Origin of the sequence: Duganella hordei (assembly GCF_040369125.1) — a bacterium.
Taxonomy (GTDB): domain Bacteria; phylum Pseudomonadota; class Gammaproteobacteria; order Burkholderiales; family Burkholderiaceae_D; genus Rugamonas; species Rugamonas hordei.
In genome coordinates, this window is the sequence record NZ_BPWI01000014.1 from 1 (window position 1) to 114331 (window position 114331).

106 protein-coding genes, 1 tRNA gene and 1 riboswitch (1 of these 108 cut by a window edge) are annotated in these 114331 nt (G+C 62.5%); of the genes, 80 read left to right on the forward strand and 27 right to left on the reverse strand.

Features of this window, described 5'->3' with window-relative positions:
* Positions 1–739: DODA-type extradiol aromatic ring-opening family dioxygenase (locus ABWW33_RS25055; RefSeq protein WP_353404208.1), on the reverse strand; the 739-nt coding region annotated here is incomplete at its 3' end.
* A gap of 112 nt (positions 740–851) precedes the next feature.
* Positions 852–1020: riboswitch (cobalamin riboswitch) on the forward strand.
* Positions 1021–1101: 81 nt separating this feature from the next.
* Between ABWW33_RS25055 and ABWW33_RS25060 the strand changes: the two genes are divergently transcribed.
* From ABWW33_RS25060 to ABWW33_RS25075, 4 genes are all read left to right on the forward strand, one after another.
* On the forward strand, positions 1102–3096 hold the full coding sequence (locus ABWW33_RS25060; RefSeq protein ID WP_353404209.1) for a TonB-dependent receptor domain-containing protein: 1995 nt from the start codon (positions 1102–1104) through the stop codon (positions 3094–3096).
* Positions 3096–3992, forward strand: coding sequence for a cobalamin-binding protein (locus ABWW33_RS25065; RefSeq protein WP_353404210.1), 897 nt, complete (start codon positions 3096–3098; stop codon positions 3990–3992). The genes ABWW33_RS25060 and ABWW33_RS25065 overlap by 1 nt, the downstream gene beginning before the upstream one ends.
* Positions 3993–4079: 87 nt before the next feature.
* Positions 4080–4745: a thiol:disulfide interchange protein DsbA/DsbL gene (locus ABWW33_RS25070; RefSeq protein WP_176655103.1), complete on the forward strand. Its 666-nt coding sequence runs from the start codon at positions 4080–4082 to the stop codon at positions 4743–4745.
* Positions 4746–4754: 9 nt separating this feature from the next.
* Positions 4755–5087 (forward strand): hypothetical protein, encoded by a 333-nt coding sequence (locus ABWW33_RS25075; protein WP_176655104.1) that lies wholly within the window; start codon positions 4755–4757, stop codon positions 5085–5087.
* Positions 5088–5120: 33 nt separating this feature from the next.
* On the opposite strand, the gene ABWW33_RS25080 is transcribed toward ABWW33_RS25075, so the two are convergent.
* Genes ABWW33_RS25080 through ABWW33_RS25105 form a run of 6 tightly spaced genes read right to left on the reverse strand, consistent with a single transcriptional unit; the run spans position 5121 to position 10542 of the window.
* Positions 5121–5981, reverse strand: a complete 861-nt coding sequence (locus ABWW33_RS25080) for an efflux RND transporter periplasmic adaptor subunit (RefSeq protein WP_353404211.1) — start codon at positions 5979–5981, stop codon at positions 5121–5123.
* A 22-nt stretch (positions 5982–6003) separates the two neighbouring features.
* The gene (locus ABWW33_RS25085) at positions 6004–6204 is read right to left on the reverse strand and encodes a DUF1656 domain-containing protein (RefSeq protein ID WP_176655106.1); all 201 of its coding nucleotides are present in this window, start codon (positions 6202–6204) and stop codon (positions 6004–6006) included.
* Positions 6194–8200, reverse strand: coding sequence for an FUSC family protein (locus ABWW33_RS25090; protein ID WP_353404212.1), 2007 nt, complete (start codon positions 8198–8200; stop codon positions 6194–6196). The genes ABWW33_RS25085 and ABWW33_RS25090 overlap by 11 nt, the downstream gene beginning before the upstream one ends.
* Positions 8201–8209: 9 nt before the next feature.
* Positions 8210–8707: a MarR family winged helix-turn-helix transcriptional regulator gene (locus ABWW33_RS25095; protein ID WP_176655108.1), complete on the reverse strand. Its 498-nt coding sequence runs from the start codon at positions 8705–8707 to the stop codon at positions 8210–8212.
* 52 nt (positions 8708–8759) lie between these two features.
* Positions 8760–10202, reverse strand: coding sequence for an efflux transporter outer membrane subunit (locus ABWW33_RS25100; protein WP_353404213.1), 1443 nt, complete (start codon positions 10200–10202; stop codon positions 8760–8762).
* A gap of 22 nt (positions 10203–10224) precedes the next feature.
* Complete coding sequence (locus ABWW33_RS25105; RefSeq protein WP_176655110.1) at positions 10225–10542, reverse strand: DUF4148 domain-containing protein; 318 nt, start codon at positions 10540–10542, stop codon at positions 10225–10227.
* Between the two features lie 180 nt (positions 10543–10722).
* Here ABWW33_RS25105 and ABWW33_RS25110 point away from each other — a divergent pair, with 180 nt between their 5' ends.
* On the forward strand, positions 10723–11085 hold the full coding sequence (locus tag ABWW33_RS25110) for a hypothetical protein (protein ID WP_353404215.1): 363 nt from the start codon (positions 10723–10725) through the stop codon (positions 11083–11085).
* Here ABWW33_RS25110 and ABWW33_RS25115 read toward each other — a convergent pair.
* The 4 genes from ABWW33_RS25115 to ABWW33_RS25130 form a co-directional block, all read right to left on the reverse strand.
* Positions 11082–11978, reverse strand: coding sequence for a LysR family transcriptional regulator (locus ABWW33_RS25115; RefSeq protein WP_176655111.1), 897 nt, complete (start codon positions 11976–11978; stop codon positions 11082–11084). The genes ABWW33_RS25110 and ABWW33_RS25115 overlap by 4 nt on opposite strands.
* 12 nt (positions 11979–11990) lie before the next feature.
* Entirely contained in the window at positions 11991–13031 is a 1041-nt protein-coding gene (gene mgrA / locus ABWW33_RS25120; protein WP_176655112.1) for an L-glyceraldehyde 3-phosphate reductase, read from the reverse strand.
* A gap of 91 nt (positions 13032–13122) precedes the next feature.
* The gene (gene sodB / locus ABWW33_RS25125) at positions 13123–13701 is read right to left on the reverse strand and encodes a superoxide dismutase [Fe] (RefSeq protein ID WP_176655113.1); all 579 of its coding nucleotides are present in this window, start codon (positions 13699–13701) and stop codon (positions 13123–13125) included.
* 137 nt (positions 13702–13838) lie between these two features.
* Positions 13839–14819: a LacI family DNA-binding transcriptional regulator gene (locus ABWW33_RS25130; RefSeq protein ID WP_176655230.1), complete on the reverse strand. Its 981-nt coding sequence runs from the start codon at positions 14817–14819 to the stop codon at positions 13839–13841.
* Positions 14820–15086: 267 nt separating this feature from the next.
* On the opposite strand from ABWW33_RS25130, the gene glk reads away from it, so the two are divergent.
* Together glk and ABWW33_RS25140 are read left to right on the forward strand one after the other, a co-directional pair.
* A complete protein-coding gene (gene glk, locus ABWW33_RS25135) occupies positions 15087–16079 on the forward strand; it encodes a glucokinase (protein ID WP_176655114.1) in 993 nt (330 codons plus the stop codon).
* 90 nt (positions 16080–16169) lie between these two features.
* Positions 16170–16541 (forward strand): hypothetical protein, encoded by a 372-nt coding sequence (locus tag ABWW33_RS25140; protein WP_353404216.1) that lies wholly within the window; start codon positions 16170–16172, stop codon positions 16539–16541.
* 52 nt (positions 16542–16593) lie between these two features.
* Here the strand turns inward: ABWW33_RS25140 and lptA are convergent, their stop codons facing one another.
* Both lptA and xseA read right to left on the reverse strand, forming a co-directional pair.
* Positions 16594–17193: a lipopolysaccharide transport periplasmic protein LptA gene (lptA, locus tag ABWW33_RS25145; RefSeq protein WP_176655116.1), complete on the reverse strand. Its 600-nt coding sequence runs from the start codon at positions 17191–17193 to the stop codon at positions 16594–16596.
* 67 nt (positions 17194–17260) lie between these two features.
* Positions 17261–18619 carry an exodeoxyribonuclease VII large subunit gene (gene xseA, locus ABWW33_RS25150; RefSeq protein ID WP_353404217.1) on the reverse strand — a complete coding sequence of 453 codons (1359 nt, stop codon included), beginning with the start codon at positions 18617–18619 and terminating at the stop codon, positions 17261–17263.
* Positions 18620–19798: 1179 nt separating this feature from the next.
* Here xseA and ABWW33_RS25155 point away from each other — a divergent pair.
* From ABWW33_RS25155 to ABWW33_RS25195, 9 genes are all read left to right on the forward strand, one after another.
* Entirely contained in the window at positions 19799–20404 is a 606-nt protein-coding gene (locus ABWW33_RS25155) for a MotA/TolQ/ExbB proton channel family protein (protein WP_176655118.1), read from the forward strand.
* Between the two features lie 9 nt (positions 20405–20413).
* Positions 20414–20848, forward strand: a complete 435-nt coding sequence (locus ABWW33_RS25160; RefSeq protein ID WP_176655119.1) for an ExbD/TolR family protein — start codon at positions 20414–20416, stop codon at positions 20846–20848.
* A 61-nt stretch (positions 20849–20909) separates the two neighbouring features.
* Entirely contained in the window at positions 20910–22046 is a 1137-nt protein-coding gene (gene lpxK, locus ABWW33_RS25165) for a tetraacyldisaccharide 4'-kinase (RefSeq protein WP_444551017.1), read from the forward strand.
* Positions 22027–22203: a Trm112 family protein gene (locus ABWW33_RS25170; RefSeq protein ID WP_008446346.1), complete on the forward strand. Its 177-nt coding sequence runs from the start codon at positions 22027–22029 to the stop codon at positions 22201–22203. Before lpxK ends, ABWW33_RS25170 begins: the two co-directional genes overlap by 20 nt.
* Before the next feature lie 4 nt (positions 22204–22207).
* A complete protein-coding gene (kdsB, locus tag ABWW33_RS25175; RefSeq protein WP_353404219.1) occupies positions 22208–22966 on the forward strand; it encodes a 3-deoxy-manno-octulosonate cytidylyltransferase in 759 nt (252 codons plus the stop codon).
* Positions 22967–23183: 217 nt separating this feature from the next.
* Positions 23184–23840, forward strand: coding sequence for an adenylate kinase (adk, locus tag ABWW33_RS25180; RefSeq protein WP_176655122.1), 657 nt, complete (start codon positions 23184–23186; stop codon positions 23838–23840).
* 179 nt (positions 23841–24019) lie between these two features.
* Positions 24020–26221, forward strand: coding sequence for a sodium-translocating pyrophosphatase (locus tag ABWW33_RS25185; protein WP_353404220.1), 2202 nt, complete (start codon positions 24020–24022; stop codon positions 26219–26221).
* 82 nt (positions 26222–26303) lie between these two features.
* Positions 26304–26741 carry a hypothetical protein gene (locus ABWW33_RS25190; protein WP_353404221.1) on the forward strand — a complete coding sequence of 146 codons (438 nt, stop codon included), beginning with the start codon at positions 26304–26306 and terminating at the stop codon, positions 26739–26741.
* Entirely contained in the window at positions 26738–27208 is a 471-nt protein-coding gene (locus tag ABWW33_RS25195) for a hypothetical protein (RefSeq protein ID WP_353404222.1), read from the forward strand. Before ABWW33_RS25190 ends, ABWW33_RS25195 begins: the two co-directional genes overlap by 4 nt.
* Here the strand turns inward: ABWW33_RS25195 and ABWW33_RS25200 are convergent.
* The gene (locus ABWW33_RS25200) at positions 27205–27522 is read right to left on the reverse strand and encodes a CcdB family protein (RefSeq protein ID WP_353404223.1); all 318 of its coding nucleotides are present in this window, start codon (positions 27520–27522) and stop codon (positions 27205–27207) included. The two genes, ABWW33_RS25195 and ABWW33_RS25200, sit on opposite strands and share 4 nt — an antisense overlap.
* Position 27523: 1 nt before the next feature.
* The gene (locus tag ABWW33_RS25205; RefSeq protein WP_353404224.1) at positions 27524–27769 is read right to left on the reverse strand and encodes a type II toxin-antitoxin system CcdA family antitoxin; all 246 of its coding nucleotides are present in this window, start codon (positions 27767–27769) and stop codon (positions 27524–27526) included.
* 145 nt (positions 27770–27914) lie between these two features.
* On the opposite strand from ABWW33_RS25205, the gene ABWW33_RS25210 reads away from it, so the two are divergent.
* From ABWW33_RS25210 to ABWW33_RS25265, 12 genes are all read left to right on the forward strand, one after another.
* Positions 27915–28673: an SDR family NAD(P)-dependent oxidoreductase gene (locus ABWW33_RS25210; RefSeq protein WP_353404225.1), complete on the forward strand. Its 759-nt coding sequence runs from the start codon at positions 27915–27917 to the stop codon at positions 28671–28673.
* 82 nt (positions 28674–28755) lie between these two features.
* The gene (gene ggt, locus ABWW33_RS25215) at positions 28756–30546 is read left to right on the forward strand and encodes a gamma-glutamyltransferase (protein WP_353404226.1); all 1791 of its coding nucleotides are present in this window, start codon (positions 28756–28758) and stop codon (positions 30544–30546) included.
* Positions 30547–30586: 40 nt separating this feature from the next.
* Entirely contained in the window at positions 30587–31762 is a 1176-nt protein-coding gene (locus tag ABWW33_RS25220) for a patatin-like phospholipase family protein (protein ID WP_176655128.1), read from the forward strand.
* Between the two features lie 98 nt (positions 31763–31860).
* On the forward strand, positions 31861–36780 hold the full coding sequence (locus tag ABWW33_RS25225; protein WP_353404320.1) for a two-component regulator propeller domain-containing protein: 4920 nt from the start codon (positions 31861–31863) through the stop codon (positions 36778–36780).
* A 134-nt stretch (positions 36781–36914) separates the two neighbouring features.
* Positions 36915–37631, forward strand: coding sequence for a response regulator (locus tag ABWW33_RS25230; RefSeq protein ID WP_176655129.1), 717 nt, complete (start codon positions 36915–36917; stop codon positions 37629–37631).
* Positions 37632–37757: 126 nt separating this feature from the next.
* Positions 37758–39386, forward strand: a complete 1629-nt coding sequence (locus ABWW33_RS25235; RefSeq protein WP_353404227.1) for an AMP-binding protein — start codon at positions 37758–37760, stop codon at positions 39384–39386.
* Positions 39387–39396: 10 nt separating this feature from the next.
* Positions 39397–41781: a bifunctional salicylyl-CoA 5-hydroxylase/oxidoreductase gene (locus ABWW33_RS25240; protein WP_353404228.1), complete on the forward strand. Its 2385-nt coding sequence runs from the start codon at positions 39397–39399 to the stop codon at positions 41779–41781.
* The gene (locus tag ABWW33_RS25245; protein ID WP_353404321.1) at positions 41781–42566 is read left to right on the forward strand and encodes an SDR family NAD(P)-dependent oxidoreductase; all 786 of its coding nucleotides are present in this window, start codon (positions 41781–41783) and stop codon (positions 42564–42566) included. Before ABWW33_RS25240 ends, ABWW33_RS25245 begins: the two co-directional genes overlap by 1 nt.
* Positions 42567–42575: 9 nt before the next feature.
* Positions 42576–43112 (forward strand): MarR family winged helix-turn-helix transcriptional regulator, encoded by a 537-nt coding sequence (locus ABWW33_RS25250; RefSeq protein ID WP_176655132.1) that lies wholly within the window; start codon positions 42576–42578, stop codon positions 43110–43112.
* An 11-nt stretch (positions 43113–43123) separates the two neighbouring features.
* On the forward strand, positions 43124–43978 hold the full coding sequence (locus ABWW33_RS25255; protein WP_353404229.1) for an enoyl-CoA hydratase family protein: 855 nt from the start codon (positions 43124–43126) through the stop codon (positions 43976–43978).
* On the forward strand, positions 43978–45159 hold the full coding sequence (locus tag ABWW33_RS25260; protein WP_353404230.1) for an acyl-CoA dehydrogenase family protein: 1182 nt from the start codon (positions 43978–43980) through the stop codon (positions 45157–45159). Before ABWW33_RS25255 ends, ABWW33_RS25260 begins: the two co-directional genes overlap by 1 nt.
* A complete protein-coding gene (locus ABWW33_RS25265) occupies positions 45159–45548 on the forward strand; it encodes a RidA family protein (RefSeq protein ID WP_353404322.1) in 390 nt (129 codons plus the stop codon). Before ABWW33_RS25260 ends, ABWW33_RS25265 begins: the two co-directional genes overlap by 1 nt.
* Before the next feature lie 39 nt (positions 45549–45587).
* Here the strand turns inward: ABWW33_RS25265 and ABWW33_RS25270 are convergent, their stop codons facing one another.
* Both ABWW33_RS25270 and ABWW33_RS25275 read right to left on the reverse strand, forming a co-directional pair.
* A complete protein-coding gene (locus ABWW33_RS25270) occupies positions 45588–47027 on the reverse strand; it encodes a DUF1501 domain-containing protein (protein ID WP_353404231.1) in 1440 nt (479 codons plus the stop codon).
* 10 nt (positions 47028–47037) lie between these two features.
* Positions 47038–48675 (reverse strand): DUF1800 domain-containing protein, encoded by a 1638-nt coding sequence (locus ABWW33_RS25275; protein WP_353404232.1) that lies wholly within the window; start codon positions 48673–48675, stop codon positions 47038–47040.
* A gap of 92 nt (positions 48676–48767) precedes the next feature.
* On the opposite strand from ABWW33_RS25275, the gene ABWW33_RS25280 reads away from it, so the two are divergent.
* From ABWW33_RS25280 to ABWW33_RS25290, 3 genes are read left to right on the forward strand one after another with little or no spacing between them, the layout of a single operon-like run.
* Complete coding sequence (locus tag ABWW33_RS25280) at positions 48768–49151, forward strand: hypothetical protein (protein ID WP_353404233.1); 384 nt, start codon at positions 48768–48770, stop codon at positions 49149–49151.
* Positions 49127–50182, forward strand: coding sequence for a nitroreductase family protein (locus ABWW33_RS25285; protein ID WP_353404234.1), 1056 nt, complete (start codon positions 49127–49129; stop codon positions 50180–50182). The genes ABWW33_RS25280 and ABWW33_RS25285 overlap by 25 nt, the downstream gene beginning before the upstream one ends.
* Before the next feature lies 1 nt (position 50183).
* Complete coding sequence (locus tag ABWW33_RS25290) at positions 50184–51443, forward strand: oligosaccharide flippase family protein (protein ID WP_353404235.1); 1260 nt, start codon at positions 50184–50186, stop codon at positions 51441–51443.
* 45 nt (positions 51444–51488) lie between these two features.
* Here ABWW33_RS25290 and ABWW33_RS25295 read toward each other — a convergent pair whose 3' ends face one another.
* The 3 genes from ABWW33_RS25295 to ABWW33_RS25305 form a co-directional block, all read right to left on the reverse strand.
* Entirely contained in the window at positions 51489–52919 is a 1431-nt protein-coding gene (locus ABWW33_RS25295; RefSeq protein ID WP_353404236.1) for a DUF1501 domain-containing protein, read from the reverse strand.
* Positions 52920–52928: 9 nt separating this feature from the next.
* The gene (locus ABWW33_RS25300) at positions 52929–54701 is read right to left on the reverse strand and encodes a DUF1800 domain-containing protein (protein ID WP_353404237.1); all 1773 of its coding nucleotides are present in this window, start codon (positions 54699–54701) and stop codon (positions 52929–52931) included.
* A gap of 484 nt (positions 54702–55185) precedes the next feature.
* Positions 55186–55260: transfer RNA gene (locus ABWW33_RS25305), tRNA-Arg, on the reverse strand.
* A gap of 197 nt (positions 55261–55457) precedes the next feature.
* On the opposite strand from ABWW33_RS25305, the gene ABWW33_RS25310 reads away from it, so the two are divergent.
* The 20 genes from ABWW33_RS25310 to ABWW33_RS25405 all read left to right on the forward strand — a co-directional run bounded on the left by ABWW33_RS25310 (position 55458) and on the right by ABWW33_RS25405 (position 78374).
* Positions 55458–57371 (forward strand): ATP-binding cassette domain-containing protein, encoded by a 1914-nt coding sequence (locus ABWW33_RS25310; protein WP_353404238.1) that lies wholly within the window; start codon positions 55458–55460, stop codon positions 57369–57371.
* 34 nt (positions 57372–57405) lie between these two features.
* A complete protein-coding gene (locus ABWW33_RS25315) occupies positions 57406–58068 on the forward strand; it encodes a CAAX prenyl protease-related protein (protein WP_353404239.1) in 663 nt (220 codons plus the stop codon).
* 123 nt (positions 58069–58191) lie between these two features.
* Positions 58192–59349 (forward strand): XrtB/PEP-CTERM-associated polysaccharide biosynthesis outer membrane protein EpsL, encoded by a 1158-nt coding sequence (gene epsL, locus ABWW33_RS25320; RefSeq protein WP_353404240.1) that lies wholly within the window; start codon positions 58192–58194, stop codon positions 59347–59349.
* 8 nt (positions 59350–59357) lie between these two features.
* Complete coding sequence (locus ABWW33_RS25325) at positions 59358–60737, forward strand: undecaprenyl-phosphate glucose phosphotransferase (RefSeq protein ID WP_353404323.1); 1380 nt, start codon at positions 59358–59360, stop codon at positions 60735–60737.
* Between the two features lie 247 nt (positions 60738–60984).
* Positions 60985–61950 (forward strand): EpsD family peptidyl-prolyl cis-trans isomerase, encoded by a 966-nt coding sequence (locus tag ABWW33_RS25330; protein WP_413447891.1) that lies wholly within the window; start codon positions 60985–60987, stop codon positions 61948–61950.
* Between the two features lie 36 nt (positions 61951–61986).
* Positions 61987–62778, forward strand: a complete 792-nt coding sequence (gene epsE / locus ABWW33_RS25335) for a polysaccharide export protein EpsE (RefSeq protein ID WP_353404324.1) — start codon at positions 61987–61989, stop codon at positions 62776–62778.
* A 47-nt stretch (positions 62779–62825) separates the two neighbouring features.
* A complete protein-coding gene (gene epsF / locus ABWW33_RS25340) occupies positions 62826–64235 on the forward strand; it encodes a chain length determinant protein EpsF (protein ID WP_353404242.1) in 1410 nt (469 codons plus the stop codon).
* Between the two features lie 18 nt (positions 64236–64253).
* Entirely contained in the window at positions 64254–65141 is an 888-nt protein-coding gene (gene epsG / locus ABWW33_RS25345; protein ID WP_353404243.1) for a chain length determinant protein tyrosine kinase EpsG, read from the forward strand.
* Entirely contained in the window at positions 65141–66058 is a 918-nt protein-coding gene (xrtB, locus tag ABWW33_RS25350; protein WP_353404244.1) for an exosortase B, read from the forward strand. The genes epsG and xrtB overlap by 1 nt, the downstream gene beginning before the upstream one ends.
* Positions 66055–66744 (forward strand): exosortase-associated protein EpsI, B-type, encoded by a 690-nt coding sequence (gene epsI / locus ABWW33_RS25355; protein WP_353404245.1) that lies wholly within the window; start codon positions 66055–66057, stop codon positions 66742–66744. The genes xrtB and epsI overlap by 4 nt, the downstream gene beginning before the upstream one ends.
* A 64-nt stretch (positions 66745–66808) precedes the next feature.
* Positions 66809–67978: a polysaccharide pyruvyl transferase family protein gene (locus tag ABWW33_RS25360; protein ID WP_353404246.1), complete on the forward strand. Its 1170-nt coding sequence runs from the start codon at positions 66809–66811 to the stop codon at positions 67976–67978.
* 1 nt (position 67979) lies between these two features.
* Entirely contained in the window at positions 67980–69437 is a 1458-nt protein-coding gene (locus tag ABWW33_RS25365; RefSeq protein ID WP_353404247.1) for an O-antigen ligase family protein, read from the forward strand.
* A complete protein-coding gene (locus tag ABWW33_RS25370) occupies positions 69437–70417 on the forward strand; it encodes a glycosyltransferase family 2 protein (RefSeq protein ID WP_353404248.1) in 981 nt (326 codons plus the stop codon). Before ABWW33_RS25365 ends, ABWW33_RS25370 begins: the two co-directional genes overlap by 1 nt.
* A gap of 51 nt (positions 70418–70468) precedes the next feature.
* Positions 70469–71584 (forward strand): glycoside hydrolase family 99-like domain-containing protein, encoded by a 1116-nt coding sequence (locus tag ABWW33_RS25375; protein WP_353404249.1) that lies wholly within the window; start codon positions 70469–70471, stop codon positions 71582–71584.
* Positions 71585–71745: 161 nt separating this feature from the next.
* On the forward strand, positions 71746–72984 hold the full coding sequence (locus ABWW33_RS25380; RefSeq protein WP_353404250.1) for a glycosyltransferase: 1239 nt from the start codon (positions 71746–71748) through the stop codon (positions 72982–72984).
* Positions 72985–73004: 20 nt separating this feature from the next.
* The gene (locus tag ABWW33_RS25385; protein WP_353404251.1) at positions 73005–74114 is read left to right on the forward strand and encodes a glycosyltransferase family 4 protein; all 1110 of its coding nucleotides are present in this window, start codon (positions 73005–73007) and stop codon (positions 74112–74114) included.
* 118 nt (positions 74115–74232) lie between these two features.
* Positions 74233–75357 carry a DUF1972 domain-containing protein gene (locus ABWW33_RS25390; RefSeq protein WP_353404252.1) on the forward strand — a complete coding sequence of 375 codons (1125 nt, stop codon included), beginning with the start codon at positions 74233–74235 and terminating at the stop codon, positions 75355–75357.
* 38 nt (positions 75358–75395) lie between these two features.
* Entirely contained in the window at positions 75396–76481 is a 1086-nt protein-coding gene (locus tag ABWW33_RS25395) for a Gfo/Idh/MocA family protein (RefSeq protein WP_353404253.1), read from the forward strand.
* 40 nt (positions 76482–76521) lie between these two features.
* Positions 76522–77391, forward strand: coding sequence for a hypothetical protein (locus ABWW33_RS25400; RefSeq protein WP_353404254.1), 870 nt, complete (start codon positions 76522–76524; stop codon positions 77389–77391).
* Between the two features lie 41 nt (positions 77392–77432).
* Positions 77433–78374 carry an acyltransferase family protein gene (locus tag ABWW33_RS25405; protein ID WP_353404255.1) on the forward strand — a complete coding sequence of 314 codons (942 nt, stop codon included), beginning with the start codon at positions 77433–77435 and terminating at the stop codon, positions 78372–78374.
* 1 nt (position 78375) lies between these two features.
* On the opposite strand, the gene ABWW33_RS25410 is transcribed toward ABWW33_RS25405, so the two are convergent.
* The gene (locus ABWW33_RS25410) at positions 78376–79431 is read right to left on the reverse strand and encodes an acyltransferase family protein (protein ID WP_353404256.1); all 1056 of its coding nucleotides are present in this window, start codon (positions 79429–79431) and stop codon (positions 78376–78378) included.
* A 260-nt stretch (positions 79432–79691) separates the two neighbouring features.
* Here ABWW33_RS25410 and ABWW33_RS25415 point away from each other — a divergent pair, with 260 nt between their 5' ends.
* From ABWW33_RS25415 to ABWW33_RS25445, 7 genes are all read left to right on the forward strand, one after another.
* Positions 79692–80759, forward strand: a complete 1068-nt coding sequence (locus ABWW33_RS25415; RefSeq protein WP_353404257.1) for an acyltransferase family protein — start codon at positions 79692–79694, stop codon at positions 80757–80759.
* 9 nt (positions 80760–80768) lie between these two features.
* Entirely contained in the window at positions 80769–81461 is a 693-nt protein-coding gene (locus tag ABWW33_RS25420) for an SGNH/GDSL hydrolase family protein (RefSeq protein WP_353404259.1), read from the forward strand.
* 111 nt (positions 81462–81572) lie between these two features.
* On the forward strand, positions 81573–82742 hold the full coding sequence (locus ABWW33_RS25425; protein WP_353404260.1) for a nucleotidyltransferase family protein: 1170 nt from the start codon (positions 81573–81575) through the stop codon (positions 82740–82742).
* Positions 82739–84157, forward strand: coding sequence for a mannose-1-phosphate guanylyltransferase/mannose-6-phosphate isomerase (locus ABWW33_RS25430; protein ID WP_353404261.1), 1419 nt, complete (start codon positions 82739–82741; stop codon positions 84155–84157). Before ABWW33_RS25425 ends, ABWW33_RS25430 begins: the two co-directional genes overlap by 4 nt.
* A 225-nt stretch (positions 84158–84382) precedes the next feature.
* Positions 84383–84925: an FxDxF family PEP-CTERM protein gene (locus ABWW33_RS25435; RefSeq protein ID WP_353404263.1), complete on the forward strand. Its 543-nt coding sequence runs from the start codon at positions 84383–84385 to the stop codon at positions 84923–84925.
* A 28-nt stretch (positions 84926–84953) separates the two neighbouring features.
* Entirely contained in the window at positions 84954–85481 is a 528-nt protein-coding gene (locus ABWW33_RS25440) for an FxDxF family PEP-CTERM protein (RefSeq protein ID WP_353404264.1), read from the forward strand.
* A gap of 143 nt (positions 85482–85624) precedes the next feature.
* The gene (locus tag ABWW33_RS25445) at positions 85625–86644 is read left to right on the forward strand and encodes a TIGR03790 family protein (protein WP_353404265.1); all 1020 of its coding nucleotides are present in this window, start codon (positions 85625–85627) and stop codon (positions 86642–86644) included.
* A gap of 9 nt (positions 86645–86653) precedes the next feature.
* Here ABWW33_RS25445 and ABWW33_RS25450 read toward each other — a convergent pair whose 3' ends face one another.
* Positions 86654–87418 (reverse strand): PEP-CTERM sorting domain-containing protein, encoded by a 765-nt coding sequence (locus tag ABWW33_RS25450; protein ID WP_353404266.1) that lies wholly within the window; start codon positions 87416–87418, stop codon positions 86654–86656.
* A gap of 260 nt (positions 87419–87678) precedes the next feature.
* Here ABWW33_RS25450 and ABWW33_RS25455 point away from each other — a divergent pair, with 260 nt between their 5' ends.
* The 16 genes from ABWW33_RS25455 (at position 87679) to ABWW33_RS25530 (ending at position 103433) form a co-directional block, all read left to right on the forward strand.
* Complete coding sequence (locus ABWW33_RS25455) at positions 87679–90714, forward strand: ExeM/NucH family extracellular endonuclease (protein WP_353404267.1); 3036 nt, start codon at positions 87679–87681, stop codon at positions 90712–90714.
* 12 nt (positions 90715–90726) lie between these two features.
* Entirely contained in the window at positions 90727–91359 is a 633-nt protein-coding gene (locus tag ABWW33_RS25460) for an NF038129 family PEP-CTERM protein (RefSeq protein WP_353404268.1), read from the forward strand.
* Between the two features lie 196 nt (positions 91360–91555).
* Positions 91556–92281 carry a phosphate regulon transcriptional regulator PhoB gene (gene phoB / locus ABWW33_RS25465; protein ID WP_176655163.1) on the forward strand — a complete coding sequence of 242 codons (726 nt, stop codon included), beginning with the start codon at positions 91556–91558 and terminating at the stop codon, positions 92279–92281.
* Between the two features lie 2 nt (positions 92282–92283).
* Positions 92284–93072: an XrtB/PEP-CTERM-associated transcriptional regulator EpsA gene (epsA, locus tag ABWW33_RS25470; RefSeq protein ID WP_353404269.1), complete on the forward strand. Its 789-nt coding sequence runs from the start codon at positions 92284–92286 to the stop codon at positions 93070–93072.
* 149 nt (positions 93073–93221) lie between these two features.
* A complete protein-coding gene (gspG, locus tag ABWW33_RS25475; protein ID WP_176655165.1) occupies positions 93222–93665 on the forward strand; it encodes a type II secretion system major pseudopilin GspG in 444 nt (147 codons plus the stop codon).
* A 60-nt stretch (positions 93666–93725) separates the two neighbouring features.
* Complete coding sequence (locus ABWW33_RS25480; RefSeq protein WP_353404270.1) at positions 93726–94922, forward strand: type II secretion system F family protein; 1197 nt, start codon at positions 93726–93728, stop codon at positions 94920–94922.
* Complete coding sequence (locus tag ABWW33_RS25485) at positions 94919–96613, forward strand: GspE/PulE family protein (RefSeq protein WP_353404271.1); 1695 nt, start codon at positions 94919–94921, stop codon at positions 96611–96613. Before ABWW33_RS25480 ends, ABWW33_RS25485 begins: the two co-directional genes overlap by 4 nt.
* A complete protein-coding gene (locus ABWW33_RS25490; protein ID WP_353404272.1) occupies positions 96606–97448 on the forward strand; it encodes a hypothetical protein in 843 nt (280 codons plus the stop codon). The genes ABWW33_RS25485 and ABWW33_RS25490 overlap by 8 nt, the downstream gene beginning before the upstream one ends.
* A complete protein-coding gene (locus ABWW33_RS25495) occupies positions 97445–98002 on the forward strand; it encodes a hypothetical protein (RefSeq protein ID WP_353404273.1) in 558 nt (185 codons plus the stop codon). Before ABWW33_RS25490 ends, ABWW33_RS25495 begins: the two co-directional genes overlap by 4 nt.
* A complete protein-coding gene (locus tag ABWW33_RS25500) occupies positions 97999–98550 on the forward strand; it encodes a hypothetical protein (protein ID WP_176655241.1) in 552 nt (183 codons plus the stop codon). Before ABWW33_RS25495 ends, ABWW33_RS25500 begins: the two co-directional genes overlap by 4 nt.
* Complete coding sequence (locus tag ABWW33_RS25505; RefSeq protein ID WP_176655168.1) at positions 98547–99107, forward strand: hypothetical protein; 561 nt, start codon at positions 98547–98549, stop codon at positions 99105–99107. The genes ABWW33_RS25500 and ABWW33_RS25505 overlap by 4 nt, the downstream gene beginning before the upstream one ends.
* Positions 99107–101089, forward strand: a complete 1983-nt coding sequence (locus ABWW33_RS25510) for a secretin GspD/PilQ domain-containing protein (RefSeq protein ID WP_353404274.1) — start codon at positions 99107–99109, stop codon at positions 101087–101089. Before ABWW33_RS25505 ends, ABWW33_RS25510 begins: the two co-directional genes overlap by 1 nt.
* Before the next feature lie 4 nt (positions 101090–101093).
* Positions 101094–101570, forward strand: coding sequence for a type II secretion system protein (locus ABWW33_RS25515; RefSeq protein WP_176655170.1), 477 nt, complete (start codon positions 101094–101096; stop codon positions 101568–101570).
* Entirely contained in the window at positions 101564–101944 is a 381-nt protein-coding gene (locus ABWW33_RS25520; protein ID WP_176655171.1) for a type II secretion system protein, read from the forward strand. The genes ABWW33_RS25515 and ABWW33_RS25520 overlap by 7 nt, the downstream gene beginning before the upstream one ends.
* Position 101945: 1 nt before the next feature.
* Positions 101946–102683 carry a type II secretion system protein gene (locus ABWW33_RS25525; RefSeq protein ID WP_353404275.1) on the forward strand — a complete coding sequence of 246 codons (738 nt, stop codon included), beginning with the start codon at positions 101946–101948 and terminating at the stop codon, positions 102681–102683.
* A 234-nt stretch (positions 102684–102917) separates the two neighbouring features.
* Entirely contained in the window at positions 102918–103433 is a 516-nt protein-coding gene (locus ABWW33_RS25530) for an FxDxF family PEP-CTERM protein (protein ID WP_353404276.1), read from the forward strand.
* Positions 103434–103519: 86 nt separating this feature from the next.
* Here the strand turns inward: ABWW33_RS25530 and murJ are convergent, their stop codons facing one another.
* A complete protein-coding gene (gene murJ / locus ABWW33_RS25535) occupies positions 103520–105058 on the reverse strand; it encodes a murein biosynthesis integral membrane protein MurJ (RefSeq protein WP_176655173.1) in 1539 nt (512 codons plus the stop codon).
* 191 nt (positions 105059–105249) lie between these two features.
* Between murJ and rpsT the strand changes: the two genes are divergently transcribed.
* A complete protein-coding gene (gene rpsT / locus ABWW33_RS25540) occupies positions 105250–105516 on the forward strand; it encodes a 30S ribosomal protein S20 (protein WP_008446456.1) in 267 nt (88 codons plus the stop codon).
* A gap of 130 nt (positions 105517–105646) precedes the next feature.
* On the opposite strand, the gene ABWW33_RS25545 is transcribed toward rpsT, so the two are convergent.
* The 3 genes from ABWW33_RS25545 to ABWW33_RS25555 form a co-directional block, all read right to left on the reverse strand.
* Entirely contained in the window at positions 105647–105865 is a 219-nt protein-coding gene (locus ABWW33_RS25545; RefSeq protein WP_353404277.1) for a hypothetical protein, read from the reverse strand.
* 117 nt (positions 105866–105982) lie between these two features.
* Positions 105983–107314, reverse strand: coding sequence for an HD-GYP domain-containing protein (locus tag ABWW33_RS25550; protein ID WP_353404278.1), 1332 nt, complete (start codon positions 107312–107314; stop codon positions 105983–105985).
* An 81-nt stretch (positions 107315–107395) separates the two neighbouring features.
* Positions 107396–107962 carry a pseudouridine synthase gene (locus tag ABWW33_RS25555; RefSeq protein ID WP_353404279.1) on the reverse strand — a complete coding sequence of 189 codons (567 nt, stop codon included), beginning with the start codon at positions 107960–107962 and terminating at the stop codon, positions 107396–107398.
* Positions 107963–108072: 110 nt separating this feature from the next.
* Between ABWW33_RS25555 and icd the strand changes: the two genes are divergently transcribed.
* Together icd and chrA are read left to right on the forward strand one after the other, a co-directional pair.
* Entirely contained in the window at positions 108073–109326 is a 1254-nt protein-coding gene (gene icd / locus ABWW33_RS25560) for an NADP-dependent isocitrate dehydrogenase (RefSeq protein ID WP_353404280.1), read from the forward strand.
* A gap of 64 nt (positions 109327–109390) precedes the next feature.
* Positions 109391–110740: a chromate efflux transporter gene (gene chrA, locus ABWW33_RS25565; RefSeq protein ID WP_353404281.1), complete on the forward strand. Its 1350-nt coding sequence runs from the start codon at positions 109391–109393 to the stop codon at positions 110738–110740.
* A gap of 82 nt (positions 110741–110822) precedes the next feature.
* On the opposite strand, the gene cspE is transcribed toward chrA, so the two are convergent.
* Entirely contained in the window at positions 110823–111026 is a 204-nt protein-coding gene (cspE, locus tag ABWW33_RS25570; protein ID WP_008446468.1) for a transcription antiterminator/RNA stability regulator CspE, read from the reverse strand.
* Positions 111027–111350: 324 nt separating this feature from the next.
* Here cspE and clpS point away from each other — a divergent pair, with 324 nt between their 5' ends.
* From clpS to ABWW33_RS25585, 3 genes are all read left to right on the forward strand, one after another.
* The gene (gene clpS / locus ABWW33_RS25575; RefSeq protein WP_090315375.1) at positions 111351–111653 is read left to right on the forward strand and encodes an ATP-dependent Clp protease adapter ClpS; all 303 of its coding nucleotides are present in this window, start codon (positions 111351–111353) and stop codon (positions 111651–111653) included.
* Positions 111650–113956, forward strand: coding sequence for an ATP-dependent Clp protease ATP-binding subunit ClpA (gene clpA, locus ABWW33_RS25580; RefSeq protein WP_176655179.1), 2307 nt, complete (start codon positions 111650–111652; stop codon positions 113954–113956). Before clpS ends, clpA begins: the two co-directional genes overlap by 4 nt.
* A gap of 244 nt (positions 113957–114200) precedes the next feature.
* Positions 114201–114331, forward strand: partial view of a TonB-dependent receptor gene (locus ABWW33_RS25585; protein ID WP_353404282.1) — the 5' end (the start) only. 2947 nt of this gene lie beyond the right edge of the window; 131 of the gene's 3078 nt are visible here — the first part of the coding sequence; the start codon lies at positions 114201–114203; its stop codon lies off the right edge, out of view.

Below are 114331 nucleotides of genomic sequence, written 5' to 3' on the forward strand. Positions count from 1 at the left end.
GCACGGCCGCCGCTTCGTCTTCGGCCGCGCCCAGCGCCACCATCAGCGGCAGCAAATGCTCCTCGCGCGGATGCGCCATGCGCGCGGCCGGGGCTTTTTCCCATTCCAGCAATTGCGCGCTGCGCTCCTTCGGCGGCAAGGCCATCGTCGCCCTCAGCCAGTCGTCGAACGCGTGCGAGGCCGCCGCGCCCTGCGCGTTGAAGGCGCGCAGGTTGTGGTAACTCAGCCCGCTGCCCACGATCAGCACGCCTTCCTTGCGCAGCGGCGCCAGCAAACGGCCCACTTGCAGGTGCGTCAGCGGATCGAGGCCGTGCTTCAGCGACAGCTGCACGATCGGCACGTCGGCATCCGGATACACCGGATACATCGCGCTGAAGGTGCCGTGGTCGAAGCCGCGCTGCGCGTCCAGCTGCGCCGGGAAGCCGCCGGCATCCAGCAAATCCTTCACCTGCGCCGCCAGCTCCGGCGAGCCGGGCGCGCTGTACTGCACCTCGTAGGTGTGCGGCGGGAAGCCGCCGTAGTCGTAGATCATCGGCGGCTTGGGCGAGGACGACAGCATGAAATCGCGGCCCTCCCAGTGCGCCGTGATCACCAGCACGGCTTTCGGCGTGACGCCGACCTGGCGCGGGATGTCGCGCAGCGATGCGTCCAGCCGGCCGTACAGATGGCCGACCTGGTCCATCATGAACGGCCAGGGGCCGCCGCCGTGGGAAAGGAAGTAGGTTGGTAGGGTGCTCATGGCATTGCTCCGGTTTGACGTTGACATCCACTATAAGCATCGCGGCCGCCGCGATCAATCCATGAAATGTAGATGGATACTATCTAAATTGTTAATGATCCGGCACGCGGGCGTATAATGCCCGGGTTCTGGTGCTCGCCCATGTGCTCACATGCGCAGTTAAACGGGAAACACAGGCCGCCTCCGCTCCACAGCGAACCGGCCAAGGTGTGCTGCCCCCGCAACGGTAACGCGACGTCAAGGTCGCCAGCCCGGATATCGGCCAGACATGGGGGAAGCGTGCGCCGCCACGACGCGCACGTCTTCCGTGCACTTCCGGCTTGCGGGGACGCAGGCGGATGTCTCTTTTGAAAAGATCTGTCATGAATTCCACCGCTACCCGTTCGCCGATGGCCGCTGCCATCGCCCTGTGCTGCGCCGCTTTTGCCGCCGCTCCTGTCTCAGCTCAAGTCGCCGCGCAGGTGACTGATGTCCTGGCTCCGGTCGTCATTACCGGCGCCCGTTTTGACAGCAATGCCGCGCTGACCCCGATTGGCGCCACCGTCATCTCGGCCGATGAAATCCGCCGCGCCGGTGTCAGCGACGTCAATTCCGCGATCCGCAAGATCGGCGGCGTGTATGGCCGCCAGAGCCTGGACGGCAGCCCTGATTTTACGCTCGACATGCGTGGCTTTGGCACCAACTCGGCGCAGAACGTGGTGGTGGTGGTGAACGGCGTGCGCCTGTCCGAAAATGAGCTGGCCAACCCGATCCTGTCGTCGATTCCGATCGACTCGGTCGAGCGCATCGAAATCTCGCGCGGCGGCGCCAGTGTGCTGTATGGCGAAGGCGCGACCGGCGGCGTGATCAACATCGTTACCAAGCGTCCGGCAGCCAATTCCCACAGCGGCAGCATGTTCGTAGAAGGCGGCCAGTTTCACGAAGGCGAAATTCGCGGCTCCTACTCGCAGGCGTGGAACGGTTTTGCGGCCGATGTCACCGCCGGTCACCAGCGCACCGACAACTACCGCGACAACAACGATTTCAAGCTGTCCAACTTCAGCGGCGGCCTGCAGTGGTTCGACGCCAATTCGCGCATGGGTGTACGCTACGACGGCTCGCGTTCCGACTCGCGCTTTGCCGGTTCGCTGAAAGAAGCCGAGTTCCTGGCCAATCCGCGCCGGACCACGACGCCGCGTGACTTCGGCTCGGTGGATACCGACCGCGTCACCGGTTTCTACAACCGTCACATAGGCAGTTGGGATATCGCTACCGAACTGTCGCACCGCGAGAAGACCTCGCGTGGCGCATATTTCTCGAGCGACGCATACCTCTCGGAATCCAAGAGCAGGCAGACCCAGTTCTCGCCGCGCGTGCGCCAACTGAGCGACGTGGCGGGCATGCTGAACGAAGTGGTGGCCGGTATGGACTTCATGCGCTGGAACCGTACCACCGACAGCAGCTACGGCGGCTACCCAACTTCCAATGCGGATGCAACGCAGCGCTCCAAGGCGTTCTACGTACGTGATGAAATCCGCTTCGACTCCGCGCATGAGGGGCGCGTTGCTGCTGGCGTGCGCCGCGAGCTGTTCGATAAGGATTTCTCCGATCCCCTGGGCTATGCTTCGACCAAATACAGCGCCAGCCAAGGATTGAATGCGTGGGATGTACTGGCCAGCTACAAGTTCGTACCGGAAGTGGACGTATTCGCCAAGGCAGGGCAGAGCTATCGCGTGGCTAATTCGGACGAAAATGCTGTTACGCCAAATGCCAACGAGGTGCTGAAGCCGCAGGTATCGCATGACTTGGAGCTGGGTGCCACCTATGGCACCGCTGGCCGGAAGGTGACGGCGCGCCTGTTTCGACACAAGCTGACCAACGAGATCTTCTACGATCCGACGCTGAACCGTAATGCCGGCGCCAACGCCAACCTGGACCCGACCGAACGTAAAGGCTTTGAGCTGGATGGCGAAATCAAGGTTGCCGCCGACTGGACCGTCAGCGCACATTATCAGCACGTGAAGGCTGAATTTACCGATGGCCCGAACAACGGCAAGGAAATGGTGCTGGTGCCGAAGAACGTGCTGAGCGCACGTGTGAGCTGGACGCCGGCCAGTGGCCAGACTGCCGACTTCGGCGCGCAGTGGGTAGATGGCCAACGCTTTGGCGACGACTTTACCAATTCGTGCAGCGCTGAGATTCCGGGTTTCACCACGTATGACGCGCGCTATGCCCGCAGGTTCGGCCAGTGGGAACTCGCGGTCAGCGGCTTGAACCTGACTGACAAGTATTACTATTCGCAGGCGTTCCGCTGCCGGGACAGCATTTATCCTGGCGATGGCCGTCAGTTGAAACTGTCCGCACGCTACGACTTCTGATGAATACGTGGCGCTTCCTTCTCGCTGCCATCGCCGCAGGCATGCTGGCGCTGGCCAGTACGCCTGCCGCCGCATCCACCATCACGGTACGCGACGACGCCGGCAACAGCGTTACCCTCGCCAAGCCGGCGCAACGCATCATCTCGATGGCGCCGCACATCACCGAGCTGCTGTTCGCGGCCGGCGGCGGCGACCGCGTGGCCGGCGTGATGAACTACAGCGACTACCCGGAAGCTGCCAAGCGCCTGCCGCTGGTCGGCAGCGATGCGCAGATCGACATGGAGCGGGTGCTGGCGCTGCGGCCGGACCTGCTGGTGGTATGGAAGACCGGAAACACCGCGCGCCAGCTGGAGCAGCTCAAAAGCCTGGGCATCCCGATCTTCTACAGCGATCCGCACAAGCTGGACGAAGTGGCCACCAGCCTGACCCGCCTGGGCCAGCTGATGGGCACCGAAGCGCTGGCGCAGAGCGCCGCCCAGGACTACCGGCAGAAGATCGCCAGGCTGTCGTCCACCTATGCGCGGCGGCCGACGGTGCGGGTGTTCTATCAAATCTGGGAAAAGCCGATTTTCACGCTGAACGGCGATCACATCGCCAGCGACGCGATGCGCGTCTGCGGCGGCCAGAACGTGTTCGCCGCGCTGAAGGTACCGGCGCCGACGGTCAGCACCGAAGCGGTGCTGCAGGCAAATCCGGAAGCGATCGTCGGCGGCGAGAAGCATGACGCCGAATCCGGCATCAATATCTGGCAGCAGTACAAGGGCATGGAGGCGGTCCGGCGCGGCAACCTGTTCATGCTCGACAGCGAACTGCTGGTGCGCGCCACGCCGCGCATCGCCGACGGCGTCGCCGTGTTGTGCGAAAAACTGGAGACGGCGCGCCGCCGGCGGCCTTGAGGTCCCCTTAACCCCCTCTTAATATGCGCGGCGTAAAAAAGGTGGTAATCTCCCGGCGTTTGCCACCTAACCTGTTGAAGGACTGTTATGCGTTTCCTGAGCTTCCTGCGTCCCCTGATTGCCACCGCCGCCTTTATGGCCGCAGCCGCCGGCGCCCATGCCGCCGACTTCAAGAACGGCCTCGATTACAACACGGTGGACCTGCCGGCCCGCCCGGACACCGGCAAGAAGGTCGAAGTGCTGGAAGTGTTCATGTACCACTGCCCGCACTGCAACGCGCTCGACGCGCCGCTGGCGGACTGGGTCAAGAAGCAGGGCGACAAGATCGTGTTCCGCCGCATGCACCTGGGCGAGGACGCGCAAGCCAAGGCCTTCTTCACGCTGGAAGCGATGAACGCGCTGGGCAACGGCCTGCACGAGAAGTTCTTCCACGCGATCCACGTCGAGCATAACCGCCTGAATACGGACGCATCCATCCTGGACTTCGTGGTCAAGAACGGCGTCGACAAGAACAAGTATCTGGAATTTTTCAACTCGTTCGCGGTCCAAACCAAGATGAAACGCGGTGTGCAGATCGCAAACCAGTATAAAATCGACAGTGCGCCTGCCCTGGTGATCGACGGTCACTACACGACCTCGCCGGCGGTGGCTGGCCACGGCCTGTCGTCCGCTCCAGCGGCGCACGCGGCCATGTTCGCGGTGATGGATAGCCTGGTTGCCAAGTCGGCTCAGGAACGCGCCGGGAAGAAGTAAGGAGCAGTCATGAAAGAGATCAGCGAGGAACGCAAGGCGGCCGAAGGCGAGGTCATGAAGATTTACAAGGAGTCCTCGCCGGTCATCGAGAGCTTGTTCGAATGGGCCTATATCAACCACGTGGCCTGGAGCCTGGCCGTGCTGGCGCTGGGCTTCATCGTCTGGCTGGTGATCGCGTTGACCAACGCCGAGAACCAGCGCAACGCGCTGATGACCAAGCAGTGCGCGGATCCGGTGTTCAAGGGCGAGCTGGATAAGAAGTGTTTGCGCACCGTGCACTCGCGCGAGCACTGGTGGGAGCACGTCACGTACGCGCTGACCCATGTCAGTCCCGAAAAATAAATATGCAAAAAGCCCGCAACAGCGGGCTTTTTTTCAGCTGTGGATCACCACCGTGCAGGTGGTGCCGGCCACCAGTTCCATGCCCTCGGGCTGGCGGTCGATGTGGATGCGCACCGGCACCCGTTGCGCCAGGCGCACCCAGTTGAAGGTCGGGTTGACGTCGGCCAGCAGTTCGCGGCCGGTGTTGGCGTCGCGGTCGGTGATGCCGTGGGCGATGCTCTCGATATGGCCTTGCAGCTGCGCGGCGCCGCTCATCAGGTGCACTTCCACCGCATCGTCCACCTTCAGCAGCGGCAGCTTGGTCTCTTCAAAATAGCCCACCACATAGTACGAGGCGCTGTCGATCACCGCCAGCTTGGCCGCGCCGACGGCGGCGAAATCGCCCACGTGCACGTTCAGGTTGGTGACGTAGCCGGTCACCGGCGCCCGCACCACGGTGCGCTCCAGGTTCAGCTCCGCCATGCCGCGCGCCGCCAGCGCCGCCTGGTACTGGGCCGACGCCGTGCCGACCGCGAATTCGGCCGTCTCGCGGCTTTCGGCCGAGACGATGGCGTTGTCCAGGCCCGCGCGGCGGCTGGCCTCCTTGCTGCGACGGCCTTTCTCCACCTGCTGCGACGCCAGCTGCGCATTGGCCTGCGCCAGCGCGCTCTGGTAGCGCGCCTTGTCGACCACGAACAGCACGTCGCCCTGCTTGACCAGCTGGTTGTCGTGGACCTTGACCTCGGTGACGGTACCGGCGACGTCGGCGCTGATGTTGATGACGTCGGCCTTGATGCGGCCGTCGCGGGTCCAGGCGGATTCCATGTAGTGGTTCCAGGCCGAGCGGCCCATCCACAGGGCGGCGGCCAGCAGCAGCATGGTCAGGAAGAAGCGGAAGATTTTGGATGCACTCACGGCGGTTCCTCAGGATAGTGAATTATTTGTACAGCGTGACCAGCAGGGCGCTGAAGATGCAGACGAACAGGCACAGTCGCACCAGCGCCGGGTGCCAGCTGCGGCGGTAGGCGCCGACGTGGCTCAAGGCGCTGTCCAGCACCACCTGCAGCACCAGGCTGGCCAAGAACAGCGGCAGCACGCCGGGCAGCAGTACGCCGAAAAAGTCGATTTCACGCGGCATGCGATGTTTCTCCTGTGGGTTCCCCTGCAGCGATTTGGTCCAGCAGGGAGGTGTAGATGGAATGCAGGTCGGTCAGCGCCGTGCGCAGGCGCAGTTGCCGCTCGGCCGTGGCGTCGGGCAGCGCCGCGCGCACGGTGGTTCCCGCATCGAGGATGGCTTGCAGCGCGGCCTGGCCGCTGGCGCCGGAGCGCTGCCGCAGGTGGGCGGCAAGCTGGCGCACCACATCCTGCAAGGCGTCGCGCACCGGTCCGGGACGCGAACTGCCGATCAGCTGGCGCAGTTCGATGACGGCATGGCCCAGCTCCAGCAGGGTCAGGCCCTGGCGCACCACGGCCCGCGCCGCCTCGCCTGGCGCCGGGCCGGAGGCTGCGTTCAACTGGCTGAGCAGGTCGCGCACGCGGTTGTCGAAGCGCCGCTTCAGGCGGTACATCGGGGCGTTGCAGGCGCCCAGCGCCTCGCGCCACAGCGCGGCGGCCACGTGGTCCTTCTGGCCCATGGTGTGCTCGGGCAGGATCACCTTGAACATCAGGTAGGCCACCGCCACGCCCATCGTCAGCGACAGTTCGCTGCTGATGAAGCTTTCGACGTCGTAGCGCATCAGGTTCGTCGGCACCACCAGCGTGGCGCAGAACATGCAGATGCCGATGCCCACGCCGGCCCAGCGCGGTCCGCTGATCAGGTAGGCGCCGAAGGCGAACAAGGGCAGGGCGGCGATGATCAGCGTAGTGAAGTCGTTGGCGCGCGCGACCAGGAAGAACTCGGTGACGAAGGCCAGCGGCGAGGCCACCAGGAAGCCGATCAGCACCTGCCGCACCAGCGCCGTCGGCCGCGGCGACGACGAGGCCAGCGCGCAGAAGATGGTCGCCATCAGGATGGCGTTGCCGACGAAGGGCCAGGCCAGCCAGTACCACGCGGCTGCTGTCACCAGCAGCGTGGCGCCGGCGCGGAAGCCGCTGGCGGCGACGATGGCCGGCGGCGTCTTCGGCGTGTAGGCGCCGGGATCGCTGACCTGCTGGCGCTTCTCGGCCGCCAGGCCGTGGTACAGCGCGTTGAAGGCATCGATGTCGCGGGCGAAGCGCTCCCTCAGCTCGGCCGCCGTTTCGATGTCGATCTGCTGCTGGCGTTCGACCGGCACGCCGGCCGGCACGCCGCTTGCGCGGTGGAGCAGGCGGTGCAGCGTGTAGAGCGTGGTCAGCGCCGTCATGAACGCCGCGTTGAAGGCGTGCAGCTGGCGCGTGTGCGAGCGTGGATGGTCGGCTTCAAAGAAGGCGGCGGCGCGGCCCGATTCCAGCGCGGCGATGTCGGCGGCGAATTTCAGGTGGGTCAGTTCCGCTTCGGCCGGCGTCAGGCGCTGCTCAAGCACCTGCGTGTAGAAAGTGGTGAAGCTGGCGTAGCGCGCTTCGACGGTGCGCATCACCGTGCGCGAGTGACGGCGCGGGAACACCACGTCATGCACCACCGCTGCGCAGATGATGCCCAGGCCAACCTCGGTCACGCGCGTAATGGCCAGCGTGAACACGTGGTCCGGCGCGTCGATGGCGGGAACGGCGATCATGCAGGCGGTATAGCCGGCCAGCACAAAGCTGTACGACTGCTGGTTGCGGTGCATGGCGGCGCCGCCGGTGCACAGCGCGATCCAGCCCGCCACGCCGATGAACAGCAGCGGCGGCGATTGCGGGAACAGCGCGACCAGCGCCAGCGCGGCCGAGCAGCCGACCAGCGTGCCGAGAAAACGGTAGAAAGCCTTTTCCAGCACCATGCCGCTGCTGGGCAGCGCGAGGATGACGGTGGTGGCGAGGGCGGTGTAGGGTGCGTCGAGGCCGAGGCGGAAGGCCAGCCACAGCGCGGAGAAGGAGGCCAGCATGGCCTTGGCGACGAACACCCAGCGTTCGCCTTCGGTGCCGAACCAGCCGGCGGTTTCCGCCGCCAGCCAGCGCAAGACTCCCCCGGCCGCGCTGTGATCCTGGTTGGAGGTGGCGGCTGGGGGAGAATTCATGGCGTCGTGTTATGTAAGGGCTTCGAGATTGTCCAGCTGCCGTTTCAGCAGCGCTTCAAGTACTTTAACTTCTTCGTCGGTGTAGCCGTCGTAGGCGTGCGTGGTGGCAGCCCAGACTTCCGGCAGCACTTTCTCCGCCAGCGCGCGGCCGGCATCCGTCAGCGAGATCATCACGCAGCGGCGGTCGCCCGGACGGTTGCCGCGCGTGATCAGGCCCTGGGTTTCCAGGTCGTTGCACACGCGTGTCAGGTTGGCCGGTTTTTCCATGCACGCTTCACCCAGCGTGGACGCGGTCGAGGTTTCGCCATCGGATCCATACAGCACGGCCAATACCATGTAGCTGGCGTCGACCAGATCGTATTTGCGCAGCGCGGCATTGCTCAAGTCCTTCATCCGTTTCTGGATGTGGTAGGTCATGCGCAACAGGCGCATCAAGTCCTCCGGGAACTCTGGCATTCGGGCATGGATGTTTTTCAGGCGCTTTTTAGTCGCTTCAAAACTGCTCATTGCCTTGCTCCTCTGCTTTTTTTTTCGAAGGATTGATTCTACTATCTAATCGTCAAGGCAAATCCAGTTTTATGCCACCGCCCAGTGCGGCCATCAGTAATGCGTAGTTATCCAGTTGTTTGCTAGCCACTTGCGCCATCTGCTGTTGTTCATTCAATAGCGTGATCTGCGCATTGATCACGTTCAGCGCGTCGGTCATGCCGGCCTTGTAGGCCCGTTCGGCCAGCTGCTGCTGGCGGCGCGCCGAGTCCAGCGCGCGCTGCGCCAGCAGGTCCTGCTGCCGCACCGAGTCGATCCGGACGACTGCGTTTGCAACGTCGGACATCGCCTGCACCACTGCGGCGTTGTACTGCTCGACCGCGCCGTCATGGAGCGCGGTCTGGTTACCCAATTGACTGCGCAGTCGTCCGCCGTCGAAGATCGGCAGGCTGATGGCCGGCGTCACGCCGCGCATGGCCGAGTTAGCGTTCAGGAAGTGCGTGAACCCCAGCGCCTGGAAACCGACGAAGGCGGCCAGGTTGATGTTCGGGTAAAAATCCGCCTTGGCGCCGGCGATGCGCGAGTTGGCCGCTTCGATGCGCCAGCGCTGCGCGGCGATATCGGGCCGGCGTCCCACCAGCTCGGCCGGCAGCGACGCCGGCACGCCCTGTCCGCGGCCTGCCTCAAGAGCCAGCATCGGCCGGGCGATCGCATCGCCGTCGCCCGGTCCTTTGCCGATCAGTGCCGCCAGCTGGTTGCGCAGCAGCGCGATCGACTCGCCGATCTGCTCGTGCTCGCGCCGTCCCGCCGGCAGCGTTGTTTCGATGCTGGCCACATCCAGCTCGCTGGCCAGGCCCGCGGCCCGGCGCTTGCGCGTGATGTCCAGGATGCGCTGGCGCTGCGCCAGGTTCTCGGCCACGCTGTCCTGCAGCGCGTACTCCAGCGACAGCTGGATGTAGCTGCGCACGATGGCCGTGGTCAGCGTCAGCCGCGCCATCTGCGATTCGGCCGACGCCATGTGCACTTCGTCCAGCGCGGCCGCCAGCGCGTCGCGGTTGCGGCCCCACAGATCCAGGTCGTAGGAACCGGACAGCATGGCCGTGTTCTTCCACGCGTAGTTGCCGGCCAGCGGAGCGGGCACGGTGCTGTGCGCGGAATACAGTTCGCGGTCGGCGCTGGCCGAGGCGTCCACGCGCGGTTGCGTGCCGGCCCTGGCGACGCCGGCCAGCGCCTCGGCCTGGCGCACACGCGCCTGCGTGGCGCGCAGCGTCGGGTTGTCGGCCAGGGCGGCGCTTACCAGCTTGTCCAGCTGTTCGTCGTGCAGCGCCTGCCACCATTGCTGCTCGGGCCATGCGATGTCTTTGCTGGCGGCTGCGATGGCCTTGCCGGGATTGAGCTCGGCAGGTTTCAACGCGACCGCTTGCGGCCGGACCTTGCCCATGTCGGCGCAGCCGGCCAGCAGCGCCAGCATGCACGATGCAAGGGCGAGCGGGCGGATGGCGTGGCGCGGTGTCATGGACGTGGTTTCCCGTTAGCTGTTACTTGGCGACGTGCTTTTTGGTCTGGGCGACGTCGAAGTCGGCTTCGGTTTCCAGCAGCGTGCCGTTTTTGCGGGCTTCCAGGAACTCGGCCTGCACTTGCGCGCGGGTCAGGCCGGTGGCTTGCTGCGTCTTGGTGGAGGCCAGCGCGCCGTTGGCGACGGCGGTCTGAGCGGCGCTGGTGGTGGCGGCGGTGGTCGTGGTTGCGGCCGGCGCGGTGGTCTGCGCGAAAGCGTTGGTCACGGTGATGGCGGCTGCGGCAATCGCGAAAGCGGTGGTGGCGGCGGCGTTGATCAGGGTTTTGGTCGTGGTGCTCATGGCGGTTCTCCTGGGTGAGGTGGTTAATGCTCGTTTGCTCGTTCAATGCATTAACTATAGAGATGAATATTACATTTGTAAAGTAAAAAATTCCTATCGGTACGATAGCCTTATGCGAGGATGCGCACGGACCGGCCGCTGCGGCGGTGGTCCAATCAGGTTTTAGAAAAGGAGTCCATCATGTCTGACAGCACTCTGGATCCGGATAACATTCCGGTAGGTACCGACCGAACCCTGGGACGCGGCCACGGCACGCGCGCCCTGGGGCCCAGCGACAATTCCGACAGCGGCAGCGATGTCGTGGGCGAGCCGGATATCGGCCTCGACAGCGATACCGATGCGGAAGGCACCGGCGAGCGCGCCGGCGTGGAGATGACCACGGGGCCGTCCGACATAGGCTTCGACCATGTCGAGACGATACCGGTGGTCGACGGCGAGTTTCATGACGTGGTGCAGCCGGAAGATGACGGCAGCGCGCCGGAAGACGTGGAAGCGGAGCCGCGCGAAGAACGGCGCGACTGGTCTCGCACTACCAGGAACTAGCTTGCCGCCGTCATCACGTCCGTAAGCCAGTCGACGAACACCCGCACGCGCGGCGACAGCTGGCGCTGGTGCGGGTACAGCACCGACACCGGCATCGCCTTCGGCCGCCACGCGCCGAGCACTTCGCGGAAGGCGCCGCTTTCCAGGTGCCTGGCGACGTGGTAGCGCGGCAACTGCACCAGGCCCAGGCCGTTGGCGCAGCAGGCCACGTACGCCTCGGCGTTGCTGACCGAAACCACGCCGGGCAGCTGCACGCTGCGCTCTTCGCCGTCGACGATGAAGTCGAACGGGAACATCTTGCCGCTGCTGGATGAGTAAAAGTTGACGGCCTGGTGCCCGTGGAGATCTTCCAGCGTGGCCGGCGTGCCGCGCTGGTCCAGGTAGGCGGCGCTGGCGCAGGTGACCTGCTGCAGCGTCGCCACGCGGCGGCCGACCATGCTCGAGTCGCGCAGCTCTCCCACGCGCAGCACGCAGTCGATGCCATCCCGCACCAGGTCGACCAGGCGGTCGCCCATGCCGATCTCCAGTTCCAGTTGAGGATAGCGGGCGAAGAATTCCGACAGGCGCGGCAGCACATAATGCTGCGCCACCGTGCCCTGCAAATCCACCCGCAGCTTGCCGCGCGGCGCCACGCCGCTATTGCCGAAGCCGGCCTCGGTTTCCTCCACGTCCGCCAGGATGCGCACGCAGCGCTGGTAGTAGGCCTGACCGTCCAGCGTGGTGCTGACGTGGCGCGTGGTCCGCTGCAGCAGGCGCACGCCCAGGTGCGCCTCCAGCTGCTTGATGGTGTAGGTGGCGGTGGCCGCCGGCATCTGCAAATCGTCCGCCGCCTTGCTGAAACTGCCCAGCTCGACGATGCGGGTGAAGATGCGCATGGCGTTGAAACGATCCATCGGGAGGGCCGCTTATCTGTGGCTGGACGAACCGGCCCACAGGTTGATCGCGCCTTCCTTGGCCTGCTCGTCGATGGCCGCCAGCTCGGCCGCGCTGAAGCTCAGGTTCTTCAGCGCGGCGACGTTCTCGCGGATCTGCGCGCTGCTGCTGGCGCCGATCAGCGTGGACGTGACGCGCGGATCGCGCAGCACCCAGGCCAGCGCCATCTGGGCCAGCGTCTGGCCGCGCGCCTTGGCGATTTCGTTCAGGCCGCGCACGCGTTCGAGGTTGGCCTCGCTCAGGTGCGACTGCTGCAGCGAACCGCCGCCCGGACGGTTGACGCGCGAGTCGGCCGGAATGCCGTTCAGGTATTTGTCGCTCAGGATGCCCTGCGCCAGCGCGGTGAAGGTGATGCAGCCTATGCCTTGCTTGCCCAGCGTGTCGAGCAGGCCCTCGTCCTCGATCCAGCGGTTCAGCATATTGTAGGACGGCTGATGGATAAGGCACGGCACCTTCCACTCGTGCAGCAGGCGCGCCGCTTCGGCGGTTTTCTCGGCCGAATAGGACGACACGCCCACATACAGCGCCTTGCCCTGCTGGACCGCGTGCGCCAGCGCGCCCATGGTTTCCTCCAGCGGCGTGTCCGGGTCGAAGCGGTGCGAATAGAAGATGTCGACGTAGTCGAGCCCCATGCGCTGCAGGCTCTGATCGAGGCTGGCCAGCACGTACTTGCGCGAACCGCCGCCCTGGCCGTAGGGGCCGGGCCACATGTCCCAGCCGGCCTTGGTGGAGATGATCAGCTCATCGCGGTAGGGCTTGAAGTCTTCCTTGTACAGATGGCCGAAATTGGTCTCGGCCGAGCCGTACGGCGGGCCGTAGTTGTTGGCCAGGTCGAAGTGGGTGATGCCCAGGTCGAAGGCGGTGCGCAGCATGTCGCGCTGCGAGGCGAGGGTGTTGGTGTCGCCGAAGTTGTGCCACAGGCCGAGCGACATCAGCGGCAGTTTCAGGCCGCTGCGTCCGCAGGTGCGGAATTGCATTTCTTCGTAGCGGTGCGGGGAGGCGTGGTAGGTCATGGGCGAATCTCCTGTGGGATGAGGGCGTAAAAAAAAGAAGCTTGTGCCGCAGGCAGAAGCTTCCTTTTTTTGCTTAGGCCGCAGCCCGGGGTCAGGCGAAGTTGGCGGCTGCGAAGTCCCAGTTGGCCAGCTTGAAGAAGGTCTCCAGATACTTCGGACGTACGTTGCGGTAGTCGATGTAGTAGGCGTGCTCCCACAGGTCGCAGGTCAGCAGGGCTTTGGCGTCGGTGGTCAGCGGGGTCGCCGCGTTCGAGGTGTTGACGATGTCCAGGGTGCCGTCGGCTTTTTTCACCAGCCAGGTCCAGCTCGAACCGAAGTTGCCGACTGCCGACTTGGTGAACTCTTCCTTGAATTTGTCGAACGAACCCCACTTGGCGTTGATCGCGTCGGCCAGCGCGCCGGCTGCCGCGCCTTTGCCGTTCGGGGTCAGGCTGTTCCAGTAGAAGGTGTGGTTCCATACCTGGGCGGAGTTGTTGAAGATGCCGCCGGACGATTTCTTGATGATCTCTTCCAGGGACAGGTTTTCGAACTCGGTGCCCTTGATCAGGTTGTTCAGGTTGGTCACATACGTTTGATGGTGCTTACCGTAGTGGTATTCCAGCGTTTCTTGCGAGATGTGCGGCGCCAGGGCGTCGATTGCATACGGCAGTGGTGGCAGGGTATGTTCCATTGTTCTTCCTTTTGTTGGTTTGACGATGTTAAAAAAACGGGGATGATTTTTGCCGAAACGTCCACCATTGTAAAGCGGATGGGCCTTCGGCGCAGAAAAGGCCCGCTTTCCGTGTGGCTACTTGTTGTGGCCGCCGGTCAGCGCACGCGCCGCGTGGTTTCGCGCACGATCAGCTCCAACGGCGGCACTTCGCCGCGCGCTTCCTCGCCGTTGATGATGCGCAGCAGCGCCTGGGTGGCGATGCGGCCGATGTCATACAAGGGCTGGCGTATAGTGGTTAAAGGCGGCGTCGTATATGAGGAGCCGGGCAAGTCGTCGAAGCCGACCAGCGAGATGTCGTCCGGCACGCGGATGCCCTTGCGGTACAGCGCCAGCCGCGCGCCGTAGGCGCTCAGGTCGTTGGCGGCGAACACGCCGGTAAATTGCTGGCCGGTGTCGAACAGGCGGTTCATGGCCAGCATGCCGCTGGCCTCGTGGTAGTTGCCCTCGACGATCAGCTCGGGATTGAACGGGATATTGGCTTCCTGCAGCGCGCGCGTGTAGCCGGCCAGGCGCTCGGCGGCGTCGATATTGTTGGACGGCCCGGAAATGAAGGCGATGTTGCGGTGGCCCAGCTCGATCAGGTGGTGGACCGCCAGGTAGGCGCCGTATTCGTTGTCGAGCTTGAAGCCCAGCGCGGTGCGGGTCTGCAGCGCGCGGCCGGTGGAGACGATGGGGCGCTGGCCGGAAAAGCCCAGCACCGTCTGGTCCGACATGCGGCCCGACAGCAGGATGATGCCGTCGACCTTGCGCGCCAGCAGCAGACGGATGCGCTCCGCTTCCTCTTCCGCGTTCCAGTGGCCGCTGACGATGACCGAGGCGTAGCCGGTGCCCTTCAAGCCGTCGTCGACGCCGCGCAGCGTTTCGTCGAAGAACGGCGAGGAAATGTCCTGCACCACGATGCCGATGGTCATCGAGCGGCCTTTTTTCAGGCCCTGCGCCATCTGGTTGGGCGCGAAGTTCATCTTGTCGATGGCGGCCAGCACGGCCTGGCGCTTGTCGTCCGACACCCTGGCGGTGCCGTTGAGGATGCGTGAAACGGTACTGGGCGACACGCCCGCCTGGCGGGCTACATCCATCAAAGTCGACGGGCCGGAAGGGTGTGGGGTGTCTGCCAAGGTGATTCCTGTTTTAATTATGGTGATATTTATGAAAACCTTTTCGGCGAAAGATTACCATAAATCGTGGCGGTCTTCGCCAAATCGTCGGATCGCGGCACATTGACTTTCATCCGGATACGGTATTTAATGAAAAGGATGCTTGAAAACGTTTTCATAACTTGAGTGACATATAATCAAGTCGCCAGCAAAGAACCTCGGAACACCTGAGAAAGACTAGGAAGAGACATGAAACGCGAATCTTTTTCGCACCTCGCGAACGGCCCGCGCCTGCTGGCCGACATCGGCGGCAGCAGCGCCAGTTTCGGCCTGGAGACGGCGCCCAACCAGATCGACGCGATCTGGGTCACCGAGTGCGCCGCCTATCCGACCTTGGGCGCCGCGCTGGTGGCCTATCTGTCGCAGCCGGCCACGGTGGCGGCGGGGGGCTACCAGGCCCGCTTCGCCGGCATCGCCATCGCCAATCCCATCGACGGCGACTGGGTGACGATGACCAATCACCACTGGTCGTTCTCGATCGAGGCGGTGTGTTCGCAATTCAGCCTGAAGTCGCTGGTGGTGGTGAACGACTTCACCGCGCTGGCCAGCGCCTTGCCCTACCTGGCGCCGGAAAACAAGCACCAGGTCGGCGGCGGCGTGGCGCGCATCGGCGCCACCATCGGCCTGGTCGGCGCGGATGCGGGGCTGGGCGTGTCGGGCCTGGTGCCCGGCGGCGACCGCTGGATCGCCATCGACAGCGAAGGAGGGCACAGCACCTTCGCGCCGATGAACGAGCGCGAGATCGACATCCTGCGCTACGCGCGGCGCTATCACGATCACGTGTCGAGCGAGCGGCTGGTGTCGGGCATCGGCATCGTGCTGACCTACCGCGCGCTGGCCGAGCGGGCGCACATCGAGCCGCAGAACCTGACGACGTCGCAGATCATGGAGCGCGGGCTGCACCGGCTCGATCCGGTCTGCGAGGAGACCTTGGTGGCGTTTTGCGAGATGCTGGGGACGGTGGCCGGCAACGTCGCGCTGACCTTGGGCGCCAAGGGCGGCATCTACATCGGCGGCCGCACGGTGCTGCAGATGAGCGACTTCTTCGAACGCTCCGGCTTCCGCGCGCGCTTCGAGCAGAAGGGGCGCTTCTCGGATTATCTGTCGCATATCCCGACTTATGTGATCACCGAAAAACATCCGGTGCTGACCGGCATGTCGGCGATGTTGTCGGCGGGCTGACGTCCGACCCGCGCAGGCGGCGCTATCCTACTGTCGGTTTCGCCTTCGGGTGACACAATGGTTGCTCTATCATCGCGAGGGAGAACCATCATGGCGGCAATCATCAACCGGGCGTGCGGCCTCGCTGCATTTTGCCTGGCCTGCGGCTTCGGCGCGGGAGTTCAGGCGCAAACCAAGGCTGCCGTCCAGCCGACCGGCACCGCCGGATCGACCGCGTTCCAGCCCAAGGGGGCGGCGCGTGGCGAGGTGGAAGCCGCCACGGGTCCCCAGAACGGCAATGATGGATCGCAGCAGGCGGCCTCCAAGCCTGGGTTCGACAACAAGCCGCCCAAAGGGGCGAAGGCTGATTGCCATCGGCCGCAGGGCGGGGTGGACGCCAGCGGCGGAGAAAACATCGGATCTTCCAGCAAGGACAACACATCCTGCACGCGCAGGGCTGGCAAACCCACGATCAAGAAGTAGACCTGACAGGGCGACCAGTTGGATTCAACGGCCTGTCACTGCCTGCGGGTTTTTATTGCGGAACCGGGGCCGATGCGGTCGCGGATGTCGTCCCCGCCGATGACGGCACGTCCAGCGGATCCTTGCGGGAGGGCTGCAGCACCAGTGTGCCGCGCCGGTCGCCTTGCTTCACGCTGCCGGGCAACTGAGTGACGGCGTAGCGCTCCTCTCGCGCCACATACGAAATGTGCTCGCCGGTGATTTCGTCGGTCAGCTCGCCGTCGGTGGTGCGGCGGGCCTTGGCATCCTCCAGCAGGTCGACCACTTCGGTCTTTTCGTCGTATTCGACCCTCAGTGCTTCGCCTTCCATCCATCGATTGCCTTCGCCGTCGCGCTTCTGGCGGAAGAACACCGGATTGCCGTTTTTATGCGAGGTCAGGACGGCGTGCTGGTATCCCTCGGCGTCTATGGTGACCACGCCGTGGTCCGCCCGAATCAACAGCGTGCCGCGACGGATTTCGACCGCGCCGTCCAGCGTGCTGACCTTGGGCGAGAGGGTGATCAGCGCCTCGCGAGAGCTCACTTTGGTTTCCTTGAAACTGTCCGCACGCTCGGCGTGGGCGGCCGCGTGGATGGTCAGCAATGCGCAAATCAGGGCGGAAGTCTTTGTCATGGGGACGGCGTCTGGTCGATGGTGCGACAACTATATAGCGTTTCCGGCGCCCGATATGCGCGCTTTGTCACAGGGACTGCTGCACCGACTCCACGCCGACTTGGGCGCTGCCCTCGGCTAGGCGCAGGTTCAGGGTGCTGTGCGGCTTCAGCTGCGCCGGTGCGCGCACGATGGCGCCTTTGTCGTCGGTGACGATGGCGTAGCCGCGTTCCAGCGTGCGCTGTGGATTCAACAGCTCCAGCTGCGACGACAGCGCCGTCAGCGCATCGCGGCGCTGCGCCAGCTGGCGCGTCACGCTGATGCCGGCGCGGTGCTGCAGGCCCGCCAGCGCGGAACGCGCCGCCGTCACGTCCGGCTTGCGGGCGCCCAGGCGGCCGCTCAGGCGATCGAGCTGGAAGCGCGCTTGCGACAAGGGCTGGCGGTTGGCGTGCATCATCGCGGTGGACAAGGCCAGCAGGCGCAGGCGCTGCTGCTTGATCTGCGCGCCGGGGTTCAGCAGCCGGCGCGCGTAGTTGTCCAGCGTTTGCGCGGCATCGCCGACGCCACGGCGCATCGCGCGGCGCAGGTCGACCACGTCCGCGCGCAGCGACGCCATCCAGTCCGCGCGCGGCGTGACGGCCAGTTCGGCCGCGGCGGTCGGCGTGGCGGCGCGCAGGTCGGCGGCGAAATCGCAGATCGTAAAATCGGTTTCGTGGCCGACGCCGGAAATCACCGGCATGCGGCAGTTGGCCACCGCGTAGGCCACATCCTCGTCATTGAACGACCACAGGTCCTCGATACTGCCGCCGCCCCGGCAGACGATCAGCACGTCGCAGTCGTTGCGCAGCGAGGCCGTGTCGATGGCGGCGGCGATTTTCTGCGCCGCGCCCTGGCCCTGCACCGGTGTCGGATACAGCACGATGTTCACATGGGCCGCGCGCCGTTTCAGCGCCGTCAGCACGTCGCGCAGCGCCGCCGCCTGCGGGCTGGTGACGATGCCGATGGTGCGCGGGAACAGCGGCAAGGCGCGCTTGCGCTCCGGATGGAACAGGCCCGCCGCGTCCAGCTTTTCCTTCAGCCGCTGGAACGCTTCAAACAGCGAGCCGACGCCGGCGCGGCGTATCGCCTCCACATTGATCTGGTAGTCGCCGCGCGCGCCGTACAAGGTGACCAGCGCCCGCACTTCGACCTTGTCGCCTTCGCGCGGAATGAAGCCGGCATATTGCGCGCGGCCGCGGAACATCACCGCGCGCACCTGGGCCGCGTCGTCCTTGAGCGTGAAGTACCAGTGGCCGGAACTGGCCTTGGTGAAGTTCGATACCTCGCCGGATATCCACGTCAGGGGAAAGGAGCGTTCCAGCAGCCGCGCCACCGCCTGGTTGAGCGCGGTAACGGTCATCACGGGGGCGGCGGCTGGGGCGGAATCGGTGCGGTCGTCGAAGTTCATTGATTTCAAAAAAGGAAACTATCCACACTATGCTGTTTCGGTCACACAGCGGTCATAGAGTATCTAAAGCAGCAAGTATTATAGGTAAATATTTGATTTTAAAAGGTAAACTTTTCTGCCGTATTTGCGTGCAATGCGGAAAAACCCTTATGGATCAAGTACTTTGCCTCAGCCACTCATGGTTACGCACAAAGTTATCCACAAAAGATGTGCGAAACTTTGGTGAGCGATAGTTATTTTCTTCTTGTTGATTTTGTAATGCTCAAAATTTACGCACGGAAAGTATATTGTGACAAATCAATGACTTATGTTACAGGTGGTGCCATTACGCACACTTTTATCCACAGAATTTGTGCAAAACTTCGGACTTGCCCCCAGGCGGCGTTGGGCGCTGAATATCCCGCGCCAGGCAGGCCGGCCAGCTTCGGCGGGGTGTGGGGGATAAAAAATCGCTTGCTTCATTTTTACGCATGGCAATAAATCTGATATAAATCAATGACTTTGATCAGCACGCCCGGCCTTGCTAACAATCTTATCCACACAAAATGTGCAGAAGTCAGTCCTTGTTGCCGATAGGCAGACATTATCGGTAGCGGCGCCATCCAGTCTTATCGAAAACGCCATTTCTCCTATGAAAAGTGGTCGAAAAGCACAGTCTGCTTGATTTTTACTCACGGAAAAAATTCCCTTATAAATCAAGGCTCTTTCACGATGCGGGAAGCGTTGCTAACAATCTTATCCACATTTAGTGTGCAGAAGTCCACATCCATACCAGTGCGACAAAGCAAGGTTTTTACTGCGATTTTTTTACGCATGGAAAAAATATCCTTATAAATCAAGGGCTTTGTATACGATGGGCTTCCTTGCTAACAGTCTTATCCACAATTTATGTGCAGAAGTGTGCAGAAGTTTTGGCTTGCCACTTTTGGTGGCTGAAAAAGCGCCCAACCCTCCGTATGCCAGATTTTTACGCATGGAAAGAATACTGATTAAAATCAAGGGAGTAGGGCGGCATGGCATGTCTTGCTCACAATCTTATCAACAGAATATGGGCATAAGTGGGCACAACATTCGTCCATGCCTGATGGCGGCCGCGAGCGCGGGTGAATCGACACTTGCCGAGTGCCGCCCAACAAGATACATTGCGCCTTCGGGTGTTTATCTAGACAGGAGTTCGTTTTGCTCGCCATATTACAAGCTGCAGGTTGGCCTATCTGGTTGTTGCTGGTCGCATCGATCGTTGCGACGGCCCTGATCATCGAACGTTTGCTCTACCTGCGTCGCAGCAAGATCCTGCCGAAGAAGCTGCTGGACGAGGTGGTACAGGTCTACCGCGGCGGCAACATCACCCCCGACATCATCGACAAGCTGGAAAAGAGTTCGCCGCTGGGCGTCGTGCTGTCGGCGGCGCTGCGCAATATCGAATCGCCGCGCGACGTGATGAAGGAGTCCATCGAGGAGGCCGGCAGCGGCGTGGCCCACATGCTGGAACGCTTCCTGACCACGCTGGGCACCATCGCGACCCTGGCGCCGCTGATGGGCCTGTTCGGCACGGTGGTCGGCATGATCGAGATCTTCGGCGCGCAAAACGCCACCGGTTCCAATCCGGCGCAACTGGCGCACGGCATTTCGGTGGCCCTGTATAACACCGGCTTCGGCCTGGCGATCGCGATGCCGACCTTGGTCTTCTATCGCCACTTCCGCGCGCTGGTGGACAGCTTCATCATCGAGATGGAGCAGCAGGCGGTGAAGTTCGTCGATGTCGTGCACCTCAAGCGCAAGTAAGGACCCGGCATGAATTTCCGCAAAGGCCGGCACCGCGAGGATCCCGAGATCAACCTGATCCCGTTCATCGACGTGCTGCTGGTGATCCTGATCTTCCTGATGGTGACCACCACCTACAGCAAGTTCACCGAGCTGCAGATCACGCTGCCCACTGCCGACGCGCAGAAGGCGACCGACAAGCCGTTCGAACTGAACGTGACGGTGGACGCCAAGGGCAACTACACGATCAACGGCGAGCCGGTGTCGTTCCACGACGTGGCCGGTTTCGCGCAGGCGATGAAGAGTGCCGCCGACAAGGGTGGCGCGGCGGGCAAGTCGCCGGTGGTGATCGTCAACGCCGACCAGTTCGCGATGCACCAGATGGTCATCAACGTGATGGAAGCGGCGCGCATCGCGGGCTATGAAAAGCTGACCTTCGCCGCGCAGACCAGTGCCGCGAAATAATATGTGAACGTCATTCCCGCGCAGGCGGGAATCCATGCTGAACGTCCGGAGCCGATGTTCCATGGATTCCCGCCTGCGCGGGAATGACGCAGTTCGCCAAGGCTCCTTAATTTTGCTAAACCATCCTCCTTCCAAATCGTCTGCGCTCGAAGCGACGCTGACGCGCAACTGGCTGCGGCGCGGGCCGCTGGCCTGCGCCTTGTGGCCGGTGTCGCTGGTGTTTGGCGCGCTCAGCGGTTTGCGGGCGGCCATGTTCCGTGCTGGCTGGCTCAAGTCGTCGCGGCTGCCGGTGCCGGTGGTCGTGGTGGGGAATATCTACATCGGCGGCACCGGCAAGACGCCGCTGACCATCTGGCTGGTGCAGGCGCTGCAGGCGGCCGGCATGAAGCCGGGCGTGATTTCGCGCGGCCATGGCAGCAGCGCCGACGGCGCGCGCGAAGTGGGCGCCGCATCGACGCCGGCTCAGGTGGGCGACGAGCCGTTGCTGATCAAGCAGAGAACCGGCTGTCCGGTGATGGTGGGACGTGACCGGGCCGCGACCGGGCGCGCGCTATTGGCGGCGCATCCGGAGGTGGACATCCTGTTGACCGACGACGGCCTGCAGCATTACGCGCTGCAGCGCGATATCGAGATCATCCTGTTCGATGGCCGTGGCGCCGGCAATGGCTGGCTGCTGCCGGCCGGACCGCTGCGGGAACCCGTCTCGCGCCGTCGCGATTTCACCGTCATCAACACGCCGCGGCTTGACGCCGGACTGGCGGCCGCCGTCGGCGCGCACCGTGGCGCCCCGGCGCCGATCCAGATGGTCCTTGCCGGCGACCACGCCGAGCAGCTGCGCGACCGCGGCGTGCGCCGCACGCTGGCCGAGTTGGCCGGGTTGGCGAGCAGCGGCGCCGGCCTGCGCATCGCGGCGGCGGCCGGCATCGGCAATCCCGCGCGCTTTTTCGGCATGCTGAAAGCGGCCGGCTTGCGCATCACCGAACTGCCTCTGCCCGATCATCACGACTTCCAGGACCGTCCATTTGCCGCCCTCGATGCGGACCTGATCTTGATGACCGAGAAGGATGCAGTAAAATGTGCGCAAATTGAAGAACTCAGAGACGACCCGCGACTATGGGTCGTCCCGGTCACCGCGCGCATCGATAGCGCGCTGGCCGACCAAATTGTGGAGAAATGTCGTGGACGCTCGATTGCTTGATATCCTGGTTTGCCCGGTCTGCAAAGGCCCCCTGGAGTACGATAAAAAAGCCCAGGAAATGATCTGCAAGGGCGACCGCCTGGCATATCCCATCCGTGACGGCATCCCCATCATGTGGGCCGACGAGGCCCGCACGCTGCAGGACAAGGCGGAATAAGCTCGTGTCTTCAGTATCCCCGTTCATCGTCATCATCCCGGCCCGCCTGGCCTCGACCCGCCTGCCGAACAAGCCGCTGGCCGACCTGGGCGGCAAGCCCATGGTGGTGCGCGTGGCCGAGCGCGCGCGGCAGGCCGGCGCGGCCCGCATCATCGTCGCCACCGACCACGAAGACATCCGCGCCGCCTGCGAGCAGCACGGCGTCGAAGTCTGCATGACCCGTTCCGACCATCCATCCGGCACCGACCGCATCGCCGAGGTGGCGCGCGCGCTGAACCTGGCGGCCGACGCGGTCGTCGTCAACCTGCAGGGCGACGAGCCGCTGATCGACCCGGCGCTGCTGCAGGCGGCCGCGTCGCGCATCAACGCCGGCGTGCCGATGTCCACCTGCGCCCATCCGCTGCACGACGCCGCCGACGCCTTCAACCCCAACGTGGTCAAGGTGGTGCTGGACAAGGCGGGGCGGGCGCTTTATTTTTCGCGCGCGACCATACCCTGGAACCGCGACGCCTTTGCGCAGTCCAAAGACACACTGCCTGCCGCTTACGTGCCGCTCCGTCACATCGGACTGTACGCCTACCGCAACGACTTCCTGCAAGCCTACCCGGCGCTGGAAGTGTCGCCGCTGGAATCGATCGAAGCGCTGGAGCAGTTGCGCGTGCTGTGGCACGGCTATCCCATCGCGGTCCATGTGACCGATACGGCCCCCGCGGCCGGAGTGGATACACCGGAAGACCTCGTTCGCGTACGGCAATTCTATTGATTTGCATCAAAAGGCGCGTCAGCCAGTAGTCAGTTACGGCTGATATAACGAAAACAACAGTGCGGTATTCATACGGAATATCTCTCTGGGCCCGGATTTCGCCAGCTAAGAACGGTACAAACCGTCATAAATTGGCGTTGAGACAAAGTTTTGTGGTAAGTTTCGTACGATCCGATACCAACTAACCCACCCAATATCTGTTTTTTAGGAATTTTTCATGCGTCTTATTCTTTTAGGAGCACCAGGTGCCGGCAAGGGCACCCAGGCTAATTTCATCAAAGAAAAATATAACATCCCGCAAATCTCCACCGGCGACATGCTGCGTGCTGCAATCAAGGCGGGTACGGAGTTGGGCATGGCCGCCAAGAAGGTGATGGACGAGGGCGGTTTGGTATCGGACGACATCATCATCGGCCTGGTCAAGGATCGCCTGACCCAGCCGGACTGCGCCAACGGCTACCTGTTCGACGGCTTCCCGCGTACCGTCGCCCAGGCCGACGCGATGAAGGACGGCGGCGTCAAGGTCGACTACGTGCTGGAAATCGCCGTGCCGGACGAATCGATCATCGAGCGCATGGATGGCCGCCGCTGCCACCCGGGTTCGGGCCGCGTCTACCATATCAAGTTCAATCCGCCCAAGGTCGACGGCAAGGACGACATCACCGGCGAAGACCTGGTGCAGCGTCCCGACGACAAGGCGGAAACCGTCAAGAAACGCCTGGACGTCTACCACAACCAGACCGAGGTGCTGCTGGGTTACTACAATAGCTGGGCACAATCGGGCCAGCCTGGCGCGCCGAAATACCGCCGCATTGAGGGCGTCGGCCCCGTGGAGCAAATTCGCGACAGCGCGTTTGCAGCGCTGGCGGAATAAGCGGTAAAGTAGAGCGGACCGAGTGTCCGCTTTTTTTGCGCCCAAAATCGGCTGGATGCCATCCCGTTTTATGAAGTTTTGCAGTTCGCAGGTTTAGTTGGCTGCGCTTGCCTACCCGGCGGGCGTTGGTTTTCTGAAGTGTGGTTTGTAGGCTCGATTAATAAAAACAAGGGGACACTATGGCAGCTAGTCTTTGGTTAGCAGTTGCGTGCGGCGTTATCGCCGTGGTTTATGGTTTGTGGTCCAGAAGCTGGATACTCAGTCAGGACGCGGGCAATCCGCGCATGCAGGAAATCGCGCTGGCCATCCAGCAGGGCGCCGCCGCCTACCTGGCGCGCCAGTATCGCACCATCGCCATCGTCGGCGTGGTGCTGCTCATACTCATTGCAGTTTTACTCGACATCCATACCGCGATCGGCTTCCTGATCGGCGCGGTGTTGTCCGGCGCCTGCGGTTTCATCGGCATGAACGTCTCGGTGCGCGCCAACGTGCGCACCGCGCAGGCGGCCACCAAGGGCATGAACGAGGCGCTCAACGTCGCCTTCAAGGGCGGCGCGATCACCGGCATGCTGGTGGTCGGCCTGGGCCTGCTGGGCGTGGTGCTGTTCTATATGTTCCTGACCATGGTGGCCTCGACCGCCGTGCCCAATCCGAACATGACGCCGCACGACGTCATCAAGCCGCTGATCGGCCTGGCCTTCGGCGCATCGCTGATTTCGATCTTCGCCCGACTGGGCGGGGGCATCTTCACCAAGGGCGCGGACGTCGGCGCGGATCTGGTGGGCAAGGTGGAGGCGGGCATCCCGGAGGATGATCCGCGCAACCCGGCGGTGATCGCCGATAACGTGGGCGACAACGTCGGTGATTGCGCCGGCATGGCGGCCGACCTGTTTGAGACCTACGTCGTGACGCTGATCGCGACCATGCTGCTGGGCGCCTTGCTGATCACGTCGGCGCCGACGTCGGCCATCGTCTATCCGCTGCTGCTGGGCGCTGTGTCCATCATCGCCTCCATCATCGGCTGCTCGATGGTCAAGGCCAAGCCGGGCAAGAAAATCATGTCGGCGCTGTACACCGGCCTGTGGTGGGCGGCCGGCTTGTCGCTGGTCGGCTTTGCCGTCGTCACCTGGCAGATCTGGCCTGACGAAGCCATGCGCATGAAGATGATGGGCTGCACCGTGGTCGGCATCGTGCTGACCGGCCTGATGGTCTACATCACCGAGTACTACACCGGCACCGATTTCCATCCGGTGCGCCATATCGCCGAAGCGTCGACCACCGGCCACGGCACCAACATCATCGCCGGCCTGGGCGTGTCGATGAAGTCGACCGCCTATCCGGTGCTGGCGGTGTGCGCGGCGATCCTGGTGTCCTACCAGCTGGGCCAGTTGTACGGGGTGGCGATCGCCGCGACCTCCATGCTGTCGATGGCGGGCATCGTCGTGGCGCTGGACGCCTACGGACCAATCACCGACAACGCCGGCGGCATCGCCGAAATGGCCGGCATGCCGGAATCGGTGCGCGCGATCACCGATCCGCTGGACGCGGTGGGCAACACCACCAAGGCCGTCACCAAGGGCTATGCGATCGGTTCGGCCGGCCTGGCCGCGCTGGTGCTGTTCGCCGACTACACGCACGCGCTGGAGTCGCGCGGGCAGAGCATCACCTTCGACCTGTCGAACCCGATGGTGATCGTCGGCCTGATCATCGGCGGCCTGATTCCCTACCTGTTCGGCGCGATGGCGATGGAGGCCGTGGGCCGCGCCGCCGGCGCCGTGGTGGTGGAGGTGCGGCGCCAGTTCCGCGACATCAAGGGCATCATGGAAGGCACGGCCAAGCCGGAATACGACAAGGCGGTCGACATGCTGACCGCGTCGGCGATCAAGGAAATGATCATCCCGTCGCTGCTGCCGGTGGTGGTGCCGATCGTGGTCGGCATGCTGCTGGGCGCGGCCGCGCTGGGCGGCATGCTGATGGGGACCATCGTCACCGGCCTGTTCGTGGCGATCTCGATGACCACCGGCGGCGGCGCCTGGGACAACGCCAAGAAGTACATCGAGGACGGCCACTTCGGCGGCAAGGGTTCCGACGCGCACAAGGCGGCGGTCACCGGCGACACCGTCGGCGATCCGTACAAGGACACGGCCGGTCCGGCGGTCAATCCGCTGATCAAGATCATCAACATCGTCGCGCTGCTGCTGGTGCCGCTGCTGCCGGCGTCGGGCTGGCTGGCGGTAACGGTGCCGGCACCGGTCGCCGCGCACACGGCGATGCCGCCGCCGGCGATGATGATGGCCCCCGGGGCCGGCATGATGGCGCCGGCCGATGCTCCGCCTCCGCCACCGCCGGCGACGGAAGCGCAGCCGGTGCCTGCCAAGTAAGCGTTACGAATTGTTTCAGTGGCTTCCCTCCTGTGCCACACCTGCTAATAATGGAAGGTGTAGCACTACGCGAGGGAATGCCATGAACATGTTGAAACCGGCGCTGACGCTGGCGTTTCTGCTGGGTGCGCTGCTCAGCCCTGACGCGTGGGCGCAGCATGGCCATGGGGGCGGCGGCCATGGCCATTTCCAGGGCGGCGGTCATAATCATTTCCACGGCGGACCAGGCGGCCACGGCTACTATCACGGGCGCGGCCATGGTTACGTACGCGGCGGCATCATTGTCGGCGCGCCGCTGTACTGGCCGCGTTACGGCTACCTCGATCCCTACTATTACTACACGCCGGGCTACTATGTCGGCGCGCCGTGGTATCTGCCGCCCGGCGACGCGGCCGTGTACGCCGGGCCCGGCACGCGGAGGCTGTACTACTGCGACAATCCCAGAGGCTACTATCCCAATGTGGACGCCTGTCTGGTGCCATGGCGCGTGGTGATCGGCACCGTGGTACCGCCGCCATGACGCCGCGCACCGCGCTGCTGATGTTGTCGCTGGCGCTGCCCGGCGCAATGCCGACGCTGGCGGCCGCCCAGTCGCCGGCGCCTGCAGCCGCCAAGCCGGCGTCCGAGTTGCGTGACTACGCCAGCCTGCCGGTCTGCAAGCTCAGCGCGGACGGCAAGCATCTGGCGGTGGAGCCGTGCCGCACCGCGCCGGCGCGGGTGCCGATGCCGCGCCGTCCGGTGCCGCAGATCATCCAGCGCATGCCGGTCGTCAAGCAGGCGCCGCAAGTGGCGATGCCGGCCATGTCGCCATCGCCGTCGCTGCAAACCCTGCTCAATCCGCCCAACGCCCCGCAAGCGGTGAACGGCTGCGGCCCCACCGGCTGCAACGACGCCAGCGGCACCCACCTCAACCAGGCCGGCCCCGGCACCGTAATCATGCCCTCCGGCAAAACCTGCAGCCGCAACGGCGCCGTAGTGCAGTGCTAGTAGGCGCCGAACGCTCGATCCAGCGCCAGCTGTATTTCGGCTTGCTGGGACTTCGCGGAACCGACCTTGGATTTTAATTCGCGCAAAGGAATGGCGCCGAGTTGCGGCGTATCGAGAATGCAGGAGGTTCCGTTCACGTCGATCAAGGGAAACAGATCCGCGGGCAGGTTGGTCAGACTAAAGTAAGTGGATGCCCGGAGCGGTATGACGATCCGGCTGGCCAGGCCGCTGATGACGTTGCTCTGGACATCGATAAGGAAAGGAATGCTTTTTAGATTCTTGCCTGGATTGGCATAGATGTCAAAGCGAGCCATCCTAAAAAGCCCGCCATTCCTGCAACGCCACGCCTTCAGCTTCGATAACTTCGTTATACGCTGTGATGAAAGCGGCGTGCTCTGCATTCCATCGTAATTCCTTTTGCGCTGCAATTTCCTCGCGCAGTTTTTGCTCGCAGAGTTGGGAAATATTGATGCCAAGCGCCTTCGCATCACGGTACACATCCATGGCGAGGGTAATGTTGGTGGCTTTTTTTGCGGGAAGCTTGAGAGGTGGACTGTCCATATGAGCTCCTATGCGCATCAATTGGAAGATGGATCATGCGCATTATACGCTTGCACAGGTTTTCCTCATCGCCGTCGAAAAATTCGCTACAATTGCGATGTGACGTTTACGTAAACGTCAAACACCAACAAGACAGGGGACGGGCATGCAAATTCAGGACAATGTATTCATCATCACCGGCGGTGCTTCGGGCCTGGGCGCCGCCACGGCGCGCATGATCGCGGAGCAGGGCGGCAAGGTCGTGCTGGCCGATGTGCAGGTCGAGCCGGGCCAGGCGCTGGCCGCCGAACTCAAGGGCGTGTTCGTCAAGTGCGACGTCACCTCGGAAGCGGACGGCAAGGCCGTCATCGACGCAGCCGCGGCGCTGGGCACGCTGCGCGGCCTGGTCAATTGCGCCGGCGTGGCGCCGGCCGTCAAGACCGTCGGCAAGGAAGGCCCGCACCCGCTGGACGTATTCCAGCGCACCATCAACATCAACCTGGTCGGCACCTTCAACATGGCCCGCCTGGCCGCCGATGCCATGAGCAAGACCGCCGCCACCGACAGCGGCGAACGCGGCGTCATCATCAATACCGCCTCCGTCGCAGCCTACGACGGCCAGATCGGCCAGGCCGCCTATGCCGCCTCGAAAGCCGCCGTGGTCGGCCTGACCTTGCCGATGGCGCGCGACCTGTCGCGCAATGCCATCCGCGTGATGACCATCGCCCCCGGCATCTTCGAAACCCCGATGTTGATGGGCATGCCGACCGAAGTGCGCGACGCGCTGGGCGCCATGGTGCCGTTCCCGCCGCGCCTCGGCAAGCCGTCCGAATACGCACAGCTGGCCCGCAGCATCATCGAGAACGCCATGCTGAACGGCGAATCGATCCGCCTCGACGGCGCCATCCGCATGCAGCCGAAGTAAAACTTACTGCACGATTTCGTGTACGATGCCAGAGTGATCGGGCGCGCGGCCCAGGCCGCGCGCCTTTTATTTTGGAGAGTCCATGATACGTTTGAAGACACTGGCTTTAAGCCTCGCATTGGTCATACCGCTGCTGGGCGCGCTGCACATGCCGGCCCACGCACAACGCACCACCGCCGACGCGGCGCCCGAAATCGCCACCGGCTACACGGCCAAAGCCGGCAAGTCCTCGCAAAAATTCATGGTGGCGGCGGCCAATCCGCTGGCCACGCAAGCCGGTTATCAAATGCTCAAGCAGGGCGGCGCTGCGATCGACGCCGCCATCGCCACCCAGCTGGTGCTGACCCTGGTCGAGCCGCAATCGTCCGGCATCGGCGGCGGCTCCTTCCTGCTGTACTCCGACGGCAAACACGTGCAATCCTACGACGGCCGCGAAACCGCGCCCGCCTCGGCGGACGAACACCTGTTCCAGGACAAGGACGGCAAGGCCGTCTCGCGCGAGATCGGCGTCATCGGCGGCCGCTCGGTCGGCGCGCCCGGCGTGCTGCGCATGCTGGAACTGGCGCACAAGGAGCACGGCAAGCTGCCGTGGAAGGCCCTGTTCGCGCCCGCCATCAAGCTGGCGGAGGATGGCTTCAACGTCAGCCCGCGCCTGAACGCGCTGCTGTCGTGGGATAAATACCTGGCCCGCGACCCGGTCGCCCGCGCCTACTTCTTCGACCAGGACGGCAAGCCGCGTCCGGTAGGCTACCTGCTGAAAAATCCCGAGCTGGCGCGCACGCTGCGCGAAATCGCCGACGGCGGCGCCGACGCCTTCTACAAGGGCCGCATCGCCAACGACATCGCGGCCAAGGTGGCGTCGCATCCGACCAATCCGGGCAAGCTGACCGCCGCCGACATCGCCGGTTACCAGGCCAAGGAGCGCGCGCCGGTCTGCAGCGACTACAAGGCCTGGACCGTGTGCGGCGCGCCGCCGCCGTCGTCCGGCGGCATCGCCATCGCGCAGATGCTGGGCATCCTCGAAGTGAAGGACATCAGCCCGTACAAGCCAGTCAACGGCCAGCTGACGGCCGAAGGCATCCACCTGTTCACTGAAGCGGGCCGCCTGGCCTACGCGGACCGCAACCGCTATCTCGCCGACACCGACTTCGTGCCGCTGCCGGGCAAGGGCATCGCCGCCATGCTGGACAAGGGCTACCTGGCGCAGCGCGCGGCGCTGATCGGCGAAAAATCGATGGGCGTGGCCAAATACGGCACGCCGGCCACGATGCAGGTGGCCTGGGGCGCCGACACCGCGATCGACAAGCCATCCACCTCGCACCTGGTGGCGGTGGATGCCTTCGGCGGCGGCCTGTCGATGACCACCTCGGTGGAAGACGCCTTCGGCGCGCGCCAGATGGTCGACGGCTTCATGCTCAACAACCAGCTGACCGACTTCTCCTTCGATTCGCAGGATGAAAACGGCCCGATCGCCAACCGCGTGCAGGCCGGCAAGCGTCCGCGCAGCGCGATGTCGCCGACGCTGGTGTTCGACAAGGGCACGCACAAGCTGGTGCTGGCCACCGGTTCGCCGGGCGGCTCGGCCATCATCAACTACGTGGCCAAAGTGCTGGTCGGCACGCTGGACTGGCAGTTGAATGTCCAGCAGGCCATCAGCCTGCCCAACCTCGGCAGCCGCAACGGCCCGACCGAACTGGAGGCGGGACGCGTCAGCCCGGCCGTGATCGAGCAGCTGAAGGCGCGCGGCCACCAGGTGCGCGAATTCGAGCAGAACTCAGGCCTGCAGGGCATCCAGCGCCGCACCGTCAACGGCAAGGATGAGTGGTTCGGCGGCGCCGATCCGCGCCGCGAAGGCATCGTGCTGGGAGACTAAAATCCTCCCCAAATCCGGCAGACCCTGCTAATCTTGTCGAATGGGAATTCAAAAGAAAACAGGATTGATCCTGACGGGCGGTGGTGCCCGCGCCGCCTACCAGGTCGGCGTGCTGCAGGCAATCTCGGAAATACTGTGGGAAGCGGGCTGGCCGCCGGCGCGCAACCCCTTCGACATCATCTGCGGCACCTCGGCCGGCGCCATCAACGCCACCGCGCTGGCCTGCCGCGCCGACAACTTCGGCGAGGGCGTGCAGAAGCTGCTCGACGTGTGGCAGAACATCGAGGTTGAACAGGTCTACCGCGCCGATTCGCTGGGCGTGATCCGCTCCGGCGCGCGCTGGCTGTCCTTGCTGTCGTTCGGCTGGCTGCTGCGCAAGTGGCGCGCCGCGCCGCCCGCCTCGCTGCTGGACAATACGCCGCTGGTCGGCCTGCTGCACCGCATGCTCGACCTGCCGCGGCTGGACTCCGTGCTGTCCGAAGGCCTGCTGCACGCGCTGGCCGTCACCGCCTCGTCCTACACCGCCGGCAACCACCTGACCTTTTACCAGACCGCCGCCGACATCGTGCCGTGGATACGCATGCAGCGCGTGGCCCTGCAGGACCAGATCGGCGTCGAGCATCTGCTGGCGTCGTCGGCGATCCCGTTCATCTTCCCGGCCACGCCGCTGTACATGGGCGGCCACCGCGAATACTGCGGCGACGGTTCGATGCGCCAGCTGGCGCCGATCTCGCCGGCCATCCACCTCGGCGCGTCCAAGGTGCTGGTGGTGGGCGCCGGCCGCCTGACCGAGCCGGCCCGCAGCGCCGCCGAAAAGAGCGCGGCGCGCTATCCCAGCCTGGCGCAGATCGCCGGCCACGCGATGTCGTCGATCTTCCTCGACAGCCTGGCCGTCGACATCGAGCGGCTGGAGCGGGTCAACAAGACCTTGTCGATGCTGCCGCCGGAGCTGCTGGAGAAAACCCCGCTCAAGCCGGTGCAGCTGCTGGTGATCGCGCCGTCCGAGCGGCTCGACGATATCGCCAGCCGCCACATCGCCAGCCTGCCGGCGCCGATACGCACCATGCTGTCCGGGATAGGAGCCACCGAAACGCGCGGCGCCGCACTCGCTTCGTACCTGCTGTTCGAATCGACATATACTTGCGAGTTGATCCGGCTCGGACAGCGCGACACGCAGGCGCGCAAGGACGATGTGCTGGCCTTCTTCGAATCCTGAATTCGGCGTCTTATCTGATTAACGGGGCTCCCTTGCTGTTTTTAGTTCGTCTCTGTAGCCGCTTGCTGCTGCCGGTCCTGCTGTTGTGGGGCCTGGGCATGGCCGCCGCATGGGCCGGCGCGCCGCCGCGCACGCTGCGCTTCGAGCAGCTCAGCGTCGAGCACGGACTGGCGCAGGAATCGGTGCTGGCCATCGCGCAGGACAAGCAAGGTTTCATCTGGCTAGGCACCCAGGCCGGCCTGACCCGCTTCGACGGCTACCGCACCGTCACCTACAAGAGCGCCATCTCCGATCCGCGCAGCCTGGGCGACAACTGGATACGCGTGCTGCACCTCGACCCTGCCGGCCAGCTGTGGGTGGGCACGGACGGCGGCCTGGATCGCTACGACGCGGCCAGCAAGACCTTCACCCACTTCCTGCCGCACGAATCGGCGCAACGCGGCAACGGCAACCGCCACCTGCGCGCGATCGCCGACGATGGCTTGGGCGGCCTGTGGCTGGCCAGCGCCGACGGCCTGCATCACTTCGACCCGGCCACCGCGCGCTTCACCAGCTGGCACCACGATCCGGCCGATGCCGGCAGCCTGGCCAACGACCAGGTCAACGCGCTGGCGCGCGACGCCGCCGGGCGGCTGTGGGTGGGCACCGCAACCGGACTCGATATGCTGGCGCCGGGCGCTTCGCGCTTCCAGCACTACGCGATAGACGCCGGCGGCGACAGCAAGTTCAACGCGGTGCTGGCGCTGCAGGTCGACAGCGCGCAAACGCTGTGGATCGGCACATTGGGCGGACTGGAACAATGGCGCCTGCTGGGCAGCGAGCCGCAGCGCCGCCGCCTCGGCCTGCGCGAAGGACTGAAGCCGGACGTCAGCATCACCACGCTGTACGTGGACGCGGAAACCAATGTCTGGGTCGGCACGCAGGCCGATGGCCTGTTCCGCTGGCTGCCGCCGGAGAACCGGCTGGTGCAGTACCGCCACCAGTTCAGCGACAACCACAGCGTGGCCGACAATCAGATCTCGGCGCTGTTCCGCGACCGCGTCGGCACGTTCTGGGTCGGCACCTGGAACGACGGCGCCAGCCGGGTGGACATGGGCAGCGGCGGCTTCGCCCGCATCGTGCGCCAGCCAGACACGCCGAACTCGCTGTCGGACAACAAGGTGCGCGCCATCGTCGCCGAAGCGCGCGGCCAGCTGTGGCTGGGCAGCAGCGGCGGCCTGAATCTGTACGACCCGGTCAGCGGCGAGGGCAAGGTGTGGCGCCACGATCCGCTGCGCGCGAACAGCCTGAGCGACGACCAGGTGACATCGCTGTGGCGCGAGAAGAACGGCAATATGTGGATAGGCGGGCGCGCCGGCATCAACCACCTGAACGTCGCCACCGGCAAGATCAGCTCGCTGTCCTTCGTGCGCGGCGACCCGGCCAGCGACACCATCCGCAACATCGTCGGCGACCGTAGCGGCGTGCTGTGGATCGCCTCGCGCGGCGGCCTGCACCGGCTCGATCCGGCGACGATGGACGTGCGCACCTTCCGCCACGATCCGTCCGACAGCGCCAGCCTGTCCGACAACGTGGTGCGGCCGATACTGGAAGACCGTCGTGGCCAGCTATGGATAGGCACCTTCAACGGCCTCGATCTGCTGGACCGCAAGACCGGCAAGTTCCGCCACTTCCGGCGCGACCCTGCCGATCCGTTCAGCCTCAGTCACGACGAGGTGCACTACCTGTACGAGGACGGCCGCGGCACGATCTGGGTCGGCACGGCGGCGGGCCTGAACAAGATGGAGGTGGCGGCCGACGGCGCCATCCGCTTCCGCCGCTACCTGCGCAAGGACGGCATCGCCGACGACGCCATCGCCTCGATCCTGCCGGATGATGCCGGCAACCTTTGGCTGAGCACCAACAGCGGCCTGTCGCGCCTGAACACGCAAACGGGCCTGGTGCGCAACTACAGCGGCGCCGACGGCACCATCGAAGGCGCCTACTTCGACGGCGCCGCGCTGCGCACGCCGGACGGCACGCTGTACTTCGGCGGCTTCAACGGCATCACCGCGTTCTCGCCGTCGGAAGTGCGCGAGAACAGCGTGGCGCCGACGGTGGCCATCACCGATTTCCAGATCTTCAACAAGTCGCTCAAGCCGGGCCAGGGCGAGCATCCGGATGTGCTGAAGACGGCGATCGAGCACACCAGCGCGCTGACGCTGCCGGAATCCGACTCGGTGTTCTCGCTGGAGTTCGCGGCGCTGCACTACGCCGCGCCGCAGCGCAACCGCTTCGCCTACCAGTTGCAGGGCTTCGACGAGGACTGGGTGGTGACCGATTCCAGCAAGCGTTTCGCCACCTACACCAATCTCGATCCGGGCACGTACACCTTCCGCGTCAAGGCCGCCAACAAGGACGGCATCTGGAACGACAACGCGGCCACGCTGGAGATCACCATCGAGCCGCCGTTCTGGAAAACCTGGTGGTTCCGCGGCCTGCTTGGCCTGCTGGCGCTGGGCGCCGGCTATGTGGCGTACAAAGGGCGCGTGCGCAGCCTGCACCACCAGCAGCAGCGGCTGGAGCAGCTGGTCAGCTCGCGCACGGCGGAGATCGAGCAGAAGAACCTGTTGCTGCAGCAGCAGAAGCAGGAGCTGGAGCAGCGCCGGCTGGAAGCGGAAGCGCAACGCGCCGAGGCGGAGCAGCGCCGCGTCGACACCGAGCGGCAGAAACAGGAAGTCGAGCGGCAGAAGGAAAACGTCGAGCAGGCACACCGCAACATCTCGGTGCTCAGCGAGCTGGGACGCGAGATGAGCGCCACGCTGGACATGGAAACCACCATGCGCACGCTGTACCGCCACGTGCACCACCTGATGAACGCGCAGATCTTCGGCATCGGCTTCGTGCGCGAGGAGGACGGCGTGATCGACTTCCCGTTCGCGATCGAAGGCGGCGTGCGCACCTTGCCGTACCAGCGCCGGCTGGATGAACCGAACCAGCTGGCCGTGTGGTGCCTGGAGCAGCGCAAGCCCATCTTCATCAACGATTTCTTTGCCGAATACGGCAGCTACATGGACGATTCGGGCCTCGACAGCCTGGTGCCGTGCGTGCGCGAGGACGGCGTGCCGGTGGCCAAGGCGCATTCGATGATGTATGCGCCGCTGGTCGTCAGCGACAAGGTGGTCGGCCTGCTATGCGTGCAGAGCACCGAGAAGAACAGCTACCAGCAGGTGCACATGGACATGCTGCAGACGCTGGCTTCGCACGCCGCCGCCGGCCTGGAAAACGCCCGCGCCTACCAGCAGCTGGAAGAGGCGCTGCAGACGCTGCGCCAGACCCAGGAACGGCTGCTGCAGCAGGAGAAGCAGGTGCGGCTGCACACCGAGGAGCTGGCGCGGGCCAACCGCGCCTTGCAGGAGAACGACGAGCGCCTGCGCCTGGCCAAGCGCAAGGCGGAAGACGCCACCCGCCAGAAGTCCGAGTTCCTGGCCAACATGAGCCACGAGATGCGCACGCCGCTGGCCGGCGTGATCGGCATGCTGAACTTCGCGCTGCGCGACGGCAAGCTGGCCGACAGCACGCGCGAGCAGATCCTGCGCGGCCAGGCCAATGCGCAGTCGCTGCTGTCGATCATCAACGATCTGCTGGACTTCTCGAAGATCGAGGCGGGCAAGCTGACCATCGAGAACATCGACTTTTCGCTGTCGGCGGCGGTGGAAAACGTGGTCAGCCTGTTCGAAGAGCAGGCCGCCGCGCACAGCGTCGGTTTCAGCCTGGAGTTCGGCGACGGCCTGCCGCAGTTCGTCGTGGGCGACCCGACGCGGCTGCGCCAGGTGCTGGTCAACCTGGTCGGCAACGCCTTCAAGTTCACCGACCATGGTTCGGTGAACATGCGCGTCGAGCGCGTGCCGCAGGAGGACGACGAGCGCGCGCGCGCCGGCTACAAGGGCGCGCTGAACCGCATCCGCTTCACGGTGGCCGATACCGGCATCGGCATCGACGCGAACGCCATTCCGCGCCTGTTCCAGCAGTTCGAGCAGGCCGACGCCTCCACCACGCGCCGCTACGGCGGCACCGGCCTGGGACTGGCGATCTGCCGCCAGCTGGTCGAGCTGATGGGCGGTTCGATCAACGCCGTCAGCGCGCCGGGGCAGGGCAGCACGTTCTCGTTCGAGCTGCCGCTGGCGAACGGCGTTTCGCCGCCGATGGTGCCGCACGTGCCGCGCGAGCCGCACAGCCATCAGCTGAAGGTGCTGTGCGCGGAAGACTTCCCGACCAACCAGATCATCATCCGCATGATGCTGGAAGACCTGGGCCACAAGGTCGACATCGCGGCCAACGGCGCGCTGGCGGTGCGGGCCTGCGCCCTGACCCGCTACGACCTGATCCTGATGGACGGCCGCATGCCTGAAATGGACGGCGCCAGCGCCACCCGCATGATACGCTCCGGCGGTACGGAGGACGCGCCGGTGCGCGACCAGGAACTGATGATCATCGCGCTGACCGCCAACGCCAGCGAGGAAGACCGCAGCCGCTACCTGGCGTCCGGCATGGACGATTTCCTGACCAAGCCGATCGACGAGGACAAGCTGCACTTCCAGCTCAGCCGCGCGATCGAACGCCAGCTGCAGCGCGGCCTCCAGCTGCCGCGCATGGAACCGCGCCACAATCCGGCGGCCGGCACGCCGGAGCTCGACGCGCTGTTCGGCGTGGCGCCGGCGGCGCTGGAGCCGGCACGGCTGGCGCAGCACAGCGGCGGCAGCGATTTGAAAGGCCGGCTGCGCAGCGCCTTCAACCAGGACGCGCCGCTGCGGCTGGCGGATCTGGAACTGGCGCTGGAGCGGGGCGACGGCGAAGTCGCCAGCCGTCTGTTGCACGGCATGAAGGGGAGCGCAGGATATCTGGAAGAGCAGGAATTGCAGGCGCTGTGCGGCGAGCTGGAACTGGAGGCCGACCACGGCAATTGGCAACGCATCGCCGAGGCCATGCCGCAGCTGCGTCAGCTGCTGTTGCGCGCGGCGGCAACTAGCACGCACTAAGGTTTCAAAATGAGCGCGGCCCGCACAAATCCTTGCCTGTCCAGGACGTAGATCGCTGTTTATAATGTAATATCGAGACAAAGTGCCGTACCGAAGTCAGACCAAGCAGGCGTTATAAAGGCACAGGGAGTCACATGAAAGTTCTGGTAGTGGATGACGATGTCGTCTCACGGATGGTGTTGATGCATTTGATCGATAGCTGTGGCAAGTTCGATATCGTGGAGGCCGAAGATGGCGCCGACGCCTGGGAGCAGTTGGAGCAGGGCTTGCGTCCCGCTATCTGCTTCTGCGACCTGCGCATGCCGCGTCTGTCCGGCATGGAATTGCTGCAGCGCGTCAAAAACCATCCGGAGATCAACACCATGCCGTTCGTGCTGGTGACCTCCGCCACCGACAAGGACACGATGCAGGAGGCGACCCAGCTGGGCGCCGCCGGCTACATCGTCAAGCCGTTCCAGGCCGAGCAGGTGCGGGTGCACCTGGTGAATTTCCTGGACCAGGCGGCCAGCGGCTACGAGCACGTGGCCGAGGAGCCCGCCACCACCATGCGGCGCCTGGGCATCAACGCCGAGCGGCTGCTGGTTTACCTGAACGGATTCCAGAACCAGCTGACCGCCGCCAGCGGCGACCTGGAGGCGATGCTGGGCAAAGGCCAGCAGCAGGAGGCGCAGGTGCGCATCGACCGCCTGCATGCGGGCTGCGTCACGCTGGGCCTGGACGGCGCCGCCACCGGCCTGAAAAGCTTCGCACCAGGCCATTTGTCGAACGAGGCGGTGCAGGCGGTCCTGGCCGACGTGGTGCGCGCGGTGATCCACCAGTCCGGCCTGGCGCGGCAGGGCGCGACGCTCTGATCGCGCGCTGTTTGCGCTTTGTCTACTCATTGACTACCGCATCGCACTTGAAGTCGAGATAGTTTAGGTTTAAAGTATCTGCTGCGTGAGCAGCGGGTATCGACGACTTTCAACTTCAGAGCGACCATGAACCGACCGACAGCGAGTGCCTACACCGACCATTTCGCGCGCGAGCATTTGCCGCCACAGGAGCTGTGGCCCGAGCTGCGCTTCGATTTGCCCGAGCTTCAATACCCGCCGCGCCTGAACTGCGTGCCGCAGCTGTTCGACGGCGCCCTGGCCGCCGGCGCCGGCGAGCGTATCGCCATTCGCGGTGCCGATGTGGAATGGACCTACACCGAGCTGCTGGAGCGGATAGACCGCATCGCCCACGTGCTGCGCGGCCCCATGGGCCTGGAGGCGGGCAACCGGGTGTTGCTGCGCGGCGCCAACAATCCGATGATGGCGGCCTGCATACTGGCGGTGCTGAAGGCCGGCTGCATCGCCGTGCCGACCATGCCGCTGCTGCGCGCGCGTGAGCTGGGCGCCATCGCCGGCAAGGCCGCGGTCAACGCGGTGTTGTGCGCCGACGGCTTGCGCGGCGAGATGGAGGCGGCCGATTTGCCACCCGGCGCACGGGAAAAGACCTTGTGGTTCGGTTGCACCGATGCCGATGCAGCCGGTTCGCTGGAGGCATCGATGGCGGCGCAGCCGTCCCGTTACGAGGCGGTCGATACGGCGGCGGACGATGTCTGCCTGATCAGCTTCACCTCGGGTACCACCGGCGTGCCGAAAGGGACCATGCATTTCCATCGCGACGTCATGGCGATCTGCGACTGCTTCCCGCGCTCGGTGCTGGCGTCGCAGCGCAGCGACGTTTTCATCGGCACGCCGCCGCTGGCCTTTACCTTCGGCCTCGGCGGCCTGCTGCTGTTCCCGCTGCGGGTGGGCGCGACAGCGGTGCTGCTGGAAAAACTGACGCCGGAAACGCTGCTGCAGGCGATCGAAAAACACCGTGCCACGGTATGCTTCACGGCGCCGACGTTTTACCGGCAGATGGCGCCGCTGGCCGGCAAGTACGACCTGGCCAGCCTGCGCAAGACCGTGTCCGCCGGCGAGGCGCTGCCGCTGGCCACGCGCGAGAGCTGGCGCCAGGCCACGGGACTGGTGATGATAGACGGCATAGGCGCGACCGAGCTGCTGCATATTTTTATTTCGGCGGCGGGCGAGCAGGTGCGGCCCGGCGCGACCGGCAAGCCGGTGCCGGGCTACCAGGCCTGCATCCTCGATCACGACGGCCGGCCGGTGGGACCGGGCGTGATAGGGCGGCTGGCGGTGAAAGGCCCGACCGGCTGCCGCTACCTGGCGGACGAACGCCAGAACGACTATGTGCTCGACGGCTGGAACCTGACCGGCGACGCCTACGAGATGGACGCCGACGGTTATTTTTACTATCGCTCGCGCACCGACGACATGATCATCTCGGCCGGCTACAACATCGCCGGCCCGGAAGTGGAGGATGCGCTGCTGCGCCACCCGGCGGTGGCCGAATGCGGCGTGATCGGCAGGCCGGACGAGGAGCGCGGGCAGATCGTCGAGGCGCACGTGGTGCTGAAACCGGACTACGCGGCGTCGCCGGAGCTGGCGGCGCAGTTGCAGGAGTTCGTCAAGGGACAGATCGCGCCGTACAAGTACCCGCGTTCGGTGCGCTTCCTGGCGGCGTTGCCGCGCACCGAAACCGGCAAGCTGCAGCGCTTCAAGCTGCGGAATGAATGAAGAGAACCATATGAATATCGTGTGCATGGGCGGCGGCCCGGCGGGCCTGTATTTCAGCCTGCTGATGAAGAAGCGGAACCCGGACCACCAGATCACGGTGGTGGAGCGCAATCGTCCCTACGATACCTTCGGCTGGGGCGTGGTGTTCTCCGACCAGACGCTGGGCAATCTCGCCAACGCGGACGAGCCGACCGCGCGCGCGATCCTGGAGTCGTTCAACCACTGGGACGATATCGACGTCTTCTTCAAGGGCGAGAAGGTGACGTCGGGCGGCCACGGCTTCTGCGGCATCGGCCGCAAGCACCTGCTCAACATCCTGCAGCGGCGCTGCGAGGAGCTGGGCGTCAAGCTGGTGTTCGAGACCGAGGTGACGGACGACCAGGAGATGGCCGCGCGCTACGGCGCCGACCTGGTGATCGCGTCGGACGGCTTGAACAGCCGCACGCGCACCCGCTACGCCGACAGCTATCAGCCGCAGATCGAGGCGCGCCAGTGCCGCTTCGTGTGGCTGGGCACGCGCAAGAAGTTCGACGCGTTCACCTTCGCGTTCAAACAGACGGAGCATGGCTGGTTCCAGGCGCACATCTATCAATACGACGGCGATACGTCGACCTTCATCATCGAGACGCCGGAGACGGTGTGGCGCGCGGCGGGGCTGGAGGACATGAACCCTGAACAGGCGATCGCATTTTGCGAGCGCCTGTTTGCGGACCAGCTGGACGGCCATGCGCTGATGTCCAATTCGGCGCACCTGCGCGGCTCCGCCATGTGGATCAAGTTCCCGCGCATCGTCTGCGACAAGTGGGTGCACTGGAATGGCGCCGTACCGGTGGTGCTGATGGGCGACGCCGCCCATTCGGCGCATTACTCGATCGGCTCCGGCACCAAGCTGGCGCTGGAAGATGCGATCGAACTGGCGCGCTGCTTTGGCGAGCATGCGGACCTGGCCAAGGTGCTGGAGCGCTATCAGGCGGTGCGCGCGATCGAGGTCGTCAAGCTGCAAAGCGCGGCCCGCAATTCGATGGAGTGGTTCGAGAACGTCGAGCGCTACACGGCAATGGAAGCGCCGCAGTTCGCCTATTCGATGCTGACGCGCAGCCAGCGACTGTCGCACGAAAACCTGCGCCTGCGCGATCCGGCTTACGTGGCCGGTTACGAACGCTGGTTCGCCGAGCGCGCCCGCGAGCAGGCCGGCCTGCCGCCGCTGTCGCCCGCCGCGTCCGCCTCGGCCGCGCCGCCGATGTTCACACCGTTCAAGGTGCGCGGCGTCACGCTGAAGAACCGCATCGTGGTATCGCCGATGGCGCAGTACAGCGCCGTCGACGGCACGGTCGGCGACTATCATCTTGCCCACCTGGGCGCGCGCGCCATGGGCGGCGCGGCGATGGTGTTTGCCGAAATGACCTGCGTGTCCGCCGACGCGCGCATCACGCCGGCCTGTCCGGGCATGTATGCGCCCGAGCATACGCAGGCCTGGAAGCGCATCGTCGATTTCGTGCACCAGCACAGCGACGCCAGCATCGCCCTGCAGCTTGGCCATGCCGGCGCCAAGGGTTCGACGCGCGCCATGTGGGATGGCATCGATCAGCCCCTCGACAAGGACAACTGGCCGCTGGTCAGCGCGTCGCCGCAGCAGTACCTGAGCGGCGTATCGCAAACCGCGCGCGCCATGACGCTGGCCGACATGGACCGCATCGAAGCCGATTTCGTGCGCGCCACACGGGCCGCCGACGAAGCGGGTTTCGACTGGCTGGAGCTGCATTGTGCGCACGGTTACCTGCTGTCGTCGTTCATCTCGCCGCTGACCAACGAGCGCGGCGACGAATATGGCGGCAGCCTTGAAAACCGTTGCCGCTATCCGCTGCGCGTGTTCGCGGCGATGCGCGCCGCCTGGCCGCAACACAAGCCGATGAGCGTGCGGATCTCCGCGCACGACTGGGTCGAAGGCGGCATCACGCCGGACGACGCGGTGCGGATCGCGCGCCTGTTCAAGGCGGCCGGCGCCGACATGATCGATTGCTCGTCGGGCCAGGTCAGCAAGCTGGAAAAGCCGGTCTACGGCCGCATGTTCCAGACGCCGTTCGCGGACCGCATCCGCAACGAGGCGGGCATAGGCGCCATCGCCGTCGGCTCGATATTCGAGGCCGACCATGCCAACGGCATCATCGCCGCCGGCCGCGCGGACCTGTGCGCGGTGGGGCGTCCGCACCTGGCCAATCCTGCGTGGACGCTGGCGGAAGCGGCCCGGATAGGCTACGCGGCGGTGACGTGGCCGAAGCAGTACCTGCCGGGCAAGCAGCAGATGGAACGCAACCTGGAACGCGAGCGCCAGCTGGCAGCCGCCAACACCGGACTGACCCCGCAGCAGGTCGCCGCCAAATTGCTGGAGGGATGATGAATCCGATCGCCATGACATTGGAAGGCAAGCACGCGCTGGTGACCGGCGGTGCGCGCGGAATCGGCGCCGCCTGTGCGCGGGCCTTGCTGCTGCGCGGCGCGCGCGTCACGCTGGCCGGTCGCGACGCCGAGGCGTTGGCGCACGCGATGGAGGAAATGAGCTCGCTGGGCGATGTCGACATGCGGGCCATCGACGTCACCGACGAAGACTCCGTGCGCGCCGGTTTTGCCGCCGCCGTTGCGCGTTTCGGCCGCATCGATATCCTGGTCAACAACGCCGGCCAGGCCGTACCCGCGCCGTTCGGCAAGACCGACGCCGCGCTGTGGCGGCGCATGCTGGACGTGAACCTGACCGGCACCTTCCACTGCACCCAGGCCGCGCTGCCCGGCATGCTGGATGCGAAATGGGGCCGCATCGTCAACGTCGCTTCCACGGCAGGTCTGGTAGGCTATCGCTACGTCAGCGCCTATGTCGCCGCCAAGCACGGCGTGATCGGCCTGACGCGCGCGCTGGCGCTGGAGGTGGCCACCAAGGGCGTGACGGTCAACGCCGTCTGCCCCGGCTACACCGAAACCGACATCGTGCGCGAGGCGGTCGCCAACATCGTCGCCAAAACCGGTCGCAGCGAGGACGAGGCGCGCGCGGAGCTGGCCGCCGGCAATCCGCAAAAGCGGCTGGTGCAAAGCGACGAAGTGGCCAACGCCGTGGCCTGGCTCTGCCTGCCCGAATCGGCCGCCATGAATGGACAATCCGTCGCCGTCGCCGGCGGCGAAGTAATGTGAAAAGAAACCATGTCATCACTCTCAGACAACGATAACAATCCGGACAATCCGATCGAGGACGGCGAAGCGCCGGTGCTCGACCTGGCCAGCCGGCTGACGCAGGACCACCACCAGTCGCTCAAGCTGTGGCTGCGCATGCTGTCCTGCACCGTCAAGATCGAGAACGAAATCCGCAGCCGGCTGCGCGCCACCTTCGGCATCACTTTGCCGCGCTTCGACCTGATGGCGCAGCTTGAGCGCTACCCGCAGGGGCTGCGCATGGGCGAGCTGTCGAAACGGATGATGGTCACCGGCGGCAACATCACCGGCATCACCGACCAGCTGGAGCAGGAAAAGCTGGTGGTGCGCGTGCCCGATCCGAAGGACGGCCGCGCCTACAGCGTCAAGCTGACGCCGGCCGGCCGCAAGGCCTTCGCCACGATGGCTGCCGTGCACGAAGGCTGGATCGCCGAACTGCTGCAGGACATGTCGGGCGCGGACAAGGGGCAGCTGATCGACCTGCTGTCGCAGATGAAGCGGCACCTGAACGCGTCGGACGAAAAATAAGGAGCCACACCATGCGATACCTTCCCGGCGAAGCGCAGCAACTGCCCGGCAACCGCGCCGCGCTGGCCGACTACCAGGCCAGCCATTTTCTGTTTGAAGTCAGCGGCGGCGTCGCCACGCTGACCCTGAACCGTCCCGAGCGCAAGAATCCGCTGACCTTCGATTCCTATGCCGAGCTGCGCGACCTGTTCCGCGCGCTGGCCTACGCGGACGACGTCAAGGCCGTCGTCATTACCGGCGCCGGCGAGAACTTCTGCTCCGGCGGCGACGTGCACGACATCATCGGCCCGCTGACCAAGCTGGACATGCCCGGCCTGCTGGCCTTCACGCGCATGACGGGCGACCTGGTGAAAGCCATCCGCGCCTGTCCGCAGCCGATCGTGGCCGCGGTCGACGGCATTTGCGCCGGCGCCGGTGCGATCCTGTCGCTGGCGTCGGACATGCGCCTCGGCACCGCGCGCAGCAAGACCGCCTTCCTGTTCACCCGCGTCGGCCTGGCCGGCTGCGACATGGGGGCCTGCGCCTTGCTGCCGCGCGTGATCGGCCAGGGCCGCGCCGCCGAACTGCTGTACACGGGGCGCTCGATGTCCGGCGCGGAAGCGGAGCGCTGGGGCTTCTTCAACAGCCTGCATGAACCGGAGGCGCTGCTGGACGCCGCGCGCGCGCTGGCGCAAGGCCTGGCCGACGGCCCGACCTTCGCCCACGGCATGACCAAGAAGATGCTGCAGCAGGAGTGGAACATGGGCGTCGACGAGGCCATCGAAGCGGAAGCGCAGGCGCAGGCCATCTGCATGGCGACCAACGATTTCCATCGCGCCTATCATGCTTTCGTGGCCAAGCAAAAACCTGAATTCGAAGGCGACTGATGGCGGACAAATCTTACCTGGAGTGGCCGTTCTTCGAGGCGCGCCACGCGCAGCTTGAACGGCAGCTCGAGGCCTGGGCGGCGCGGCATATCGCCCAGCATCACGAAGCCGACGTCGATGCCGCCTGCCGCTATCTGGTGCGCCAGCTGGGCGAGGGCGGATGGCTCAGGCACGCCATCGGCGGCAGCGCATACGGCGGCATCGGCGACGGCATCGACACCCGCGCCATCTGCCTGATCCGGGAGACGCTGGCGCGCCACAACGGCCTGGCCGATTTCGCCTTCGCCATGCAGGGCCTGGGTTCCGGCGCCATCAGCCTGCACGGCAGCGACACCCAGCGGGCGGACTACCTGCCGCGCGTCGCGCGCGGCGAGGCGATTGCGGCGTTCGCGCTGTCCGAGCCGCAGGCCGGCTCCGACGTCGCCGCCATGCAGTGCGCGGCGGTGCTGGAGCAGGACGGCGGCCACTATGTGCTCAATGGCGAGAAGACGTGGATCTCCAACGGCGGCATCGCCGACTTCTACGTGGTTTTTGCGCGCACCGGGGAGCAGCCCGGCGCGCGTGGCATCAGCGCCTTCATCGTCGATGCAGGCACGCCGGGCTTCGACATCGCCGAACGTATCCAGGTGATCGCCCCGCATCCGCTGGCGCGCCTGACCTTCACCGATTGCCGCATCCCCGCCGCCAGGCGCATCGGCGAGGCGGGGCAGGGCTTCAAGGTGGCGATGGCGACGCTGGACGTGTTCCGCACCTCGGTCGCGGCGGCGGCGCTGGGCTTTGCACGGCGCGCGCTGGACGAGGCGCTGGCGCACGCCACGCAACGGCAGATGTTCGGCCAGGTGCTGTCCGACTTCCAGCTGACACAGGCGAAGCTGGCGCAAATGGCGACCGGCGTCGACGCCGCTGCGCTGCTGACCTATCGCGCGGCATGGCAGCGCGACCAGGGACGCAAGGTGACCAAGGAGGCGGCGATGGCCAAGATGACCGCCACCGAAACGGCGCAGCAGGTGATCGACGCCGCGCTGCAGATGTTCGGCGGCCTGGGCGTGGTCAGTGAGCAGCCGGTCGAGCGGCTGTACCGCGAGATCCGCGCGCTGCGCATCTACGAGGGCGCCACCGAAGTACAGCAACTGATCATCGCGCGCGAACTGCTGCGCGAACTCAATCACAAGGAAGCATGATGGAATTTCTTCAACCGCCAGGCTGGGCGCGGCCCCGTGGCTATTCGAACGGCGTGGCCGCCAGCGGCCGCACGGTCTGCGTCAGCGGCATGATCGGCTGGGACGGGCAGGGCGTGTTCCACACCGACGACTTCGCCGGCCAGGTGCGCCAGGCGCTGAGCAACATCGTCGAGGTGCTGGCCGAGGCCGACGCCCGCCCCGAACACATCGTGCGCATGACCTGGTATGTGCTGGACCGGAAGGAATACGTCGGCGCCTACAAGGAAGTGGGCGCCGCCTACCGCGAGATCATCGGCGCGCACTATCCCGCCATGACGGCGGTGCAGGTGGCGGGCCTGGTCGAGGACCGGGCCAGGGTGGAGATCGAGGTGACGGCCATCGTTCCGTAAGATACGGCCACCGCCGACCGTGTGTCCTCATTGCGCCGCTCAGGCCATGAAGCCTAAATTATATTGGCTAAAGTTCACGATGTTGGGGAACACTGCCGCCAGCTGATTTGTGGGGACGCCAAACCAGGTAGCCAGGGTGGCGCCGTACTGGTCAACGGAGGTTGTCGGTAGCAAGGCTCCGAGACCGACATCGAGACTGTGGCCTATGCCAGTCTGTGGAAACGCGCCGTAAATTTCTTTCCCTTTGACTGCGCCGCCAAAGACAAAATGGTGCGAACCCCAACCGTGGTCGGTGCCATCTCCATTGCTCAGGAAGGTGCGGCCGAAATCGGACGCGGTAAACAACGTCACCTGATTGCGGAGGTCACTTCCGTCCAAGTGTTGCAATACCGAATCGAAGTATACAACTGCGTGCGAAATCTTGGCCAGCAGGTCCGCTTGATTCACCTTCTGCCCATCGTGCGTGTCGAATCCGCCCAGACTGACATAAAACACCTGGCGCTTGACCGACAGCGCATTACGACCGCCGATAATTCGCGCAACGGTTTGCAATTGCAGCGCCAACGGATTGGCGGCCGCGACCAAGGTATTCGGATTGATATAGAGGGACGGCGCCGGCACTTGGCCCGCGCCAGTGCCCGTCGGCAGCATGGCCTGGCTTAAAGTCTGCTGGGCCGCGATGGCGCGGCTGACGATAGCGGCGTATTCATTCTCAAAGGGATTGCCGTTTGGCGTTTGCTTGGTGATCACCGCCTGCAATGGATTGGATGCGGCGGGCACGCCGAACAGTGAATTGGACAGGTTGGTGATCCCCGGCATGCCGGAGGTGCTGATCTGGAATTGCCTTACCTGGCTGCCGCTCAGGAATACCGCGTTGCCCGAGGCCGAGATGCAGGTGAAGGTCGGTGCGCCGTTATTTGCCATGAACAGGTCGCCAAGTTGGCCACCCCAGCCGAGACTGGCTCCTTCCGGTCCATTCGATTGCCACAACGATTGCTGGTCATTGTGTGAAAACAGCTTGGGCGGCAGATTTTCGCCGCGGCCATATTGATCCAGATCGGTTGGGTGGGTCAGAGTGCCGACATTGGCGATGATGGCGGCGCGGCTATTTTCGAACAGCTGCTTGACGCCCTCCATCGCGGGGTGCAACGCGTACGTGCGTCCCTGGCTGGTGTGCGGCTCGATCGGCAGCACCGCACCAGTGCCGGTGCGCGGCAGGGCGATGGAACTGTTGCCGTCATCGGAAGTGCGCAGCCGGATGTATTCCGTCCAGGAGGCGTCGTCGGTGGCCAACACGGTGTTGAAGGCATCGTTGCCGCCAGCCATATACAAGCACACCAGTGCTTTGTACTCGCCCGACGATTGCGCGGCGGCTTCGCCCATGGCGGCAAGGTTAACGGTGAACGGCACGGCGCTGCTGCCGGCCATCGACAGCAATGAACGCAGGAAGCGGCGTCTGGATTGAGCAGCTTGTTTCATGATCTGTTCCTTATTTCTGGACTATGTATTCGGCCGACGCCATGGCTAGATAAATCGCCATTTTTACGCGGTAAGCTTTCAGCTTGGCGATCAGGTCGGCGTTGTTCGTGGTCGGGGCGGGCAGCGGGATCAGATTGAGCGTATTCTGTATCTGCGCACGCAGCGTGGGCGACATGGCGCCATTGAGCAGCAGCAGGTCGACATGGTCTACCAGTTGGCTCGGCGTTGCGGCCAGCGACAGGGCGAAGCTGTAGTCCGCCTTGATGTCGAAGCCGGTACCGACGCCATAATTCAGCGCGTTCTGCATGAAGTTCAGGTAACCGGTGACAGTAGGTTCGCCGACGATCTGCATTTCCGGCGCCACCAGTCCTGCCGTGGCGATCGCGGTGTTGGGCGGCGTATAGCCGGGACGATAAAAATTGAAAACATTGGGCGAGCGCATCGGAGCCTCTCCCAGTCCGTTGATCGGGTCGTCCAGATTACCCAAGGGATAGCGTCCGGAATCCGAGGTGGCGTTAAATGCGCGGAGCCAGTTCGCCATGCGGAGTATGGGTTCGCGTATCTTGTTGGTGGTGACCGGGGTGGTACCGGTTGCCTCGGGATCCAGCAGCACCGCCTTGATGACGGCCTTCATGTCGCCGCGGACGCCCTGGCCGTTGTTGTCGAATGCTTCAGCCACCCGTCGTACATAATCGGGGCTGGGATTGCTGGTGGTGAGGCGTTGGATCAACTGTCGGCCGAAAAACGGGCCGACGTTAGGATGTTGGAACAAGGTGTCCAACGCAAGCGCTAGGTCGGCCTCGCCAGTGGTTGGGCCGCTGATGCTAACGCCGAGAAAATGCTTGTCGGAGCTGGAATGGTAAGTCGGATAGTTTTGCATCGGCATCACTTCCCAGTTCGGATCCTTGATCGTACCCATGAAGCGGCTGCCCAGCTTGTCTGGTCCTCCAGCGGCCCAGCCGGTAAACACCTTGGCCAGGCCTGCCACGTCTTCATGGGTATAGGTTTCAACCGGCTTGCCGCTTTGCAGCTTCCGACTGCCATCGGGATTCAGTTCATACAGGCCGATGGTAAACAATTGCATGATTTCCCGGGCAAAGTTCTCATCGGGCTGGTGATTGCCATTTTCCTTCTGATTGCGGAAGTGGGAGAGATAAATCCCCATTGCCGGGTGCAGACTGACTCCTTCCAGCAGCGTGCGGAAATTCCCGAAGGCGTTGTCCGCCAACAGATCGTAGTAGTCGCCGACGCAACGTGGACGTCCACCGAGATTGGCTTCCTGGAACGATACGACGAAAATCTCCGAGAGTGCGAAGGCGATGCGTTGTCGCAACTGGTCATCGGCTTTGACGGCCTGCGTCCAGAATTTTTCCTGGAAGTTGGTTTGGGTGGGCGCGGTGTATTGATCCAGGTAGGTCAGGTAACGCGCCTGCGGGGCGTTGAACTGGGTGTTGATCCAAGCTTCCGCCGTGCCGCCCGTCAGGCTGGCTACCGATGCACTGGTCGGGCCGAAGGTGGCTTGCGCCAGCAAGCGCGAAGCCATCGGTGGTGTCAATGGCGCCGGCTCTGCGGCGCCTGCCTGGGTTGTTATTGTGACGAGTACTGCAAAGTAGGCCGCACTGGTTACAGTTCTGAAGGTTGCTTGCATTTCTTTTCCCTTTGGGCAATAGATGGAAATAATTGTAATATTTTTATTGCAATTAAAATTAATTTTTTATAATTTATTTTTTTTGCAATGGAATGCGCGCTGCGGTAACCGTTCTGTGGGAGCGTCATTGGGGTAGAAATAAAAGCAAGAATTATGGTGTTTTTAACGCAATTTCTATTGTTTTTATTGAAGCACTCGTCTTGCTGCGCTGTGTCATTGCTTTGGGGAAGCTTTTTCAACAAGGAATACGCCTTATTCTGTTGAATTTTCTACCGTTTCCCTATCATGGCGGTTATCATTCCGTTATCACGGATGTCAGTAAGCTGGCGTTGACAACCTTGCTTGCTGTGTCGCAGCATTTCTCTGGCGCTGTCGGCGTGGCGCCTCATTTTGCCGCCACGACGTTCTTAACCATCGATTTCTTCCTTTTCTCTGACTTATTGACATGCAAATGGATAAACCGTTTTCTAATCTGATCTTGGGCGGCGGTGATGTTCCCAAGCGCCGTCGTCTGCTGTACCGCGTTGCCAAAGCTGCACCTCAGGTGTTGTTGGAATACATTAAGGACTTTTCCAGATACCTGAAGTTTTCTGGCACGTTGGATGGCACCCCGGAGGCAAATCTGCTGGCGCGCATTACTGCGACTTACCACAATATTGAAAAGGGACTGTCGTTGCCCGAGCCGCGATTGGGGTTTGGCAAGGAAAACCTGACAAATCTGATCCTGGCGATCCAGAAATACCAGCGCCTATATGGCCCCAGTCATCCTATCCTGATGTCGGCACGTGATGTGCTTGCTACATATGCGGTCTACCATGAAAACCACCACTTTCCAGATTATCCTTGCAAGACTGAAATCCAGAAGTTAATCGCGGCGGTGCCGGCAGCCGAGACTGGCGCCCAGATGGGCGGCACCCGCTTGGTCAAGCGCGAGGAAATCATGCGGTCGGTGGCACCGGTCTCCGAGGAATTCTTCATGCAACGCCACAGCATCCGCGCCTTCAGTGACCGTGAAGTGGATATCGCCGATATCGAGGCGGCTATCCGCGTCGCGCAGAAGTCGCCGGTGGTGTGCAATCGGCAGTCGGGTTCGGTCCATGTGATCGCCGATCCGGAACTGGTGCAGGCCGCGCTGAACCTGCAAATGGGCGCGCGCGGCTTCTCCCAGGCTGTCAACAAGCTGCTGGTGGTGACCGTCGATCTGCGCAATTTCTGGCAGGCGGGTGAGCGCAACCAAGGCTGGATGGACGGCGGTATGTTCGCCATGTCGCTGATCTATGGTCTGCATTTGCGTGGACTTGGCTCGTGCTGTCTGAACTGGAGCAAGACCAACAGCCAGACCCAAGTCATGCGCGAGCTGTTGGGGCTGGAGTCGTGGGAGTCGATTATCATGCTGATCGCGGTTGGCCATATTCCTGACGAGGTTGTCGTGCCGTTCTCCAGCAGGAAAAATCCGTTGCTGGTGACGCGCGTGATTCAGCACTGGAAAAAGAAACAACCGGACTGACATGAAGACAATATTCGCAACTTCCTCGATGTTTGCCCGAATATTGAGTCAGACGCTGGTATTCCTATTGATAGGTAAAGTACTGGGTCCGGTCGAACTGGGCCAGTTCTCGCTGTTCATGGTGTACGCCAGCCTGATCGGCCTGGTGGCGGATTATGGTTGTTCCAACCCGGCGCTGCGCGAAATGTCGGTAGATGTGCCAGGCGCGACAGGCATCATGAACGACTATCTGGTATTTCGCATCGGCATGGGAATAGTGTGCTACGGCCTCGGTGGACTGGGCCTGTATTTTGGCGGCCTGGTCACGATGGCAGACTTCAACCTGTTTCTGCTGATTAGCTTGGCGTCATTTGTTGCGATGCAAACTGACTTTATTTTGCTGATCTTCCGCGCCACCACGCGTTACAATGAAGAGACAGTCACATCCGTCTGCACCTCGCTGTTCCACCTGCTGCTGGTCGGCTCAGTATGCTTTCTGGCGCCGCGCATCGTTCCGGTAACGCTGGCTTTCCTGATTTCACGGCTATTTGCGATGGCCTTCACGGTATTCATGGCGCGCCGTAAAGCTGCCATTTTCAGTTACCCGTCCGGCCGCATTGTCGTGGCGTTGAAAACGGTACCCGCGATGTTGCGTAAGCGTACATGGTATGCCGCCGACAGCTTTATCACGGCAGCGTTTAACCAGATCGACACTCTGCTGGTAGGGCACTTGCTTGGGCTGCACGCTCTGGGCAATTACCAGATCGGTGCCAAGGTTCTACAGATGAGCCTATCGATTGTGCAGATCGCTTCCAGCGTCTACATCCCGGTGCTTTCGCGCGCGATTCATCAGACGCACCCAGTCCGCGTCGTCATGCAGATGATCTTGTCGTTGGCCGCCGTAGGTGCCGCCGGGGCATGCAGCATTTACTGGATCATGCCGCATCTGGTCAACCTGTATATGGGTACCCAGTTCGCCGACGCCAATCTGCTGTGGGGGGGCATAGCGCTGGCGGTGTTCATCCGTTGCCTGGCTGCCGGTTTCGGCATTCTGTTGGTGGCGCTGGATAAGCCGGGCATCCGCACTTTCGTGCAGATCGGTATCATCTCCAGTCTTGTAGTGCTGGCGTGGGTGTTAGTGCCGGCATACGGCCTATGGGGCATGGGATACGCGGTGGCCGGCTCGTTGGGCGTGGGTCTGGTTATCTACGTCGTCGCGGTGCTGAAGTTGGCACCTGCTTTATTTTCATTGCGCAAATTGCGGGCGGTGAAACTGTCCTGATTGTGACCGGCCTCCACTACTTTCCGGTAGTGGAGGCCGCTGGGCTTAGCCCATGAAGCCGAGGTTTTTGACGGCAAAATTGCCGATGTTCGGGAATACGGCCGCCAACTGCGTGGCCGATACGCCAAACCACAAGGCCAGCGTTGCGCCGTACTGATCCACTGACGTGGTGGGGAGCAGTGAACCTGACCCCACATCCAGCGCGTGGTCAACGCCCGTGACCGGGAAGCTGCCGTAAATATCCTTGCCTTTGACTGCGCCGCCTACGATGAAGTGGTGCGAGCCCCAGCCATGGTCGGTACCGTTGCCGTTAGAGGTGAAGGTGCGGCCAAAGTCCGACGCAGTAAACAGCGTCACCTGCTTCCGCATATCGGCGCCCTGCAGCGCCGCCATTGTCGTGTTGAAGTAAGCGATGGCATGGTCGAGCCGCGCCATCAAGTCGGCATGCGCGGTCTTTTGCTGCGCGTGGGTGTCAAAACCGCTCATGCTCACATAAAACACTTGTCGTTTCACACCCAAGGCGTCACGGCCGGCGATCACGCGCGCCACCGCCTGCAACTGCAGCGCCAGCGGATTTGGCGTCGACATGCCGGTGTTGGGATTGATGTAGTTCGTCGGATTGGGAATGCCGCCAGCGCCGGCCGGCGCCATGGCGTTGGTCAGCGTCGCTTGCGCGGTGATGGCGCGGCTGGCCACGGCGGCATGATCGTTCTGGAATTTGTCGCTGCCTTGCCCGGTAATGATGGCGCGCAGCGGGTTAGCGCCAGGCAACGTGCCGAACAAGGATGTGTTCAGGTTGAGGATCCCAGGCAGACCGGTAGGCGCTATTTGCAATTGCCGTGTTTGTTTGCCCGCCAGAAATACTGCGTTGCCGGATATCGAAATGCAGCCGAAGGTCGAGTTGCTGTTGGCGGAGCCCACGACATCGCCCATACGTCCACCCCAGCCCGAGATTGCACCCTCCGGGCTGCTCGATTGCCAAATTGATTGCTGATCGTTGTGCGAAAACAGTTTTGGAGGCAGCGCTACCGAGCCCGCCTTGTACTGGGTCAGCGTGGTAGGCTGTACCAAGGTGCCGACGTTGGCGATGATGGCGGCGTTGCCGACGTCGAACAGGGATTTCACGGTCGTCAATCCCGGATGCAGGGCGAAAGTGCGGCCCTGATCGTTGAGAGGTGCGATCGGCAGGATTCCCCCAGCAGCGCCGAGGCCGGGCAACGCGATCGAATTGCCGTCGGTAGTGACGCGCAGTCGCTGATATTCGTTCCACGAGGTGCTGTCGGTAGCCAGCACGGTGTTGAAACCGTCATTGCCGCCGGCCATATAGAGGCAGACCAGGGCCTTGTAGTCGCTGGCGGTTTGCGCGGCGGCCGAGCTCATCGCTGCCAGATTCACGGTAAAGGGGGCTGCGGCGCCACCGGCCAGCGCGGCCATCGAACCGAGGAAGTTGCGGCGAGAAAAATTGTGCTTGCTCATGTCGACTCCTTATTTCTGTACGATATATTCGGGCGAGGCCATGGCAAGGAAAACAGCCATGTAGACGCGGTAGTTTGCCAGCCGTGTCACCAGTGCGGCATTGCTGCTGGTCGCTACCGGGCGCTCGATGGAGCTGACGGCGGCGATGATTTGTGAACGCAGGGTGGATGACATGTTGCCGTTCAGCAGCAGCAGATTAATGCGGTCCACCAGTTTGCCCGGATTGTCGATCAATACCAGCTCATTCTGATAGTTGGGTTTAACGTCCAGGTTGGTTCCCACACCGCTGGAGACGGCATTCTGCATGAAGTTGAGATAACCGATCAGACTGGGTTCAGCGACGATCTGCATCTCCGGGGCCACCATGCCGGCGTCGGCCAGTTGGGACTCAGGTGGTACATAGCCAGGGCGGTAGAAGTTGAACACGGACGGCGAACGCAGCGGGGACTGTGCCAGGCCATAGATGGGATCATACAGGCTAGGAATCAGATAGCGAGCTGAGGCGGAGGTGGCGTTGAATGCGCGCATCCAGTTAGCCAGGCGGATCAGCGGTTCGCGTACTTTTTCAGCGCCGGCGCTCAAATCGCGCGCTTCGCTATCCATCAGGACCGCGCGGATCACCGCTTTCATGTCGCCGCGTACGCCAGAGCCGTTATCGGCAAAAGCAGCAGCCACGCGGCTGATGTAGGCAGGGCTGGGGTTGCTGGTAACCAGGCGCTGGATGAGTTCGCGACCGATGAACGGGCCAACATTGGGATGGTTAAACAAGGTGTCGAGTGCGACTTTCAGGTCGGCTTCGCCTGTGGTCGTGCCCTGAATTGTTTTGCCAAGGAAGGTTTTCTCCGACGTCGAGTGGAAAGCCGGATACATGACCATTGGCTTGATTTCCCAATCCGGGTCCTTGATCGTGCCGATGAAGCGGCTGGCGAGTTTGTCGGTATTGGAGAAGCTCCAGCCCGTAAATACTTTGGCCATGCCCATGACGTCGTCATGGGTGTAGGTTTCGACTGCCTTGCCGTTGACAATCACTTGGCTGCCGTCCTGGTTCAGCTTGTACAAGCCAATGGACATGAGTTGCATGATTTCGCGCGCGAAGTTTTCGTCTGGCAGGCGATTGCCCGACTCTTTTTGGTTGTGGATGCTGGACAGATAAACGCCCATCATCGGATGAAGGGCAACCGATTCCAGCAGTTGGCGGTAATTGCCGAAGGCGTTTTTGCCCAGCATATCGTAGTAATCAGCCATGCCGCGCGTGTGCTCGGCCAAGGTTGCGTCTTCAAACGACACGACAAAGATTTGTGACAGTGCAAAAACCACGCGCTGGCGCAACTGGTCGTTGCCTTCCATTACACGTTTCCAGAAAAACTCATTGAACTGCGCTTGGGCGGCGGGGGAGCCCGCCGCTGCCAAGGTTTCGATATACGAACGATAGGTGGGCGCCGGAATGAAATTGAGCTGAGCTTCCAGCCATGCCGACGGGCCGCTGGCGACCACCGAATTAATCAGCCCCATGTTCGGGCCGAAAGAGGCTTGAGCAAGGAAGCGCGAAGCCATTTCCGGCGTCGTAACCATGCTGTCGCCGCTGGTGGTCAGGCTGGCCAGTAGCTGGCTGCCACCACTCAATACGCGGCTGCTGCCGGTAGTGCTGCTGGTAACGATCTCGGCGCTGGTAACCGTACCGTTGTTAACGCCAACGCCGTTGCTGGCGCTCCCGCCGCCGCATGCGGTAAGGACTGCAAACGACGTTGCGGCGATCATCGTTCGGATAGTAGCGGAATTCATTGCGGTTGTCCTCGAAAGGTTGAATCGATGATGAATTGTAGCCCCGTGGAAAGTATTTCCACACGGGAATTCAAATTTATTTGCTCATCATTTGAGCAATGTTTACGACTAACTATTTTTCCGGCCGAAATTAGACGAAGTTCGCCACAAATTAAGCGAACTTTTCTAAAAGAAAACTAAGATGGTTTATTTGAAATGTCAGATTTCGACAACGGAAAATTAACTGTTGGACACAGTTTTTTCACAGGGGAAGGGATTTTTTTGTGACGATTCCAATCTGATAATTGCGCGTAGATGCGTTGAAATTGGCAGATATTGAGGTTTTTATATGGGAGTTGCCAAAAACATCTTGGCTTATAGGAGCGACAGGATAGTACCATGCAATTTAACATTTTTGCTCGCCCGAAATTGTAACAAGGGAGGAGCGTCAGATGCGTCAGGCGGGAAAACGGGGTGTGGAAAAGGCTGGAGGGGGGCTGGGGGATGGTGTCACCAACAGGAATCGAACCTGTATCAAGGTCTTAGGAGGACCCCATTCTATCCGTTGAACTATGGTGACACGCGCGCGACCGCCAGGTGGGGCGCAGCGAGCGGCTATCATATCGGCTTTTGGCGGGGAAAGGAAGCAACCGCCTTGTCGGACACATAAGAAGTCGTGGCCGGCGCCCCGTCTGCCAGTACAATACTGGCTTCATTCACCTATCGACGGTGCGGCCGCCTTCGGGCGTGGCGTTGTCGAGTACCTCTCTTTCTATCATGGCTGTCATAACTCTATCCTCGGCGCAACTGGCGTTTGGGCACGTCGCGCTGCTCGACCACGCGGAATTTTCACTGGAAACCGGCGAGCGCGTCGGATTGATTGGCCGCAACGGCACCGGCAAGTCGTCGCTGCTGAAGATCATTTCCGGCCGCTTCAAGCTGGACGACGGGCTGCTGGTGATGCAGCAGGGGCTGAAGATCGCCTACGTCGAGCAGGAGCCGGTGTTCGATCCGGAAATGACGGTGTTCGACGCGGTCGCTTCCGGCATGGGCGATCTGCAGGACCTGCTCAAGGAATACGACGCGCTGACTTCCCAGTTCGGCCAGGGCAATGACGACGCCGTCATGGAGCGCATGCACGACGTCCAGGTCTTGCTGGACGCGGCCGATGCCTGGAGCCTGCCGAACAAGGTTGAAACCGTGCTGGACCGGCTGAACCTGACCGGCGACATGCTGATGAAGACACTGTCCGGCGGGATGCAAAAGCGTGTGGCCCTGGCGCGCGCGCTGGTCTCGGCGCCGGACGTGCTGCTGCTCGATGAACCGACCAACCACCTGGACTTCACCTCCATCATGTGGCTGGAAGGCTTGCTGCGCGACTTTAAGGGCAGTGTGCTGTTCATTACCCATGATCGTTCCTTCCTGGATAACGTCGCCACCCGCATCATCGAGCTCGATCGTGGCCGCTTGCTGTCGTTCCCGGGTAATTTTACCGCCTACCAGGTGCGCAAGGCCGAGCAGCTGGAAAACGAGGAAGTGGAAAACGCCAAGTTCGACAAGGTGCTGGCGCAGGAGGAGGTGTGGATACGCCGGGGCGTCAAGGCCCGCCGCGTGCGCGACGAGGGTCGCGTGCGGCGCCTGGAAGCGCTGCGTCTGCAGCGCGCCGCCCGCCGCGAGCAGCAGGGGCAGGTCAAGCTGGAGGTGTCGTCGGGCGAGCGTTCCGGCAAGATCGTGGCGGAACTGGAAAACGTCAGCAAGAAATTCGGCGACCGTGTCATCGTCAGCAACTTCACCGGCACCATCCTGCGCGGCGACAAGGTCGGCTTGATCGGCGCCAATGGCGCCGGCAAGACCACGCTGCTGAAAATGATCCTGGGCGAATTGCAGCCGGACGGCGGCGTCGCCAAGCTGGGCACCAAGCTGCAGGTGGCGTACTTCGACCAGATGCGCACCCAGCTCAACGAGGAAGCCAACCTGATGGAAACCATCGCCCCGGGCAGCGACTGGGTCGAGATCAACGGCGCGCGCAAGCACGTCATGAGCTACCTGAACGATTTCCTGTTCGCGCCCGAGCGCGCGCGCTCGCCGGTCAAGTCGCTGTCCGGCGGCGAGCGCAACCGCCTGCTGCTGGCGCGCCTGTTCGCCAAGCCGGCCAACTGCCTGGTGCTCGATGAGCCGACCAACGACCTGGACATCGAGACGCTGGAACTGCTGGAAGAATTGCTGGAAGAGTACCAGGGCACCGTGTTCCTGGTCAGCCACGACCGTACCTTCCTCGACAACGTGGTGACACAGGTGATCGTGGCCGAAGGCGAGGGCAACTGGCGTGAATTCGTCGGCGGCTACAGCGACTGGGAGCGCATGCGCCCAGCCCAGCAGGCGCTGGCGGCCAAAGCCCCCGTCAAGCCGGCGCCCGCCGCGGCGTCGGCTGCTGCGTCGCAGCAAAATTCGATTGCAAAGCAGAAAAAGCTCAGTTATAAAGAGCAGCGGGAACTTGATGAATTGCCAAAGTTGATTGCCGCGCTAGAGGATGAGCAGGCGGTGCTGGCCGGGCAGCTGTCGGATCCGGACTTTTACAAGAAGACCCCGGCCGAAGCCAAGCGCCTGAACGCGCGCGTGGCGGAGATCGAGGACGAACTGCTGTCGGCGCTGGAAAAATGGGAAGCGATCGAAGCGCGCGCCAAGGCTTAACTTTCTTATGAGATAGTTTGCATGGGTAATGTCAATGTTTGAGCGCGCCGCGCTGGTGCGCATCCTGCCGTTCGCGCTGTACATGTTTTTCCTCTTTATCGCCGACATGCTGGGACGGCTCGGTTACGGGCCGTACGTGCTGCGCTGGCTGTACGGTGTCAAGATAGCCTGCGTGCTGACGTTGTTGTGGCTGTTTCGCCGGGATTACATCGAACTGGCGCGGCCGCAATGGCGCTGGACGGCAGTGGCTGGCGCGGCGTCGGCGGGCATTGTGGTGTTTTTGTTATGGATATGGCTGGATGCGTCGTGGATGGTGATGGGCAGCTCGGCCGGTTTCGATCCCCGCGTGCAGGGTCGGATTGATTATCCGCTCGCGGCGGTGCGCCTGGCCGGCGCGGCGCTGGTGGTGCCGGTGATGGAAGAACTGTTCTGGCGTTCCTACCTGATGCGGTGGCTGGACAACAAAAATTTCCTGTCGGTCAATCCGGCTGGTGTAAAACTTTCTACAACTGTTGTCACGGTGATATTATTTGGGTTGGAGCACAATTTATGGTTTGCCGGCGTGGTGGCCGGCGCTGTTTACAGCGTGTTGTACATGCGTGGCCGCAGCCTGTGGTCGCCCATCCTGGCACACGCGGTGACCAATGGACTGCTGGGCGTTTGGGTGTTGGCCACGGCCAACTGGACCTACTGGTAGCGTGTTTTCTAGCAACAGATTTTTAAGACAAAACAACCAATGTCGATCTATTTGAAATTCTCTCCCGGCAGCCGTGGCTGCCTTGCATTGCAACCCTCCGCCCTGGTGGCTTGGACTTTGGTCGTGGGTGCCGCGTTCAGTTCGCCCGCCCAGGCCGCGCTCAGCGACACGATTCACCCGTTCGCCGCGATTGGCTATACCCATGACGACAACCTGCTGCGCCTGGAAGATGGCCAGCAGGTGGACGGCATGCGCAGCGACAACGTGCGCCAGCTTCAAGCCGGCTTCACGTTCGAGCGCCCGGTCGGCCGCCAGATGTTCGTCGGCTCGGCCAAGGCCAGCCGCGTCAGTTTCGACCACTTCAGCCAGCTGGACTACAGCGGCGAGGATCTGCAGGCCACGTGGAACTGGGTGTTGGGCAACCAGCTGACCGGTCACCTGGGCGCGACGTACTCGCAGACCATCGCGCCGTTCTCGGATTTTCACACCAACCAGCGCAACCTGAAGACGCAGAAGCACGGCTTCTACGACATCAATTGGCTGTTCCAACCGCACTGGCAGGTCCATGCGGGCTACATCAAGGACACCTTCGACTACGATCTGGCCTCGCAGCGCTTCAACAACCGCACAGAAAAAGCCACCGACGCCGGCTTCGACTTCCTGGCCGGCACCGGCAGCACGGTCGGCCTGGTGGCGCGCCGCCTGACCGGCAACTATCCGGACGCGGTGCGCCAGGGCACCTTCGTCCAGGAGTCGGGTTACACCCAGGACGAGCTCAAGCTCAAGGTGCTGTGGCGCGTCAGCGATGTCACCCAGCTGCAGTTCCTCGGCGGCCGCGTCAAGCGCCGGCACGAGCAGAGCGTCGAGCACGATTCCAGCGGCACCAACGCGCGCGTGACGGCGCAGTGGGCGCCGCGCGAACGCTTGCGTTTCAACGCGGCCGCCTGGCGCGAGTTCACCGCGGTCGAGTCGAGCGTGCTGAATTATGCGCTGGGCAAGGGTGCCAGCGTCAGCGCCGCCTGGGACGTGTCGGCCAAGATCCGCCTCGACGCGCAACTGCGCAGAGAGAAACGCGACTTCACCGGCCTGATCGCCTCCGTGCTGCCGGTTAGTTACAACGACAAGACCAGCGCAGCCAGCGTGGGCGCCACTTACGCGCCGACGCAAAGCAGCCAGCTCGGTGTCACGTACGCGCATGACAAGCGCGACCCCAGCAACCGCCTGTTCAGCAGTGGCTACCGCTCCAGCAGCGTGTCGCTAAACGCCAGCATCCAGTTTTGAGCCGCACGATGAATATTAGTGATCTTCCCCTGGTAGCTTTTTTTCAGCGCGTGCTGGATCCCCTGATCATCATGGGCAGCCTGTACCTGTGCTCGGCCGCCGTCGGCGCGCCATTCAACGGTTATATGTTGATTTTGATGGTGCTGGCGTTCTATGTGTCCACCTCGGTGTACGCCTATGTCGATCCTTATCGCAACTGGCGGCGCGGCCACATGTTGGGCTATGTGCGCGGCGTGCTGGTGGGCTGGGCCATCATTGCCGCCATCCTGTTGCTGTTAGGTAAATGCAGTGGCCTGATCTCGCTGTACGACCATAAGGCAGTCACCGCCTGGCTCCTGGTGACGCCGCTGGCCTTGCTGGTGAACTACGTCGCCACTTGGTGGACCGGCAACGGCCGCCGCGCCAGCGAGGTGCGCTCGGTGGTGATCGTCGGTGCCAACGACCTGGGCCTGCGGTTTGCCGAGAAGATCGAGAACCAGGCGGGGCACCTGATGCAGGTGCGCGGCTTCTTCGACGACCGCATGGAATTGCGTCGTCCGCCGGGCTTGCGCCACGAAATGTTGGGGAAAATGGATGACGTCGCGCAATACGTGCGCGCCCATAACGTCAAGATGATATATATTAGCCAGCCGATTTCTGCGCAGCCGCGCATCCGCAAGTTGATCGATGAACTGCAGGACACCACCGCTTCGGTATATTTCTTGCCCGATATCTATGTCTTCGACCTGATGCAGGCCCGTTTCGACAGCGTAGCGGGCATGCCGGTGATCGCCATCTGCGAGACGCCTTTCACCGGCTTCAACAGCATGGTCAAGCGTGTCAGTGACATCGTACTGGCACTTGCCATCCAGATTATGTTGCTGCCAATCATGCTGGTGATCGCGTTGTTGGTGAAGCTGGGGTCGCCCGGTCCAGTGATCTTCCGTCAGCGCCGCTACGGGCTGTATGGCGAAGAGATCATCGTCTACAAGTTCCGTTCGATGACGGTGACCGAGGACGGCGACAAGGTGGTGCAGGCGAGGAAGGGCGATCAGCGGGTGACGCCGATCGGTGCCTTCCTGCGCAAGAGTTCCCTGGACGAGTTACCGCAATTCATCAACGTACTGCAGGGGCGGATGAGTATTGTGGGGCCGCGCCCGCACGCGGTAGCGCACAACGAGCAGTACCGGAAGCTGATCAAGGGTTATATGCTGCGCCACAAGGTCAAGCCCGGCATCACCGGCTGGGCCCAGGTCAACGGCCTGCGCGGCGAGACGGAAACGCTGGACAAGATGGAGGCGCGCATCCAATACGACCTGGATTATTTGCGCAGCTGGTCGCTGTGGCTGGATATCTGGATTATCCTGTGCACGGTTAAAGTGGTATTGAAGCGCGAAAACGCGTTTTAACGACAAGGTGTCGCACTGCAGCAAAAAACGTGTTAAGAATGTCAAGAGTGTTTATAATATTGACAGGTATAATTGTTGCGGGCATACTTTTTGGCCGCGGTTGCGTAGTGCTGGCGCAGCCCTTGATTTTTAGAAGGTTGGACAGGCGTGGCTTGCAGGAGTCTGGGTGCCGCCGGATGGCCGGAGGCTCCAGCAGTTTTATGTGCAATTGCAACATGTCTGCCATTTACATGGTTTTATTGAAGGAATGACTTTGAATCACTTAAACAGCATGTACCGACAACGGCTCGCTTGCGCGGTGCTGGTATTGATCGCCGCCGCCGGCCTGAGCGCCTGCGGGGACAAATCCAAGAAGCCTGGTCAGACGCTGGCCAGCGTGAATGGCAACGAAATCACCGTATTGCAACTGAACGAGGAACTGCAGCGTTCCGGCGTTGCGCCGGCCCAGCAGGAAGCGGCCAGCAAGCAGTTGCTGGAAGCGTTGATCGATCGTCAGCTGCTGCAGGAGCAGGCGGAAAAAGATAAGACCGACCGCGATCCAAAAGTGGTGCAGGCAATTGAGCGCGCCAAGTCGCTGATCCTGGCCCAGGCTTATATGCAAAAGCGCATAGGCAATGTCGCCAAGCCCAGCCGTACCGAGGTTGAAGAGTACTTCCAGAAAAATCCTGGATTCTTTTCCGGTCGTAAGCAGTTCGACATGCGTGAGCTGGTGCTGGCCACGGCCGACGTCGACGCTCCGCTGAAGGCTGCCATGGACGCCTCCAAGTCGCTGGAGGAAGTGGCTGCATGGATGGACGCGCACAAGGTGCGTTACAGCCGCGCCCAGCTCACCCGCACCAGCGCCGACCTGCCGCCCGAGCTGTCCAGCAAGCTGCTGGCCCTGCCCAAGGGCCAGTTATTCATCATCAAGGAAGGCGCGCGCAGCCTGCTGATTTCGATCGCCGAGATCAAGGATGCGCCGGTGACGCTGGACATGGCGGCGCCGCAGATCGAGCAATTCCTGGTCAACAAGCGCACCAAGGAAGCCACCGACGCCGAACTGGCGCGTCTGCGGGCCGGCGCCAAGATCGAATATCTGAACAAGTCCGCAGCGCCCAAGGCTGCCGAACAGGGCGCTGCCCCAGCTCCGGCGGCGGTAGCCGCACCGGCGGCGGCTGCGCCGGCGGCCAGTTCGTCGGAGGCGAACGACCGCGGTGTGGCCGGCTTGAAATAAGCGTGCAAATTTAATTCTTCACGAACAGGGCATATGATGAAACGATTGATGGGATGGATATTGGCGGTGCTGTGCATGTCCGCGATGGGCGGTGCCGGCGCGGCCGACGTGAAGCTGGGGTCGAGCGACGTGCTCAAGGTGACGGTGTACGGTAGTCCCGACCTGACCACGGAAACGCGGGTCAACGAGGCCGGCAAGATCACCTTCCCGCTGATCGGTGAAGTTGAGATCGGCGGCCTGTCGACCGCCGACGCCGAAAAGAAAATCGCCGGCATGCTGGAGAGCGGCGGGTTCGTCCGCAAACCGCAGGTCAACATCCTGGTCACTGTGCTGCAAAGCCAGCAGGTATCGGTGCTGGGACAGGTCAACCGTCCTGGTCGCTATCCGATTGAAGGCAAACGCAGCGTGCTGGACCTGCTGGCGCTGGCCGGCGGTCTGAGCGCCGACGGCGGTGAAACAATCGACCTGATCCGCAAGACTGGCGACGGCAAGACCGTGCGCGAAGTGGTGGACGTGGTGGAAATGGCCCGTACCGGCGACCTGAACCGCGATCTGGAACTGACCAGCAACGACGTCATCTACGTCGAACGCGCGCCGCGCTTTTACATCTATGGCGAAGTACAGCGTCCGGGCGTGTTCCGCCTGGAGCGCAACATGACCGTGGTGCAGGCGCTGTCGACCGGCGGCGGCCTGACCCAGCGCGGCACCGAACGCGGCGTGCGTGTCAAGCGCCGCGGCGCCGACGGCAAGTTGCAGACGCTGGACGTCAAGCATGACGATCTGCTGCAGCCTGACGATGTCGTCTATGTCAAGGAAAGCTTGTTCTAAAGCCGGGTCACCGTCGTCTTTTTTAGTCCAGAAATGAAAGCATCGCCATGAATTTTTCCCAAATCCTGTTGGTTTTGCGGGCGCGCAAAAAAATCATCCTGCTGACGTTGCTGTTCACCGTGGCGGTGACGGTGGTGGTCAGCCTGATCCTGCCCAAAACCTATAAAGCGACCTCGTCGGTCCTGCTCAATTACAAGGGTGTCGATCCGTTGACCGGCATGTCGATGCCGGGCCAGCTGCTGCCGGGCTATGTGGCGACGCAGATCGACATCATCACCAGCAAGAACGTGGCGCTGCGTGTGGTGGACGCGCTCAAGCTGGCGCAGAGCCCGGCTGTCATCGAGCAGTTCAACGACTCGGAAGACGGCCAGGGTACAGTGCGCGACTGGCTGGCCGAGCTGTTGCTGAAGAAGCTGGAGATCGTGCCATCGCGCGAGAGCAGCGTCATCGAGATCAGCTTCAAGGGTTCCGACCCGCAGTTCGTCGCGGCCATCGCCAACGCCTTTGCCGAAGAGTATCAGCGCGCCAATATCCAGCTGAAGGTCGATCCGATGAAAAAGGCCACCACCTATTTCAACGACCAGTCCAAGTTGCTGCGCGACGCGGTGGAAGTGGCGCAAAGCCGCCTGTCGAAATACCAGCAGGAAAACGGCATCGTCAGCGTCGACAACCGCCTCGACGTCGAATCGAACCGCCTCAACGACCTGTCGGCGCAATTGGTCGCGGCCCAGGGCCAGCTGATGGAAGCGCAGTCGCGCCAGCGCATGGCGAGCGGCGAGTCGGGCGAATCGCCTGATGTGGCCGGCAACCCGCTGATCCAGAACATGAAGGTCGCGCTCAGCACGGCCGAATCGAAATTCGCCGACGTCGCCCAGCGTCTGGACAAGAACCATCCGCAATACCAAAGCGCCAAGGCCGAAGTGGACCAGTTGCGCGCCGACCTGAAGGCGCAGACCAAGGCCGCCTCGAACACCGTCGGCAACAATGCGCAGATATTGATGCAGCGCGAAGCGCAGATCCGCTCCGCTTTGCAGGAGCAGAAGAACAAGGTGCTGGCGCTGAACCGCACCCGTGACGAACTGAACGTGCTGCAGAAAGATGTCGAGAGCGCGCAGCGCGCGTTTGACGCCACCTCGGTGCGCCTGTCGCAGACCCGCATCGAAGGCCAGGCCGAGCAGTCGGACGTCGCATTGCTGAATCCCGCCGTGGCGCCGGTCAAGCCCTACAGCCCGAAGATCCTGATCAACACGGCGCTGGCGATCGTGCTGGGATCCATGCTGGGCGTCGGCCTGGGCTTCCTGATGGAACTGTTCGACCGCCGCGTGCGCTCGCAGAGCGATCTGGCCGACATGCTCGACATCCCCGTGCTGGGCGTTATTGACTGGAACCAGGCCAAGCACCGCAAATCGCGCTTCAAGGGCCTGTTCCTCCGCCGTAGCACTTTGCGCCTGAATTAATCAGAGATGGAACCTTCCATGACCACCACTCCCAATCTTGTCTCGCCGGTCAATCCGGTCCCACCGATCCCGCGCAAGGGCGACTCCAGCATCGGCGGCTTGCTGCTGGCCTCCGGCAAAATCACGCCGGAAAACGCCGAACGCGTGCTGCGCATGCAAAAGGAACTGGGCATCCGCTTCGGCGAAGCGGCCCAGCGCCTCGGCCTGATCACCGAGCAGGACATCCAGCAGGTGCTGGCGCGCCAGTTCGACTACCCCTATCTGCAAGAGGGCGAGACCAAGTTCTCCAACCAGCTGGCGGCGGCGTTCCGCCCGTTCAGCCCGCAAGTGGAAACGCTGCGCGCCGTGCGCAGCCAGCTGATGCTGCGCTGGTTCGCCAGCGGCCGCAAGTCGCTGGCCATCGTCGGTGTCAACCAGGGTGACGGCGTCAGCATCTTTGCCGCCAACCTGGCCGTGGTGTTTTCCCAGCTGGGCGAAAACACGCTGCTGGTCGACGCCAACCTGCGCCGTCCGCGCCAGAACGAAATCTTCGACCTGCAGGCGCGCGCTGGCCTGTCCGACATCCTGGCCGGCCGCGCCGGCACGGAGGCCGTGGCCAGGATCGACTCCTTCGTCTCGCTGTCGGTGTTGCCGGCCGGCACGCTGCCGCCGAATCCGCAGGAGTTGCTGAGCCGCGCTTCCTTCGGCTCGCTCAACGCCACGCTGGAACAGAACTACGACGTCGTGCTGTATGACGTGCCGGCCTATGCGACCGGCGCCGACTTGCTGTCGATCGCCGCCCGCGCCGGCGGCGTGCTGCTGGTGGCGCGCAAAAATGAAACCCTGCTCACCGATATCAACACGATGACCGAACAGCTGTTGCAAAGCGGTTCCAAGGTGGTCGGTTCGGTACTGGTTGAGTTCTGATGCAGGATTCGGTCACACAAGCCGCCAGCAGCGTGCGCGTACCCGGCTGGAAGGTGGGTCTGGCCGATCTGTGGCCGGTCCTGCTGGGCATGGCCAGCCTGTTCGTGCCCAGTTTCTATCGTTTGTTTACGGGTGTCTGGGCCACGGAAGACCAGGCCCACGGCCCCATCATCCTGGCGCTGTCGTGCTGGCTGCTTTACCGCCAGTGGCCGGACATGCTGGCGCGCAGCGCCGGCGGCCGCGGCGCCCGCTTCGGCTGGCTGCCGTTCACCGCCGGCCTGCTGGCCTACATCGTCGGCCGTTCGCAGCAGATCTATATCCTGGAAATTGGTTCCTTCATCTGCCTGACCGCGTCGCTGGTGCTGATCCTGCGCGGCTGGACCGCACTGCGCGTGCAGTGGTTCCCGTTCTTCTTCATGCTGTTCATGATACCGCTGCCGGCCGAGCTGGTGATCATGTTGACCATGCCGATGAAAATGGCGGTGTCGTGGGCTACCGAGCAGTTGCTGTACGCGGCAGGCTACCCGATCGCCCGGGCCGGCGTGATCCTGCAGATCGGCCAGTACCAGCTGCTGGTGGCCAACGCCTGCGCCGGCCTGCAGACGCTGCTGACGCTCGAAGCGCTGGGCCTGTTCTACCTGAACGTGGTGCGCCACACGTCGGCCTTCCGTAACATCACGCTGGCGCTGTTCATCATTCCGATTTCCTTCTCGGCCAATGTGATCCGCGTCATCGTGTTGACCCTGATCACCTATTATTTCGGCGATGCCGCGGGGCAGGGCTTCCTGCACGGGTTTGCGGGCATGGTGCTGTTCATCAGCGCACTGAGCCTGATACTCGGCATCGACACGCTGCTGCAATGGTTCGTCTCGCGCCGCCAGCTGCGCAGCATTTCTCCCACAGGAACCCCGCCATGAAACAGACTTTGCGTATCAGCCTGGTGGCGGGCGTGCTGATGGTGTCGTCCGCCGTGCTGGCCAAGATCATGACGCCGACCGAGCGGCTTGCCGACGTGCGCCCGCCGCTGGTGCTGGAGCACGAGATTCCAACCGCTTTTGGCGACTGGACCGAGGAAAAGGAACTGATGGCGCAGGTCATTAATCCGGAAGCGGCCAGCGAGCTGGCGAAAATCTACACCCACACCTTGTCGCGCAACTACATCAACCGCAACGGTGAACGCATCATGCTGTCGATCGCCTATGGTGCGGACCAGACCAGCGGCCTGCAGCTGCACTATCCGGAAGTTTGCTATCCCGCACAAGGGTTCAACCTGGCGTCGGCCACCAAGGGCATCTTGATGACCAATCTGGGCGAGTTGCGCGTCAAGCGTCTGCAGACTTCGCTGGGCAGCCGCAATGAGCCGGTCACCTATTGGACGACGATGGCGGACAAGGTCGTGCTGGGCGGTTACGACACCAAGTTCGCGCAGTTGAGCTACGGTTTCCGCGGCCAGATTCCGGATGGCTTGATTTTCCGTGTGTCGTCGATTTCCAACGATCCTCAGGCAGCGTTTCAGGTGCAAGACCAGTTCGTACGGCAGATTGTCGACGCGCTGCCCGCGCAATCACGCGTGCGTTTCGTCGGCACGCCGCGTCGCCCATAAGGCGCGGCACCGGATGCGATAAATCCCTGTTTGTCCCCTTCACTGAGTTGTAAAAGGAAAATATATGATCACGGTTGGCTTGCTCTGGCATTCTTTATCCTCAGGTAACCTTGGCGTCGGAGCGCTGACTGAATCGAACATCGCGATCGTGCGTGGCGTGGCCGAGTCGTTGGGGCAGCGCGTGCGCTTCATCGTGCTCGGTTCCGGCACCGAAAACCTGCCGGCATTGGCGGCCGAGTTGGCCGAAGCCGGCCATGTGTTGGAGAACCAGCGCGTGCGAATTTTCCGTTCCAGCTTCCGCGAACAAATCAAGCGCTGCGACCTGGTCATCGACATTGGCGAGGGCGACAGCTTTGCCGACATCTATGGCTTCAAGCGTTTCTTCTTTTACTGGCTCAGCAAGAACATCGTCTGCAGCCTGGGCAAGCCGCTGATCCTGGCGCCGCAGACCATCGGCCCGTTCGATGGCGTGGCGGCGCGCATGCTTGCCAAGCAGGTGATGGGGCGTTGTCGCCGCGTGTTCGCACGCGACAACCTGTCGAGTGCTTATCTGAAGCAATTGGATGTGACGCAGAATACCGATGAGGCCATCGACGTCGCCTTCCGCCTGCCGTTCAAGGCCAAGCTGTTCGCCGACAACGGGAAGACCCGGGTCGGTATCAACGTCTCCGGCCTGCTGTTCAACGGCGGCTATACCGGCGGCAACCAGTTCGGCCTGAGCATCGACTATCCGTCGACCATCCGTCGCCTGATCAAGCACTTCCAGGCGCTGCCGAATGTGGAGGTGCATCTGGTCGGCCACGTGATCGAGCCGCACATGCCGAGCGAGGACGACTACGTACGCGGTTTGGCGCTGGCCGAGGAATTCCCCGGTGTGATCGTGGCACCGGTGTTCAGCCGTCCGAGCGAAGCGAAGTCCTACATCGCCGGCCTCGACTACTTTACCGGCGCGCGCATGCACGCCTGCATCGCGGCGTTTTCGTCGGGTGTGCCGGTGGTGCCGATGGCATACAGCCGCAAGTTCAACGGCCTGTTCGGCACGCTGGGCTACGACACCATCGCCGACTGCAAGGTCGACAGCGAGGATACGGTCTGCGCCAAGATTGGTAACGGTTTCAGCCAGCGAGAACAGTTGCGCGGCCAGGTGCGGGCAGGGCTGCAACGGGTCGAGCAGCGTCTGGGGCGCTATGAGGCCAGCTTGACGCAGGTGCTTGGCGCTGCGACGGGGAAATAATATGAACACACTGCGCAGCTATTCCGTCGGTTTTTCCTCGGCACTGGGGAGTTTGTTCTCCAGGGCTCGTCTAAAGGCCCTGCTGGTGTTCTGGTTGCCGGTGTTTCTGGTCTCCGCGTTTCTGGGTCTATGCTGCGTCATGCTGCCGTGGTGGCTGAATCTGGGCATGGCCGCCGCAGTCGCTTATGTCTGCATGTTATGGATCTGGCCTTGGGTAGGCTTCGGCGTGTATGTGCTGATCGCAATCGTAGCGCCGGATTTCAAGCTGGCCGATGCTGCCACCGTCGGCACCATGATGGTCCTTGCGTTCCGGATATGGAGTACCAGACAGATGGCGCCGCCATTGCCATCGCGCCTGTCGACGGTGATGTGGGTATTTGCCATTATCGTTGCTGTGTCTTTTGGCATGGCCATTTTCTATTTCCATAACAAGGTGCCGAATATTTACCGCGACGGGCGGGCATTTCTTTATTGGCTGTGGCTGCCCATTCTATGGCGCATGACCGCTGGCCAGCAGGACAGCATTCCCAAACTGGTGCGGGTCATAGTTGGCATCGCGCTGACGGTGGTGGGCCTGGCCCTTTTCCAATGGGTTACGGGGGTGCAGGTGGTGGCTGTGGGCCTGGTGGCATCGCTGGGCACCACCTCGGGCCTTGGCGAGGAAGTGACGCGGGTGCAGATGCCGGGATTTTTGTTTGTATCCTGGGCCGTTATCTGGCTGATGTTGCAGATGCTGTACAAGCGCGTCAGTCTGCTGGTCGCCGGCCCCATGATGCTACTGCTGCTGGCGGGCCTCTATGTTAATTTCGGCCGCGGGCTCTGGGCTTGGACATTTATTGGTATCTTGATACCGGTATTTTTTATCGGTAGCGGTCGTTCCGCCAAGTTACTGATCATGATGACGTTGGGGGCCGTGCTTGGTGTGGGCACTTTGGCGGTGGTGAAGCCATCGGTGCTGGAAAATATCGGCAGTCGTTTGATCAGCGTTCAAAATGAAGGTGGGCAGAAGTCCTCCTACGGTTGGCGCGAACTGGAAAACACAGAGGCTTTGATCACGTTGCGGCGAACTCCCTTGGTTGGGGTCGGCATGGGCGGTGAATATCGGCCTTGGGTACACGAGTTGCGCTTGTTTTTTGAGCATGTGCGATATATACACAACAGCTACCTGTTCATCGCACTCAAGCTAGGCATTCCTGGTTTGTTGTGCCTGCTGATTTTGTATTGGCGCTCCTGGAACGGCGCGCGCCAAGGCTTGTCCGTGATCAGCGACCAGTATAGGGTCACGCTGCTCGCTTGCTTGTCATTTTTCCCTATTTCCATGGGGCTGAGCATCACCCAGCCGGAATTCATGAATACCTATAGCGTGTTGATATTCGTGTTTATGATAGTCATATTCGCCAATTGTTTTGTTCCCGAGGCGCGGGCTGCGAAGCCCCGGCATCTCGGAGGAGTATGCTGATGGCGAGTCTCCTCCCCAAAGCATTTGTCATCATCCTGAACTGGAACGGCTGGCGGGATACACTGGAGTGCGTTGAGAGTTTGCTGGGCAGTACTGGGGTCGATTTGCGTGTGGTAGTTTGCGACAACGCGTCGAACGACGATTCGGTTACTCAATTATGCCTGTGGGCCGATACCCGGTTTGGGCCCTTGGCGTGGACCGAAATCGACCGGCTGTCGGACCAAGTACGGCCTAGCACCGATCATACTTTTGTGCTGTTGCACAACGGAGGCAATTTAGGCTTTGCGGGTGGTAACAATCCGGGCATAGCTTATGCGATGGGCGACCCCGCTTGCGAATACATCTGGCTGTTAAACAACGATACCGCTGTTGAACCTGACGCATTGGCGCAGGCGATTACTCGCATGCAGCAGGATGCCGGCATCGGCCTGTGCGGTTCTACCCTGGTGTACTATCACCAGCGCGATCAGGTTCAGGCCTTCGGCGGGGCACGTTACTCTCCGGCTAAGGGCAGCTCGGTACACGTGGGCGCGTTCGAGCCGCTTTCTGCCATCCCCGTGACACCTTCGGTAGTCGAGGCTTCTCTTTCTTACGTCATCGGTGCAGCGATGCTGGTACGGCGGGCTTTTGTTGAAAAGGTGGGATTGATGACCGAAGACTATTTTCTCTATTTCGAGGAGATAGATTGGTGCACGCGAGGGCGAGATCAATTCTCGCTCGGTTATGCTCCCGCCAGCGTGGTTTATCACAAAGAGGGCGCATCCATTGGCACATCTGCCAGTGGCGGCTCGACGCTCTCGATTTATTATCTGTTTAAAAACAGATTGCGCTTCACGGCGCGCTTCCACGCGCGTCACCTGTTCACGGTGATCGTCTACAGCCTGATTGATATCGCCAAATTTGTCTATCGACATCGTTGGCCGCAAGCGTACTCGGCACTGCGTGGCATGCTGCAGTTGCCCCGCGCGCAACCTAAATGAACTTGTCGCCATCGGCGATCGGACCAATCTTAGTTGACAGGAGGCTTCATCATGAACCTGACACAGTTGTATTACCGAAAAATCAGCCGGAGCTTGCTGAAGGTATTTGCCTTGCTGGTGCTGAGCATTGCTTTCCTGCCGCCGTCGTATGCGGCCAATGATTTTAAAATTGGTGTTTATTACTTCCCCGGATGGAAAGACAATCAAATGGGTGGACCGTTTCCTTATCCGTGGGAGAAGATCAAACCGTTTCCCGAGCGCGAACCGATGCTAGGTTGGTACGCCGAGGGGGATATTCCTGTCATGGAGAAACAACTCGGCTGGATGAATCAATACGGCATAGATTACGTGGTCTTTGACTGGTATTGGGGGAGTGACAACAAGACCCATCTGGATCATGCGCTAAATGCTTATTTGCGAGCGAAGGATCGTCATGACGTGCAGTTTGCGATCATGTGGACCAGTCACAGCGACTACATGTTTAGCCTGGAACAGTTCAAAACCATCTTTCAATTCTGGGCTGATCGTTATGGGTTTCGCAAAGAGTATTTGAGAGTGGACGGCAAACCAGTGGTGTTTATTTTTTCCGCTGGCTTGTTAAATAAGAATGCGGCCAAGCTGGGTATGACCACGGCACAGTTGCTGGCGATAGGCGATCAAATATTCAAGGATGCAGGTCTTGGCGGGGTTTCCTTTATTGGCGGGGTTTCGAACGGCCCCAACGGCGTGGATTATTCGCGTCAGAGCGGCTGGACCGGATTTTCTTCGTATAACCTGCATGGACCGGCGTTGAAGCGTTTTGCCGGGGGACGCCAGCAAACCCGCTCCTATGCCGAGCTGGCCCAGGGGTATGACGACCAGTGGCAATACATGCTGAGTCACGTCGAGGGAATTTACGTGGTGCCGATGCTCTCCGGATGGGACCACCGGCCTTGGGGGGCCAGCCCGGATCCTATGCATGACATGTCCATCGCCGATCCTGTCCAGTTCCAGAAACACCTGGAGGCCGCACGTGCGGTGATGCTCAGTGAGCCTGAAAAGACCAAAAAGATGGGGGTGATTTGCTGCTGGAATGAATTCGGAGAGGGTTCTTTTATCGAGCCAACCAAGAAATTCGGTTTTTCGTATCTGGAAAAAGTGAAACAGGTATTCGGAACGCAAAAGTGAGTCTCCAGCCATTCAATCGCGTGGTGTCTTTCTGAGGGACATGCTATGTTGTCGCCCCGCGGTATCTGCGGCGTTGACGAGGAGCAAGCGGTATAGACGCGGAATTTTTTTGGTCGGAGAGTAAATGATATCCAATATGAACTACACCTCGGCGGCGCCGCATGGTGAATGATAATTTGCGTCTGGTGATTGTCGCGCAGGAGTTTCCTTATCCTCCAAATCACGGCGGCAGGGCGGACGTGTGGCGGCGCATGCGTGCGTTGCAGCGCTTGGGCTGCTCGGTGATGCTCGTGTGCTGGTGCGACGACTATGACCAGCCCACCGCGGAGCATCTGCGGGCGGTCGAGCAGGTGGCGGAGACCGTGCAGGTCATCGTCAAGCGTCGCGGCTGGCGTCAGGATGGTCGGCGCTTATGGCGCATATTGAACGGCATCCCGTCTCACGCGGCCGCAAGATGGGCCGATAGTGCCGATCAAGGACCGCTGATGCGGTCCGTGCGCGCATTTCAACCGCAAGCGGTATTGCTGGACTCACCTTATGGCGGCGTGTTCGCGCGCCAATTGAGCGCCCGGTTGGATGTACCGCTGTTTTACCGTTCGCATAATATCGAGCACGCTTATTTTGCTGGCCAGGCTGCCGCTGCCAGCAGTATCAAGAATCGTTTGGCGTGGACCTTGGCGCGCTGGCATCTGCATGCATATGAGCTCTCGCTGATGAAGGTTGCCGCAATCACTTTTGATATTTCGGCCGATGATATGAAGATATGGCAGGCGGAAGGTATTCGCAACGGCCACTGGCTGCCGCCTCTGCCAGAGGCTATTTTCGACGCGGCGCCTGCGGCCACCACTGCCGTTGGTGCGCAATTGCTATTTCTGGGCAATCTGCGCGCGCCCAATAATGTGCGTGGAGTGCGCTGGCTGGTCGAGCAGGTCATGCCACTGGTCTGGCAGCGGAGGCCTGACGTGCCGTTGACCATTGCCGGTTCGATGCCGCTGGCTGAAGTGACCGCGCTGGTCGATACCGACCCGCGTCTGGAATTGCGCGCAAACGTCGCCGACGCGCCTGGACTGATGGCTGCGGCAGGCTTGCTGCTCAATCCAGTATTGTCCGGCAGCGGCGTCAATGTCAAAACCCTGGATATGCTGATGACCGAGCGTCCTATCGTTAGCACGCCGCAAGGGGTGGCCGGCTTGCCGCAATCGCTGCGGTCATTGTGCCGGGTCGCTGCCGACCCGCAAACGTTTGCCGATCAAATCATCGAGGGGCTGGAGGCGCCGGCCATCGACGCCGCGGCCAGGGTGCGCGGACGCGAGCAGTTCTCCCTGCAGGCGGTATCTGCCGCAATGGCCGCCATGCGGCGCGCGATCGACGCGCATCGGCCTATCCGGACAACAGCTTAGAAAATAACGGGGTATATAAAATGAGAGTAGGTCTGGACTTGCATGTGGTGGACGGGATCTTTCAGGGATCGCGTTCGCACGTTCTGGAGGTGTTTTCCCGGGTGGCGAAGTTGTGCCCGGAGATCGAGTTTGTTGGCCTGCTGGACAAGGTCGACGAGTTCAAACGCAACTATCCATCCTTCAATTTGCCGAACGTCAGAGTGGAGCATTTGCCGCATACCGGCGCGATCAGGCGGTTGACCTGGGAGCTGCCCCGTCTGCAGCGCAAACTGGGGCTGGATTTGATGCATTCGCAATATATTATCCCGTTGCCGTCGTTGTCGAAGACGGTGGTAACGATCCATGATGTGTTGTTTGAGAGCCATCCGGAATTCTTCCAACCTTTCTTCCGCTTACGTTCGCGTTTGCTGATGCGGCTGGCCGCTTTCCAGTCCGAGCATGTATTTACGGTCAGCCAGTTCTCCAAGGGAGAAATCGAGCGGCGCTACCGCATGCGTCCGGAGCAGATTACCGTCACCCCCAACGGTGTCGATTACCGGCGCTTTTATCCCGGACAGGACGGCGAGGCCATGCTGGCACGGCGCGGGCTGGCATCTGGTGAATATTTACTTACCGTCGGCCGCCTGGAGCCCCGCAAAAACCACGTCACGCTACTCAAGGCCTACGCTCAACTGGGGGACGATGCGCCCAAGCTGGTCATCGTGGGACAGAAGGATTTCGGCTTCGAGGCGATGTTCAATGAGGTGGCGGGCAATCGCTTCCGCGACCGAGTATTGATCCTGGAGGATGTTGCTGAAGCGGAATTGCCGGTGCTCTACCGTCATTGCATGGCCTTTATCTATCCGTCGCTGGCTGAAGGTTTCGGCATGCCGCCGCTCGAAGCCATGGCCAGTGGCGCGCCGGTGATCGTTGCCAACAACACGGCCCTGACCGAAGTCGTGGAAACGGCTGGCTTGCTGGTCGGCTCCACCGATGTCGAAGGTCTGACGAACGCCATTCGGCGGGTGGTGACCGAACCGACCACCCGTGCGGACCTGCGCGCGCGCGGACTGGCACAGGCCCAGAAGTTTTCCTGGGACGTCGCTGCCGAGGCTGTGGCGGCGCGCTATCGAGCGCTGAATCGAAAATGAATCATTGAAATTTACTTGTGCATTTGCTCAGTTTAATTGTCTTGGTGTTAAAATTACCGGACTAAATGCTGCGCTGCGCAAAAAATGCCGTGTGTGATGCAATAACAGATATGAAAAAATGAGAAAAACTGTACGAATACTAGGCACCCATGGCGTGCCGGCCGCTTATGGCGGATTTGAAACCGCAGCGGAAAATATTGCGTTATTTTTGGTGCGGAAGGGCTGGCGAGTGATCGTCTACTGCCAGACAAAGGGGCGTGGCCCCATTGTCGAGGATGTCTGGCGTGGCATCGAACGCGTTTCCATTCCGATCGAGGCCGGCGGTTGGAAAGGCACCTCCCAGTTCGACCTGAAGTCGATTAAGCACGCTTGCCGGACCAAGGACTTGTGCCTGACTTTTGGGTACAACACTGCGGTGTTCAATACGCTGCAACGCATCAAAGGCATCCCTAACGTCATTAATATGGATGGGATCGAGTGGTCGCGCGCGCGTTGGGGATGGATGAAGCAAACCATTCTGTATGTCAACGAACGGATCGGCTGCTTCGTCGGCAATCACCTGATCGCCGACCATCCCGAAATCGAGACCCATCTGCTGACCCGGGCGCCGCAGCGCAAGGTCAGCACGCTGACTTATGGCGCCGATCCGGTCGCCGACGCGCCTGAAGATGCGGTGCGCGCGTTGGGCTTAGTGCCGGGGCAGTATCTGAATCTGATCGCACGGCCCATCCCGGAAAACTCGATCCTGGAAATGGTCGAGGGTTTTTCCGCCAAGCGGCGCGGTTGCAAACTGGTAATCTTGGGCAAGTATGAACCGGACATCGACGATTACCACCGTCAGGTACTGGCGGCGGCCAGCGATGAAGTGGTGTTTCCCGGTGCGATTTATGACACTGCGGTGGTGCAGGCGCTGCGCTTCCACAGCCTCGCTTATGTGCATGGTCATACCGTTGGCGGCACGAATCCGTCGCTGGTCGAGGCCATGGCTGCGACCAACGCCGTGATCGCGCACGACAACGTCTATAACCGCTGGGTGGCGCAGGGGGCGGCCGTGTATTTCAGTGACGCCGCCAGTTTTGGCGCCTGCGTCGAGAAATTGCTGGAGTCGCCGGAGGTGTTGCAGAGCCTGCGAGCGCACAGCAAGCGTCGCTTCTTTGAAGAATTTACCTGGGAGCACGTCGCTGGCCAGTACGAACAACTGCTGCTGCGCTATTTGCCTGGGCAAATAGCCGGACAGGGGTGAATTTTTTTGCATTGATAAATATTTTGATGAGGTGAAAAATGGTTAGAGTTGCCGTAGTCGGGCTGGGAAAAATGGGCTTGTCGCACCACGCGATGATCAATGCTCACAAGGATGTGAAACTGGTGGCGGTCTGTGACGGCACCGCCTACCTGCTGGATGTCTTGAACAAATACACGGGCGTCAAAACCTATTCGGATTACGCCCTGATGTTGAAAGAAGTCGAGCTCGACGCGGTATTGATCGCCACGCCATCGGGCTTCCATGCCGACATGGTTCGCGCGGCGCTGGAACGCGGGTTGCATGTATTTTGCGAAAAGCCGTTTTGCCTGACGGTGGCTGATGCCGAGGAATTGACTGCGTTAGCCCAGAAAAAAGGCTTGGTCAACCAAGTCGGCTACCACTGCCGCTTTGTCGGTGCGTTCCAGGAAGTCAAGCGTCTGCTCGACGCCAACGTCATTGGCGAGGTCAGCCATGTGCTGGCCGAGGCCTATGGCCCTGTGGTGCTGAAACCCAAGGGCTCGACTTGGCGTACGCAGCGATCCGAGGGCGGGGGCTGCCTCTACGACTACGCGGCACACCCGATCAATCTGGTTAACTGGTACTTTGGCGCGCCCAAGGGGGTCGGCGGTACCGTGCTGAATAAAGTCTTCTCCAAGGACACCGACGACGAAGTCTACAGCACCCTGTATTTCGACGGTGGCAAAAGCGCTCAGGTATCGGTCAACTGGAGCGATGAGTCGTACCGCAAGATGAGTACCAAGATCACGATCCAAGGTCCGGCCGGCCGTATCTATGCCGACCGCCAAGAGTGCCAAGTGTACCTGCGCGAAGACGCCGTTATTCCCGAGGGCTATAAAGTCGGTTGGAACGTGCGTTACACCACCGAGCTGACCGAGCCGGTCGACTTTTATCTGCGTGGAGAGGAATACACCGCCCAGCTGGATTACTTTGTTAGCAGCATTCAGCAATCGCGTGCCGACAACGTGAATTCCTTCGCCAGCGCCGCCGCGACCGACAAGGTGATCGCGCTGATGATAGCCGATGCGGAAAAAGGGCCTTCGACCTTGGCTGAAGGAGCGACGTTTGAGCCGGTGCGCAAAAAACGCGGTTTCTTTGGTCTGTAATTGTCACGCATCGTCACGGAATAAATTGAGGGAGTAAGTTATGGATCGTTTGCTGTTTGGTGACAACCAATTCTTTGGTGTTAATCATATGTCCGAAGAAAAAGCACGGGCGCAAGCCATGCGTTTTCAGGACACGGGGGCCATCATGGAGGTGCTGGACATCGCCTATGACGAGGGCATCAAGACTTTCATGTGCACAACCCACGAGCGTATCGCCGAGGTTTGCGACAAAGTGCGTGCTCAGCCTGAGCGCTACGCTGATTTCTCGTTCTACCCATGCATGCCTTACGCGCACAAGTACGCCAACGCAATGACCGACTATGGCATGATGGGCGCGATCAAGCGTTTTATGCCGGACGAGGGCTTCCTGGACGCGGCTCTGCGGGGCGGCATGTCGCTGGCGCGCAAGGACATCGAAGGCATCACCACGCTGTTGATCGATGCTGAAATGAAGATGTTCCAAGGATTGAAGACACCGGTCATCTTTTTGCAGAACGTCGTGGTCGACCTGCTGCTGGGCCTGGGTTTCAAGGAGGCGTTTTCGATTTTCGCGGATCACGTGAAGAAGCGTTACAACGCCGAGCCGGGATTCATCACGATGAACTTGCCTAAGCTGCTCGATGTGCTGGATGAGCTGGGCATAGAGAATCCCATCGTGTGCTCGAACATCAACAAGATTGGCTTCCGCGTGTCCGGCGGCGTTGAGGCATACGAGGACGCATTGCGCAATCGTAAGTTCCGCGCGATCGCGATGTCGGTCTTCGCATCGGGCGCGATTCCGCCGAAAGAGGCGATCGACTGGGTTTGCGAACAGCCCAACATCGAATCGATCGTGTTTGGTGCCTCCAGTCGCGGCAACATCCGCAGTACCCGCCAGTTGGTTCAAGAGAATTGGAAGGACGCGGTGTAAGCCAGTGCGCGGCGGCAGCGCCGCGCAGCGCCTAACAGCAGATGATTTCTACATTCGACAAGGCATATGCCGAAGGTGAGCCCAGGACCGGCGCGCCGCGCGCCGCTCGCCGCCAGGAAATCGAAGTGCTGCGTATCGTCAGCGCGTTCGGTATCGTCTGGTTCCATAATATTGCAATACCCGGTCAGGATATCGGCTACGCTGGCCTTGTCGCGTTCATCATTATTTCCATGTATTTTGCCACCTTGGGCAGCACGCCGCCCAAGCCGGTCGCGCAGCGCGCACGAGTATTACTGTTGCCGTGGCTAGTGTGGTTCATATTCTTTGGCTGTCTGAACCTGGCGAAACATGAACCTTTTGTACCACTGGACCATGGCTTGGTCGCGGGCGTACTGCTCGGCAGCAGCGTGCACTTGTGGTACTTGCCCTTCATCTGGATTGTCATTGTACTGTTTGACCGGGTCAAGCGGCCGCTGGGCGAGCGAACTCTGGCATATGGCAGCGTGACACTGGCGCTGTGCTTGCTGCTCTCCTGCAGGCTGTGGCGCGGCCCTTCGCTAGCGCTGAATTACCCGTATGCGCAGTATATGCATGCGGCTGCCGCAGTGTTCCTCGGAGTGTTTTTCGCCAATTGCAAGGTCTTGGCGCGCCCCGTGCAGTTGGCGTTGGTGGCGGCGGTGCTGCTGACGATCGTGTGGTTTACCCTGTCGATGCGTGGCATAGGCGTTCCCTATCTGCTGGGCGTGTCCGCAGCGGCCGTGACGCTGCTGCCAGAGTGGCAGCTGCCGCCGTCGTTCAACGTCAGCTGGCTATCCGAATGTACGCTGGGTATCTACCTGTGCCACGTTTTCTGGCTCAAATTTTTGCCGAAATTGGTACCGATGCCGCAAATGGTCCTGCCTTGCGTTGTGTTTGCGGCCTCGGCACTCTCAGTCTGGGCGTTCAGAAAAACGTTGCCACGCTTGGCCAGATATATCGTCTAACTCAGACGCGGGCAGCCTGCCGCGCGGCCGGTATAAAACGGTTGCCAACCTTCTTGCCGTAGGCGATAGATGGCGTTTCAATATAGCGATAACCCAGCCAAGCTAGCACAAAGGACAGACCGAACTGCGTGCACATCAGCAACGGACCGACCGGTATCAGATTTTGGCTGACGCCGATGACGATGGGGTGCAGCAGATAGGCGGAATAGCTGACCGTGCCCATCCATGCCAACCAGCGCGGCCAGCGGACGTATTCGGTGGTCAACAGGGTGGCAACAAAGAACACGATGCTCGCGCCCCAGGCGCTCGCCATGGGAACCAGGCTCAGCGTACCGACGGCCAGTTCCTCGGTCCTGCCGGCGAAAGCTGCGTAGGCCGCAATCATTGTTGTCAACAGGCCCAGCGCAACGCTGACGGCGGCGTATTTGCCTGCAAGCCTTTTCATATGCCATTCGGCCAGAACCCAGCCCAGGAGCATCAATTCCAGATTGAAGACACCGTACGCGAAAAATTTATGCATGCCGAATTTCATGCCTAGCGCCAGTCCTGCCGTGAGCAAGGAATAGCCCACAAAAATAAGGAAAGGGCGCTTCAGCATGCCTGTCACTGAGATGACCGTCATCAAGAAATAAAACGCCATTTCGAACTTCAGGCTCCAGAAGACATTGATCACATTTTTGATGCCGACGAATCCCTGCATCATCGTGAAATTGACTGCCATGCCGAACGGGGTGATGGTTTCCTGAAAATGGTATAAGCCCGCGCTGGCGAACAGCAGCACAGCAATCAGGCACACCCAATACGCCGGGTACAACCGGAAAAAACGGTGCAGCCAGAACACTTGGAGGCTGGGCGATGCGTTCAATGATTTGGGAATGATGTAGCCGCTGATCAGGAAAAATAACGAGACGCCGGCTTGGCCGATTTGAAAGTAGTTGGCGTCGATCAGTTGGGCCAATTGCGAACGCTCATGCATGATATGGCTAAAGATGACTAAAAAGACGGCTATGCCGCGCAGAGCGTCGAGAAACTGAAGCCTTGCTTTTGATGTACTCATGGACATCCCTTCATTGTCAACGATCGATGTGGTGTGTGATTGTATGTCACGCTTTGGGTTCATGCGGGAGCTGTGCGGCCTTCAGTTGTTGTGATGTCAATTGCTCGCCCATGATTGATGGCATTTTATCATCATCGATGATAAAAAAACATCCTCCGTTGTGGATGTTGTTTCTATTATACTGTAGCATAGCAAACATGCTGCGGTGCGGCGAATTGAAGCGTTTGCCAGGCGCAATTACTTTCCTCAAGGAAATATAGATGCTAGATAAGGTACTGAATGCGCGGTCGGACAATCTTCAAATTCTGCGTTTTGCCGCCGCAGGCTTGGTACTGATTACGCATATCACCTTCTATCTGCATGAGCGTGTCAATGTGGCCGTCAGTGTCTGGCACGGTGGTGAGATTGGCGTCCCCATTTTCTTTGTCATCAGTGGTTTTGTCATGTTGCTTTCCGGGAATAAATTGGCGCGGAGTGCCGACGGAGCCAAAATCTTCCTGATCCGCAGATATGCTCGCGTATTGCCGCTGTATTGGCTCATTACAACAATCAAGATTGTTCTGGTTTTCGCAATCCCCGCCGCAGTGCTCCATAACCGGCCAGATATGTTAAAGACGATTGCTTCCTATGCTTTGTTCCCCATGTTTAACGCTGATGGCGAGGTCCGGCCAATTCATGGCGTGGGTTGGACGCTGCTGCATGAAATGTTTTTCTACTATGTATTTTCATTGGCGCTTGTGCTGAGGCAGTCACCGCTTGTTTTCGCATCCTTGAGCATAATTTTCTTGTGCTCATTGGGTTTAGTGTTGCCTGCGGAGAGCGCTTTTACAGTAGTTGTTTTCAGTAACTTAAATTTGCTGTTTGTCGCGGGTATGGTTCTTGCTTCTTTGTACATGAAGAACCTTCGACTTCCCCCACTCATTGCGGCGCTGCTATTGGTGTGCAGCGTCGCCGCAATCGCGCTCCCTGATCTGAACCAGATTGTCCGATCGAGTGTCGGATCGTTTAAACTGGAAGCTGTACTCATCGTTGCCGCTATGCTTTCGCTGGGATTGGACGGTTGGCCTGGATTGAAAAAGCTGCTGGTCCGCCTCGGAGACAGTTCTTATTCCTTGTACTTGGTTCATCCCATCATCGCTCCGATGGTGTGTTTAACGCTGTTCAAATTGGGCCTGCGCTCTCCAGGCTTGATTCTTGGAGGCACGATCTTGGTCGTGGTACCGATTGCGCACTTGATTTATTTATTGATTGAAAAGCGCATGAATCAAAAGGTGTTGAGTACTTTTAAAAATCGCCTTTTGCCGGCGCCACGCGTCTCTACTTTTTGAAGAAAAATCATGAAATCTACGAAAATCTTAAATGCGATATGCGGTCTCGTCATTTTAGCCGCCAGCTTTGTGCCAGCGGCCGTACAAGCTAGTGATTGCGGTACCGGTGAAAAATGTATTTTTGTGTTTGGGAATTCCATCACACGCCACGCGCCGATGAAGGCCTTGGGGTGGTTTGGTGACTGGGGTATGGCCGCGACCACGGCTGAAGATGATTTCGTTAGCCAGTTGGCTCAACTGCTGACTGAGCGGTCAAAGGGCGTGAAATGGAAAGCCGATGCCTTGTCCGGTTCGACGCTGGAAAAAAGTCCCGCCGACTATGTGTTGCCTGCCACGGTACAGCAGCTTGCGCAAAAAGCCGACATTGTTGTGGTCGAGTTGGGCGATAACTACAATCCGGCCGCGCCTGGCGCCGAGGCTTTTGCTGACGGCTACACCAGGACTTTGAAGGGACTGCGACCGTCAAATGGGAAGCTGCTGTGCGTGAGCACGTGGTGGACGTCCAAACCGAAGGACTCCATTATCGCCGCCAGTTGCAAGGCTGCCGGGGGGACGTTTGTCGATATCTCTGGCCTCCAGGCCATTCGGTCCAATGTCGCGGGCAATCAACGGACTATCGCGGACAAAGGGGTCGCTGCCCATCCGAGCGACAAAGGGATGCGGGCGATCGCCGAGCGCATTGCCCAAGCCATACCTAATTGAGCGATTTGAAGTGGTTTTAATGCCAGCAGGGCGATCTTGCCTGGCGGGCGACAGAATTACTTGCTTGACAATATAGTGTGATTTTCAAGCGAAATCGACAGAGGGGATGGCATGAAAGCTATGATATTGGCTGCAGGAAAGGGTACTCGTGTACGCCCGTTGACCTATGATTTACCCAAACCCATGATTCCTATCCTGGGCAAGCCGGTGATGGCCTATCTGATAGAGCATCTGGCCAAGTACGGCGTGACGGAGATCATGGTCAACGTCAGCTATTTGCATGAGAAAATCGAGGATTATTTCGGCGAAGGCCACCAGTACGGCGTGCAGATCGGCTACTCCTTCGAAGGCTACACCAACAACTACGGCGAGGTGGTGCCGGAGCCCTTGGGTTCGGCAGGGGGGATGAAGAAAATTCAGAACTTCGGCGGCTTCTTCGACGAGACCACGATCGTGTTGTGCGGTGACGCGCTGATCGACCTCGACATCAAGTCGGCGCTGTTCGAGCACAAACGCAAGGGCGCGCTGGCCTCGGTGGTGACCAAGGAAGTGCCTTGGGACAGCGTGTCGAGCTATGGCGTGGTGGTCAGCGACAAGAACGGCCGCATCCAGTCGTTCCAGGAAAAGCCGAGCAAGGAAGAGGCGCTGTCGAACTTCGTCAGCACCGGCATCTACATCTTCGAGCCGGAAGTGCTGGACCTGATCCCGTCGGACCGCCAGTTCGACATCGGCTCGGACCTGTTTCCGCTGCTGACCGAGAAGGGCCTGCCGTTTTACGCGCAGCAGCGGCCGTTCAACTGGATCGACATCGGCAGTGTCAAGGATTACTGGGAAGTGTGCCAGAGCGTGCTGATGGGCGAAGTGGCCCATCTGGACGTGCCCGGCATTCAGGTGGAGGAGGGGCTGTGGGTGGGCTTGAACACCAGCATCGACTGGAAGGGCACGCGCATCCAGGGACCGGTGTACATCGGCTCTGGCTCGCGTATCGAAGCGGGCGTGACCATCGTCGGCCCGAGCTGGATCGGTCATGGCAGCCATGTGTGCGAGGGCGCTAGCGTGGTGCGCAGCGTGCTGTTCGAATATACCCGCGTGTTACCAGATGTTTCGCTTGATGAAATGATCGTGTTCAAAGACTACAGTGTCGACCGTTCTGGAGAGATGCGGCACGTGTCGGACTACGATTCGGATGAATGGGCCAATGCGCGCGACCGCCGCAACAAGCGTCGCGCGGAAAACAGTAACGAAGTTAATCGAGAAGAGAAAGCTATTACAATCCTATGAAAATCTATCCAGTCATACTGTCCGGCGGCGCCGGCACCCGTTTATGGCCTTTGTCGCGCGCGGCGCTGCCCAAGCAGCTGCTGCCACTGGTGTCGGACCGGACCATGCTGCAGGAAACCGCGCTGCGCCTGGCCGGCTATCCCGGCATGATGGCGCCGCTGGTGGTGTGCGGCAACGAGCACCGCTTCCTGGTGGCTGAGCAGATGCGTGAAATCAAGACCGCCCCGCTGGGCATCCTGCTCGAACCGGTCGGCCGTAACACCGCGCCGGCGGTGGCTGTCGCCGCCAACTACCTGACGGCCATCGATCCGGACGCGATGATGCTGGTGCTGCCGGCCGATCACGTGATCGAGAACGTCGATGCCTTCTACGCGGCCGTCGGCCAGGCCGCGGCGCTGGCCGCCGACGGCGCGCTGGCCACCTTCGGCATCGTGCCGACCGGTCCGGAAACCGGCTACGGCTACATCCAGAGCGGCAAGGCCGTCGCTGGCGGCAACAACGGCTTTGCGGTCGACCGCTTTGTCGAAAAGCCTGATATGGAAACGGCCAAGGGCTTTGTTTCGGCCGGCAACTTCTTCTGGAACAGCGGCATGTTCATGTTCCGCGCCGACCGCTATCTGAGCGAACTCAAGGAGTTTCAGCCAGCCATGGCGGCCGCCTGCGAAGCGGCGGTCAAGGGCGACTACCGCGATCTGGACTTCTGCCGCCTCGACGAGGCCGCATTCACCAGCGCGCCGTCCGATTCGATCGATTACGCGGTGATGGAGCACACCCGGCACGCGGTGGTGGTGCCGGCCGACATCGGCTGGAGCGACGTCGGCTCGTGGTCGGCGCTGCATGACGTGCAGCCGGGCGACGCCCAGGGCAATGTGCAGCGCGGCGATGTCTACCTGGACAATGTCTCCGGCTCGCTGGTGCGCGCCGAGAGCCGCATCGTGGCCGTGGTCGGCGTCAAGGACCTGATCGTGGTGGAAACCGCCGACGCCGTGCTGGTGGTGCACAAGGATCAAGTCCAGCGCGTCAAGCAGATCGTCGATCACCTGAAGGCCAAGGACCGCACCGAGCATCTTCACCACACGAAAGTCTATCGTCCATGGGGCTGCTACGAGGGCATCGACATCGGCGAGCGCTTCCAGGTCAAGCGCATCACCGTCAATCCGGGCGGCAAGCTGTCGCTGCAAATGCACCACCACCGTGCCGAGCACTGGATCGTCGTCAGCGGCACCGCCCGCGTTACCTGCGGCGATACCATCACGCTGCTGACCGAAAACGAGTCCACCTACATTCCGATCGGCATGAACCACCGGCTTGAGAACCCGGGCAAGTTGCCGCTGCACCTGATCGAAGTGCAGTCCGGCAGCTACCTCGGCGAGGACGATATCGTGCGTTTCGAGGACGTCTACCAGCGCGCCTGATGTTGCGGCGCAACACTCTAAAAGCCGGGGCGACCCGGCTTTTTCTTATTTCCCCGGGCAAAATGGGGATGTTCGAGGACAAATATTTCCATGGTGAATTTTTAAAAAAAAAGTTCTACATTTGCAAGCTTCAATGTGCAAATTGTAATATACTGGCGTCAGATGAGCAGTTCCCAACAAGCATGATGTCTTCCCGGCATCTTTTAATCCTAATAGTAGGCAGGCATGAAAAAAACTTCACACGCTATCGTTGCAGCCCTGTTGCTGGGCGCCGCCGCTTTCTCCGCTAACGCGGCGACAGTGACCCATACGCCTAAAACCATCGACCTGAGCGCAAGCGCCGCCAAGTACGGCGACAGCTTCAGCACCGGCCTGGCCCAGGCCACGTTCACCGATGTCTTCAATTTCCACGTCAGCGCCAAGAGCCTGCTGTCAGCCGACCTGACCTCGACCTCGAGCACCGCGGCTGTCGGCCTGGACCTGACCAATTTCCTGGTCTATAACAGCGCCGGCACCCTGCTTTACTCGGGTGTGCAGAAATCGACCGGCAAGGTCGACAACTGGAAGCTGAGCACGCCGAATCTGGTGTTGAACACGGGCAACTACTACCTGCAAGTGGTGGGCAAGGTCAATTCGAACAGCGCCGGCAGCTTCTCCGGCAACATCGCACTGAAAGCGCTGGCGGTACCGGAAGCCGATACCTACGCCATGCTGCTGGCAGGCCTGGGCCTGGTTGGTTTCGTCGCACGCCGCCGCAAAGCCGCGTAATTCGCCCACTTTAAGATAGAGAACAAGCATGAAAAAATATACTTCGATCCTGATGGCCGTGGTTCTGGCCGCCGCCAGCGCCTTCGCCGGCGCGGCTGATTTCCAGCGCACCTCCACCATCACCCTGGTTGACGGCACCTCGGACTTCGGTCCGGCCAGCGCCTTTAGCGCAGGCAACTTGGACAAAACCTTCTCGGACGTGTTCAACTTCTCCATTCCCAGCCTGAGCAGCGCCGACAGCAATGTGTCGTCGGTCAGCATCGGCGATAACGCAGGCATCGACTTCAGCCGCTTCGACCTGTATAAAGTCGGTTCGCCGATCGCCGCCGCCACCGGCAGCCTGGACGTCGACAGCGGCCTGTGGATCCTGTCTGGCACCAATCTGGCCGCCGGCAACTACTTCTTCAAGGTCGAAGGCACCATCAAGTCTGCCGACGCGATCAGCTACTCGGGCAACCTGGTGGTATCGGCAGTGCCGGAAGCGGACGCCTACGCCATGCTGCTGGCTGGCCTGGGCCTGGTTGGCGTGATCGCCCGCCGTCGCAAGAGCGCCTGATATACCGGCCGCGCCTTCGGGCGGCCCGCTCCTCTCACCCCGCAAGCCTGACGGTTTGCGGGGTGTTTTTATTTTCCGTCCCCGGTGAACCCGATATAATGCGCAGTAGGGCGGCGCCGCCGCCTGCTGCCATGGATCCCGCGTTGCGCACACTGTTATTTCTTGCCGCCCTCCTGAGTTGCTGCGCCGCCCGCGCGCAGATGATCCGCCCGCAAAGCGGTTCCGAATTGCGTGCCGCCCAGCTGGGGCTGGTGATCAACGACGATGATCCACGCAGCGTCGAGATCGGCGAATACTACCGCACCACGCGCGAGGTGCCGGCGCAGAACGTGGTGCACGTGCACATTCCCAACCGTCCGCGCAAGCTCGACGCAGAGCAGTTCCGCCAGCTGAAGGCGCAGATCGACGCCGGGCTGGGGCCGCAGGTGCAGGCCGTGTTGATGGTGTGGACCGCGCCGTATGCGGTCGAGTGCAATTCGATCACCTCGGCCTTCACGCTGGGCCTGGATGTGGGGCTGTGTCAGAGGCCCTGCGGCCCGGGCAAGCCCAGCAGCTATTTCAATGCGCCGGGCGGTCAGCCGTTCAGGGACTACCAGATGCGCCTGTCGATGCTGCTGCCGACCGAGTCGGTGGAGGGCGCGAAGGCGCTGATCGGACGTGGCATGGTGGGCGGCTTCAGCGTGCCGGCCGCCACCGCGTGGTACCTGGTCACCAGCGAGACGCCGCGCAACAGCCGGGCGCCGTTTTTCCCGCCTTCCGGCACGGTCGCATCGAAGAAGCTGACCATCAAAAACCTGCGCGCCGACAGCATTGAAGGGCAGGGCGACATCATGATCTACCAGACCGGCATGGCGCGGGTGGCCAAGCTCGACACGCTGCAGTTCCTGCCGGGCGCGTTGGCCGATCATCTGACCTCGACCGGGGGCGATCTGCTCAGCGACGGCCAGATGAGCAGCCTGCGCTGGCTGGACGCGGGCGCGACCGCCAGCTACGGCTCGGTGACCGAGCCGTGCAACTATTGGCAGAAATTCCCCCAGCCCACCGTGCTGCTGCGGCACTATCTGGCGGGGGAGACGGCGATCGAGGCGTATTGGAAAAGCGTGGCGTGGCCGGCGCAAGGCGTGTTCATCGGCGAACCCCTGGCGGCGCCCTACCGGCGCTAGGCCGGCGTGTCAGGCGCCGCGCCGACGCAGGCGGACCAAGCCCACCAGCGCCAAGCCCGACAGCAACATCAGATAGGTAGCGGGTTCGGGGATGGCGGCAGTGCTGCCCAAGCCGATAAGAGCGCCGCCGCCGGCCTGGTCGCCGGCCTGGCGCCTGTTGCCTTGTGCGTAGCGACCGTCGCTCTGGTCGAAGCGCAGCACAATCAAGCCGTCGTCTTCCGCCTGCTGCAGATCCAGGCGCGCCAGCTGGCCCAGGTCCTGGCGGTTCAGGCCGTCGCCAATATAGGCATGCAGCTCGTTGTCGGTGCTGTCGAGCTCGACGTGGACGTTGTTGCCCATCTTGTCCAGCAGCGCCTGTTCTTCTTCCGTGCTCAGCGTGCGCCGTCCGTCCGCCATTTCGTCGAGCATGGCCAGCAGCTTGTCCGGATCGAGACCGTCGTTCAGCGGTTCCGAGGCGTCGTGGTTGGCGTCGGCCAGGCGGCAGCGGCCGGTGTAGCTGTCCAGGTCGTTCTTGCCTCCGCCGTTCAACGCGCGCTGGGCGCGGGACGACAGCGGCGCGTCGTCGCCGCCATTCCAGGCGGTGTTGGGTTTGGAGCGCTCGGCGGTCACCGGCTGACCGACGCAGTTGCCCATTCCGGAAGCCGGCGGCTTCGGCTTGTGCGTTTGCAGGCCGCTGTGAGCTTCAATGACGGGGACCGCGATGGCGCTGGTATAGCCGGTCACCAGCAAGCCGGCCAGGATCGCGCGGGTGCAGAGGTGTTCGATTGTATGCATTGTGGTCGTGTATGTCCGTATTTAACAAACAAATCGCTCGGCGGGGAGGGGCGAAAAACGTTCTTGGAAAAACAATTTCATTCCTGAACGGCAATTATTATTGTATCACGCTTTATTGTCGACAACGCACAACGTGCCGCCGTCACAACAGCCGGCTTAGTCTGAACGGACTAAGCCGGCGTCATCATGGCGTCATGGCCGGCCCTTAATATGCAAATTGCAAGCTTCAAAATCAATTTGCCAACATTCCAGGACTGTTCATGAAAAAATTCTTCGCTACACCGGCCACCCGGGCCGCCGCCACGCCTGGCCGGCGCACCATCATCGCCGCCGCCCTGATGGCGGGCCTGTCGGCCCAGGCCCTGGCCGCCACGCCCATCGTCATCAGCCAGGTGTATGGCGGCGGCGGCAATTCCGGCGCCAAATACAAGAACGATTTCATCGAACTGTTCAACCGCGGCGACAGCGCCGTCGACATCAGCGGCTGGAGCGTGCAATACGCCAGCGCCACCGGCAGCAGCTGGCAGGTCACCAAGCTCGCCGGCAACACCGTGCTGCAGCCCGGCCAGTACTTCCTGGTCCAGGAAGCGGTCGGCACCGGCGGCACCGACAGCCTGCCGGCACCGGATACCATCGGCACCCTGGCGCTGAGCGGCACCACCGGCAAGGTGGCGCTGGTCGGCAACGTCAGCGCGCTGGCCGGCGCGGCGCCCGCCGCCGGCTCCTATGTCGACCTGATCGGCTTTGGCTCCGCCGGCTACTTTGAAGGCAGCGCCGCCGCGCCAACCCTGAGCAACACCACCGCCGCGCTGCGCGCCGCCGCCGGCTGCACCGACGCCGACAACAACAGCACCGATTTCAGCGCCGGCGAGCCGACCCCGCGCAACCGCGCCAGCGCGCTGCATGCCTGCGGCGTGCCGGCCGCGCCGCCTATCGTCGCCACCTGCCCGGCCAGCCTGTCGCTGGCCTTTGGCATCAGCGGAAGCGCCGACCTGAGCGCCACCGACAGCGACGGCGTCGTCAACAACGCCGTCATCACCTCGGCCGCCGTGCCGGGCATCAGCCTGGTCAACTTCCTGGCGGCATCGGCCGCCGGCGGCAACGCCACCGTCAGCCTGAACGTGGCCGCCTCGGTCCAGGCCAGCACCTATCCGGTGACGATCCGCTTCGACAACGACCAGTCCCAGCAAACCAGCTGCACCATCAACGTCAGCGTCGCCGCGCCGGCCACGCTGACCCACACGATTCCGCAAATCCAGGGCCAGGGCGACACCAGCCCGTACGCCGGCACCATCCAGACCACCGAAGGCGTGGTCACGGCCAAGGTCGGCTCCGGCTTCTTCATCCAGGACGAGACCGGCGACGGCGATCCGCTGACCTCGGACGGCATGTTCGTCTACACCACCGCCGCCAACAGCGGCACGGTGCAGGTCGGCGACAAGATCCGCATCACCGGCAGCGTCAGCGACTACGCGCCGGTCGCCGGCGGCCACGCCTACACCGAGCTGCAAAACATCAGCGCCATCGTCAAGCTGGCCGGCGGCATCAGCATCACCCCGACCAACGTCCAGCTGCCGCATCCGAACCTGGGCCAGGTCGAAGGCATGCTGGTGCGCTTCACCAATCCGCTGACCGTGTCGCAGCTGGAATTCCTCGGCGACCGCGGCGAAGTCACGCTGTCGTCGGGCCGCCTGGAAATCGCTTCCAACCGCTATCGCGCCGGCACCCCGGAAGCGCTGGCGCACGCCGCCGCCAACGCGCTCAACCAGATCGTGCTGGATGACGGCATCTTCGTCACGCCGACCACCATTCCCTACCTGGGCGCCGACGGCTCGCTGCGCGCCGGCGACACGGTGTCCGACCTGACCGGCGTGGTCGACTTCGGCGCCAAGGGCGGCGGCGGCGCCGGCTTCAAGCTGCAGCCGACCGTGGCGCCGGTGTTCTCGCAGGACAATCCGCGCACCGATCCGCCGGTGCTGGCACCGGGCAACATCAAGGTGGCCAGCGCCAACGTGCTGAACTACTTCACCACCTTCACCAACGGCACCGACGTCGAGGGCAACACCAACCAGGGCTGCTCGCTGGGGTCGTCGGTGGCCAAGTCGAACTGCCGCGGCGCCGACAACCTGAACGAGTTCAACCGCCAGACCACCAAGATCGTCGGCGAACTGAAGGCGATCAACGCCGACGTGTTCGGCCTGATGGAAATCCAGAACAGCGGCGAATACACCGTGACCAAGCTGGTCGACGCGCTGAACGAAGCGATCTCGCCGGGCACCGGCCTCAAGACCTACGCGGTGGTACCGAAGCCGTCCACCACCGGCACCGACGCCATCCGCGTGGCGATGATCTACAAGCCGGCGGCGCTGACCATGGTCGGCAACGCGCTGACCGACGGCGACGCCATCAACAACCGTCCGCCGATGGCGCAAACCTTCAAGGCGGCCAATGGCGCCAAGTTCTCGCTGGTGGTCAACCACCTGAAATCGAAGGGCAGCTGCCCGAGCGGCAGCGGTCCGGACGCCGACCACAACGACAGCCAGAGCTGCTGGAACGCCACCCGCATCCTGCAGGCGCAGCGCCTGGTCAACACCTTCGTGCCGCAGGTGGTCAGCGCCGCCGGCGACGCCAAGGTGCTGCTGATCGGCGACTTCAATTCCTACGGCATGGAAGATCCGATCAACACCATCACCGCCACCGGCTACGTCAACCAGCTGGAGCGCTTCGTGCGCGGCAGCGGCGACATGCCGTACTCGTTCGTGTTCAACGGCGAAGCGGGCTACCTGGACCACGCGCTGGCCAGCGCCGCGCTAAGCCCGCAGGTGGCCGCCGCCGCCGAATGGCATAACAACGCCGACGAGCCGACCGTGGTCGACTACAACACCGACGGCAAGCCGCAGGACAAGTACACCAGCGCTCCGTACCGCGCATCCGACCACGATCCGGTGGTCATCAGCCTGAACCTGGCGGCGCCGTACACCGACGTCACCGGCAGCATCCGCACCATCGCCTCGGGCCTGACGCTGAACCGCCTGACCGGCAAATGGACCGGCACGCTGTCGCTGACCAACACCGGCAACACCGCGCTGCAAGGTCCGCTGCAGGTGGAACTGGTCGGACTGGTGGCGGGCGCCACCCTGGTCAATGCCAACGGCACTCATGACGGTTCGCCGTACATCACCGTCAGCGGCAGCCTGGCGCCTGGCGCCACCGTCTCGGTACCGACCACGTTCACCAAGACCGGCACCGGCGGCGTGACGTACTCGTCGGTAAAAATTTCCAGCGGCACTTTCTAAGGACTCATGAACATGTTTATCACCACCACCACTTTCCGCCGCAGCGTACTGGCACTGGCACTGAGCGCTTGCGCCACGCTGGCCTCGGCCGCCTCGACTTTCCATATCGAACTCGATACCGCCGGTTTCGGCAGCAACGGCTGGATCGACCTGCAATTCAATCCGTCGCCGGTGGACCCGGTCGCGGCCTGGGCGGACCTGAGCGGCTTCGCCGGTTTCGGCGACTCGTCGACGGCGCAGGCCGTGGGCGTGACCGGCTCGCTGGCTTCCGGCTTCCGCATGAGCACTGCCGGCGGCCCGAGCGACCTGTTCCATGAAGTCAGCTTCGGCGGCGGCAAGGTCAGCTTCAACGTCACCATCGACAGTGACGCCGGCGCCAGCCAGAGCGGCTCGGCGTTCTCGGTGGCGCTGTTCAACGCCGCCCAGGACAGCGTGCTGGGCGCCACCGGCGCGGACGGATACAGCCTGCTGCACCTGGACTGGACCCCGGCCGCCAACGCCGGCGGCAGCGGCAGCCTGGTCGCCAGCGGTTTCAACAGCGCCAGCGTGCACGTCAGCGCCGTACCGGAGCCAACGACCTGGGCCATGCTGGGCGCCGGCCTGGCGCTGGTTGGCCTGGCCCGCCGCCGCAAGCTGCAGGCCTGAGTTTTAGCCGCGCAAAAAAACGACACAGCAATGTGTCGTTTTTTTATGCGCGCACGATTTTAGATCGTCTCTTCTAAACCGCAAGTAATACAGGTAAACACTGGATATATACTAAAAATATCTGAATTCTCAATACAAATCATATTAGTAATGCCAGTTTGCTTATTGCATAGTATTTCCTTTACACGGATTTGCCATGCTACCCGCCCATATCCTTGTCATTGAAGACGAACCTGCGATCCAGGAACTGATAGCCCTCAACCTGAGCATGGCCGGGCACACGGTCAGCCGCGCGTGCGACGCCGAGAGCGCCTTGCTGATGCTCGAAGACGGCGTGCCGGACATGCTGATGACGGACTGGAACCTACCCGGCCAGTCCGGCCTGTCGCTGATACGCCGCCTGCGCGCGCAGCCGTCCACGCGCGGCCTGCCGATCATCATGGTGACCGCCCGCTGCGGCGAGCCGGACAAGATCATGGCGCTGGAAAGCGGCGCCGACGATTACATGACCAAACCCTTCAGCCCGCGCGAGATGGTGGCCCGGGTGCACGCGCTGCTGCGCCGCGGCCAGTCGCAGGTGCAACGGTACGGCGCCGACGCGGTGCAGATGGCCGGCCTGCGGCTCGATCCGCACACCTTGCGCGTGACCGCCGGCGCCCGCGAACTGGCCATGGGCCGGGTCGAATTCAAGCTGCTGAACTTCCTGATGAGCCATCCCGAGCGCGTGCACACGCGCGCCCAGCTGCTCGACCAGGTGTGGGGCAGCGACGTCTACCTGGACGAGCGCACCGTCGACACCCACGTCGGCCGCCTGCGCAGCGCGCTGCAGCCCAGCGGCCACCAGCAGCGCATCGAAACCGTGCGCGGCAGCGGCTACCGCTTCAGCGCCAGCGGGCACGGCGGCATGGCGGCCCGGGTCTGACCGTGGAACAACTGGTCATCTTGAGCAAGCTGGAGCAGGAGTACCTGCTGCACGCGATCGAGGCGGCGCTGCCGGTGCGGCAGGCGCGCCAGTTCTTCCTGTGGACGCAGGGCCAGCTGCAGGCGCTGCTGCCGCACCAGGTCATGGTGTGCCTGCAGTTCGGCCCGCAGGACGAGGTGCAGCACGTCGAATGCGTGCACAGCACGGTGCTGGACGCCGGACTGCTTGGCCGCCTGGGCAACCGCGACGACGGCCTGGCGCTGCGGCTGGCGCGCCATTGCCGCCAGGGCGTCGGTTTGCCGGCCATGCTGGACGCCACGCCGGGCGCCGAGCGCCATCCGCTGGCGCCGTTCCTGGGCGAGTTGCGCGACCTGGGCCTGGACAATCTGCTGCTCCACGGCAGCGAGCGCCTGCCGGGCGGCGCCACCTTTTTCGCGCTGTTCGGCCTGCCGCACCGGCCGCGCGCGCGCCACGCCTATTTCCTCGAACTGCTGCTGCCGCATCTGCACATGGCGCTGCAGCGCATCAACCAGCAGCAGCGCCAGGCCCGCGCCGGCGCGCTGGCGCGGCCGGCCAGCGCGCGCGAGATGGAAATCCTGTACTGGGTGCGCGAGGGCAAGAGCAACGAGGAAATCGGCCTGATCCTCGGCATCAGCGGCCTGACGGTCAAGAATCACCTGCAGCGGCTGTACCGCCTGCTGGGGGTGTCCAACCGCGCCCACGCCATCGCGCGCGGCATGGCGCTGCACCTGTTCGAACAGCCGGCGCTGGCCCTGGCGGAAGCCGCCTGAGGGATTGTTATTCCGATAACGGGCATGAAACCGTCGCAATCTGGCGCGGCCGCAGGCGCACACGGCAAGAAAAGATTGTCTGGTATGCAAACCGCATGGTAGCCTCTGACATCTTGCCGCAGGGCGTGGCGAATTAAGGAGTCGTTAGGATGGAAGTTGCAAAGAATTCCCGTAAGACCGCAGCTCACAAGGCTGGCGGCTTTACCCTGCTGGAACTGCTGGTGGTCATCGTTATTATCGGTTTGCTGGCGGCCTATGTGGGCCCCAAGTACTTCGCCCAGCTGGGCAAGTCGGAAGTGACGATCGCCAAGGCGCAGATCGAAGCGTTTGAAAAATCGCTCGACACCTACCGCCTGGACGTGGGCCGCTATCCGACCACCGACGAGGGCCTGAACGCGCTGCTGGTGGCGCCTGCCACGGCCGGCGCCAAATGGAACGGCCCTTACCTGAAGAAGGGCGTGCCGCCGGATCCATGGGGCCATCCATACCAGTACAAGGCGCCGGGCACCAAGTCCGAGTTCGAGATCACTTCGCTGGGCCGCGACGGCCAGCCCGGCGGCACCGGCGAAGACGCCGACATCAGCTCGCAATAAACCGGCAACAATCTCGTAGTAAGCTAATCATCCCAGCCGTCACGGAAAGTAGTTTTCGCCATGCAGTTCGATGTCCGCACATTGTCGGCCGATATGGTCATCTCGCATCTGCTGATCGATGGCCGCGATGAGGCCGACGCGCGCCGTCAGGTGGAGGCGCGCGGCTTGTTCGTCAGCGCCATCACGCCGGCGGGCGGCGGGCTGGGCCTGCGACGGGGCAAGCGCCGCGGCAAGGGCCTCTCGCTGGTGCTGTTCAGCCAGGAGCTGCTGGCGCTGCTGACGGCCGGCCTGGGCATCGTCGAGGGCCTGGAGGCGCTGCTGGAAAAGGAAAGCAGCCCGGCCACGCGCAGCGTGCTGGAACGCCTGCTGTCCGGCCTGCGCGAAGGCCAGCGCTTTTCCGCCGTGCTGGCCGAGCAGCCGGAATTGTTCCCGCCGCTGTACATCGGCATCGTCAAGGCGGCCGAGGGCACCTCCGACCTGCCGCGCTCCCTGTCCCGTTTCATCGATTACCAGCAGCGCATCGACCTGGTGCGCGGCAAGCTGGTGTCGGCGGCGATTTATCCCTGCATCCTGCTGCTGGTCGGCGGCGGCGTCAGCATGTTCCTGATCGGCTACGTGGTGCCGCGCTTCGCCGAGGTCTACCAGGGCGCCGGCCGCAACCTGCCGTGGCTGTCGCAGCAGATGCTCAACTGGGGCCAGTTCGCCGGCCAGCACACCATGCTGCTGCTGGGCGGGATCGCCGCCGTGCTGGCGGCGCTGGCGCTGGGCGTGCGCCAGCTGATGGGCAACGGCGGCTTCGCGCGGCTGCTGGGCCGCCTGCCGGGCATCGGCGAGCGGGTGCGCATCTATGAGCTGTCGCGGCTGTACCTGACGCTGGGCATGCTCAGCGAGGGCGGCATCACCATCATCCATGCGATCGACACCGTGCAGGTCATGGTGTCGGCCGGCATCCGCCAGAACCTGCAGGCGGCGCGCGCCGATATCGAGGCGGGGCTGCCGCTGTCGACCGCGTTCGAATCGAACCAGCTGACCACGCCGATCTCGCTGCGCATGCTGCGCGTGGGCGAGCGCACCGGCGACATGGGGCCGATGCTGACGCAGTCGGCGGCCTTCTACGACGGTGAAATCAGCCGCTGGATCGAACGCTTTACCCGTACTTTTGAACCCCTGCTGATGGCGGCCATCGGCCTCGTCGTCGGCGCCATCGTGGTGCTGCTGTATATGCCGATATTTGATCTGGCCGGAGACATGTCATGACGCTCCAGGCCCCGCCGGTGCTGGATACCGCCATGGTGGCGCGCGCGCGCCACCTGCGCCAGCAATCGAAACGCACGCTGGTCGAGGAGCTGGAAGCCTTGAGCGGCATGGAGCCGCGCCTGGTGGTGCAGGCGCTGGCGCATCCGTTCGGCATGGCCGTGCTGGAGACCGTGGACATGCTGGCCTTCACCCCGGCCTTCGAGCTGCTGCCGCTGTCGCAGGCGATGGCGCGCCACTGCGTGCTGCTGCGCGGGCACGACGGCATGGTGGTCGGCGTGATCGCCGATCCCTTCGATCTCGACCTGCAGACCTGGCTGGGCACGCAGGCGCGCGCCACGCCGCACGCGCCGCTGCAAACGCGGCTGGCGCTGCAGGCCGACATCCAGGCCTACCTGTCGAAGCAGGAAGAATCCGCGCGCGCCACCGATTCGCTGCTGCCCGGCGCCAGCGAGGGCCGGCGCGACGGCAAGACCGCCGCCGTGCTGTCGTTCGCGTCGGTGTCGGAAGCGGCCAGCCCCGCCGTGCGGCTGGTCAATTCGACCTTGTACGACGCCTTGAAGGCGGGCGCCTCCGACATCCACCTGGAGAGCACCTCCGGCGGCCTGGCCGTCAAGTACCGCGTCGACGGCGTGCTCGATCACGCCACCGCCGTCAACGGCATCGACGTCGCCGAGCAGATCATCTCGCGCCTGAAGGTGCTGGCGGAGCTGGACATCGCCGAGCGCCGCGTGCCGCAGGACGGCAGCTTCCGCGTCGAGGCCAACTCGCGCGAGATCGATTTGCGCGTCTCCATCATGCCGAGCATCCACGGCGAGGACGCGGTGATCCGTATCCTCGACAAGCGCGCCATGATCGAAGCCTACGGCTCGCTGACCTTGGAGGCGCTGGGCTTCGACGCGCCCTCGCTGGCGACCTTGCGCGTGCTGGCGCAGGAAGCCTACGGCATGCTGCTGGTGACGGGGCCGACCGGCTCCGGCAAGACCACCACGCTGTACGCCGCGCTGACCGAGATCCACAACGGCCGCGAAAAGATCATCACCATCGAAGACCCGGTCGAGTACCAGCTGCCCGGCATCCTGCAGATCCCGGTCAACGAGAAGAAGGGGCTGACTTTCGCGAAAGGCTTGCGCTCGATCCTGCGCCACGACCCGGACAAGATCATGGTCGGCGAGATCCGCGACCGCGAGACGGCGGAAATCGCCGTGCAGTCGGCGCTGACGGGCCACCTGGTGCTGACCACCGTCCACGCCAACAACGTGTTCGACGTGTTCGGCCGCTTCACCCACATGGGCATCGATCCGTATGCGTTCGTGTCGGCCTTGAACGGCATCTGGGCGCAGCGCCTGGTGCGCATCAACTGCCCGCACTGCGCTGCGCAGTACACGCCGGACGATCAGGAACTGGCCAGCGTGGGCCTGGCCCGCGCCGACGTCTACGACTACCGCTTCATGCAGGGCAAGGGCTGCGGCGACTGCCGCGGCACCGGCTACAAGGGCCGCCGCTCGATCGCCGAGATCCTGACCCTGAACGACGAGATCCGCGAGCTGATCGTCGACAAGCGGCCGATCCGCCAGATCAAGCAGGCGGCCTACGAGAACGGCACGCGCAGCCTGCGCCTGGCGGCGCTGGAACTGGTCAAGCGCGGCGGCACCACGCTGACCGAAATCAAACGGGTGACCTTGCATGCGTAGATCATTCGGACAATCCCTGCGCATCGGCGTCTCCGGCTCCGGCGTCAGCCTGCTGCGCGTGAGCCGCTGGACCGGCGAGCCGTTCACGGTGCTGGCCGAGCAGGCGATCGCGCCATCGGGCGAGCATCCCTTCGACGCCATCGCCAACGCCTTGCGCGCGCTGCTGGGCGAACAGGAAGTCGGCGGCTGGCCGACCAGCATCGTGCTGGCCGACGACCTGGCCCGCATGTGGCGCGTGACGCCGCCGCCGGGCGCCGCGCGTCTGGCGGACATCGAAGCGGCGGCCGGCTTCCGCTTCCAGTCGCTGTATGGCGAAGCGGCGACGGCGTGGCAGATTTCCGCCGACTGGAGCGCGACGCAGCCGTTCTTCGCCGCCGCCGTGCCGCGCGCCTTGCTGGCCGTGCTGCGGCTGGTGGCGCAGGAATTCAAGCTGCGCGTCGTCGGCATCGAACCGCATTTCGTCTCCGCCTGGAACCGCTGGCGGCGGGGCATCAAGCCGGGCGCGTGGTTCGGCCTGGTGCACGACAACCTGCTGACCTTGGCCGCCATCGAACCCGATGGCAAAGGCATCCGCGCCATCCGCGTGCTGCCGCTGCCGGGAGCGCAGGGGGCCGACCAATACTGGCTGAGCCAGACGCTGACGCGCGAGGCGCTGCTGCTGGACATGGCCGCGCCGGAGTCGCTGCAAGTATGCGGCGCCGCACCTGCCGCATGGAGCAAGCCGCCGGCCAACGCGGCCTGCATCGCTTGCGCGGCATTGGACCATGCGCAGCAGGCGCCGGCCGGCGAGATGTCGGCCATGGTGCTGCTGGCGCGCGGCGGGAGCCTCGCATGATGCATACGAATAAGCGCATGAACATCGATTTCGCGCCGCGCAGCCTGCGCCGCAGCTTGTTCCACACCCATCCGGCGTTGCTGGCGCTGGCCGGCTTCGGCTTGCTGCTGTGCGCCGGCGCCGGTTTCGGCGGATGGAAGCTGGTCGAGCAGCAGCGCTTGCGCGCGCACCAGCTGCGGCACGTGCAGGAACGCGCAGCGGCCATTTCCGCGCGGCCGGTCGAGGTGGCGCAGGTGGCGATACCGGAGGCGCAGGCCACCTTCGTCAACGGCGCCATCATGCAACTGAACCTGCCGTGGCGCGAGCTGCAGGATGCGGTGGCCGCCGCCACGCCGCGCAGCGTGGCGCTGGTGGCGATGGAGCCGGATCCGCGCAAGCGGGTGCTCAAGCTCACGGCCGAGACCAAGACCAGCGACGACATGGTGGCCTACGTGGCGGAGCTGAAGCAGCAGGAGCTGTTCAGCGGCGTGATGTTGACCCGCCATGAGATCAACGAGCAGGACCCGAACCGGCCCTTGCGCTTCCAGCTGGAGGCCACATGGGTAGCGCGATGAACCGGATTAACCTGGCGGCCCTGGTGCTGCGCGCGCGGCTGGCGCTCGGCCGTATCGGCGCGCCCGCTTGCATCGCCATCGTGTTGTGCGTGGCCGGCGTGGCGGCGTGGGCCTGGCTGCTGCCGCATCGCGCGGCGCAGGCGCGGCTGATGGCGCAGCCTTTGCCGACGCCGGCCGCGCTGGTGACGGCGCCGCCGCCGCCATCGGCCAACCAGAACCTGGCCGGCTTCTATGAGGTGCTGGGCGAGAAGCGCTACGCCGAGCAGCAGGTCAAGGTGCTGTTCGACCTTGCCGCGAAAAGCAATCTGTCGCTGAGCCAGGGCGAGTACAAGGCCTTCTACGACAAGGCCAGCCGCGTCAGCACCTACCAGATCAACCTGCCGGTGAAGGGACCGTATCAATCGATCTGGCAGTTCGCCATGCAGGGCCTGCGCGACATGCCGTTTGCCTCGCTCGACGAAATCGCTTTCCGCCGCGACGCCATCGCCGACGCCAACGTCGAAGCGCGCCTGCGCTTTACCCTGTACCTGAAGGACGGCGAACCATGAAACCCTATCAAATCGTGATGGGCGTGGCGCTGGTCGCCGCCGCCGGCCTGGTGCTGTTTGGCGATAACTCGCCGTCCGGCGACATCGCCGAGCCGGTGGCGCGCGTCCGCGCGTCCGCGCCCGCCGCCGCCGCTCCCGTGCCTGCAAGCCGGGCCTCCAGGGACGCCAAGCCGCAGGCCGAGGTCGCGATCCTGCGCCTGACGCCGCGCGCGATGCTGGTCGGCGAATCCGGCGAGGCCACGTTCGCCTCGGGCGAGGGCGTCTTCCTGGGCCAGAACTGGAACCCGCCGCCGCCACCGCCGCCGCCCAAATCCGCCGTGAACGTACCGCCGCCACCGCCGATGGCGCCGCCGATACCCTTCGTCGTGATCGGCAAGGCCGTCGCCGACGGTGCCTGGGAAGTGTATTTGTCCCGCGCCGACAAAACCTATGTGGTGCGCAATCAAACCGTCATCGACGGCACCTACCGCGTGGACAGGATCGCGCCGCCGCTGATGTCCGTGACCTATCTGCCTTTGAACCAGGTACAACAGATCAATATTGGAGTCCTCGACTGATGGCTAGTCATCTGAAGAATTTGGGCCGCCGCGCCGCGCTGCCCGCCATGCTGGCGATCGCTCTGAGCGGCTGTGCCGGACAAATGGCGTACCGCGACGGCCGCGACCTGATCGCCAAAGACCAGATCGAAGCCGGTCTGCTGAAGTACCAGGAGGCGGTGAAGGCCGATCCCGGCAACGCCCAGTTCCGTTCGGCCTATCTGGTGGAGCGCGACCGCGCCACCCTGCGCTACCTCGACCAGGCCGAGCGCCAGCAGGCCGAGGGCAAGCTGGACCTGGCGGAGCAGGGCTTCCGCCGCGTGCTGGGACTGGACCCGTCGAACGAACGCGCCCGCAACGGCCTGCGCGCGCTGGAGCGGGACGGCCGCCAGAGCAAGCTGCTGGACGCCGCCGCGCAAAACCTCAACAAGGGCGAATACGAGCTGGCCAAGCAGAAGCTCAACGCGCTGCTGACCGAGAATCCCGGCAACGAGAAGGCGCGCCTGATGCTGCGAGAGGCGCTGGACAAGACCGCGCCGCCGGCGGTGGAATCGGGCCTGGCGAAATCGTACAAGCAGCCGATCTCGATCGAGTTCCGCGACGCGCCGCTCAAGCAGGTGTTCGAGGTGATCTCGCGCCGCTCCGGCCTGAACTTCGTGTTCGACAAGGACGTCAAGACCGACCAGCGCACCACGGTGCTGCTGAAGAACAGCACCGTCGAATCGGCGATCTACTTCCTGCTGCTGACCAACCAGCTGGAGCAGCAGGTGATGGACGCGAACACGGTGCTGATTTATCCGAACGTGGCGGCCAAGCTGAAGGAATACCAGGAGATGACGGTCAAGACCTTCTTCCTGGCGAACGCCGAGGCCAAGCTGGTGGCCAACACGCTGAAGACCATCCTCAAGTCGCGCGACGTGGTGGTCGATGAAAAACTCAACCTGCTGATCGTGCGCGACAGCCCGGAGGCGATCCGCCTGGCCGAAAAGCTGGTGGCGCTGCAGGACGCGCCGGAGGCGGAGGTGATGCTGGAAGTGGAGATCCTCGAAGTCAAGAAGGGCAGCCTGATGAATCTGGGCGTCGAATGGCCGACCAGCATCGGCCTGGCGCCGTTGTCGACCTCCGGCGGCACCGGCATCACGATCCGCGACCTGAACAACCTGAACCAGCGCACCATCGGCGTCACCGGCGTGTCGATGGCCATCGACGCCAACAAGACCAACACCGACTCCAACCTGCTGGCCAATCCGCGCATCCGCGTGCGCAACAAGGAAAAGGCCAAGGTCGTCATCGGCGACAAGCTGCCGGTGATTACCACCACGGTGTCGTCCGGCGTGGGCGGCTTCGCCAGCGATTCGGTCACCTACGTCGACGTCGGCCTGACCTTGAACGTCGAGCCAACCATCTACCTGAACAACGAGGTGGCGATCCGCGTGCAACTGGAGGTCAGCAACCTGACCAACACCATCACCACCAAGAACGGCGGCACCGCCTACCAGATCGGCACGCGCCAGGCGTCCACGCTGCTGCAGCTGAAGGACGGCGAGAACCAGGTGCTGGCTGGCCTGATCAACAGCGAGGAGCGCGGCACCGCCAACCGCATACCGGGCGCCGGCGACCTGCCCATCATCGGCCGCCTGTTCGGCAGCCAGCGCGACGACAACCAGAAAACCGAGATCGTGCTGTCGATCACGCCGCACCTGATCCGCAACGTGCAGCGTCCGGAAGCGTCGTCGTCGGAATTCTCGGCCGGCACCGAGGCCAGCTTCCGCCGCCGTCCGGACCTGACGCCGCGCGCGGCGGCGCAGTTGCCGCCGGTGCCGGGCATGCAGCCGGCCGCGCTGCCGGCCGTGCCGTCGCCGGTGCGTCCGCCGCCGCCGGTGCAAGCCATGCCAATCTCGCAGGGCCAGCCGGCGCCGCTGCCGCCGACCCAGGGAGTGCAGCCGCAGCCGGTGCAGCCGGAACCTCAGCCCGAGCCTGCGCCGCCGGTGCCGCAGCAGTAAGGACATGACGATGCGCGCGCGGGGCTTCACGCTGATCGAGCTGCTGGTGACGCTGGCCATCCTCGGCCTGCTCAGCGCGCTGGTGATCCCGACCGCGAACGTGGTGGTGCAGCGCCGCCAGGAGCAGGAGCTGCGCGAGGGGCTGCACCAGATCCGCGCGGCGATCGACGCCTACAAGGTGGCGTACGACCAGGGCCGCGTCGCCAAGTCGCTGGGGGCGACCGGCTATCCGAAAACGCTGGAGCAACTGGTGGAGGGCGTGCCCGACGTGCAAAACCCCAAGCATGCGAAGATATTCTTCCTGCGCCGGGTGCCGCGCGACCCGTTCAATCCCGACGCCTCGCTGAGCGAGTCGCAGACCTGGGGCAAGCGCAGCTACGCCAGCGAAGCCGACCAGCCGAAGGAGGGCGAGGACGTCTACGATGTCTACAGCCAGAGCGACAAGACCGGCCTGAATGGCGTGCCGTACAAGAAATGGTGAATATGAAAACCAAGGGATTCACGCTGATCGAGTTGCTGGTGGTGCTGGGCATCGTCGCCTTGATGCTGACGCTGGCCGTGCCGCGCTATTTCCCCAGCATCGACAAGTCCAAGGAGGTGGTGCTGGCCGATAACCTGCGCAATATGCGCCAGGTGATCGATCAGTATTATGGCGATACCGGCCGCTATCCGGACACGCTGGAGCAGCTGGTGGAGAAGAAGTACCTGCGCGGGCTGCCGGTCGATCCGATCACCGACAGCGACGCGACGTGGGTACTGGTGCCGCCGGAAGACGCCACCAAGGGCGGCATCTACAACATCAAGAGCGGCGCCCCCGGCAACGACCGCAGCGGCAAGCCATATTCCGACTGGTGATATGGCTGAAGCGTCAACATTCCAGCACATTCCGCGGCGCCTTGCCGGCAGCCGCGGCTTCACCTATCTGAGCCTGATCATCCTGGTCGCCATCATCGCTTTGGTGGCCGCGACGTCGCTCAAACTGGGTTCGGTATTGCAGCGCAGCAGGGCGGAAACGGAGTTGCTGGAAATCGGCGCCGCATTCAGCGACGCCTTGAAAAGTTACGCCGACGCGACGCCGCAAGGACAGCCGCCGCAGCCGCCGTCGCTCAAGGAATTGCTCAAGGATCCGCGTTTTCCCGGGACCCGCCGCCACCTGCGCAAGCTGTTTGTCGATCCGGTGACGGGCAAGCCGGAGTGGGGCATTGTTTATCTGGGCGACAAGGTGGGCGTGCTGGCGGTGTACAGTTTGTCGAATGACAAACCTGTGAAAGTCGGCAACTTCCCGGCGCGCTATTCTGGATTTGACGGCAAGAGTCACATCTCCGAGTGGAAGTTCACGATGGCGTCCGAGTTGCCTGGCGCCGCGACGATGACGGGAACCCAGCCGCAAATTGCGCCCGCTGTACCTGCGTTACAACAAAATATGTCTGCACCATTGCCTGCACCAATTCTGACGCCGGCGCCGACAGCCCCAACTCCAGCCACTCCCGTCCCGGCGCCTGAAACGCCGCCCGCTCCCTCTGAAGAGTCTGCTCCGGCACCGCCACCACCCCCGCCGCAAGAGCCCGAAAATCCTGATGTAAAGCAAGACTAGCGTGAGAAAAGTTCATTTTTTTCACCAAAATCATGCGCGAGGCTTTCACGGAATTGGTGCAATGCAATACGTATTTTATATTGTGAAAATTGTTATCTATAAGAAATAAAAAATAGAATATTTACAATTGTAATATATGCTTTTATGCTACTATTTGTCTCGGCAGCACTCCTATTGACTTACAAAGTGGTTGGCGCAAGCGCAGCCACAATTCGTTTGATTAAGGAAAATCATATGAAATTGAAATCTCTCGCGGCCGGCGCATTGCTGGCGGCAGCATCGTTCGGCGCGTCTGCGACAACCACAATTCTGGGCACCCTGGACCCTACCGGTCCGGACACCCTGTCGGAGAAGTCGGTCAAGTACGTCGCAGTCGGCTCGGTGATCAACGACTCGTGGATCTTCACCGTCGATACGCCTTCGGCAACCTCGTTCGGTGCGCAGCAAACCTTCGCCGTTCCAACTGGTGCCATCACCGGTTTCGGCGCTGAGATCCTGGGCGTTCCAGGTGGCACGTTCGGTTCGGCCAACATCGACGGCAACCAGCTGAACTTGAACTGGGCCGGCAACCTGGCCGCCGGTACCTACACCGTGCACGTATGGGGTGTTACCGCTATTAAGAACACCCAGTACACCGCCACCGTTGCGGCTCTGCCAGTTCCAGAACCAGAAACCTACGGCATGATGCTGGGTGGCCTGGCACTGGTTGGTGCTGTCGCTGCTCGTCGCAAAGCAAAGAACGCAGCCTAAGTCTTAGCCGCTAAAAAACCCGCCAGCCTGAACGCGCTACGATCGCGTTCAGTGCAGGCGGGTTTTTTTTCGTCTGTGGCTTCAGGTCAGCGCGCGATGCGTTTGAAGTCGGCGAGGCGGAAGCCCATCGCCAGCAGGGCGGCGAAGTAGACGCCGGCGCACACGCCGATTAACGCCAGCAGCGCGGCGGCGCGCAGCAGCGCGTGGTGCTGCAGACCCAGCCAATCGATTTGACGCGCGCCGAACCAGGCCGCCGCGCCCATCAAACCGCAGGCGATCACCAGCTTGACGCAGAACACTGTCCAGCCCGGCTTCGGCCGGTGGATGCCGCGCCGGCGCAAGCCCGCATATAAGAAGCCCGCATTCAGGCAGGCGCCCATGCCGATCGACAGCGCCAGGCCGGCCACCTGCAGGTAGGGCACGAAGATCCAGTTCATCAGCTGCGTCGCCAGCAGCACGCCGATGGCGATCTTGACCGGCGTGCGGATATCCTGTTGCGCGTAAAACGCCGGCGCCAGCGTCTTGACCAGGATAATGCCCAGCAGGCCGGCGGCATAGGCGATCAGCGGGTGGGTGGATTGGGCGGCCGCTTCGGCGGTGAATTTACCGTAGTGGAACAGGGTGGCGATCATCGGTTCGGCCAGCACGGCCATGCCGACCGCCGCCGGCAGCGCCAGCAGGAAGGTCAGGCGCAGGCCCCAGTCGAGCAAGTCCGAGTATTCCTGCTGGTCGCCGTCGGCCTGCGCCTTGGACAGACTCGGCAGCAGGATCGTGCCCAGCGCCACGCCCAGCAGCGCGGTTGGGAACTCCATCAGGCGGTCGGCGTAGGACAGCCACGAAATGCTGCCCTCGGCCAGGCGCGAGGCGATGCTGGTGTTGATCATCAGGCTGATCTGCGCGGCCGAGACGGCAAACACCGCCGGGCCCATCTTCTTGAGCACGCGGCGCACGCCGGGATCGCCGAGGCCGGCGGCCGGGTTCCAGGACAGCGTCGGCAGCATGCCGATCTTGATCAGGGCCGGGATCTGGATCGCCACCTGCAGCACGCCGCCGACAAACACGGCGATCGCCATCGCGTAGATCGGGTGTTCCAGGTGCTGCTGCAGGAACAGCGAGGCCAGGATGGAGGCGATATTCAGCAGCACCGGCGTGAAGGCGGGGATCTTGAACTCGCGCCAGGTGTTGAGCACGCCGCCGGCCAGCGCCACGAAGGCCATGAAACTAATATAAGGGAACATCAGGCGCGTCATCCACACGGCGGCGTCGAACTCTTCCAGGCCGTTGGCGATCAGGTAGATAAACAGCGGCGACGCTATAATGCCGACCACGCTGACGATCAGCGTCGACCACACCAGCGTATTGGCCACGTGGTCGGTCAGGCGCTTGCTGGCTTCCTGGCCCTGCTTGTTCTTGTATTCCGACAGGATGGGCACGAAGGCCTGCGAGAACGCGCCCTCGGCAAACAGCCGGCGCAGCAGGTTGGGTATGCGGAAGGCGACGATGTAGGCGTCGGTATAGGCGCCGGCGCCGAAGGCGCGTGCAATCAGGGTTTCGCGCAGTAATCCGGTGATACGGGACAGCATGGTCATGCTGGAGATGGCGGAGAGTGTTTTGAGCAAGTTCATGGGCAGTGATTATAGTTGCTCCCGTCGAAAAATATCGCTATAATCGCAGGCTGTACAGAATTCTGTTACGCAGACACTAATGTTTGGCAGGCAGTAGTTTGACTCACATGGTTCGGCAGACGCACTGAACGCACCTGTTTGGCAAACAATAATGTTTGCAAACGCACCTTTACCCTGTTTTAGGAAATTCCATGGCAAATACCGCACAAGCGCGTAAGCGCGCTCGTCAAGCAGTCAAGCAAAACGCTCACAATTCGTCCCAGCGTTCGACCCTGCGCACCGCTATCAAGGCAGTTCGCAAGGCGATCCAGGGCGGCGACAAAGCTGCTGCGACCGCAATCTTCCAATCGTCCGTGTCGACCATCGACAGCATCGCCGACAAGAAGATCATCCACAAAAACAAGGCAGCTCGTCATAAGAGCCGTCTGGCAGCTGCCCTGAAGGCACTGTCCGCTTAATTCCCCGCACGGGGATTTACAGCAAGAACCCGCCTGACCTGGTCAGCGCGGGTTTTTTCGCTTGTGCGGCCGCTTTTTTGCGGGCGTAAAAAAGGCCGGCGCAAGGCCGGCCCGGTCCGGTCGCCAGAACTTATTTGGCTGGCATCGAAGCGGAGGCTTCTGCCGAAGCGGCGGCTTTCTTGGCTTTTTTAGCTTTCTTGGCTTTCGGAGCCGAAGCGTCGGCCGAAGCGGGGGCGGAGGCCATCGGCGCCGAAGCCATGGCCGAGGCGGATGCCGAAGCGGACGGGGCGGCGGCGAAAGCGGAAGCAGCAAACAGGGAGGCAACCAGGGCAGCGATGATCTTGGACATGATAAGTTCCTTAGTCAGTTGAGAAACAGCTAAAAAAACAAAGATTCGGATGAATCTGTTTCATTAACGCAGCTCAAAAATTTCCAGTTGACACAAAAACTGCTGTTTTTTAAAATTTTATTTGCTGCATTGCATCAAATATGGCGCGTCGTTGCGGCATTGTGCGCCACAGTCCTCGTGCCGCAGGTGCCGCAGCAGGTCGGTCAGCGGCGTGCGCGACAGGCCCAGCAGCTCGGCCGAGCGGCGGTCGATTTCATTGGCCAGGTCCAGCTGCAGCCATTCCATTTCATCGAGCATGGTGCGCAGTTCCAGCAGGATGCCGGGGTCGTCGTGGGCGATGTCGAGCATGCTGTCGCTGTGGTCGGGGTCGAAGCCGGCCTGCAGCACCAGTTGCCGGATCGAGTTCATGCGCTCGAACAGGAAGGCCAGCGGCGAGCGCTCCGGCGCCGTCGGCGCCACCTGGTGCTCGAAGGCGCTGCGCAGCGCGAACCAGGCGCGCAGCACCTCGGCCAGGTGGGCCAGCTGGAAGGCCGGGCCGCGCTCCTGCCGCGTCTGGTGGGCGTCCTGCGGCGTGGAGTGGATCAGGTCGCGCAGGGCGTCGACGGCGGCCGCGTCGAAGCGGCTGTGGTGCAGGCGCGCCAGCATGTCCAGCCGCGGCAGGTCGAAGCGGCGTATCACCGTCTCGGCCACGTCGGCCACGGCCAGCAGCTTGGCCAGCGGCGAGATCTTCCCGGCCCGCAGCCCGGCCGGATAGCCGCTGCCGTCCTGCCGCTCGTGGTGCTGCAGGATCGCCAGCCGCGCGGCCGGTGGAAAGCCGGGTATGCAGCTGAGCAGCACATTGCCGGTCAGCGGGTGGACGTGGATGAAGCGGCGCTCGTCCGGTGTGATGTTGTGGCCGCTGGCCAGCAGCAGCGGGTCGGTGTGCATCTCGCCGACGTCGTGGCACAGCGCGGCCAGCAGCAGCGTGGCGCGGTCGCCGGCGTCCAGTTTCAGCCGCAGCGCCAGCGCGCAGGCGATCATGCTGGTGCGCAGCGAGTGCTCGAAGATGTCGGGGCGCTGCTCGCGCATCACGGTCAGCCGCATCAGCAGCGGGGGCGGCAGCCTCAGCGCTGCCAGGCCGTGCTTGACGGCCAGCGGGTCGCCGGCGCGGTTGGCGAGGCGGGCATAGACCGGGTCGTGCTCGAGGATCTTGCCGGCCTCGATGGCCAGGCCGGCGGCGTCGATCGCCCGATCGCTGATCAGCATGCCGTCCAGCGGCTCGGTCAGCTTGTGCTGGGCCAGCCGCTCGAACTGCTCGTCGCCGAGCCGCGTGCCGCCGGCGACCAGCTTCATGCCGTTGCTACAGTAGATGTCCCGGTGCGCCGTCACCGGTCGGCTGCGCGCCAGCGCGGCCACGGCCTGCAGATAGTATGGACTCTCGGTGTAGGACGCGGTCGCTTCTGCAGGCATGGCTTTCCCCCGGCGCGTGGCAATACGCCAACCTATTTAATATAGGCAATGCTTGCCCAAATGCTAGCTCAATTGCCAGATTTAGTTCTGGCCAGACAAATCCTTGGGCGACACTTCCATCCATTCGCCCGGCATCAGCGGGTGCGTCGCCAGCGAGATGGCGCCGATGGCGCTGCGCACCAGCCGCAGCGTCGGCAGGCCGACGGCGGCCGTCATGCGCCGCACCTGGCGGTTCTTGCCTTCCTGTAGCGTGATCGCCAGCCAGCTGGTCGGCTGTCCGGCGCGCTGGCGGATCGGCGGGTTGCGCGGCCACAGCCATTCGGGCTCGGCGATGCGCACCGCCTTGCACGGCTTGGTGACGAAGTCGCCCAGGTCGATCGGCGCCTGCAGCTTCGCCAGGCTGGCCGCGTCCGGCACGCCGTCCACCTGCACCAGGTAGACCTTGGCTTCCTTGTGGTCGGGATGGGCGATGGTGTGCTGCAGCTTGCCGTCGTCGGTCAGCAGCATCAAGCCTTCGCTGTCGGCGTCCAGGCGGCCGGCGGGGTAGATGGCGGGAATCTTCAGGTAGTCGGCCAGCGTGGCCTTGTCGTCCTGCGGGGAGAACTGGCACAGCACTTGAAAAGGTTTATTAAAGAGTATCAGGGACATGCTTCTATACTGGTGAAATTGGTGTAGGCTTACAAGCCCAATTCGTGCATAATGTGAAACGTCTGTCTTATGTCTTATAGAAGACTTAGAGTCCACTTCGGAGAACCACGATGTATCAACATATCAAAGTACCTGCCGACGGCCAGAAAATCACCGTCAACGCCGATTTTTCCCTGAATGTACCAGATAACCCCATCATTCCCTACATCGAGGGCGACGGTACCGGTATCGACATCACGCCCGTGATGATCAAGGTGGTGGACGCCGCCGTGGCCAAATCGTATGGCGGCAAGCGCAAGATCAGCTGGATGGAAATCTACTCCGGCGAGAAATCGACCACCGTGTACGGCCCCGACGTGTGGCTGCCGGAAGAAACCCTGACGGTGCTGAAGGATTATGTGGTGTCGATCAAGGGCCCGCTGACGACGCCGGTCGGCGGCGGCATCCGCTCGCTGAACGTGGCGCTGCGCCAGCAGCTGGACCTGTACGTCTGCCTGCGTCCGGTGCGCTACTTCACCGGCGTGCCATCGCCGGTCAAGGAACCTGAAAAGACCGACATGGTGATCTTCCGCGAGAACTCGGAAGACATTTACGCCGGCATCGAATACCAGCAAGGCTCGGAAGGCGCCAAGAAGCTGATGGACTTCCTGATCAAGGAAATGGGCGTCACCAAGATCCGCTTCCCGAATACGTCGGGCCTGGGCATCAAGCCGGTGTCGATCGAAGGCACGCAGCGCCTGGTGCGCAAGGCGATCCAGTACGCGATCGACAACGACAAGCCATCGGTGACCATAGTCCACAAGGGCAACATCATGAAGTACACCGAAGGCGGCTTCCGCGACTGGGCGTACGAACTGGCGCAGAAGGAATTCGGCGCGCAGCTGATCGACGGCGGTCCTTGGTGCAAGCTGAAGAATCCGAAGACCGGCCGCGACATCATCATCAAGGATTCGATCGCCGACGCCTTCCTGCAGCAGATCCTGCTGCGTCCGGCGGAATACAGCGTCATCGCCACCTTGAACCTGAACGGCGACTACATCTCCGACGCGCTGGCCGCGCAAGTGGGCGGCATCGGCATCGCGCCGGGCGCCAACATGTCGGACTCGGTGGCGATGTTCGAGGCAACCCACGGCACCGCGCCCAAGTACGCCGGCAAGGACTACGTGAACCCGGGTTCGCTGATCCTGTCCGCCGAGATGATGCTGCGCCACATGGGCTGGACTGAAGCGGCCGACCTGATCATCAAGGCCATGGAAAAAGCCATCGACTCGAAGAAGGTCACCTACGACTTCGCCCGCCTGATGGAGGGCGCGACCCAGGTGTCGTGCTCGGGCTTCGGCGACGTGATGATCGAGCAGATGTAATCGCGCTTGCGCAGACCAGGCCCCGCCCCAGCGATGGTGCGGGGTTTTTTTCATCGGAGAGACCATGCGTGACACCGCCGCCCCCGCCGCGCCGACCTTGTGGCAGGCCTTCCTGTTCTGGCTCAAGCTGGGCCTGATCAGCTTTGGCGGGCCGGCCGGGCAGATCGCCATCATGCACCAGGAGCTGGTCGAGCGGCGGCGCTGGATCTCCGAGCGCCGCTTCCTGCACGCGCTGAACTACTGCATGCTGCTGCCCGGGCCGGAGGCGCAGCAGCTGGCCACCTACATCGGCTGGCTGATGCACCGCACGCGCGGCGGCGTCATCGCCGGCGCGCTGTTCGTGCTGCCGTCGCTGCTGTTGCTGATCCTGTTGTCGTGGCTGTACATCGCCTACGGCCAGCAGCCGCTGGTGGCGGGGCTGTTCTACGGCATCAAGCCGGCGGTGACCGCCATCGTGCTGCAGGCCGCGCACCGCATCGGCTCGCGCGCGCTGCGCAACGGCTGGCTGTGGGCGATCGCCGGCGCCGCGTTTGTCGCCATCTTCGCGCTGCAGGCGCCGTTCCCGCTGATCGTCGCCGGCGCCGCGCTGGCCGGCTACCTGGGCGGCCGTTTCCGGCCGCAGCTGTTCGGCGCCGGCGGCGGCCATGGCAAGGCCGGAGCAGGCCCCGCGCAGCCATCGTATGGCGCCGCCGTCATCGACGACGACACGCCGCCGCCGCCGCACGCGCAATTCCGCTGGAGCCGGCTGGCGCTGGTGGCCGGCTGCGGCGCCGTGCTGTGGCTGCTGCCGATGGGCGTGCTGATGCTGACCTCGGGCTGGCAGCACACGCTGACGCAGATGGGCTGGTTCTTCACCAAGGCCGCGCTGCTGACCTTTGGCGGCGCCTATGCGGTGCTGCCCTATGTCTACCAGGGCGCGGTGGGGCACTACGGCTGGCTTGGCGCAACGCAAATGATCGATGGGCTGGCGCTGGGCGAAACCACGCCCGGCCCGCTGATCATGGTGGTGGCCTTTGTCGGCTTCGTCGGCGGCTACACCGGACAGCTGTTCGGCCCGGACCAGCTGGCGCTGGCTGGCGCCGTCGCGGCCACGCTGGTCACCTGGTTCACCTTCCTGCCGTCGTTCGTCTTCATCCTGGCCGGCGGCCCGCTGGTGGAGGCCACCCGCGACGACCTGAGCTTCACCGCGCCGCTGACCGCCATCACGGCGGCCGTGGTCGGCGTCATCGTCAACCTGGCGCTGTTCTTCGCTTACCACGTGTTGTGGCCGGCCGGCTTCGGCGGGCGGTTCGACTGGGCGTCGGCGCTGATCGCGCTGGCGGCGGCGGTGGCGTTGATCCGTTACCAGCGCAAGGTGCCGCAGGTGATCGCCGTGTGCGCGGCGGTCGGTTTGATTTTGAAACAACTAGTGTAGGGCGGGTACAACACTTGGCGCGGCGCGAGGACGAAAAAAAAACCCCGCGTCGCGAGGTTTTTCACATCTGCAGCTTAAGAACTTAAGCGGATTGGATGTTGGAAGCTTGCTTGCCTTTAGGGCCTTGCGTGACTTCGAATTGAACTTTTTGACCTTCTTTGAGGGTCTTGAAACCGTTCATGTTGATTGCGGAGAAGTGAGCGAACAAATCTTCGCCGCCGTCATCTGGAGTGATGAAGCCAAAACCTTTGGAATCATTGAACCACTTAACTGTACCTGTTGCCATAAAAAGAACTTTCAAAATTAAAACGGATCACACGAGCCATAAAAGCAAGAAGCTTCTTGCCCCCTCCTCACGCCTCACTTCTTATCAACATGTACATTTCTGCACGAAGCCGATAACGCATTGTTAGCGGACCAATTTCTAAAGTCAAGCAGATTTGTATGCATTTTGCTACTTTCAATCTGATTGGCGGATATGCAACTCTTGATTTTAACGAATGGGTCGCCATCTGCGTCAAGTTCAGAAAACGCGTAAGATGGAAAACAATTAGATGTGCGCAGTGAAATGCACATTGCATCAACCCCGAAAGCATTAGAATATAAGCGTATGGCAACCAAGCATGACACCGAAACCCTCTTGGAGCGGCAAGCCCTAAAGCCGCCACCGCTGTACCAGGTGGCGCTGCTCAATGATGACTACACCCCGATGGAGTTCGTGGTGGCCATCATTCAGGAGTATTTCAATAAAGACCGTGAAACGGCCACGCAGATAATGCTCAGTGTTCACCGCTATGGCAAAGGAGTGTGCGGCGTGTTCTCAAAAGATATAGCCTGTACTAAAGTGGAGTTCGTTTTAACGCATGCGCGCAAGGCGGGGCATCCCCTGCAGTGCGTGATGGAGGAAGTATGATTGCGCAGGAATTAGAAGTAAGTTTGCACATGGCGTTTGTCGAAGCTCGGCAGGCACGGCACGAATTCATCACGGTGGAGCACTTGCTGCTGGCCTTGCTTGACAATCCTTCGGCTGCCGAAGTGTTGCGCGCTTGCGCCGTCAACATTGAAGACCTGCGCAAAACCCTGACCAATTTTATCGGCGATAACACGCCGACCGTGCCAGGCACCGGCGAAGTCGACACCCAGCCTACGCTCGGTTTCCAGCGCGTGATCCAGCGTGCCATCATGCACGTGCAGTCCGCTTCCAACGGCAAGAAGGAAGTCACCGGCGCCAACGTGCTGGTGGCCATCTTCGGCGAGAAGGATTCGCACGCGGTCTACTACCTGCACCAGCAGGGCGTGACCCGCCTGGACGTGGTCAACTTCATTTCGCACGGCGTGCGCAAGGACCAGCAGACCGATGCCGCCAAGGCCTCGGAAGGCGTGGAGGAGGGCGCTCCGGGCGGCGAAGGCCAGACCAAGGAAAGCCCGCTGGACCAGTTCACGCAAAACCTGAACAAGTCCGCCGCCGAGGGCAAGATCGATCCGCTGATCGGCCGCGAGGACGAGGTGGACCGCGTGATCCAGATCCTGTGCCGTCGCCGCAAGAACAATCCGCTGCTGGTGGGCGAGGCAGGCGTGGGCAAGACCGCCATTGCCGAAGGCCTGGCCTACCGCATCACGCAGAGCGACGTGCCGGAGATCCTGCAGAATGCCGTCGTGTATTCGCTGGACATGGGCGCGCTGCTGGCCGGCACCAAGTACCGCGGCGATTTCGAGCAGCGCCTGAAGGCGGTGCTGAAGCAGCTGAAGGACAATCCGAACGGCATCCTGTTCATCGACGAGATCCACACCATCATCGGCGCCGGTTCGGCGTCGGGCGGCACGCTGGACGCGTCCAACCTGCTCAAGCCGGCCCTGGCCAACGGCCAGCTGAAGTGCATAGGCGCGACCACCTACACCGAGTTCCGCGGCGTGTTCGAGAAGGATCACGCGCTGAGCCGCCGCTTCCAGAAAGTGGATGTCAACGAGCCTACCGTCGAGCAGACCGTGCAGATCCTGCGCGGCCTGAAGTCGCGCTTCGAAGAGCACCACGGCGTCAAGTATTCGTCGTCGGCGCTGTCGACGGCGGCCGAACTGGCGGCCCGCTTCATCAACGACCGCCACCTGCCGGACAAGGCGATCGACGTCATCGACGAAGCCGGTGCGGCGCAACGTATCCTGCCGAAGTCCAAGCAGAAGAAAACCATCGGCAAGACCGAGATCGAGGACATCATCGCCAAGATCGCGCGGATTCCACCGCAGACCGTCAACCAGGACGACCGCAGCAAGCTGCAGACCATCGACCGCGACCTGCGCAACGTGGTGTTCGGCCAGGATCCGGCGATCGAAGCGCTGGCCTCGGCGATCAAGATGGCGCGCGCCGGCCTGGGCAAGACCGACAAGCCGATCGGCTCCTTCCTGTTCTCCGGTCCGACCGGCGTCGGCAAGACCGAGGTGGCCAAGCAGCTGGCCTTCATCCTGGGCATCGAGCTGATCCGCTTCGACATGTCCGAGTACATGGAGCGTCACGCCGTGTCGCGCCTGATCGGCGCGCCGCCGGGCTACGTTGGTTTCGACCAGGGCGGCCTGCTGACCGAAGCCATCACCAAGAAACCGCACGCGGTGCTGCTGCTGGACGAGATTGAAAAAGCCCATCCGGACATTTTCAACATCCTGCTGCAGGTGATGGACCATGGCACGCTGACCGACAACAACGGACGCAAGGCCGACTTCCGCAACGTGATCATCATCATGACCACCAACGCGGGCGCCGAGAGCTTGCAGAAGACCTCGATCGGCTTCACCAATTCCAAGCAGGCAGGCGACGAGATGGCCGACATCAAGCGCATGTTCACGCCGGAGTTCCGCAACCGTATCGATGCGACCATCAGCTTCCGCGCGCTGGACGAGGAAATCATCCTGCGCGTGGTCGACAAGTTCCTGATGCAGCTGGAAGAGCAGCTGCACGAGAAGAAAGTCGAATCCATCTTCAGCGAGAAACTGCGCAAGTTCCTGGCGAAGAAAGGTTTCGACCCGCTGATGGGCGCGCGTCCGATGGCGCGCTTGATCCAGGACATGATCCGCAAGGCGCTGGCCGACGAACTGCTGTTCGGCCGCCTGGTCACCGGCGGCAAGGTCACGGTCGATCTGGACGACAAGGACCAGGTCAAGCTGGAGTTCCCGGAACCGCCGGACGCCGCGCCGACGATCCCGCCGGAAACGGTCGAAGTCGAATAAACAGTACGTTTTCGCAAAAAGCCCGTCCACGAAAGTGTGGCGGGTTTTTTTACGTCCGTTTTTCCAACAAAGAAACTTAGCGTGACGGCTTGTAACTATCCACTGTGGTATGTATCCAAATGGTTACTTATGCAATGTTTACTTCGCAACTTGCCTATACGACTATGGATTACCGACCAACCCGCTAGAACGGGTGGCGATATAAAGGGCATTTTCTAACAGCGGCATTTAATCGGGAGTAAGCATGTTAAGAAAGACAGTATTGGCGCGCACCTTGTCGATGGCATTCGCCACGATGGCGGTCAGCGCAGTGGTGGTACCGAGCGCGATGGCGCAGTCCAATGCATCGGGCAACATTTATGGCCGCGTGGAAGC

Bases quoted from the DNA above. Each gene is read 5' to 3' on its own strand.
- epsI (WP_353404245.1), top strand. From the start codon at position 66,055: ATGAAACAGACTTTGCGTATCAGCCTGGTGGCGGGCGTGCTGATGGTG.
- ABWW33_RS25330 (WP_413447891.1), top strand. From the start codon at position 60,985: ATGACTTTGAATCACTTAAACAGCATGTACCGACAACGGCTCGCTTGC.
- ABWW33_RS25115 (WP_176655111.1), bottom strand. From the start codon at position 11,978: ATGGATCGTTTCAACGCCATGCGCATCTTCACCCGCATCGTCGAGCTG.
- ABWW33_RS25395 (WP_353404253.1), top strand. From the start codon at position 75,396: ATGGTTAGAGTTGCCGTAGTCGGGCTGGGAAAAATGGGCTTGTCGCAC.
- ABWW33_RS25195 (WP_353404222.1), top strand. From the start codon at position 26,738: ATGACGCCGCGCACCGCGCTGCTGATGTTGTCGCTGGCGCTGCCCGGC.
- ABWW33_RS25400 (WP_353404254.1), top strand. From the start codon at position 76,522: ATGGATCGTTTGCTGTTTGGTGACAACCAATTCTTTGGTGTTAATCAT.
- ABWW33_RS25220 (WP_176655128.1), top strand. From the start codon at position 30,587: ATGGGAATTCAAAAGAAAACAGGATTGATCCTGACGGGCGGTGGTGCC.
- ABWW33_RS25450 (WP_353404266.1), bottom strand. From the start codon at position 87,418: ATGCATACAATCGAACACCTCTGCACCCGCGCGATCCTGGCCGGCTTG.
- ABWW33_RS25385 (WP_353404251.1), top strand. From the start codon at position 73,005: ATGAGAGTAGGTCTGGACTTGCATGTGGTGGACGGGATCTTTCAGGGA.
- ABWW33_RS25160 (WP_176655119.1), top strand. From the start codon at position 20,414: ATGAATTTCCGCAAAGGCCGGCACCGCGAGGATCCCGAGATCAACCTG.
- ABWW33_RS25425 (WP_353404260.1), top strand. From the start codon at position 81,573: ATGAAAGCTATGATATTGGCTGCAGGAAAGGGTACTCGTGTACGCCCG.
- ABWW33_RS25440 (WP_353404264.1), top strand. From the start codon at position 84,954: ATGAAAAAATATACTTCGATCCTGATGGCCGTGGTTCTGGCCGCCGCC.
- ABWW33_RS25070 (WP_176655103.1), top strand. From the start codon at position 4,080: ATGCGTTTCCTGAGCTTCCTGCGTCCCCTGATTGCCACCGCCGCCTTT.
- ABWW33_RS25290 (WP_353404235.1), top strand. From the start codon at position 50,184: ATGAAGACAATATTCGCAACTTCCTCGATGTTTGCCCGAATATTGAGT.
- epsF (WP_353404242.1), top strand. From the start codon at position 62,826: ATGAATTTTTCCCAAATCCTGTTGGTTTTGCGGGCGCGCAAAAAAATC.
- glk (WP_176655114.1), top strand. From the start codon at position 15,087: ATGAAACGCGAATCTTTTTCGCACCTCGCGAACGGCCCGCGCCTGCTG.
- ABWW33_RS25140 (WP_353404216.1), top strand. From the start codon at position 16,170: ATGGCGGCAATCATCAACCGGGCGTGCGGCCTCGCTGCATTTTGCCTG.
- ABWW33_RS25460 (WP_353404268.1), top strand. From the start codon at position 90,727: ATGTTTATCACCACCACCACTTTCCGCCGCAGCGTACTGGCACTGGCA.
- clpA (WP_176655179.1), top strand. From the start codon at position 111,650: ATGATTGCGCAGGAATTAGAAGTAAGTTTGCACATGGCGTTTGTCGAA.
- ABWW33_RS25065 (WP_353404210.1), top strand. From the start codon at position 3,096: ATGAATACGTGGCGCTTCCTTCTCGCTGCCATCGCCGCAGGCATGCTG.
- ABWW33_RS25205 (WP_353404224.1), bottom strand. From the start codon at position 27,769: ATGGACAGTCCACCTCTCAAGCTTCCCGCAAAAAAAGCCACCAACATT.
- ABWW33_RS25095 (WP_176655108.1), bottom strand. From the start codon at position 8,707: ATGAGCAGTTTTGAAGCGACTAAAAAGCGCCTGAAAAACATCCATGCC.
- ABWW33_RS25550 (WP_353404278.1), bottom strand. From the start codon at position 107,314: ATGCCTGCAGAAGCGACCGCGTCCTACACCGAGAGTCCATACTATCTG.
- ABWW33_RS25200 (WP_353404223.1), bottom strand. From the start codon at position 27,522: ATGGCTCGCTTTGACATCTATGCCAATCCAGGCAAGAATCTAAAAAGC.
- xseA (WP_353404217.1), bottom strand. From the start codon at position 18,619: ATGAACTTCGACGACCGCACCGATTCCGCCCCAGCCGCCGCCCCCGTG.
- mgrA (WP_176655112.1), bottom strand. From the start codon at position 13,031: ATGACCTACCACGCCTCCCCGCACCGCTACGAAGAAATGCAATTCCGC.
- ABWW33_RS25245 (WP_353404321.1), top strand. From the start codon at position 41,781: ATGAATCCGATCGCCATGACATTGGAAGGCAAGCACGCGCTGGTGACC.
- ABWW33_RS25130 (WP_176655230.1), bottom strand. From the start codon at position 14,819: ATGGATGTAGCCCGCCAGGCGGGCGTGTCGCCCAGTACCGTTTCACGC.
- chrA (WP_353404281.1), top strand. From the start codon at position 109,391: ATGCGTGACACCGCCGCCCCCGCCGCGCCGACCTTGTGGCAGGCCTTC.
- icd (WP_353404280.1), top strand. From the start codon at position 108,073: ATGTATCAACATATCAAAGTACCTGCCGACGGCCAGAAAATCACCGTC.
- ABWW33_RS25500 (WP_176655241.1), top strand. From the start codon at position 97,999: ATGAACCGGATTAACCTGGCGGCCCTGGTGCTGCGCGCGCGGCTGGCG.
- ABWW33_RS25490 (WP_353404272.1), top strand. From the start codon at position 96,606: ATGCGTAGATCATTCGGACAATCCCTGCGCATCGGCGTCTCCGGCTCC.
- cspE (WP_008446468.1), bottom strand. From the start codon at position 111,026: ATGGCAACAGGTACAGTTAAGTGGTTCAATGATTCCAAAGGTTTTGGC.
- ABWW33_RS25085 (WP_176655106.1), bottom strand. From the start codon at position 6,204: ATGCCGCGTGAAATCGACTTTTTCGGCGTACTGCTGCCCGGCGTGCTG.
- ABWW33_RS25525 (WP_353404275.1), top strand. From the start codon at position 101,946: ATGGCTGAAGCGTCAACATTCCAGCACATTCCGCGGCGCCTTGCCGGC.
- ABWW33_RS25250 (WP_176655132.1), top strand. From the start codon at position 42,576: ATGTCATCACTCTCAGACAACGATAACAATCCGGACAATCCGATCGAG.
- phoB (WP_176655163.1), top strand. From the start codon at position 91,556: ATGCTACCCGCCCATATCCTTGTCATTGAAGACGAACCTGCGATCCAG.
- ABWW33_RS25270 (WP_353404231.1), bottom strand. From the start codon at position 47,027: ATGAAACAAGCTGCTCAATCCAGACGCCGCTTCCTGCGTTCATTGCTG.
- ABWW33_RS25285 (WP_353404234.1), top strand. From the start codon at position 49,127: ATGGATAAACCGTTTTCTAATCTGATCTTGGGCGGCGGTGATGTTCCC.
- ABWW33_RS25370 (WP_353404248.1), top strand. From the start codon at position 69,437: ATGGCGAGTCTCCTCCCCAAAGCATTTGTCATCATCCTGAACTGGAAC.
- ABWW33_RS25380 (WP_353404250.1), top strand. From the start codon at position 71,746: ATGGTGAATGATAATTTGCGTCTGGTGATTGTCGCGCAGGAGTTTCCT.
- murJ (WP_176655173.1), bottom strand. From the start codon at position 105,058: ATGAACTTGCTCAAAACACTCTCCGCCATCTCCAGCATGACCATGCTG.
- ABWW33_RS25300 (WP_353404237.1), bottom strand. From the start codon at position 54,701: ATGAATTCCGCTACTATCCGAACGATGATCGCCGCAACGTCGTTTGCA.
- clpS (WP_090315375.1), top strand. From the start codon at position 111,351: ATGGCAACCAAGCATGACACCGAAACCCTCTTGGAGCGGCAAGCCCTA.
- ABWW33_RS25365 (WP_353404247.1), top strand. From the start codon at position 67,980: ATGAACACACTGCGCAGCTATTCCGTCGGTTTTTCCTCGGCACTGGGG.
- ABWW33_RS25210 (WP_353404225.1), top strand. From the start codon at position 27,915: ATGCAAATTCAGGACAATGTATTCATCATCACCGGCGGTGCTTCGGGC.
- ABWW33_RS25275 (WP_353404232.1), bottom strand. From the start codon at position 48,675: ATGCAAGCAACCTTCAGAACTGTAACCAGTGCGGCCTACTTTGCAGTA.
- ABWW33_RS25360 (WP_353404246.1), top strand. From the start codon at position 66,809: ATGATCACGGTTGGCTTGCTCTGGCATTCTTTATCCTCAGGTAACCTT.
- ABWW33_RS25420 (WP_353404259.1), top strand. From the start codon at position 80,769: ATGAAATCTACGAAAATCTTAAATGCGATATGCGGTCTCGTCATTTTA.
- ABWW33_RS25510 (WP_353404274.1), top strand. From the start codon at position 99,107: ATGGCTAGTCATCTGAAGAATTTGGGCCGCCGCGCCGCGCTGCCCGCC.
- ABWW33_RS25280 (WP_353404233.1), top strand. From the start codon at position 48,768: ATGCGCGCTGCGGTAACCGTTCTGTGGGAGCGTCATTGGGGTAGAAAT.
- ABWW33_RS25435 (WP_353404263.1), top strand. From the start codon at position 84,383: ATGAAAAAAACTTCACACGCTATCGTTGCAGCCCTGTTGCTGGGCGCC.
- ABWW33_RS25520 (WP_176655171.1), top strand. From the start codon at position 101,564: ATGGTGAATATGAAAACCAAGGGATTCACGCTGATCGAGTTGCTGGTG.
- ABWW33_RS25265 (WP_353404322.1), top strand. From the start codon at position 45,159: ATGGAATTTCTTCAACCGCCAGGCTGGGCGCGGCCCCGTGGCTATTCG.
- ABWW33_RS25315 (WP_353404239.1), top strand. From the start codon at position 57,406: ATGTTTGAGCGCGCCGCGCTGGTGCGCATCCTGCCGTTCGCGCTGTAC.
- ABWW33_RS25480 (WP_353404270.1), top strand. From the start codon at position 93,726: ATGCAGTTCGATGTCCGCACATTGTCGGCCGATATGGTCATCTCGCAT.
- ABWW33_RS25325 (WP_353404323.1), top strand. From the start codon at position 59,358: ATGAATATTAGTGATCTTCCCCTGGTAGCTTTTTTTCAGCGCGTGCTG.
- ABWW33_RS25505 (WP_176655168.1), top strand. From the start codon at position 98,547: ATGAAACCCTATCAAATCGTGATGGGCGTGGCGCTGGTCGCCGCCGCC.
- ABWW33_RS25185 (WP_353404220.1), top strand. From the start codon at position 24,020: ATGGCAGCTAGTCTTTGGTTAGCAGTTGCGTGCGGCGTTATCGCCGTG.
- ABWW33_RS25260 (WP_353404230.1), top strand. From the start codon at position 43,978: ATGGCGGACAAATCTTACCTGGAGTGGCCGTTCTTCGAGGCGCGCCAC.
- ABWW33_RS25105 (WP_176655110.1), bottom strand. From the start codon at position 10,542: ATGAGCACCACGACCAAAACCCTGATCAACGCCGCCGCCACCACCGCT.
- ABWW33_RS25060 (WP_353404209.1), top strand. From the start codon at position 1,102: ATGAATTCCACCGCTACCCGTTCGCCGATGGCCGCTGCCATCGCCCTG.
- ABWW33_RS25515 (WP_176655170.1), top strand. From the start codon at position 101,094: ATGACGATGCGCGCGCGGGGCTTCACGCTGATCGAGCTGCTGGTGACG.
- ABWW33_RS25545 (WP_353404277.1), bottom strand. From the start codon at position 105,865: ATGTCCAAGATCATCGCTGCCCTGGTTGCCTCCCTGTTTGCTGCTTCC.
- ggt (WP_353404226.1), top strand. From the start codon at position 28,756: ATGATACGTTTGAAGACACTGGCTTTAAGCCTCGCATTGGTCATACCG.
- ABWW33_RS25455 (WP_353404267.1), top strand. From the start codon at position 87,679: ATGAAAAAATTCTTCGCTACACCGGCCACCCGGGCCGCCGCCACGCCT.
- ABWW33_RS25430 (WP_353404261.1), top strand. From the start codon at position 82,739: ATGAAAATCTATCCAGTCATACTGTCCGGCGGCGCCGGCACCCGTTTA.
- ABWW33_RS25240 (WP_353404228.1), top strand. From the start codon at position 39,397: ATGAATATCGTGTGCATGGGCGGCGGCCCGGCGGGCCTGTATTTCAGC.
- ABWW33_RS25100 (WP_353404213.1), bottom strand. From the start codon at position 10,202: ATGACACCGCGCCACGCCATCCGCCCGCTCGCCCTTGCATCGTGCATG.
- ABWW33_RS25375 (WP_353404249.1), top strand. From the start codon at position 70,469: ATGAACCTGACACAGTTGTATTACCGAAAAATCAGCCGGAGCTTGCTG.
- rpsT (WP_008446456.1), top strand. From the start codon at position 105,250: ATGGCAAATACCGCACAAGCGCGTAAGCGCGCTCGTCAAGCAGTCAAG.
- ABWW33_RS25410 (WP_353404256.1), bottom strand. From the start codon at position 79,431: ATGAGTACATCAAAAGCAAGGCTTCAGTTTCTCGACGCTCTGCGCGGC.
- lpxK (WP_444551017.1), top strand. From the start codon at position 20,910: ATGGATTCCCGCCTGCGCGGGAATGACGCAGTTCGCCAAGGCTCCTTA.
- sodB (WP_176655113.1), bottom strand. From the start codon at position 13,701: ATGGAACATACCCTGCCACCACTGCCGTATGCAATCGACGCCCTGGCG.
- ABWW33_RS25415 (WP_353404257.1), top strand. From the start codon at position 79,692: ATGCTAGATAAGGTACTGAATGCGCGGTCGGACAATCTTCAAATTCTG.
- ABWW33_RS25485 (WP_353404271.1), top strand. From the start codon at position 94,919: ATGACGCTCCAGGCCCCGCCGGTGCTGGATACCGCCATGGTGGCGCGC.
- ABWW33_RS25555 (WP_353404279.1), bottom strand. From the start codon at position 107,962: ATGTCCCTGATACTCTTTAATAAACCTTTTCAAGTGCTGTGCCAGTTC.
- ABWW33_RS25295 (WP_353404236.1), bottom strand. From the start codon at position 52,919: ATGAGCAAGCACAATTTTTCTCGCCGCAACTTCCTCGGTTCGATGGCC.
- ABWW33_RS25530 (WP_353404276.1), top strand. From the start codon at position 102,918: ATGAAATTGAAATCTCTCGCGGCCGGCGCATTGCTGGCGGCAGCATCG.
- ABWW33_RS25225 (WP_353404320.1), top strand. From the start codon at position 31,861: ATGGCCGCCGCATGGGCCGGCGCGCCGCCGCGCACGCTGCGCTTCGAG.
- ABWW33_RS25495 (WP_353404273.1), top strand. From the start codon at position 97,445: ATGATGCATACGAATAAGCGCATGAACATCGATTTCGCGCCGCGCAGC.
- ABWW33_RS25230 (WP_176655129.1), top strand. From the start codon at position 36,915: ATGAAAGTTCTGGTAGTGGATGACGATGTCGTCTCACGGATGGTGTTG.
- ABWW33_RS25235 (WP_353404227.1), top strand. From the start codon at position 37,758: ATGAACCGACCGACAGCGAGTGCCTACACCGACCATTTCGCGCGCGAG.
- epsE (WP_353404324.1), top strand. From the start codon at position 61,987: ATGAAACGATTGATGGGATGGATATTGGCGGTGCTGTGCATGTCCGCG.
- ABWW33_RS25190 (WP_353404221.1), top strand. From the start codon at position 26,304: ATGAACATGTTGAAACCGGCGCTGACGCTGGCGTTTCTGCTGGGTGCG.
- lptA (WP_176655116.1), bottom strand. From the start codon at position 17,193: ATGACAAAGACTTCCGCCCTGATTTGCGCATTGCTGACCATCCACGCG.
- gspG (WP_176655165.1), top strand. From the start codon at position 93,222: ATGGAAGTTGCAAAGAATTCCCGTAAGACCGCAGCTCACAAGGCTGGC.
- xrtB (WP_353404244.1), top strand. From the start codon at position 65,141: ATGCAGGATTCGGTCACACAAGCCGCCAGCAGCGTGCGCGTACCCGGC.
- ABWW33_RS25405 (WP_353404255.1), top strand. From the start codon at position 77,433: ATGATTTCTACATTCGACAAGGCATATGCCGAAGGTGAGCCCAGGACC.
- ABWW33_RS25090 (WP_353404212.1), bottom strand. From the start codon at position 8,200: ATGAATTCTCCCCCAGCCGCCACCTCCAACCAGGATCACAGCGCGGCC.
- ABWW33_RS25110 (WP_353404215.1), top strand. From the start codon at position 10,723: ATGTCTGACAGCACTCTGGATCCGGATAACATTCCGGTAGGTACCGAC.
- adk (WP_176655122.1), top strand. From the start codon at position 23,184: ATGCGTCTTATTCTTTTAGGAGCACCAGGTGCCGGCAAGGGCACCCAG.
- ABWW33_RS25390 (WP_353404252.1), top strand. From the start codon at position 74,233: ATGAGAAAAACTGTACGAATACTAGGCACCCATGGCGTGCCGGCCGCT.
- ABWW33_RS25255 (WP_353404229.1), top strand. From the start codon at position 43,124: ATGCGATACCTTCCCGGCGAAGCGCAGCAACTGCCCGGCAACCGCGCC.
- ABWW33_RS25075 (WP_176655104.1), top strand. From the start codon at position 4,755: ATGAAAGAGATCAGCGAGGAACGCAAGGCGGCCGAAGGCGAGGTCATG.
- ABWW33_RS25310 (WP_353404238.1), top strand. From the start codon at position 55,458: ATGGCTGTCATAACTCTATCCTCGGCGCAACTGGCGTTTGGGCACGTC.
- epsG (WP_353404243.1), top strand. From the start codon at position 64,254: ATGACCACCACTCCCAATCTTGTCTCGCCGGTCAATCCGGTCCCACCG.